At 47.5% G+C, this 113945-nt stretch carries 119 protein-coding genes, 2 pseudogenes, 1 riboswitch and 1 other annotated feature (2 of these 123 running past the window's edge); of the genes and pseudogenes, 72 read left to right on the top strand and 49 right to left on the bottom strand.

Annotated elements, in window-relative coordinates:
* Positions 1 to 447: the 5' end (the start) of an AI-2E family transporter gene (locus J7E21_RS05470; protein ID WP_215105456.1), read on the bottom strand. It extends 636 nt beyond the left edge of the window; only the first 447 of its 1083 coding nucleotides appear in the window; the start codon lies at positions 445 to 447; its stop codon lies off the left edge, out of view.
* Positions 448 to 1025: 578 nt separating this feature from the next.
* On the opposite strand from J7E21_RS05470, the gene J7E21_RS05465 reads away from it, so the two are divergent.
* The 22 genes from J7E21_RS05465 (at position 1026) to J7E21_RS16180 (ending at position 22817) form a co-directional block, all read left to right on the top strand.
* The gene (locus tag J7E21_RS05465) at positions 1026 to 2765 is read left to right on the top strand and encodes a SulP family inorganic anion transporter (RefSeq protein WP_215105455.1); all 1740 of its coding nucleotides are present in this window, start codon (positions 1026 to 1028) and stop codon (positions 2763 to 2765) included.
* A 50-nt stretch (positions 2766 to 2815) separates the two neighbouring features.
* Positions 2816 to 3178 (top strand): ArsR/SmtB family transcription factor, encoded by a 363-nt coding sequence (locus J7E21_RS05460; RefSeq protein WP_215106139.1) that lies wholly within the window; start codon positions 2816 to 2818, stop codon positions 3176 to 3178.
* 433 nt (positions 3179 to 3611) lie between these two features.
* A complete protein-coding gene (locus tag J7E21_RS05455; protein ID WP_215105453.1) occupies positions 3612 to 4124 on the top strand; it encodes a hypothetical protein in 513 nt (170 codons plus the stop codon).
* Positions 4125 to 4531: 407 nt separating this feature from the next.
* Positions 4532 to 5560 (top strand): ABC transporter substrate-binding protein, encoded by a 1029-nt coding sequence (locus J7E21_RS05450; protein WP_215105451.1) that lies wholly within the window; start codon positions 4532 to 4534, stop codon positions 5558 to 5560.
* Between the two features lie 36 nt (positions 5561 to 5596).
* Positions 5597 to 7339 (top strand): ABC transporter permease, encoded by a 1743-nt coding sequence (locus tag J7E21_RS05445; protein ID WP_215105449.1) that lies wholly within the window; start codon positions 5597 to 5599, stop codon positions 7337 to 7339.
* Positions 7336 to 8397 carry an ABC transporter ATP-binding protein gene (locus tag J7E21_RS05440; protein ID WP_215105447.1) on the top strand — a complete coding sequence of 354 codons (1062 nt, stop codon included), beginning with the start codon at positions 7336 to 7338 and terminating at the stop codon, positions 8395 to 8397. The genes J7E21_RS05445 and J7E21_RS05440 overlap by 4 nt, the downstream gene beginning before the upstream one ends.
* A gap of 57 nt (positions 8398 to 8454) precedes the next feature.
* Complete coding sequence (locus tag J7E21_RS05435) at positions 8455 to 9144, top strand: GntR family transcriptional regulator (RefSeq protein ID WP_251047791.1); 690 nt, start codon at positions 8455 to 8457, stop codon at positions 9142 to 9144.
* Positions 9145 to 9290: 146 nt separating this feature from the next.
* Positions 9291 to 9713 (top strand): phosphonate C-P lyase system protein PhnG, encoded by a 423-nt coding sequence (gene phnG, locus J7E21_RS05430; protein WP_215105444.1) that lies wholly within the window; start codon positions 9291 to 9293, stop codon positions 9711 to 9713.
* Between the two features lie 32 nt (positions 9714 to 9745).
* Complete coding sequence (gene phnH, locus J7E21_RS05425; RefSeq protein WP_215105443.1) at positions 9746 to 10339, top strand: phosphonate C-P lyase system protein PhnH; 594 nt, start codon at positions 9746 to 9748, stop codon at positions 10337 to 10339.
* Positions 10340 to 11455, top strand: a complete 1116-nt coding sequence (locus tag J7E21_RS05420) for a carbon-phosphorus lyase complex subunit PhnI (protein ID WP_215105442.1) — start codon at positions 10340 to 10342, stop codon at positions 11453 to 11455.
* Positions 11445 to 12311, top strand: coding sequence for an alpha-D-ribose 1-methylphosphonate 5-phosphate C-P-lyase PhnJ (locus J7E21_RS05415; protein WP_215105441.1), 867 nt, complete (start codon positions 11445 to 11447; stop codon positions 12309 to 12311). The genes J7E21_RS05420 and J7E21_RS05415 overlap by 11 nt, the downstream gene beginning before the upstream one ends.
* Positions 12304 to 13143 carry an ATP-binding cassette domain-containing protein gene (locus J7E21_RS05410; RefSeq protein ID WP_215105440.1) on the top strand — a complete coding sequence of 280 codons (840 nt, stop codon included), beginning with the start codon at positions 12304 to 12306 and terminating at the stop codon, positions 13141 to 13143. Before J7E21_RS05415 ends, J7E21_RS05410 begins: the two co-directional genes overlap by 8 nt.
* Positions 13144 to 13156: 13 nt before the next feature.
* The gene (gene phnM, locus J7E21_RS05405; RefSeq protein ID WP_215105439.1) at positions 13157 to 14338 is read left to right on the top strand and encodes a phosphonate metabolism protein PhnM; all 1182 of its coding nucleotides are present in this window, start codon (positions 13157 to 13159) and stop codon (positions 14336 to 14338) included.
* Positions 14339 to 14362: 24 nt separating this feature from the next.
* Positions 14363 to 15073, top strand: coding sequence for a phosphonate C-P lyase system protein PhnL (phnL, locus tag J7E21_RS05400; protein WP_215105437.1), 711 nt, complete (start codon positions 14363 to 14365; stop codon positions 15071 to 15073).
* Positions 15063 to 15878, top strand: a complete 816-nt coding sequence (locus tag J7E21_RS05395) for a PHP domain-containing protein (RefSeq protein ID WP_215105435.1) — start codon at positions 15063 to 15065, stop codon at positions 15876 to 15878. Before phnL ends, J7E21_RS05395 begins: the two co-directional genes overlap by 11 nt.
* Before the next feature lie 230 nt (positions 15879 to 16108).
* Entirely contained in the window at positions 16109 to 17068 is a 960-nt protein-coding gene (locus J7E21_RS05390) for a phosphate/phosphite/phosphonate ABC transporter substrate-binding protein (protein ID WP_215105433.1), read from the top strand.
* A 66-nt stretch (positions 17069 to 17134) separates the two neighbouring features.
* Positions 17135 to 17908, top strand: a complete 774-nt coding sequence (gene phnC / locus J7E21_RS05385; protein ID WP_215105432.1) for a phosphonate ABC transporter ATP-binding protein — start codon at positions 17135 to 17137, stop codon at positions 17906 to 17908.
* Positions 17908 to 18768 (top strand): phosphonate ABC transporter, permease protein PhnE, encoded by an 861-nt coding sequence (gene phnE / locus J7E21_RS05380; protein WP_215105431.1) that lies wholly within the window; start codon positions 17908 to 17910, stop codon positions 18766 to 18768. The genes phnC and phnE (J7E21_RS05380) overlap by 1 nt, the downstream gene beginning before the upstream one ends.
* The gene (phnE, locus tag J7E21_RS05375) at positions 18765 to 19550 is read left to right on the top strand and encodes a phosphonate ABC transporter, permease protein PhnE (protein ID WP_215105430.1); all 786 of its coding nucleotides are present in this window, start codon (positions 18765 to 18767) and stop codon (positions 19548 to 19550) included. The genes phnE (J7E21_RS05380) and phnE (J7E21_RS05375) overlap by 4 nt, the downstream gene beginning before the upstream one ends.
* An 18-nt stretch (positions 19551 to 19568) precedes the next feature.
* Complete coding sequence (locus J7E21_RS05370) at positions 19569 to 20360, top strand: HAD family hydrolase (RefSeq protein WP_215105429.1); 792 nt, start codon at positions 19569 to 19571, stop codon at positions 20358 to 20360.
* Entirely contained in the window at positions 20357 to 21565 is a 1209-nt protein-coding gene (locus J7E21_RS05365; RefSeq protein WP_215105428.1) for an MFS transporter, read from the top strand. The genes J7E21_RS05370 and J7E21_RS05365 overlap by 4 nt, the downstream gene beginning before the upstream one ends.
* Before the next feature lie 763 nt (positions 21566 to 22328).
* On the top strand, positions 22329 to 22817 hold the full coding sequence (locus tag J7E21_RS16180) for an EAL domain-containing protein (protein ID WP_353047731.1): 489 nt from the start codon (positions 22329 to 22331) through the stop codon (positions 22815 to 22817).
* A gap of 440 nt (positions 22818 to 23257) precedes the next feature.
* Here J7E21_RS16180 and J7E21_RS05355 read toward each other — a convergent pair whose 3' ends face one another.
* Entirely contained in the window at positions 23258 to 23746 is a 489-nt protein-coding gene (locus tag J7E21_RS05355) for a DUF948 domain-containing protein (RefSeq protein ID WP_215105427.1), read from the bottom strand.
* A 265-nt stretch (positions 23747 to 24011) separates the two neighbouring features.
* Between J7E21_RS05355 and J7E21_RS05350 the strand changes: the two genes are divergently transcribed.
* The 3 genes and pseudogenes from J7E21_RS05350 (at position 24012) to J7E21_RS16175 (ending at position 24819) form a co-directional block, all read left to right on the top strand.
* Entirely contained in the window at positions 24012 to 24296 is a 285-nt protein-coding gene (locus J7E21_RS05350; RefSeq protein ID WP_215105426.1) for an ABC transporter permease subunit, read from the top strand.
* Positions 24297 to 24317: 21 nt separating this feature from the next.
* Positions 24318 to 24458, top strand: a pseudogene (locus J7E21_RS16525) (ATP-binding cassette domain-containing protein); the annotation flags it as partial.
* Positions 24459 to 24543: 85 nt separating this feature from the next.
* The gene (locus J7E21_RS16175) at positions 24544 to 24819 is read left to right on the top strand and encodes an ATP-binding cassette domain-containing protein (RefSeq protein ID WP_285228726.1); all 276 of its coding nucleotides are present in this window, start codon (positions 24544 to 24546) and stop codon (positions 24817 to 24819) included.
* A 1208-nt stretch (positions 24820 to 26027) separates the two neighbouring features.
* Here J7E21_RS16175 and namA read toward each other — a convergent pair.
* Together namA and proC are read right to left on the bottom strand one after the other, a co-directional pair.
* On the bottom strand, positions 26028 to 27044 hold the full coding sequence (gene namA / locus J7E21_RS05340) for an NADPH dehydrogenase NamA (protein WP_215105425.1): 1017 nt from the start codon (positions 27042 to 27044) through the stop codon (positions 26028 to 26030).
* Positions 27045 to 27105: 61 nt separating this feature from the next.
* Entirely contained in the window at positions 27106 to 27909 is an 804-nt protein-coding gene (gene proC / locus J7E21_RS05335) for a pyrroline-5-carboxylate reductase (RefSeq protein WP_215105423.1), read from the bottom strand.
* 49 nt (positions 27910 to 27958) lie between these two features.
* Positions 27959 to 28161: a binding site (T-box leader), on the bottom strand.
* A gap of 118 nt (positions 28162 to 28279) precedes the next feature.
* On the opposite strand from proC, the gene J7E21_RS05330 reads away from it, so the two are divergent.
* The 7 genes from J7E21_RS05330 to J7E21_RS05300 all read left to right on the top strand — a co-directional run bounded on the left by J7E21_RS05330 (position 28280) and on the right by J7E21_RS05300 (position 34484).
* Positions 28280 to 29230 carry an MBL fold metallo-hydrolase gene (locus tag J7E21_RS05330; protein ID WP_215105421.1) on the top strand — a complete coding sequence of 317 codons (951 nt, stop codon included), beginning with the start codon at positions 28280 to 28282 and terminating at the stop codon, positions 29228 to 29230.
* An 87-nt stretch (positions 29231 to 29317) separates the two neighbouring features.
* Complete coding sequence (locus tag J7E21_RS05325) at positions 29318 to 29887, top strand: YobA family protein (RefSeq protein ID WP_215105419.1); 570 nt, start codon at positions 29318 to 29320, stop codon at positions 29885 to 29887.
* A gap of 235 nt (positions 29888 to 30122) precedes the next feature.
* Complete coding sequence (locus J7E21_RS05320; protein WP_215105416.1) at positions 30123 to 31355, top strand: argininosuccinate synthase; 1233 nt, start codon at positions 30123 to 30125, stop codon at positions 31353 to 31355.
* The gene (argH, locus tag J7E21_RS05315; RefSeq protein ID WP_215105415.1) at positions 31352 to 32725 is read left to right on the top strand and encodes an argininosuccinate lyase; all 1374 of its coding nucleotides are present in this window, start codon (positions 31352 to 31354) and stop codon (positions 32723 to 32725) included. The genes J7E21_RS05320 and argH overlap by 4 nt, the downstream gene beginning before the upstream one ends.
* A gap of 210 nt (positions 32726 to 32935) precedes the next feature.
* On the top strand, positions 32936 to 33646 hold the full coding sequence (locus tag J7E21_RS05310; RefSeq protein WP_215105413.1) for a cytochrome c biogenesis CcdA family protein: 711 nt from the start codon (positions 32936 to 32938) through the stop codon (positions 33644 to 33646).
* Positions 33647 to 33661: 15 nt separating this feature from the next.
* Positions 33662 to 33985 (top strand): thioredoxin family protein, encoded by a 324-nt coding sequence (locus J7E21_RS05305; RefSeq protein ID WP_215105411.1) that lies wholly within the window; start codon positions 33662 to 33664, stop codon positions 33983 to 33985.
* Positions 33978 to 34484 (top strand): CcdC family protein, encoded by a 507-nt coding sequence (locus tag J7E21_RS05300; protein WP_215105409.1) that lies wholly within the window; start codon positions 33978 to 33980, stop codon positions 34482 to 34484. Before J7E21_RS05305 ends, J7E21_RS05300 begins: the two co-directional genes overlap by 8 nt.
* Positions 34485 to 34628: 144 nt before the next feature.
* On the opposite strand, the gene J7E21_RS05295 is transcribed toward J7E21_RS05300, so the two are convergent.
* A complete protein-coding gene (locus J7E21_RS05295) occupies positions 34629 to 35063 on the bottom strand; it encodes a DUF2621 family protein (RefSeq protein ID WP_215105407.1) in 435 nt (144 codons plus the stop codon).
* Positions 35064 to 35181: 118 nt separating this feature from the next.
* On the opposite strand from J7E21_RS05295, the gene J7E21_RS05290 reads away from it, so the two are divergent.
* The 4 genes from J7E21_RS05290 to J7E21_RS05275 all read left to right on the top strand — a co-directional run bounded on the left by J7E21_RS05290 (position 35182) and on the right by J7E21_RS05275 (position 36473).
* Positions 35182 to 35400: a DUF1659 domain-containing protein gene (locus tag J7E21_RS05290; RefSeq protein WP_215105406.1), complete on the top strand. Its 219-nt coding sequence runs from the start codon at positions 35182 to 35184 to the stop codon at positions 35398 to 35400.
* Positions 35401 to 35415: 15 nt separating this feature from the next.
* Positions 35416 to 35631: a DUF2922 domain-containing protein gene (locus tag J7E21_RS05285; RefSeq protein ID WP_215105405.1), complete on the top strand. Its 216-nt coding sequence runs from the start codon at positions 35416 to 35418 to the stop codon at positions 35629 to 35631.
* A 59-nt stretch (positions 35632 to 35690) separates the two neighbouring features.
* A complete protein-coding gene (locus tag J7E21_RS05280) occupies positions 35691 to 35819 on the top strand; it encodes a YvrJ family protein (protein ID WP_215105402.1) in 129 nt (42 codons plus the stop codon).
* A 96-nt stretch (positions 35820 to 35915) separates the two neighbouring features.
* Entirely contained in the window at positions 35916 to 36473 is a 558-nt protein-coding gene (locus tag J7E21_RS05275) for an SCO family protein (protein ID WP_215105400.1), read from the top strand.
* A gap of 45 nt (positions 36474 to 36518) precedes the next feature.
* Here J7E21_RS05275 and mscL read toward each other — a convergent pair whose 3' ends face one another.
* The gene (gene mscL, locus J7E21_RS05270; RefSeq protein ID WP_215105399.1) at positions 36519 to 36908 is read right to left on the bottom strand and encodes a large conductance mechanosensitive channel protein MscL; all 390 of its coding nucleotides are present in this window, start codon (positions 36906 to 36908) and stop codon (positions 36519 to 36521) included.
* Between the two features lie 150 nt (positions 36909 to 37058).
* Here mscL and J7E21_RS05265 point away from each other — a divergent pair, with 150 nt between their 5' ends.
* Complete coding sequence (locus tag J7E21_RS05265) at positions 37059 to 37706, top strand: lytic transglycosylase domain-containing protein (protein ID WP_215105397.1); 648 nt, start codon at positions 37059 to 37061, stop codon at positions 37704 to 37706.
* Between the two features lie 45 nt (positions 37707 to 37751).
* On the opposite strand, the gene J7E21_RS05260 is transcribed toward J7E21_RS05265, so the two are convergent.
* The 3 genes from J7E21_RS05260 to J7E21_RS05250 form a co-directional block, all read right to left on the bottom strand.
* Positions 37752 to 38015, bottom strand: coding sequence for a GlsB/YeaQ/YmgE family stress response membrane protein (locus J7E21_RS05260; protein ID WP_215105395.1), 264 nt, complete (start codon positions 38013 to 38015; stop codon positions 37752 to 37754).
* Between the two features lie 96 nt (positions 38016 to 38111).
* Positions 38112 to 38654, bottom strand: a complete 543-nt coding sequence (locus J7E21_RS05255; RefSeq protein WP_215105393.1) for a cysteine hydrolase family protein — start codon at positions 38652 to 38654, stop codon at positions 38112 to 38114.
* 362 nt (positions 38655 to 39016) lie between these two features.
* Positions 39017 to 39877, bottom strand: a complete 861-nt coding sequence (locus tag J7E21_RS05250) for a tyrosine-type recombinase/integrase (protein WP_215105391.1) — start codon at positions 39875 to 39877, stop codon at positions 39017 to 39019.
* Positions 39878 to 40144: 267 nt separating this feature from the next.
* On the opposite strand from J7E21_RS05250, the gene J7E21_RS05245 reads away from it, so the two are divergent.
* From J7E21_RS05245 to J7E21_RS05230, 4 genes are all read left to right on the top strand, one after another.
* Positions 40145 to 40648: a DinB family protein gene (locus J7E21_RS05245; RefSeq protein ID WP_215105389.1), complete on the top strand. Its 504-nt coding sequence runs from the start codon at positions 40145 to 40147 to the stop codon at positions 40646 to 40648.
* A gap of 130 nt (positions 40649 to 40778) precedes the next feature.
* Positions 40779 to 43493 (top strand): aconitate hydratase AcnA, encoded by a 2715-nt coding sequence (acnA, locus tag J7E21_RS05240; protein WP_215105387.1) that lies wholly within the window; start codon positions 40779 to 40781, stop codon positions 43491 to 43493.
* A 115-nt stretch (positions 43494 to 43608) separates the two neighbouring features.
* A complete protein-coding gene (locus J7E21_RS05235) occupies positions 43609 to 44061 on the top strand; it encodes an acyl-CoA thioesterase (RefSeq protein WP_215105385.1) in 453 nt (150 codons plus the stop codon).
* Entirely contained in the window at positions 44036 to 44347 is a 312-nt protein-coding gene (locus J7E21_RS05230; RefSeq protein WP_215105383.1) for a hypothetical protein, read from the top strand. Before J7E21_RS05235 ends, J7E21_RS05230 begins: the two co-directional genes overlap by 26 nt.
* A gap of 34 nt (positions 44348 to 44381) precedes the next feature.
* Here the strand turns inward: J7E21_RS05230 and J7E21_RS05225 are convergent, their stop codons facing one another.
* Positions 44382 to 44678: a HesB/YadR/YfhF family protein gene (locus J7E21_RS05225; RefSeq protein WP_215105382.1), complete on the bottom strand. Its 297-nt coding sequence runs from the start codon at positions 44676 to 44678 to the stop codon at positions 44382 to 44384.
* A gap of 21 nt (positions 44679 to 44699) precedes the next feature.
* Entirely contained in the window at positions 44700 to 45290 is a 591-nt protein-coding gene (gene plsY, locus J7E21_RS05220) for a glycerol-3-phosphate 1-O-acyltransferase PlsY (protein ID WP_215105381.1), read from the bottom strand.
* 101 nt (positions 45291 to 45391) lie between these two features.
* Here plsY and J7E21_RS05215 point away from each other — a divergent pair, with 101 nt between their 5' ends.
* From J7E21_RS05215 to J7E21_RS05195, 5 genes are all read left to right on the top strand, one after another.
* Complete coding sequence (locus tag J7E21_RS05215; protein WP_251047790.1) at positions 45392 to 45832, top strand: CoA-binding protein; 441 nt, start codon at positions 45392 to 45394, stop codon at positions 45830 to 45832.
* Between the two features lie 117 nt (positions 45833 to 45949).
* Positions 45950 to 47920: a DNA topoisomerase IV subunit B gene (gene parE / locus J7E21_RS05210; protein ID WP_215105380.1), complete on the top strand. Its 1971-nt coding sequence runs from the start codon at positions 45950 to 45952 to the stop codon at positions 47918 to 47920.
* On the top strand, positions 47917 to 50343 hold the full coding sequence (parC, locus tag J7E21_RS05205; RefSeq protein WP_215105379.1) for a DNA topoisomerase IV subunit A: 2427 nt from the start codon (positions 47917 to 47919) through the stop codon (positions 50341 to 50343). The genes parE and parC overlap by 4 nt, the downstream gene beginning before the upstream one ends.
* Before the next feature lie 374 nt (positions 50344 to 50717).
* Positions 50718 to 51278 (top strand): GNAT family N-acetyltransferase, encoded by a 561-nt coding sequence (locus J7E21_RS05200; RefSeq protein ID WP_215105378.1) that lies wholly within the window; start codon positions 50718 to 50720, stop codon positions 51276 to 51278.
* A 211-nt stretch (positions 51279 to 51489) separates the two neighbouring features.
* Positions 51490 to 53085, top strand: coding sequence for a long-chain-fatty-acid--CoA ligase (locus J7E21_RS05195; RefSeq protein WP_215105377.1), 1596 nt, complete (start codon positions 51490 to 51492; stop codon positions 53083 to 53085).
* A gap of 48 nt (positions 53086 to 53133) precedes the next feature.
* Here the strand turns inward: J7E21_RS05195 and J7E21_RS05190 are convergent, their stop codons facing one another.
* From J7E21_RS05190 to J7E21_RS05180, 3 genes and pseudogenes are all read right to left on the bottom strand, one after another.
* A complete protein-coding gene (locus J7E21_RS05190) occupies positions 53134 to 53694 on the bottom strand; it encodes a TVP38/TMEM64 family protein (protein ID WP_251047789.1) in 561 nt (186 codons plus the stop codon).
* A 37-nt stretch (positions 53695 to 53731) separates the two neighbouring features.
* Entirely contained in the window at positions 53732 to 54526 is a 795-nt protein-coding gene (locus tag J7E21_RS05185; RefSeq protein WP_215105375.1) for an AraC family transcriptional regulator, read from the bottom strand.
* 284 nt (positions 54527 to 54810) lie between these two features.
* A pseudogene (locus J7E21_RS05180) lies at positions 54811 to 55152 on the bottom strand (YeeE/YedE thiosulfate transporter family protein); the annotation flags it as partial.
* A gap of 126 nt (positions 55153 to 55278) precedes the next feature.
* Between J7E21_RS05180 and J7E21_RS05175 the strand changes: the two are divergent.
* Both J7E21_RS05175 and J7E21_RS05170 read left to right on the top strand, forming a co-directional pair.
* A complete protein-coding gene (locus J7E21_RS05175) occupies positions 55279 to 55524 on the top strand; it encodes a VOC family protein (protein ID WP_353047728.1) in 246 nt (81 codons plus the stop codon).
* A 190-nt stretch (positions 55525 to 55714) separates the two neighbouring features.
* Complete coding sequence (locus J7E21_RS05170; protein ID WP_215105373.1) at positions 55715 to 56605, top strand: DMT family transporter; 891 nt, start codon at positions 55715 to 55717, stop codon at positions 56603 to 56605.
* A 684-nt stretch (positions 56606 to 57289) separates the two neighbouring features.
* On the opposite strand, the gene J7E21_RS05165 is transcribed toward J7E21_RS05170, so the two are convergent.
* Together J7E21_RS05165 and J7E21_RS05160 are read right to left on the bottom strand one after the other, a co-directional pair.
* Positions 57290 to 59293, bottom strand: coding sequence for an ABC1 kinase family protein (locus J7E21_RS05165; RefSeq protein ID WP_215106131.1), 2004 nt, complete (start codon positions 59291 to 59293; stop codon positions 57290 to 57292).
* 233 nt (positions 59294 to 59526) lie between these two features.
* Complete coding sequence (locus tag J7E21_RS05160) at positions 59527 to 59988, bottom strand: SRPBCC family protein (protein ID WP_215105371.1); 462 nt, start codon at positions 59986 to 59988, stop codon at positions 59527 to 59529.
* A gap of 111 nt (positions 59989 to 60099) precedes the next feature.
* On the opposite strand from J7E21_RS05160, the gene J7E21_RS05155 reads away from it, so the two are divergent.
* Positions 60100 to 60315 (top strand): hypothetical protein, encoded by a 216-nt coding sequence (locus J7E21_RS05155; RefSeq protein ID WP_215105369.1) that lies wholly within the window; start codon positions 60100 to 60102, stop codon positions 60313 to 60315.
* Positions 60316 to 60525: 210 nt separating this feature from the next.
* Here J7E21_RS05155 and J7E21_RS05150 read toward each other — a convergent pair whose 3' ends face one another.
* Both J7E21_RS05150 and J7E21_RS05145 read right to left on the bottom strand, forming a co-directional pair.
* The gene (locus tag J7E21_RS05150) at positions 60526 to 61125 is read right to left on the bottom strand and encodes a histidine phosphatase family protein (protein ID WP_215105367.1); all 600 of its coding nucleotides are present in this window, start codon (positions 61123 to 61125) and stop codon (positions 60526 to 60528) included.
* Positions 61126 to 61194: 69 nt separating this feature from the next.
* A complete protein-coding gene (locus tag J7E21_RS05145; protein WP_215105365.1) occupies positions 61195 to 61398 on the bottom strand; it encodes a hypothetical protein in 204 nt (67 codons plus the stop codon).
* A gap of 422 nt (positions 61399 to 61820) precedes the next feature.
* On the opposite strand from J7E21_RS05145, the gene J7E21_RS05140 reads away from it, so the two are divergent.
* The gene (locus J7E21_RS05140; RefSeq protein ID WP_215105363.1) at positions 61821 to 63053 is read left to right on the top strand and encodes an IS110 family RNA-guided transposase; all 1233 of its coding nucleotides are present in this window, start codon (positions 61821 to 61823) and stop codon (positions 63051 to 63053) included.
* A 158-nt stretch (positions 63054 to 63211) separates the two neighbouring features.
* Here the strand turns inward: J7E21_RS05140 and J7E21_RS05135 are convergent, their stop codons facing one another.
* From J7E21_RS05135 to J7E21_RS05120, 4 genes are all read right to left on the bottom strand, one after another.
* On the bottom strand, positions 63212 to 63586 hold the full coding sequence (locus tag J7E21_RS05135; RefSeq protein ID WP_215105361.1) for a nuclear transport factor 2 family protein: 375 nt from the start codon (positions 63584 to 63586) through the stop codon (positions 63212 to 63214).
* Positions 63587 to 63865: 279 nt separating this feature from the next.
* Entirely contained in the window at positions 63866 to 65797 is a 1932-nt protein-coding gene (locus tag J7E21_RS05130; protein ID WP_215105360.1) for a PTS fructose transporter subunit IIABC, read from the bottom strand.
* A complete protein-coding gene (pfkB, locus tag J7E21_RS05125; protein WP_215105359.1) occupies positions 65794 to 66726 on the bottom strand; it encodes a 1-phosphofructokinase in 933 nt (310 codons plus the stop codon). Before pfkB ends, J7E21_RS05130 begins: the two co-directional genes overlap by 4 nt.
* The gene (locus tag J7E21_RS05120) at positions 66723 to 67475 is read right to left on the bottom strand and encodes a DeoR/GlpR family DNA-binding transcription regulator (RefSeq protein WP_215105358.1); all 753 of its coding nucleotides are present in this window, start codon (positions 67473 to 67475) and stop codon (positions 66723 to 66725) included. Before J7E21_RS05120 ends, pfkB begins: the two co-directional genes overlap by 4 nt.
* A gap of 145 nt (positions 67476 to 67620) precedes the next feature.
* On the opposite strand from J7E21_RS05120, the gene J7E21_RS05115 reads away from it, so the two are divergent.
* Together J7E21_RS05115 and ptsP are read left to right on the top strand one after the other, a co-directional pair.
* Positions 67621 to 67890 (top strand): phosphocarrier protein HPr, encoded by a 270-nt coding sequence (locus J7E21_RS05115; protein WP_215105357.1) that lies wholly within the window; start codon positions 67621 to 67623, stop codon positions 67888 to 67890.
* Positions 67887 to 69599: a phosphoenolpyruvate--protein phosphotransferase gene (ptsP, locus tag J7E21_RS05110; RefSeq protein WP_215105356.1), complete on the top strand. Its 1713-nt coding sequence runs from the start codon at positions 67887 to 67889 to the stop codon at positions 69597 to 69599. The genes J7E21_RS05115 and ptsP overlap by 4 nt, the downstream gene beginning before the upstream one ends.
* A gap of 56 nt (positions 69600 to 69655) precedes the next feature.
* Here ptsP and J7E21_RS05105 read toward each other — a convergent pair whose 3' ends face one another.
* From J7E21_RS05105 to J7E21_RS05095, 3 genes are all read right to left on the bottom strand, one after another.
* Positions 69656 to 70378, bottom strand: coding sequence for a 3-ketoacyl-ACP reductase (locus J7E21_RS05105; protein ID WP_215105354.1), 723 nt, complete (start codon positions 70376 to 70378; stop codon positions 69656 to 69658).
* Positions 70379 to 70468: 90 nt separating this feature from the next.
* Positions 70469 to 71425: an MBL fold metallo-hydrolase gene (locus J7E21_RS05100; protein ID WP_215105352.1), complete on the bottom strand. Its 957-nt coding sequence runs from the start codon at positions 71423 to 71425 to the stop codon at positions 70469 to 70471.
* Positions 71426 to 71536: 111 nt separating this feature from the next.
* On the bottom strand, positions 71537 to 72676 hold the full coding sequence (locus J7E21_RS05095; RefSeq protein WP_251047855.1) for a M14 family zinc carboxypeptidase: 1140 nt from the start codon (positions 72674 to 72676) through the stop codon (positions 71537 to 71539).
* Between the two features lie 379 nt (positions 72677 to 73055).
* On the opposite strand from J7E21_RS05095, the gene J7E21_RS05090 reads away from it, so the two are divergent.
* Positions 73056 to 73907, top strand: a complete 852-nt coding sequence (locus J7E21_RS05090; RefSeq protein WP_215105350.1) for an NAD(P)H-hydrate dehydratase — start codon at positions 73056 to 73058, stop codon at positions 73905 to 73907.
* A gap of 119 nt (positions 73908 to 74026) precedes the next feature.
* Complete coding sequence (locus J7E21_RS05085; protein WP_251047788.1) at positions 74027 to 75013, top strand: c-type cytochrome; 987 nt, start codon at positions 74027 to 74029, stop codon at positions 75011 to 75013.
* Between the two features lie 40 nt (positions 75014 to 75053).
* On the opposite strand, the gene J7E21_RS05080 is transcribed toward J7E21_RS05085, so the two are convergent.
* The gene (locus J7E21_RS05080; RefSeq protein WP_215105348.1) at positions 75054 to 75659 is read right to left on the bottom strand and encodes a class I SAM-dependent methyltransferase; all 606 of its coding nucleotides are present in this window, start codon (positions 75657 to 75659) and stop codon (positions 75054 to 75056) included.
* 160 nt (positions 75660 to 75819) lie between these two features.
* Between J7E21_RS05080 and J7E21_RS05075 the strand changes: the two genes are divergently transcribed.
* From J7E21_RS05075 to J7E21_RS05065, 3 genes are all read left to right on the top strand, one after another.
* Complete coding sequence (locus J7E21_RS05075) at positions 75820 to 76440, top strand: hypothetical protein (protein WP_215105346.1); 621 nt, start codon at positions 75820 to 75822, stop codon at positions 76438 to 76440.
* Positions 76437 to 76997 carry a peroxiredoxin family protein gene (locus tag J7E21_RS05070; protein ID WP_215105344.1) on the top strand — a complete coding sequence of 187 codons (561 nt, stop codon included), beginning with the start codon at positions 76437 to 76439 and terminating at the stop codon, positions 76995 to 76997. The genes J7E21_RS05075 and J7E21_RS05070 overlap by 4 nt, the downstream gene beginning before the upstream one ends.
* Before the next feature lie 89 nt (positions 76998 to 77086).
* A complete protein-coding gene (locus J7E21_RS05065) occupies positions 77087 to 77506 on the top strand; it encodes a DUF2892 domain-containing protein (RefSeq protein WP_215105342.1) in 420 nt (139 codons plus the stop codon).
* Between the two features lie 42 nt (positions 77507 to 77548).
* On the opposite strand, the gene J7E21_RS05060 is transcribed toward J7E21_RS05065, so the two are convergent.
* Both J7E21_RS05060 and J7E21_RS05055 read right to left on the bottom strand, forming a co-directional pair.
* Positions 77549 to 78640 carry an acyltransferase family protein gene (locus J7E21_RS05060; protein WP_215105340.1) on the bottom strand — a complete coding sequence of 364 codons (1092 nt, stop codon included), beginning with the start codon at positions 78638 to 78640 and terminating at the stop codon, positions 77549 to 77551.
* Between the two features lie 213 nt (positions 78641 to 78853).
* Complete coding sequence (locus J7E21_RS05055) at positions 78854 to 79540, bottom strand: SGNH/GDSL hydrolase family protein (RefSeq protein ID WP_215105338.1); 687 nt, start codon at positions 79538 to 79540, stop codon at positions 78854 to 78856.
* A 133-nt stretch (positions 79541 to 79673) separates the two neighbouring features.
* Here J7E21_RS05055 and J7E21_RS05050 point away from each other — a divergent pair, with 133 nt between their 5' ends.
* Entirely contained in the window at positions 79674 to 80681 is a 1008-nt protein-coding gene (locus J7E21_RS05050; protein WP_215105337.1) for an ion channel, read from the top strand.
* 180 nt (positions 80682 to 80861) lie between these two features.
* Entirely contained in the window at positions 80862 to 81596 is a 735-nt protein-coding gene (locus tag J7E21_RS05045) for a YqcI/YcgG family protein (protein ID WP_215105335.1), read from the top strand.
* A 44-nt stretch (positions 81597 to 81640) separates the two neighbouring features.
* Here the strand turns inward: J7E21_RS05045 and J7E21_RS05040 are convergent, their stop codons facing one another.
* Positions 81641 to 82648 carry a LacI family DNA-binding transcriptional regulator gene (locus J7E21_RS05040; RefSeq protein ID WP_215105333.1) on the bottom strand — a complete coding sequence of 336 codons (1008 nt, stop codon included), beginning with the start codon at positions 82646 to 82648 and terminating at the stop codon, positions 81641 to 81643.
* Positions 82649 to 82777: 129 nt separating this feature from the next.
* On the opposite strand from J7E21_RS05040, the gene J7E21_RS05035 reads away from it, so the two are divergent.
* Complete coding sequence (locus J7E21_RS05035; RefSeq protein WP_353047727.1) at positions 82778 to 83152, top strand: PH domain-containing protein; 375 nt, start codon at positions 82778 to 82780, stop codon at positions 83150 to 83152.
* 49 nt (positions 83153 to 83201) lie between these two features.
* On the opposite strand, the gene J7E21_RS05030 is transcribed toward J7E21_RS05035, so the two are convergent.
* From J7E21_RS05030 to J7E21_RS05015, 4 genes are all read right to left on the bottom strand, one after another.
* On the bottom strand, positions 83202 to 84092 hold the full coding sequence (locus J7E21_RS05030; protein WP_215105331.1) for an HNH endonuclease: 891 nt from the start codon (positions 84090 to 84092) through the stop codon (positions 83202 to 83204).
* A 129-nt stretch (positions 84093 to 84221) separates the two neighbouring features.
* Complete coding sequence (locus J7E21_RS05025; protein ID WP_215105329.1) at positions 84222 to 85004, bottom strand: cytochrome c oxidase assembly protein; 783 nt, start codon at positions 85002 to 85004, stop codon at positions 84222 to 84224.
* Positions 85005 to 85008: 4 nt separating this feature from the next.
* The gene (locus J7E21_RS05020; protein WP_215105327.1) at positions 85009 to 85491 is read right to left on the bottom strand and encodes a DUF2243 domain-containing protein; all 483 of its coding nucleotides are present in this window, start codon (positions 85489 to 85491) and stop codon (positions 85009 to 85011) included.
* 97 nt (positions 85492 to 85588) lie between these two features.
* Positions 85589 to 86017 carry an Hsp20/alpha crystallin family protein gene (locus J7E21_RS05015; protein ID WP_215105325.1) on the bottom strand — a complete coding sequence of 143 codons (429 nt, stop codon included), beginning with the start codon at positions 86015 to 86017 and terminating at the stop codon, positions 85589 to 85591.
* A gap of 591 nt (positions 86018 to 86608) precedes the next feature.
* Between J7E21_RS05015 and J7E21_RS05010 the strand changes: the two genes are divergently transcribed.
* Positions 86609 to 86824 (top strand): hypothetical protein, encoded by a 216-nt coding sequence (locus tag J7E21_RS05010; RefSeq protein ID WP_215106183.1) that lies wholly within the window; start codon positions 86609 to 86611, stop codon positions 86822 to 86824.
* 119 nt (positions 86825 to 86943) lie between these two features.
* Here the strand turns inward: J7E21_RS05010 and J7E21_RS05005 are convergent, their stop codons facing one another.
* From J7E21_RS05005 to J7E21_RS04975, 7 genes are all read right to left on the bottom strand, one after another.
* Positions 86944 to 87105 (bottom strand): hypothetical protein, encoded by a 162-nt coding sequence (locus J7E21_RS05005; RefSeq protein ID WP_215105324.1) that lies wholly within the window; start codon positions 87103 to 87105, stop codon positions 86944 to 86946.
* A gap of 298 nt (positions 87106 to 87403) precedes the next feature.
* The gene (locus tag J7E21_RS05000) at positions 87404 to 88918 is read right to left on the bottom strand and encodes an AbgT family transporter (protein ID WP_215105323.1); all 1515 of its coding nucleotides are present in this window, start codon (positions 88916 to 88918) and stop codon (positions 87404 to 87406) included.
* A 13-nt stretch (positions 88919 to 88931) separates the two neighbouring features.
* Positions 88932 to 90254, bottom strand: a complete 1323-nt coding sequence (locus tag J7E21_RS04995) for a helix-turn-helix domain-containing protein (RefSeq protein ID WP_215105322.1) — start codon at positions 90252 to 90254, stop codon at positions 88932 to 88934.
* Entirely contained in the window at positions 90238 to 91488 is a 1251-nt protein-coding gene (locus J7E21_RS04990; protein ID WP_215105321.1) for a M20 family metallo-hydrolase, read from the bottom strand. Before J7E21_RS04990 ends, J7E21_RS04995 begins: the two co-directional genes overlap by 17 nt.
* The gene (locus tag J7E21_RS04985) at positions 91469 to 92797 is read right to left on the bottom strand and encodes an amidohydrolase (protein WP_215105320.1); all 1329 of its coding nucleotides are present in this window, start codon (positions 92795 to 92797) and stop codon (positions 91469 to 91471) included. Before J7E21_RS04985 ends, J7E21_RS04990 begins: the two co-directional genes overlap by 20 nt.
* An 11-nt stretch (positions 92798 to 92808) precedes the next feature.
* Complete coding sequence (locus tag J7E21_RS04980) at positions 92809 to 93984, bottom strand: M20 metallopeptidase family protein (protein WP_215105319.1); 1176 nt, start codon at positions 93982 to 93984, stop codon at positions 92809 to 92811.
* Between the two features lie 202 nt (positions 93985 to 94186).
* Positions 94187 to 94978 carry a hypothetical protein gene (locus J7E21_RS04975; RefSeq protein ID WP_215105317.1) on the bottom strand — a complete coding sequence of 264 codons (792 nt, stop codon included), beginning with the start codon at positions 94976 to 94978 and terminating at the stop codon, positions 94187 to 94189.
* A 477-nt stretch (positions 94979 to 95455) separates the two neighbouring features.
* On the opposite strand from J7E21_RS04975, the gene citZ reads away from it, so the two are divergent.
* Together citZ and J7E21_RS04965 are read left to right on the top strand one after the other, a co-directional pair.
* Positions 95456 to 96574 carry a citrate synthase gene (gene citZ, locus J7E21_RS04970; RefSeq protein WP_215105315.1) on the top strand — a complete coding sequence of 373 codons (1119 nt, stop codon included), beginning with the start codon at positions 95456 to 95458 and terminating at the stop codon, positions 96572 to 96574.
* A 162-nt stretch (positions 96575 to 96736) separates the two neighbouring features.
* A complete protein-coding gene (locus J7E21_RS04965) occupies positions 96737 to 98197 on the top strand; it encodes a protein adenylyltransferase SelO (protein WP_215105313.1) in 1461 nt (486 codons plus the stop codon).
* A 124-nt stretch (positions 98198 to 98321) separates the two neighbouring features.
* Here the strand turns inward: J7E21_RS04965 and J7E21_RS04960 are convergent, their stop codons facing one another.
* Positions 98322 to 98522: a hypothetical protein gene (locus tag J7E21_RS04960; RefSeq protein WP_215105311.1), complete on the bottom strand. Its 201-nt coding sequence runs from the start codon at positions 98520 to 98522 to the stop codon at positions 98322 to 98324.
* A gap of 176 nt (positions 98523 to 98698) precedes the next feature.
* A riboswitch (TPP riboswitch) is annotated at positions 98699 to 98804 on the top strand.
* Between the two features lie 85 nt (positions 98805 to 98889).
* Between J7E21_RS04960 and J7E21_RS04955 the strand changes: the two genes are divergently transcribed.
* From J7E21_RS04955 to J7E21_RS04940, 4 genes are read left to right on the top strand one after another with little or no spacing between them, the layout of a single operon-like run.
* The gene (locus J7E21_RS04955) at positions 98890 to 99489 is read left to right on the top strand and encodes a YkoF family thiamine/hydroxymethylpyrimidine-binding protein (protein ID WP_215105310.1); all 600 of its coding nucleotides are present in this window, start codon (positions 98890 to 98892) and stop codon (positions 99487 to 99489) included.
* Entirely contained in the window at positions 99482 to 100063 is a 582-nt protein-coding gene (locus J7E21_RS04950) for an ECF transporter S component (RefSeq protein WP_215105308.1), read from the top strand. Before J7E21_RS04955 ends, J7E21_RS04950 begins: the two co-directional genes overlap by 8 nt.
* The gene (locus tag J7E21_RS04945; protein ID WP_251047787.1) at positions 100029 to 101486 is read left to right on the top strand and encodes an ABC transporter ATP-binding protein; all 1458 of its coding nucleotides are present in this window, start codon (positions 100029 to 100031) and stop codon (positions 101484 to 101486) included. The genes J7E21_RS04950 and J7E21_RS04945 overlap by 35 nt, the downstream gene beginning before the upstream one ends.
* Entirely contained in the window at positions 101467 to 102222 is a 756-nt protein-coding gene (locus J7E21_RS04940) for an energy-coupling factor transporter transmembrane component T family protein (RefSeq protein WP_215105306.1), read from the top strand. The genes J7E21_RS04945 and J7E21_RS04940 overlap by 20 nt, the downstream gene beginning before the upstream one ends.
* A gap of 91 nt (positions 102223 to 102313) precedes the next feature.
* On the opposite strand, the gene J7E21_RS04935 is transcribed toward J7E21_RS04940, so the two are convergent.
* From J7E21_RS04935 to J7E21_RS04925, 3 genes are all read right to left on the bottom strand, one after another.
* Positions 102314 to 102736, bottom strand: a complete 423-nt coding sequence (locus J7E21_RS04935; RefSeq protein ID WP_215105304.1) for a sporulation protein — start codon at positions 102734 to 102736, stop codon at positions 102314 to 102316.
* Between the two features lie 67 nt (positions 102737 to 102803).
* The gene (locus J7E21_RS04930; protein WP_215105302.1) at positions 102804 to 103994 is read right to left on the bottom strand and encodes an AI-2E family transporter; all 1191 of its coding nucleotides are present in this window, start codon (positions 103992 to 103994) and stop codon (positions 102804 to 102806) included.
* A gap of 63 nt (positions 103995 to 104057) precedes the next feature.
* Positions 104058 to 105002, bottom strand: a complete 945-nt coding sequence (locus J7E21_RS04925; RefSeq protein WP_215105300.1) for an LCP family protein — start codon at positions 105000 to 105002, stop codon at positions 104058 to 104060.
* Positions 105003 to 105243: 241 nt separating this feature from the next.
* Here J7E21_RS04925 and msrA point away from each other — a divergent pair, with 241 nt between their 5' ends.
* The gene (msrA, locus tag J7E21_RS04920; RefSeq protein ID WP_215105299.1) at positions 105244 to 105774 is read left to right on the top strand and encodes a peptide-methionine (S)-S-oxide reductase MsrA; all 531 of its coding nucleotides are present in this window, start codon (positions 105244 to 105246) and stop codon (positions 105772 to 105774) included.
* Positions 105775 to 106178: 404 nt separating this feature from the next.
* Here msrA and J7E21_RS04915 read toward each other — a convergent pair whose 3' ends face one another.
* A complete protein-coding gene (locus tag J7E21_RS04915) occupies positions 106179 to 107351 on the bottom strand; it encodes an MFS transporter (RefSeq protein WP_215105297.1) in 1173 nt (390 codons plus the stop codon).
* An 86-nt stretch (positions 107352 to 107437) separates the two neighbouring features.
* Between J7E21_RS04915 and J7E21_RS04910 the strand changes: the two genes are divergently transcribed.
* Both J7E21_RS04910 and J7E21_RS04905 read left to right on the top strand, forming a co-directional pair.
* Positions 107438 to 107671, top strand: coding sequence for a hypothetical protein (locus J7E21_RS04910; RefSeq protein WP_215105295.1), 234 nt, complete (start codon positions 107438 to 107440; stop codon positions 107669 to 107671).
* A gap of 112 nt (positions 107672 to 107783) precedes the next feature.
* Complete coding sequence (locus J7E21_RS04905; RefSeq protein ID WP_215105293.1) at positions 107784 to 109391, top strand: ABC-F family ATP-binding cassette domain-containing protein; 1608 nt, start codon at positions 107784 to 107786, stop codon at positions 109389 to 109391.
* A 69-nt stretch (positions 109392 to 109460) separates the two neighbouring features.
* Here J7E21_RS04905 and J7E21_RS04900 read toward each other — a convergent pair whose 3' ends face one another.
* From J7E21_RS04900 to J7E21_RS04890, 3 genes are all read right to left on the bottom strand, one after another.
* Positions 109461 to 109937, bottom strand: a complete 477-nt coding sequence (locus J7E21_RS04900; RefSeq protein WP_215105292.1) for a YkvA family protein — start codon at positions 109935 to 109937, stop codon at positions 109461 to 109463.
* A gap of 24 nt (positions 109938 to 109961) precedes the next feature.
* Positions 109962 to 110168 carry a cold-shock protein gene (locus J7E21_RS04895; protein WP_215105291.1) on the bottom strand — a complete coding sequence of 69 codons (207 nt, stop codon included), beginning with the start codon at positions 110166 to 110168 and terminating at the stop codon, positions 109962 to 109964.
* 141 nt (positions 110169 to 110309) lie between these two features.
* Complete coding sequence (locus J7E21_RS04890; RefSeq protein WP_215105290.1) at positions 110310 to 110510, bottom strand: cold-shock protein; 201 nt, start codon at positions 110508 to 110510, stop codon at positions 110310 to 110312.
* A gap of 419 nt (positions 110511 to 110929) precedes the next feature.
* On the opposite strand from J7E21_RS04890, the gene J7E21_RS04885 reads away from it, so the two are divergent.
* A complete protein-coding gene (locus J7E21_RS04885; RefSeq protein ID WP_215105289.1) occupies positions 110930 to 111634 on the top strand; it encodes a 5-bromo-4-chloroindolyl phosphate hydrolysis family protein in 705 nt (234 codons plus the stop codon).
* Positions 111609 to 112778 carry a toxic anion resistance protein gene (locus tag J7E21_RS04880; RefSeq protein ID WP_215105287.1) on the top strand — a complete coding sequence of 390 codons (1170 nt, stop codon included), beginning with the start codon at positions 111609 to 111611 and terminating at the stop codon, positions 112776 to 112778. The genes J7E21_RS04885 and J7E21_RS04880 overlap by 26 nt, the downstream gene beginning before the upstream one ends.
* Before the next feature lie 64 nt (positions 112779 to 112842).
* Here J7E21_RS04880 and J7E21_RS04875 read toward each other — a convergent pair whose 3' ends face one another.
* Positions 112843 to 113945, bottom strand: partial view of a vWA domain-containing protein gene (locus tag J7E21_RS04875; RefSeq protein ID WP_215105285.1) — the 3' portion only. The gene runs 754 nt beyond the window's last position; 1103 of the gene's 1857 nt are visible here — the last part of the coding sequence; its start codon lies beyond the right edge, outside the window — the gene reads right to left on this strand; the stop codon is at positions 112843 to 112845.

The following is a 113945-nucleotide window of genomic DNA, read 5'->3' as shown; positions in this document are numbered from 1 at the left end:
AGAAGTAGCGAAAAAATCATCCATCAATGTGGATGGCTGAAGCGCAGGCATGACGTCCTGTTCTTCGATGTATTGCCACCAGTCACTTTCCAGCGCCATATCGATCCAGTTCTGCACCCGTTCGGCAATGGCCGGGAAATTATTGATAAGGGCCATTATCTGGTTCGCCAATAACGGCCCGAGCCAGCTGCCAAGGAGGAAGATGACGATGGTGAAAATCATGAAAATCGAAAGAATGGCCGTTACGCGACCCGTCCGTTTTTCAAGTAACCGGACGAGTGGCCGGAATATGTAATAGAGGATACCACCAACGATGATCGTCGGTGCGATGGTTGAGAAGATGACGCGAAAAGGATAAAGAAGAAACGGCATGCGAGCCGCCAGATAGATAATGATAAGTATGAGAACAACGCTGTAAAGAAATAGAAACCATCTTGTTTTCGGCATGTGCTGTCCCCCTAGCTTCCGGCTGCTTTTTTTTTGCAGAAACAGCACTTTGTTCCCTTATTACCTATAAGGCATGTCGTTAAACAATTATAGGGATCCGTAGATGTTGTTGCTTTGTAAAAAAGATAAAAACAACCCGAATAGAAATTATGAAAACATGTTCGCTTGTTGAATTAAAAGTTCTTAACAAGCACAATGATAATTTATCAAACAAGTATACGGTAATCTGACACCCCACTTTTATGGAATACAAACCAAATATACTCGTGATTAACCAGCAACTGGGTTTCTTTCTTTTTTTTTGAAGTGAAAACTGGGATATTTCGAGAATTATTGAGTTTTATCTTAATAGTTACATAGAAGGCGTCAGCATCGCTTACTTGAATGACGAAAACTATTATTACTGTGTCTGGAAAAGGTGAGTTTCTGTTGTTTGACGATTTCTAAGCAGGATCTTTCAATTTCAAGTCCCTCTGCACTCTATTCTCTTTGACAACTTAAATATAATCAGGTATATTTGGTTTGTGGTATATTCAAATAATCAAATATTAAAATATATAAGAGAAGAAGGTAGTATTATGCGACAGAAATTCTTTTTGTCCGGTAATTTCAAAGGGTATAACTTGGCGGCTTTTCAAAAAGATTTATTGGCAGGAGTTGTAGTTGGAGTAATAGCCATTCCACTTGGGATGGCTTTTGCGATCGCTTCCGGAGTCAAACCGGAGTATGGGATTTATACCACAATCATCGCCGGGGTTATCATTTCCCTATTTGGCGGGTCTAAATTTCAAATCGGGGGGCCAACTGGTGCCTTCATCCCGATATTATTTGGGATTGTCATGGTCTATGGGTATGAAAATTTATTGATTGCCGGTTTTTTAGCAGGTATCTTTCTCTTATTAATGGGATTTTTCAAGTTGGGAACCCTTATCAAATTCATTCCGAGGTCGGTTACGATTGGCTTCACCTCTGGGATAGCCATCATCATTTTTGTTGGCCAAATCGCTAATTTCTTAGGGTTGGCGGGCGTGGAAAAGAAAGAATCCTTCTTCGAAAACATAATTGAAATCGCCCGTAACATAGATACGATTAATATTTATAGTGTGATAACTGCAGGGATTTGTTTAGTGACGGTGCTGTTAACACCTAAATTGTTCCCTAAAATTCCAGGTCCATTAATCGGGCTCGTTCTCTCGACAGTGATCGCAGCAATTTTCTTTGCAGAGCATGTACCGACCATCGGAAGTACATTTGGCGCCATCCCTAATACTTTGCCGCAATTCGGAATTCCGAATATAACACTTGATAACGTGATACAAATGATCAGGCCGGCACTGGTCATTGCGATACTGGGCGGCATCGAATCCTTATTGTCTGCAGTAGTAGCAGACGGGATGACGAATACGAAACACAATTCCAATAAAGAGCTGATGGGTCAAGGGTTAGCGAATATGATTACCCCTCTTTTTGGTGGGATACCAGCAACAGGCGCGATTGCCAGAACAGCCACTAATATAAAAAATGGAGCCGTCTCTCCATTATCAGGAGTTATCCACAGCTTGGTTGTGTTGCTGATTCTTCTGTTATTTGCTCCTTATGCTTCTAGTATTCCTTTGGCCAGCATGGCCCCGATTTTGATGGTGGTGGCTTGGAATATGAGTGAAAGACATGTGTTTATGTATGTGCTGAAAACAAGAACAGGAGATTCACTTGTTCTGATCGTCACCTTTTTGTTAACGATTTTTGTCGATTTAACTGCAGCAGTTGAGTTTGGGCTTATTCTGGCGATTATTTTGTTTACTAAGCGTATGAGCGAGAATTTGGTGACTGCCAAAGCATTACCTAATTTAGAAAGTAAAAATAAAAAAGTAGAGACAGGCGTGGTAAACGAAGGTCATGATTGCCCGCAGATTGCCATTTTCAACGTTGAAGGCCCCTTGTTTTTTGGTGCAGCCATGACGTTTGAACACACCATTATGAGCGCAATCAATTACAAACCAAAAGTGTTGCTCTTGCGGATGGGGAAGGTCCCTTTTATTGATATCACCGGGGAAGCCAGTTTAGCAAGCATCGTTCGAGACTTTAATAAGCATGGAGTTGTTTTGCTATCCGGTTTGTCCGATCAAACGAAAGTGATGTTACAAAAAACCGGACTGTATGAGACCATTGGCCAGGAAAACATTTTTGAACACACGGGCGAAGCCATCAATTATGCGTTAGAACATTTGGACAGAAATAAATGTTTAGGCTGTAAACACTTCGCTTTCAAGGAATGCACAAAGCTGTCTCAATCGACAACGATAGATCCGAAAGAGTAAAAGCACTTTCAACGAAGTAAATTTTTAAGAGGAAAGGAAATAAATTTATGTTGAATATGGATATGCAGCAATTCAAAGCGGATTTTTTTAAAGCCTTGGCGCATCCCTTGAGAATTAAAATACTTGAAATTTTAGCTGAAGGAGAAAAAAGCGTAAATGAAATCCAAAACATCCTTGGGAGCGAAGGTTCAGCGGTTTCCCAGCAGCTGATGATATTAAGAAATAAAAATATTGTTTCGGGCACCAAAGAAGGAAACCGTGTCATTTATTCGTTAAGAGACCCGATGATCATCGAATTGCTCCAAGTTGCTCGGCAAATTTTTAATAATCATCTTGTTAGCACCATTTCGATGTTTGATAAGTTACAGGAAAAAGAAGAAATAGAAGATAAAAAAAGAAATGTTGAAGAGTAAAGATGGCTATTATTATTTACTAACTTAATTGATCCATCTAGCAGTAAGGCTTTGATAAGTATGGGAAACAAGAGAGGGAGTTTGGACTTTCGGCCATCACGATAGGATTTATTATGTGCTTAATGATGGTCGTCGGTTTTTTTGTATATTACCTAGTAGGCATTTGAACATCTAATGAAATTTCATTGCATGATTAATGCCTTTCGTCACTTTCCTCAGTTGTCATTTCCCAAAATGAATTTGTCCCGCTGATTACGCATCCTTTAGTCTGTTTGATCATATGGTGAGTAAGTCATCCTATATATCTGAGTTGAATATATTTATAGTCTGAATTTTCAGTGTATAATTCAATTTAAGATGCTATAATGAAGTTGTATCTATTGAATTATAATTTCGCTCAGCTAATTAGACTAAAAGAGATGGAGGGATTCCAATGAATGGGAAAAAAATCAGTGTGATTATTTTTGCATTTGTGTTAGTCCTTGTATTGGGTGCCTGTAATCAAACAGGTGAAGAAACTGAAGGCACTGAAGAAACTGAAGAAACCGAAGAAAGTTCTCAAGTTACGTATGAGAGTCACGTAGAAGGGATTATAGAACAAAGTTGCATTAGTTGTCATGGGGGCGATTCACCTTCTTTAATGGAGTTTAAAGAAGACCCAGACACTTATATTGCCCAGTCACAGGGGCCAAGACTTGATAACTACGAAGATTTGGTCGTCTTAGTCAATGGCGATGATGCGGGTGCATTAATGCGTAGACTCGATGACGGTTCAAATACAGAGGACGGAGAACCGGGCAATATGTATGTCAACCTAGGCAGTACGGAAGAAGAAAGACAAGAAGAACTTGCCATCATTAAAGAATGGGTCGGGAGTTGGAGTTTAAAACGCTCTGATGAACTGACGGAAGAAGAACGAGCAGAAATCACTGCAGTTCGAGAGTAGTTCCATTTCAAGCTTTATCCTCCAATTTCACTGCATTTCAGGGAGCTTTTTTAGCTCCCTTTTTTACGTTCTTAATTAATGAATAATTGAAAACTCTAAGGCTATTATCAATGCTAACACTACCAAGAAGGGACCAATTATTATGATTGGTCTTTTTAAATACCTGTCTTTCTTTATTGGCCATAAATATAAGAACAGTCCAGGCAATTTATGGTGGTTAAGGAGGGCAACAAGCAGCAGAAAATTAACCGAGGCAAATATGAAGTTCCGATTAAAGTACATTTTCAAACCGAAATAATATTTCTTAATACCAGCTTAACGTTGGCTTCATAAAAGAGCTCTATGCTTATTGGGAGTCTTACATATACATACAAAAAGGCCGATTTAAAATTTGAGGGGGAAATGATATGAAAAAAACATTTTGGAGTTCGGCGTCATTGTGTCTGGCAGTGTTTTTAGCAGGTTGCGGCAGTGAAGAAAGTGGAACGGAAATGGAATCTGAAGAAGCCGGAGCCGGTGTTTCCGGTGCTTTGGATTTCTATACGTCCCAGCCGGATGCGGATGCACAAGCTTTAGTGGATGCCTTTAAAGAACAGAACCCGGAAATCGATATCAGCATTTTCCGCTCTGGCACTGAAGAAGTCGTATCGAAAATCCAGGCGGAAAACCAGGGAGGCAATATCCAGGCGGATGTTCTGCTGGTTGCCGATTCAGTGACCTTTGAGAATTTCAAGGCGGAAGGGTTGCTGTTAGCCTATGAATCACCTGAAGCAGAATCGATTGATGAAGCATTCGTCGATCCAGACGGCACTTATTCAGGCACCAAAATCATGGCGACCGGCCTGGTCGTCAATACCAATGAAGTGACAGAGCTTCCAACGAGCTGGAACGCCTTAACTGATGAAGCGACGAGCGGTCAGGCCGTCATGCCGAGTCCGCTTTATTCCGGTGCAGCCGCCTATAACCTCGGTGTGATAACTCGCCAGGAAGGCATGGGCTGGGAGTTTTACGAAGCGTTACGCGCCAATGACATCACCATCACCCAAGGCAACGGGGCTGTGTTGGAAAGCGTCGCGACCGGTGACAAAAATTACGGTATGATCGTCGATTTTCTAGTGGCGCGTGCGAAAAGTGAAGGGTCTCCGGTTGAATTAGTTTATCCGGAAGAAGGCGTTCCGGTCATCACTGAGCCAGTTGGTATCATGGCGAATACGGAAAACGAAGAAGCATCTAAGGCATTTGTTGATTTCATCTTGTCAGAAGAAGGCCAGCAATTGGCTTCTGAGCAGGGCTATACACCGATTAGGGAGGGGCTAGAAGCACCTGAGGGCTTGAAGACATTGGATGAAATGACCATTATGGATGCACAAGCGGTTGAGTTATTGGAAACGCGTGAAGAAGACAAAGCTGAATTCGGCCAGATTTTCGGCCAGTAATCAGTAGCTTGAATTTCGATGTGAGGAGTTACGGATATGACAGTAAAACAGCCAATGGTTGAAGAGAGAAAGAAGAGGGATTCCTCTTTTTCTCTCTTTTTTCAAAATAAGAATCTGTATAAAGTGATTGGCCTGTTAGCCGTTTTTGCGTTTTTCCTGCTGCCGGTGCTGCGGCTCGTCTGGCTGAGTTTTGTTGATGACGGCTCCCTGACGCTGCAGTATTACACGGAAGTGCTGAGGGAACCTGCGACTTGGAAGACGGTGCAGAACACTTTGATAATCGTAGCGGGTTCGACGATCTTGGCATTGGTGCTGGGGGTTCTGTTTTCCTGGATTGTAGCTTATGTCCAGCTGAGCGGAAAACGGACCATGCAGCTCTTTATCTTCCTGCCATTCATCATTCCTTCCTATATTACGACATTGGCCTGGACGCAATTTTTCAGCGCATCTGGTCCGGTGACAGCGGTGCTGTCCTTTCTGCCGGGAAGTCTAGAAGCGCCGAACCTATACAGCATTGGCGGAATCATCCTGCTGCTCGGGATTTCGCATTATCCGCTGGTGTATTTGTTTACGGTTAACGTTTTCCGGAAAATTCCTCGTGAACTGGAAGAGGCCGCTGCGACAAGCGGGCTGTCTAAAAAGCGGGCGTTCCGGAAAGTGGTGCTGCCATTGGCGCTGCCCGGTATTGCCAGCGGTGGGCTGATCGCGTTTCTGTCAAATCTGGATAATTTCGGGATTCCGGCATTTCTCGGGACTCCAGCCAATATAAGGGTTTTGAGCACCTATATTTACGAGCAGGTAGTCGGATTCGGTCCTTCTGCGTTTTCTCGGGCAGCCGTGCTGTCGGTCATTCTCGGGATCATTGCATTACTGGGGACAGTACTGCAATGGTTCCTGCTGCGCCGCAGCCGCGTCAATGAAACGAATAGAAGCGATTCGACGCCGCGCATCTATTTATCTGCCGGCAAACAAAAGCTGTTGGAGGCGTCACTGTGGATTTTCCTATTGGTAACGAGCTTGATGCCGCTGATCACAATGGGCGCTTTGTCGCTCATCTCAGCTTATGGGGTTCCCTTCAATCTGGAGAATCTGTCTCTGCGGAATTACGAATACGTCTTTTTGACGGATTCCAAGCCCATTTCGGCTTTAACGAACAGCCTGCAGCTGGCCTTTTTCACCATGCTAGTCTGTCTGGTGCTCGGGACGGCGATGGCGTATTTGCGCTTTAAGTATCCGGACTGGAGTACGAAAGCCGCAGAGCTGTTCATGACCATTCCGTTTGCGCTTCCGGGTACGGTATTTGCGTTGTGCATGATCTTCATGTGGCTGGAGCCGGTTCCGGGATGGAATCCGGGCATTTACGGCACAGTGTGGATATTATTCATTGCGTATGCCACTCGTTTCTTGGTGCTGCAGGTCAGAGGGAGCTATACGGCATTTCTGCAAATCGACCCATCGATGGAAGAAGCAGCGCGGACTTCTGGCGCTGCCGGCTGGGTCAAATGGCGACGGATTTTACTGCCGCTGCTGTTTCCGGGCATTCTCAGCGGTGCGCTGCTGGTGTTCTTGATGGCACTCACTGAATTGACGGTTTCTAGCCTATTGTGGTCTTCCGGTTCTGAGACGATCGGCGTCGTCATTTTCGGTTACGAACAGGCAGGCTATTCCACTTACTCTACCGCATTTTCAACGGTGCTCGTGCTGGGCATCCTGCTCAGCGGTGGACTATTTATGTTGCTTGGCAAGCTTTGGGACAGAAAGGTGCTGAAAAACAAATGATCAAAGTGAACAATCTATCGAAAAAATACGGTTCGTTTACCGCGCTGCACTCAATCAATCTGGAAATCGGCAACGGGGAATTTATTGCCGTGCTGGGTCCTTCCGGATGCGGCAAAACGACCTTGCTGAAGCTGCTGGCAGGCTTTATGGGACCGACGGAAGGAACCATCGCTATGGACGGCACAGTTCTGGCATCGACCAAGCGCGTCCTGCCGCCTGAAAAGCGCAACATTGGCATGGTGTTTCAGTCGTTTGCCCTATGGCCGCACATGACTGTTGGAGAACACGTCAAATTTCCGTTGAGCTACCATCCTAATAAAATCAAAGAAGGCAAGAGAGAGCTGCAGAATCGAATCGATGATGTGCTGAAGCTTGTCGGATTGAATGCCTTGGCTGAACGCTATCCGTCAGAACTGTCGGGCGGCCAGAAGCAACGTGTTGCGCTGGCCAGGGCCATCGCGCCATTGCCGAATCTGCTGTTGATGGACGAGCCGCTTAGTGCGTTGGATGTCGAACTGCGGATGGAGATGCGCAAGGAGATTCAAAAGCTGCACCGGGAAACCAAAGCTTCCATCGTTTTTGTCACGCATGATCAGGGCGAAGCGTTAGCCATCGCTGATAAGATTGTCGTCATGAACCAGGGGCGCATTGAACAGATAGCGCCGCCGGAAATTCTATATACACGCCCGGAAACGGAATTTGTGGCGACCTTTGTCGGCAAATGCAATCTGGTGCAAGGACAATGGCAGAATGGCCGATTTGTTCCGGCCATCGATCCGAAGAATGTCTGGCCGGATCTCGGTGTGGCGAACACCTTCAAGGAAAGCGGCATTTATCCGGTACGACCGGAGCAATTTCTGCTGATGCCGGCAGAAAGCGATGGCTTGCAGGGGATTGTGTCCTTTGTCCAATACCAGGGCCACGAAATCCACTATACGATCGAAGTCGGCGAAGAAACCTGGACCATCCATGAATCAGTATTTGCGTCGCGCTTCAATATAGGCGACTTTGTCAGCATTTCTTTGAAGGCTCCGACGATTCACTGGGAAGAAACTTAATTATTAATGTAAGTAAGAGGAGGAATTATTATCGCCGAAGACAAGGAAATCATAATATTGGACGAATTAATGCAGCAAATCACTTCAAAAAAGTTCAAATATGGCGAAAAACTTCCCTCCGAAAATGAGCTTGCCGATAAATTCGGGGTGCCTCGGATGACTGTCCGTAATGCTCTGTTAAAACTGGAAGAACGGGGCTATATCTATTCAAAGCAAGGCAAAGGCAGGTATTTAAAAGAAGAATCGATACAAATCCAGTTGCATCTGACAGCTAAAAAAAGTTTTACTGAAAAAATGGAGCTCGCAGGCTATAACTTGGAAACACAAAATATTAGCTGCGAAAAAATCAGTTATGATGAACAAATTTATAAGGCTTTGAATGTGAATGAAAATGAAGACGTTTTTAGAGTTTCGCGTCTCCGACTAATAAACGGAGAGCCCATTGCTATCCATAATTCATACGTCAGCCAAGTGATGTTTCCAGCTATTGAGGAAGAAGGCAGTCAAATCCGTTCGATGTTCGCCTATTATCGCAAGCTGGGATATACCGAATTTGCAAGTCGCCAGTCTCTTTTGAGCATTACTTTCCCAACTTTAAAAGAACAACAGCTCCTGTCCTGTAAAAGTCTAGTGCCGCTCATAATCGTAGAAAGTGATTGTGTCGATGCCAAGGAAGGGAAATTATTGGAACACACAAAAATCTTATACCGCAGCGATAAATTCAAATACGACGTCACAATGGATTAGGCCCTGCAGGCGACAGAGAAATTTCTGTCGCCTGTTTTTTTATTTCTTTAAGTTGCGAAGCTGATTTACATAAGCTTTACTAAAGCTTAAAACTCAGCAACTTGGCGACAAGTTACGATGAACTTGTATCGAAGGAGGCAGTGAATATGAAAAGACGCAAAAGAACTGAAATTATGATTCAAGGGAATGAATGTCTAGCCCGAGAATTAGCGGAATCGATTACTCAAAAATACGAATGCCTGGAAATTAGTGCTCCGCAGTATGGCATGACGATGATTAAAATGAGGGAATCTGCGAAAAACTCATTATTTTACCTAGGTGAAGTTCTCATCACCGAAACAAAAGTGGAAATTGAAGGCCGTATCGGGATCGGGATCGTCACGGGCATGAAAGAAGATCTTTCACGAAACCTTGCCATTGTCGATGCTGCTTATAAAGCACAGTTGCCTGAAACAGCTGCGTGGCAACAGCCGTTGTTGGACATGGAACAAGAGATTGCTCGGGCAAGAGTGCGTGAGCAGACACAACTGTTTGAAACAAAAGTAAGTTTTGAAACCATGAAAGTTTAGGCCAACCAAACTACTATTTCAGGAGAGATAAAATGGCGATTGATCAAATACATGATTTGCAGCAAGTCTACCGAAAAATCTTGCACAGCATGTCGCGACCGGGAACCCTCTCTAGTCTCGAGAAGGAGGCGAAAGAGCTAGACTATGAGCAACCTTGCAAAAAAGCAACGATGCTGTGTGCGATGACATTGTTGGATGCTGAAGTCACGTTTCATATTCTGGCGGAAAATGGACGGCTGATTGAGAGAATATCGGAATATACCTCAGCCAAATACGCACCCATTGAAGAGGCGGATTTTATCATCATTTTAGAAAGCGACAGCAAACAAGCAGTTTCTCAGGCGATGCAGCTATGCAAAATAGGCAATCTCATCGATCCCCAGCTTTCATCCACGTGGATTATTGAAAGCAATCGGCATACTGAAACAGGAAATTTGATGTTGTCGGGACCGGGAATCGAACATCATGCCCATCTCCAAACCGGGATGCCAGATGTCTTTTGGCAATCCCGCCGCAGCCGGATTAAAGAATATCCGATGGGTATAGACTTGATTTTTGTGGACGATAATCTAAATGTCGCTTGCATTCCCCGTACGACTTCAGTAACAGAGACGGAGGTGGAGTAAATGGGTTATGTACCTGTAAAAGGCGGCACCCGTGCAATTGAAGCATCTACTCAACGCCTGAAATACGAACGCTTGAAGGACGAAGAGATAGTGGAGATCAAAACCATTCTGTCTTCCATGCGCGGCATGATTGATCAAGTCATGTCAGAAGCGAGCCTGTATTCGCCCGAACTGGCTGCGCTCGCCATTAAACAGGCAACAGGCAGTATGGAGGAAGCTGTATTTTTGATGCGCGCGCACCGTTCGACTTTGCCGCGCCAATATTACAGCCAGACAGTCGAAGCAGAAACAATGTTTGTTGAAAGAAGAATTTCTGCGAGTTTCAAGGACATCCCAGGAGGACAGCTTCTCGGTGCAACATATGACTATACGCACCGATTGCTGGATTTTGATTTGCTGGAAGAACAGCCGAATTCTGTCCAAAGCTGGTTGGCCGAGTACAAAAAACAGTTTAAGAACGTTGAAACAGCTCAGGAACTGGTTTATTTCCCCAAAGTGGTCGACTATCTCCGTCAAGAAGGCTTGTTTGAAACACATGAAAAAAACAACGCCGTACCGAATGATGTCACCAAAAAGAGCTTGCAATTTCCATCCAGCCGCAGCGCCAGGCTGCAAATTTTGACTCGCGGTCAGACCGGCGCAGTCACATCACTCGGCTATGCTTCACTTCGTGGGTACGGCCAGGTTCATCCGACAGTCGGAGAAGTACGCGTCGGCAGGATTCCGATTTACTTGGAATATCCGAACGCAGTGGAACAGGACAGTGACGACGAATTTTATATCGGCGAAATCCGTGTCACGGAAGTGGAATCGTTTGTGCCGGTAAAAGTGAAAAATGACAACAATGAAGATGAATTGGATTTTGAGATTGGCTACGGTGCCTGTTACGGGCAAAACGAAACCAAGGCCATTGCAATGAGCATCCTGGATCAATGCCTGGAACATACCGATGTGGATTTTCCGACCCATGACGAAGAATTCGTCTTGCTTCATATCGATTCGGTAGAATCCACCGGGTTTATCTCCCACTTGAAAATGCCGCATTACGTAACGTTCCAATCCAAGCTGGACAGTATCCGGCAGGTGAAAAAAGGAGTGCAGCCGATTGAAAGCTAATACACATTTCGCCTTTTTTGATGAAGGCTCAAAAAAAGAAATCCGACGCGCCACACTGAAAGCCGTGGCAATACCCGGTTATCAAGTGCCATTCGCTTCAAGAGAAATGCCCATTGCCCGTGGATGGGGAACAGGTGGCCTTCAACTGACCTTATCGTTGATTGGGAAACAGGACGTGCTAAAAGTAATTGACCAAGGAGCAGATGAATCGGTCAATGCCGTCAGCATCAAAAAACTGGTACAGAAAACGACAGGAATCAAAGTAACTGAGCAGACAGAAAAAGCCGACTTGATCCAATCCCGCCACCGCATACCGGAAGTCCCGTTAACGAAAGACCAGATTCTGGTGCTCCAAGTTCCGATGCCGGAACCCCTTCGCGCAGTGGAAGCCAGAGAATATATGACAAAACGCATGCATTCGGAAGATGATTACAGCGGCGTGTGGCTAATGCTGTTCGAACAGATCATGAAGTATGGAAAAACCGCAACTGCGGCAGATCATCCCGTATACGTCAACGGGCGCTATGTAATGGCACCGAGCCCGATTCCGCGCTTTGACAATCCGAAAATGCATCAATCGGAAGCGCTGATTCTTCTTGGCGCTGGGCGAGAGAAAAAAATTTATGCCGTCCCTCCGCATACAGATGTTGCCTCGCTCGCTTTCGAAGATTATCCATTCCAAAAAGAATCTTTTGAAGGCATACACTGCCATCTTTGCGGAGCGGAAGGGGTGTTTATGGATGAACTGGTGGACCAGGAGACGGGCAAGACCACCCATCAATGCAATGATACCAGTTTCTGCATGGAGCAGCTGAACAAACAGCAAAAGGCGGAGGTGGCAAGCGTCTATGGATGAAACACCGATTTTACAAGTCCGAAATTTGCATAAACAATTCGGTCCAGGTTGTTCTCATTGCACTGATTTGGATGCGGATCATTTAGAAAAAAACTTCTGTACATCTTGCGGCACTGTATACGCAGTTCGGGATGTGTCACTTGATTTATATGCCGGTGAAATCCTCGGAGTTGTGGGAGAAAGCGGCAGCGGCAAGTCGACTTTGATGCAATGCCTTTATTTCGATACCGACGTAACGGCAGGAGCGGCAAGCATCAATGTGCCGCATCTTGCCGGTGAAAATGTCTTTGGCTTATCTTCCCAACAAAAGCGTGCCATTCGCAACCATGATTTCGGCATGGTGTACCAAAATCCGATTCATGGGCTGAAAATGGACTTTTCCTCTATTGGGAATATTGCTGAAAAATTGATCGCTGCCGGCAGCCGCCGTGTCGATGAAATGGAAGCAACAGGCAAGAGGCTATTGGAAAACGTCCAGATCCCCCTCCATCGCATGAAAGAAGAACCGCGCAATTTCTCTGGCGGCATGCAGCAGCGCGTGCAGATCGCAAAGGCTTTATCGAACAATCCCCCGATCCTATTTTTGGATGAAGTCACCACGGGACTCGATTTGTCGGTCCAGGCGAATGTTTTGGACCTGATTAAGAAAATCCAGCGCGACCTGGGAATCAGCATGGTGGTCGTATCGCATGATTTGGCAGTGATTCGTATGCTTGCGGATCGCACAGTTGTCATGCTGAATGGCGAAATCATCGAACAAGGGTTGACAGACCAAGTGTTGGAAGACCCTCAGCATCACTATACGCAGCAATTGGTCTATTCATTACTTTAGGAGGTTCGGTGCTTTGTATATTATCCATAATGGGAAAGTCATAACGGAAACTGCTATTTTAGAAGGCCACGCCGTCATTATTGAAGGTGAAACGATTCAACAAATCATTCTCGAACAGCAAGTCGTGAATTATCCCGATGCGCAATTGATTGATGCAAGCGGAGGTTTTATTTCTCCGGGTTTTATCGATATCCACTCAGACTATATTGAAACGATTGCATCTCCACGTCCGACTAGCATGATGGATTTTGACATCAGCCTGCGGGAAGCGGAAAAAATTCTGATCAGCCACGGCATCACGACAATGTTTCATTCCCTGTCGTTTTACAAGGAAGATGCATTTTCCCATAAACCGATGCGCAATCCGAATAATATTCAACGCATGGTGGACGCCATCGACGCAACACACAACCGTCTGCACCTGATCCGCCACCGCCTCCATGCACGGTTTGAAATCGACAATATCGGCGAAGTCGGCCAGCTCGTAAGAAATATCGAAGAAGGCAAAGTCCATTTGCTGTCATTCATGGACCATACACCGGGGCAAGGCCAATACCGCAATCTAGAAGTCTATCGCGAAACATTAAAAGGCTACCGTAATATTTCCGATGCAGATGTCAATGTCCTGATTGCGGAGCGCCAGAGTACGGAATTTCTGACAACTGAAAAAATCAAGGAAGTGGCAGACATCGCGTTGGCCAGAGGGATAGCCGTTGCGTCCCATGATGACGACGATTGCAAGAAACTGGATTTGGTAAAAAGCTTTGGCACCACAATCAGCGAATTTCCGATCACACTTGAAGTGGCGACGAAAGCGAAACAGTTGGGGCTATATACCATAGCTGGTGCGCCTAATGTCATGCTTGGCGGATCCCATTCTGGAAACTTGTCAGCTGCTGAAGCGATTGGACTTGGCTGTATGGACATTCTTTGTAGTGATTATTACCCGGCTGCTTTGCTCCATGCTATTTTTGATCTCCATGAGAAATATGGCAACGACTTGCATGCCATGTTCATGATGGTGACCTTGAATCCGGCAAAAGCGGTTCAGTTGGACCATGAATTGGGTTCCATCCGTGCTGGCAAAAAAGCGGACATTCTCGTAATTGAACGGATGGAAGATGGCTACCCCATGCTGACCGCTACTATGGTCAATGGGACTTTGATCACGACCACCAATTACCGTGTGAAATAATTCATTTCGAGAGGAGGAAACACCATGTCAATGTTGGAAGTAACAGGATTCGGCAAGAGCTTCACTATTCATCATTTGGATAAAACGATGCCCGCAATCAAAGACATCCACTTCTCATTGGAAGCTGGGGAATTTATCGGCATCGTTGGAAAAAGTGGCAGCGGAAAATCCACCATTTTGAAAAGTATTTATCGCACCTATTTACCGGATGCAGGCAAGATTCTTTATGATTCAGAAAAATATGGGTTGGTTGATCTTTCCCGAATAGCTGAGAGGCAGATGCTGTACTTGCGCAAATTCGAAATCGGTTATGTCTCACAATTTTTGAATGTGATGCCAAGGACGACATGCCGCCAACTGGTGACGAATACCTTGCTTGAGATGGGTGAAACTGAGGATATGGCACAGAGGGAAGCGGAAAAAGCATTGACTCATTTTGAACTGGAACCAAAATTATGGGATAGCTATCCAAAAACCTTTTCCGGCGGAGAAAAGCTGCGCTTGAATATCGCTATGGCCACGGTCAAGAAACCGCGCTTGCTGTTGCTCGATGAGCCCACGGCCAGCCTCGATCAGCATTCCAAAATCAAAGTGCGTGAAATCATTGAAAAGCTTAAGAGCAATGGCACTACGCTGGTGGGGATTTTTCACGACATTGAGTTCATGGAAGTGCTATGCGACAAGGTATACGATATGCATCCAAGACGAGAAGTAGGTATTGGCGTTGAAAGCTGATTTACATGTCCATAGCCATTATTCCGACGGATCTGATTCAGTCGAAGCGGTTTTGAGGCGGGCGAAAACAGCCGGTGTTGAAGCCATAAGTTTTGTGGATCACGACACTGTAGCAGGTTGGCTTGAAATAAAGGCCCTGTCCTCATCATATGGCATCAAAGCTGTGCCCGGAATCGAGATATCGGCTTATGATTTTAAACGACAGCGGAAAGTGCACGTTCTCGGCTATGAGTATCATCCAGCTGCTTTACATATTAAAGAGCATTGCGACAAGTTGCTCGAAAGGCGCCATCACCATTCCCTTTGGCAAATGGAGCAGATCAAAGCGGCAGGATACAACTTGGATATCGACGCAGTTATTGCATCGGCATTTCCGTCAAGAACTGTTTACAAACAACACATCATGAAAGAGTTGACGCAAGCAGACTATTCATCTCCGGAATATCAGCGGCTTTACAAAAGCTTGTTCAAAGGACTGGGCCCAGCCGCAGGTGATATTGACTATATCGATGTTTTTGAAGCAGTAAAAGCAATCAAGGCGGACAGAGGACTTGCGGTTGTGGCCCATCCCGGTCAGCTCGATTCTTTTGAATTGATTCCGGAGCTCGTGCGTGTGGGGCTTGATGGCATCGAACGAAACCACTTCGACCATTCAGCGGATGACCACCAGAAAGTGGAGATGCTTGCTGAGGCATTTGGCTTAGTGATGACCGGTGGCAGTGATAACCATGGAACATTCGGCGCAGCGGCCAAAATAGGCGACATTACCAGTCCAGTTGCCGTAAATACCTTTAAGGGTCTATAAAGTTTCTGTGAATTTCAATTTTTCCGGGTTTTTTTTTGAGTCTGTTCCAATATAACTGAAGAAGCAGCGGCGCGTGTTCATATCAGTTAATCCGGTTTAGTTGGTGAGAAATTTTAGATATTAAATAGATTTACAAACCTTAATGTGAGCTATACATAACATGAGTCTTAAATTTACATTTAGCAATTACAATGAACCTGTTAGAAAAATTATCTTAGGAGGCTTACTGAATGAAGCGATTTACTTGGTTCATGTTGCTCGGAATTCTAATGCTAGTGTTGGCAGCTTGTGGAGATGATGCGGGTGATACGGAAACAGAAAGTGAAGGTTCAGCATCAGCATCTGGAGATACAGGAAAAGAAAACTGGCCGGATAAATTTGTGTTTGGCGTCTTGCCGACAGAGGATCAAGAGCAGTTATCTGATCGATTTGAAGACATGGGTACATATTTGGAGAATGAACTTGGGATAGAAGTGGAAATTTTCGTAGGACAGGATTACACAGCGCTTGTCGAAGCGATGGCGAATGGCCATATCCACGGATCAGGATTTGGGCCTTTCGCTTATGTCCTAGCACATGAGCGTGCAGGTGCAGAAGCAATTGCAGTAGGCACAGAAGATGCCGATAATCTTGGGTATACTGCGCAGTTTATTGCACTGGAAGAATCAGGGATTGAAAACTTGGATGACGCTGAAGGAAAATCGATGGCGTATGCAGATCCTGCTTCCGCTTCTGGACACTTATTTCCAAAAGCAATGATCATTAACAAAAAAGGCTTGGATATGGATACAGTTGATGACTACTTTGGCGGAGTCACGTTTTCTGGCAGCCATGAAGCATCACTTTTATCGGTGTTGAATGGCGATGTCGATATTGCCGGAGTTTGCTCTACGTGTATCGCTAGATCGTTGGATGGGATTGACCATCCGAATGAAGAGCAATTGAAAGTGGTGACAGAGTCGGCGTTGATTCCAAACGGTCCTACAACGATTCAACGTGATTTGCCGCAGGATTTGAAAGATGCCTTCAAACAAGCCATCTTAACTATGAAAGATGATGAACTAGGAATGGCCTTTCTTGAGTCAAACAAATGGAGTGATGGATTTGTTGAAGTATCGGATGAGGATTATCAAGTTGTCCGGGATACAGCAGACGCATTGGGACTGAACCCTGAAGACCTACTAAACTAGCTTTCAAATTGTAAAGGTGTCTCGGATTTTCGGGACACCTTTACTATTATAGAAGGAGTGAAAAAAGTGGCTGAAAAAGTTCTCGAAATAAAAAACCTGACGAAAAAGTTTCCAGACGGGACAGTGGCGCTAAATGATATCTCGGTGTCTTTTGAAAAAGGAGACCTGATCGCAGTGATTGGACCAAGTGGAGCAGGAAAAAGCACTTTTTTGCGGTCTATTAATCGACTGCAGGAACCAACGTTTGGTGAGATTTTGATTGAAGGGAAAGATATTTTAAAAACGAAAGGATCCTCCTTGCGAAAGCTTAGAAGAAAAGTGGGAATGGTATTCCAGGGATACAACCTGATTAAACGTTCGTCGGTGCTGCAAAACGTTCTGCACGGTAGGTTAGGCTATTCTTCTTCTATCAAAGGGAGCCTGGGTATGTTTTCGCAGCAGGAAAGAAAGCGTGCTTTAGAGGTGCTGATTCGAATGGGGCTTGAAGAACAGACGCTTAAGCGTGCCGATGAATGCTCCGGCGGCCAGCAACAGCGGGTAGGGATTGCCAGGGCGATGATGCAAGATCCGGTGATTCTGCTTGCTGATGAACCGATTGCCAGTTTAGACCCTGCTTCATCAGCGCGTGTCATGAATTACATTAAAATAATGAGCCAGGAACAAGGGATAACCGCTATTGTAAACTTGCATCAAGTAGACTATGCAAAATCATTTGCCACTAGAATCATAGGGATCCGTGCAGGTGAAATTATGTATGATGGTCCGCCACATCTGCTGTCAGAACATATCATTAAGGATTTATACCAAGACCAGTACGCCGAAGAAGCGAGGGCGCAATAATGGTAGTGAAAACAGGGCAAACAGATGCTATCAGAAGCAACCGGGAAAAAACGCTTGGCAAGGTGGACCAATTGTTGGAAAGACATTCCAATCGCAGTAAACGGATGAACCGGGAACGTGGCTTAGTGGGCGTGATTGTGCTCGCTCTTGTGGTGTGGTCATGGGTGATGACTGAGTTCAAACTTTCTTTTTTGTGGAGTGGGTTGGGCAATATCGCGAACTTTTTTGTCAACGACTTGCTGCCTCCTGACTTTTCGGTGCTCCCAAGGTATTTGCAGCCGGTGATCGATACATTGGTTATGAGTTATTTAGGGATGGTAATGGCGGTCATTCTATCTCTTGTTGCAGGTGTTCTCGCAGCTTCAAATACATCGCCACATAAATTCGTTGCCTTCATTTTCCGAAGTATTGTATCTTTTTTGCGCGCGATTCCGGCTCTTGTATGGGGATTGGTGTTAGTTTCAGCGTTTGGATTGGGATCACTCGCGGGAACGATTGCCATTGGTATCTCCGGCGTAGGGATTTTAGGGAAAGCCTTTGCCGATATTATTGAAGAGATTGATGAAGGGCAAGTAGAAGGCGTGAAAGCAACTGGAGCCAGTTGGCTTCAAGTGCTTGGTCGAGCGGTTTGGCCTCAATTCATGGCGGGGTTTGTCGCCTGGTCCCTTTATAAAATGGATTTGAATATTCGGGAAGCTGCAGTATTGGGCCTTATTGGGGCCGGCGGTATCGGGGTTGCTCTGAACTCGAGTATTAAATTGTTTCAATACCAGGAAGCGGCAACCGGCATTTTAATTATTTTTGCCATGATTATTGCCGTAGAGTATATTACATCACGCGTTAGGAAGAGTATACTATGAAAAAAAACATAAAAGTCTGGCTTGTAGCCGGAGTTGCGTTTCTTCTATTTATCCTCAGCCTGGCGCAGCTCGGGTTATCTCGGGAACGTTTATCCGCGGCTTATGACAGAGGAATGGTGATTGTAGACAGCATGATTCCGCCCAGTGTCTCCAACCCTTCAAATGTCGCTACGGCTGCACTCGAATCGCTGCATGTGGCAGTACTCGGTACATTATTCGGTGTTGTGTTTTCTCTCATCCTGGCGGTATTTGCTGCACGCAATTTAACACCCCATTTTACGGTTAGTGTAGCGGTAAAATCATTTGCTGCTTTTGTTCGCGCGGTTCCTGCGTTGATTTGGGCGATTTTGTTTATTATTGCTGTCGGATTAGGTCCTACTCCGGGAATTTTGGCTTTGGCCGTGAACTCAATCGGCATGCTTGTCAAAGTCTATGCAGAAGCGATTGAAGAAATTGATATCGGCATTGTAGAAGCCATGAAATCAACAGGCGCTTCGCCCATGCAGCTAGTTTTCCAGGGAGTCCTTCCAACGATGATGAGCGCCCTGGTATCATGGTCGATTTTCCGTTTTGATATTAATATTCGCTATGCAGCCATACTCGGCATCGTTGGAGCTGGCGGCATCGGCTGGGAACTGGTCAGAGCGTCGCGAATGGCGGCCTATAGCGAAGTGATGGGCATTACGCTGGTGATATTCTTTATGATTTTAGTAGTGGAAAATGTGACGCGATTGCTTAAAAAGCGGCTGGATCTCGCATCCATGGAAACCGTCCGCTCTTAAGATTAGGAGGAGTTTGATTTGAGTTCTTGGTTGGCATGTATTGATTTAGATGGAACAATGCTTACATCGTCAGAAAAGGTAACCTCGTATACAAGGGAGGTTATTCAGGATTTTCGAGCTGAAGGAAATAAAGTAGCCATCGTGACAGGAAGACACCCCTTATCAACGTTCCCCATCATAAAAATGTCAGGAAAGATGGATGGAATTGCATGTTTTAATGGATCATGGGTGCAAGGTTTAGGGGGTGGACAGATTCATGCAGTTTTTTTTGAACAAGAAGATCATGAATCCATTTCTCGTGAGTTAACAGAGTTAAACGTTCCGGTCATTTGGTCGACGGACAATGCCTTTTATGTGACAAATGCGCCAGTTCGTTTTCCTTTAGAGCAGGGCTTAGTTCCAGTGATTGATGGTAATCTTCCAGTAGGTGAAAAGGTATGGAAGATTACACTGCGAATAGAGTCAGAGAAGCAAAGAGGAGAAATTCGAGAGTGGTGCATGCGTCAACAAGCGATAGAATGGATTGAATCCAGTCCTTCAACTATGGATCTTCATCCATTAAACCAATCAAAAGGGCTGGCACTTCAAAAACTTGCGGATTCATATAATATTCCTCTTTCCAAAACCATTGCAATTGGGAATTGGGATAATGATTTGTCCATGATTGAGAAAGCACAAATCGGCGTAGCGATGACAAACAGTTCCAAGAGCTTATTTTCAGTAGCAAACGAAATTGCCGGTCATCATGATGATCACGGAGTTGCAAAATGGTTATTTTCGCATTCCCAGTCTCTGGTTAAGAAAGTATGAAGAAAAAAGACAAAAGTTCTTTACTCACTTTTTCTGCGGCTACTGCTATTTGTCTAATGGGAGATAGCTTTTTATACATTGCCTTACCTCTTTATTATAAAGAGGTAGGGCTTTCGGCATTATGGCAAGTCGGACTGTTACTGGCATTGAACAGGCTCATTCGCATTCCTTTAAATCCTTATATATCCAAACTGTATCACCGGCTTCCGGTAAAAACAGGTATGCTTGTAGCCATCGGATTGGCAGCGCTCGTGACTTTAGGCTATAGCTTTGCCGGGACGTTCCTCGTCTGGTGTCTCCTGCGGATGATCTGGGGCGTTTCCTGGTCGTTTTTGCGGATCGGCGGGTTGCTCGCGCTTGTGGATCTCAGTGAATTCAGTAATCACGGACAGTGGGTGGGTCTATATAATGGAATTGTTCGGCTTGGAAGCTTTTTTGGCATGGCGGGTGGAGGCGTTCTTGTATGGCTCATCGGTTTTCACTTAACTTCGCTGATTTTTGGCGGTGTGATGGTGCTGGCATTTTTTGTGATGATTTTCACCAAGGTATCGGCTCGGACACAAGAAGCAGGCGTCAAACCGATCTTGATGTCGCCAACAAAGCTACAAGGCGATCTCGGGTTTTATGTGATTGCCGGATTTACGATTGCATTGCTTTCTCAAGGGATTTTTACGGCTTCTTTCAGCTATCTTATGGCCTATCATTATGGTGGGGAATTAATGCTGTTTGATACACTCGTTGAAATTGCGGCAATCGCTGGAACGATACAGGCGATAAGGTGGCTATGGGAGCCGTTTGTCGCCGTAGCGGCAGGAAGGTCGATGGACCGCTCGGCAGGCTCTGCTCCAAGCATTCTACCCACCGTTTTTGTTACTGCACTTACGGGGGTGATGTTACTGGTTTCTGCACCAATTATCATCTGGGTGCTGTGTGCATTAGTTTATATGCTTGGGTTTTCCTGGTTAACTACAATTATGGACGTCCGGGCTGCCAGTGTGAAAAAATCAGTAGCGCATTCGTTTATCGGAGTCTACACAATGTGGAGCGATGTTGGCGCAGCTATCGGCCCAATCATTGTCTTTCTGGCTTTTTCAATCGATGGCGGGATATATGGAATCTTTATTCTTAAAGCGCTTATTCTTCTCTGGCTTGGTTTTAAATGGCATTCACATGAGAAGAGGGACAGGGCACTTATAGCCTCTTGATGTAACGGCAACATTCTAATTCAGTCGTAAAGATTTGTTATTAATCAATTAAAGATAAGGGAACTAAAAACACTTAGTGTTGAATAACAGGTTTTGATTATCTGGAAGCGACACAGTGGTGTTTTTTTCACTGAATTTCCAGGTAAGATAAAGAATATAGAGAGTCTCGTCCACATCTGAACATTTCAATATTAATATACTTGAAAAATAGTTTTTTCATGAGAAAGATAAATCGACCTCTCGAAAATAAACTTCGAGAGGTCGAAAAAAAATATATATACAAGGAGTCTAATCAAACATTGTAAAAGTAAAAAGTATTAACTTTTACAAAATTTTAACATACCCTAAACAATATTAAATTTTACTAACAACATACTAGAGACTTTGATCTTATCACAAAGGAGAAGGATTCATATCAGTTTCAGCAGCGCAATCAAATTCTGCATTACATAAACGAAAATCAAAAAACACTCTATGAGGCCAGCCGGAAGGACAAGGAAGTAAAAAAGCTTATGTTTCGCGAGGATTTCAATACTGCTTTTCAACCGATTCTGTCTTTGACAGATGGTGAGACCATTGGATTCGAAGTGCTCAACAGACCGAAAAGCAGCGATTACTTTCCAACAACAGAAGACTTTTATTCATATATAGGCAAAAGCAATAATGTTTTTCAAATTGAAGGATTTTTGAGGAATCTATCGCTGAGGAAATGTGCAGAACAGGTAAAAAGAGCAGAAGGCCATAAAGATGGATTGATTTTTTTTTGAATATACAGCCCCAAGTATTGACTGATTCTGCATATCGAAGTGGAACGACTTTGGATTTATTAAAAAAATATGGTCTTTCACCAGATCAGGTTGTATTGGAACTGACAGAAAAAGAGGCAGTCAGCGATTATCAAAGTTTTGAAAGAGCCATTGATAATTACCGGAAATATGGATTTCGCATTGCGATAGATGATGCAGGAACAGGATACAATAGCCTTAAAAACATCATTTCCCTGAAACCGGAATTCATCAAACTCGATAAATTTCTCATAAGGGATATTTATAAACAACCTGCCCAGCAGCAATTGGTCGAACTGCTCCTGGAATTTCCCGCACAATCCAATACCTTTATGATTGCAGAAGGGATTGAAAACGTTGAGGAATTACAGTTTTTAAAGAAAATTGGAGTTCACTTTGGGCAGGGATACGCGCTTGGGCATCCGAAGCCTGTGCTGAAAAGAGGTATGATAGAAGCTGAGGAATAAGCAGGGCAGAAGTTTCTATTCCTATTAACAATTCACATGACGTTTCGACAAACTAATTGTTCAAGGAGAGTTATAGGCTATAACTTATACAGTTGAGATTGAGCAAAGTGTAGTGTGTAAATCTTATAAGATTACACGCACTAAAGTGGGCTACTTGTTCGAAGGAACTCAGGGTTTAAAAGGACATGTAGTTGTCGAGAATGAACATTCAGTCGGTTTGAACACTCGCAGTATTTTTTTCAAGAATGTGTACACGCTATAACTACATTCCTATTTTAAAAGGCTTATGTAATTACAAATTAATATTTTTCCCTTGAATGTTCCACATCTGTCATTGAAGTCAGAAAAAGGCAATGGGCCGACTCCATTAGGAATTTTATGACGATGTCATCATATTGAAGACATAAAAAAGGCAGCTTATTGGCTGCCTTTTAACTTACTTAGTATTTGTTGCTCTCGTGATTAGTCATTGCTGCAGGTTCCGGATTATAGTGGCTGTTGCCTTGTTCTGGAGCTTTCTTTTTCTCTACGTAGCTGAGAAGTCCGATAGCGGTGTTGCTCCACTGATTCACTTGTGCGGCATTGGCAGGATCATGTTCGACTTTGGACGAGATACCGGAAGTGATGTTGCGGACGACAGCATTCATGTCGAGCACAGAGTTTTTCGTTCCTTTTGCTGCATCGACCACGTAGTTGATTTTCTCTGTTTTCTGCTGGATGTCTTCCTTCAATTCACTGGTCGTGTGCTGAAGGTGAGTCGTCTCAAGCATCAGCTTGTCCATGCGGCCTTTCAGGTTGTCCGCAGAGCCTTTCATTTTTTTCATCGGTTCCTTCATCCCTGAGATGAGCATGAAAACCCCTATTCCTGCGACGATGAACCCTAAAACGATGATTCCAAGTGCTATGTACAGCCAAATGATTGGATCCATTTTGTTTCCTCCTCCGTATAGATGTATTTGGATATGCTATACCCGATAATTGCCGCAAGTTAACATAACAGTGGTCATAAGGCGTGAAATTCAATCCTAAATATAGTGAAAAACAGAAAGCCAGTATTCCTACTGAGCTCAAAATCCGCGGGAATACTGGCTTTTTGGTGGGGGAAATAGCTCGCACAACTGTTATTCGTACAGGCCTTTATAGCGCTTCATGAATTTGCGGTCGATGCTGTGTTTCATGTCCACGGGTTGCTTCTTGCTTTTCTATCATGTCTTGCTGCCGCATTTATTGCCAGAAATCGCAGCGGGTGCGCGGTTTAAGTATCCTGATTTCCATGAGCTAGACTTGATCACGTTCATCATCGGTTCAGGGCAAGTCGTGACGTTGCCGATATTACTGTTCCCATTCATCAGTGGTGGAGACCCAGCGGTTGCTTCAGCTTATTTATTACTTTATGCAGGGATCGCCATACTGGCATTGCTCGGGATGGACGTAGTACTCCAAAATAATCAGGTACCGGCTAAAGGAGTGGGCACGTGAGCGATTTGCGCATCATTCAACTTGAAAAAATACGGGCAAACACAGCAAAATGGCAATATTGGCTTTTCATTGCAGCCGGTCGAATTGACCATCCGAGAAGGCGAGTTTTTCTCGTTGCTCGGCCCGCCCGGCTGTGGCAAGACGACGCTTTTGGAATTAGTGGCAGGACTAGTTGACGCCGCTAACGGTGAAGTATGGGTGGGGGACACTTATCTAACCGACATGCCGCCAGAAGCGAGACGGGTTGATGGTGTTCCAGCAATCCTTGCTGTTTTCCTATATGACCGAAGAGGACAATGCGGCATTCGGCTTGAAAATCGGCGAAAAAGAGCGCCTCATAAAAGTGAGGGGAATGCTTGGACACGTCGGACTTAATGGGTTCGGCAACCGCTTTTCGAATGAACTGAGTGGCGGCCAGCAGCAGCGGGTTGCGCTAGCGAGAGCACTCGTTTCGAATCCACGTGCGCTATTGGTGGATGGACCATTCAGTGCACTGGACCCGAGCCTACGGGAAGAAAGGTGAGCTGCTGCAAACCGCTTCTGCCAAGAAATTATACGAACGGCCAAATAGTGCTAAAGTCGCCGCGTTTTTAGGGGATAAAAAATATTATTCAAGACAAGCTTACAGATGACGGATTTTCTGTGAATGGTTTGAATATTCAGCTGCCAACTGACGAGGGCGCTAGAGCAGTTCTTAAAGCGGAAATTTGCTGCCGGCAGGATTTAAACAGCTCTGCGGCGTGGTCCAGAAAGTAAGATTCAGCCACGAATTTTATACCGTCAAAGTGCAGGCCGGCGCCCATCAGTTCGAAGTGTCTTTATCCAGCCAGCGAGCTGATGGCATAATATCAGGTGAGGAAATCGAATTGATGCTTAGATTGAAGAGCTCGCTTTTTATATGTTTTTACTATTATATGCTTTGAATTAGAAAAACCGAGAACCAACGAATGACTATTTAAATAACTAAGCTTTTTATTCAATTAAAAAATCAGGGTTAGGGATGGGTTAGTGGAATATTTATTCAACGATGAATTATAAGTGGTTTTTATTCATTTATTGGAATGGGGTGATAACAACTTATCAATCGGGTTAGTGGAATTTCGGTGTTTATGGGTTTGGCATTGCTGATTCTTGCAGTCGGATTTGTATTGGTTGAAGTGTGAGAATCATAGGTTGGTTAAGTTAATGGCTTCTCACATCAAAAATGAAAAATAAATGCACACGTGTTTTGCTGAAATAGAGACCTCAATATAAAAAGCCAGTTGGAAAATCGGATAGATATAGTAACATCGGTAAATAGTACAAAAACGAGTTCGGCTCAATTGTTGCGGAACCGGTTCGCATATTTGGTTTAATTTTACTGTTAATTTTTACAGTAAATAATAGAACACACGTTCTCTTTGTGTTAAAATAGAAGTACAGCTGCATGAGGGCGGTTTGGCCATTCCCTAAGGAAAGGGGGTGGTAGCATGACCATGGCAGAAGCATTTTCGCTGGTGTTAACGAGTGTTGGGTTGACGATTAGCGCATTAACGCTGGTCATTTACTTGATTGTGGTCATTTCCAAAAAAAAATAACCGTCCCATTGGCGTGGGCTGACGGTTATTTCAAAAACCTATAGTGTCCAGCCGACCGCCCTCAGAAGGCGGCATGCAGCTGGCCGGATGCACACAGCATCCGGTTTTTTTCGTTACTTTTAGTATACTAAATTACAGCTATTTTGCAACTGTCTCATATCCAACCCCGCTCATAAGGCACTGGAGCTTCGATATCGGCTCCGAGCTCACGAGCGGCAGTGTACGCCCAATAAGGGTTTCGCAGCAACTCGCGTGCGAGGAAGATGAAATCCGCACGGCCGTTCTGCAGAATCTCTTCAGCGTGGAGCGGTTCGGTGATCAAGCCGACAGCACCGGTCGCGATCGGGGTTTCTTTTTTGATGATTTCGGCAAATGGAACCTGATAGCCAGGGAAGACCGGAATCGGTGCCGGAACGACAGCACCGGAGCTGACATCGATCAAATCGACATTTTGCGCTTTCATCCATTTGGTCATTTCGAGATATTGTTCAGGGGTCATGCCGCCATCTGCATAATCGTTCGCGGAAATCCGCACGAACAGGGGACCGCTCCATACGGCGTTCACTTCGTCCAAGACACGGCGAAGTATGCGGTAGCGGTTTTCACTGCTGCCGCCATATTCATCAGTGCGTTGATTAGTGAGCGGCGACAGGAATTGATTGATCAAATAGCCGTGGGCTGCGTGGATTTCGATGACGTCAAAGCCCGCCTGTTTCGAACGGACCGCGCCTTCGCGGAATGCCTGAACGGTGTCATCGATTTCAACATGTGTCATGGGCGTTGGTGTTTTGTATTTATCATTGAAGGCGATCGCGCTCGGAGCTTGTATGTCTCCATCAACGGTCGCTTTTCTGCCGGCATGTGCAAGCTGGATGCCGGTTTTTGCACCGTTCGCTTTCATTAAGCGGACGATTTCCGCTTGCCCTTCGATATGGGCGTCGTCCCAAATGCCGAGGTCGCGAGAAGAAATGCGCCCAACCGGCTGGACAGCAGTTGCTTCGGTGATGATCAGGCCAACACCGCCGACTGCACGGGTCGGGTAATGGATGCGGTGCCAGTCAGTGACATGGCCGTCTTCTTTATCGCTTTGGTACATGCACATCGGCGCCATGACGATGCGGTTTTTGAATGTCACATCTTTGATTTGGAACTCTTCGAATAACTTTGCCAAGTGGAATTCCTCCTTCTATAGTTATACAAGATCTATACAAGGAATTAGTATACCGGAAAACTTATTTGAATTCTTTGCCAAGCTCTCGGGAGCGGTTCGCGGCAGACGATACGCAGTCACCCACGATGCGCTTGAAATCATTATCATAAAGTGCCTGAAGTCCGGCTGCAGTCGTGCCGTTCGGGCTTGTGACGCGTTCGCGCAGCACGGAGAAATCTTCCTGCTGAAGCATTTCAGCCGCACCGTCGAAGGTTTGGCGCACAAGTTTTTTCGCATCCGCGGAAGACAAGCCGTTATCGATTCCTGCTTGGACCATCGATTCTGCGAAATAATACAGATACGCCGGGCCGCTTCCGGCAATGCCTGTCACCGCATGCAATTGGTCTTCTTCGACGACTGTGACGCCACCGATTGAAGACAATAGTTTCCGCAGCAGGTGCTGCTGTTCTTTCGTGACAAATTTGCTCCATGCGACTCCTGTCGCGGATTTGCCGATTTGGGCGGATGTATTTGGCATTGCACGGGCGACCGCGAAATCGCCGACATGTTTTTGGATCGTATCGATCGAAACGCCTGCTGCTACTGAGACGATGACGGTATCATCCGTCAGGTTTTCCCGGATGCCTTTTAATGCAACTTCGACATCTTTTGGCTTCATTGCAAGCAAAATGAAATCGGCATCCTTCAACTCGTTTTTGTCGTCGCAGACAATATTGACGCCGTATTCATCGTGCAAAAATTCCAAGCGGTCCTGGTCCGACCGATTCATTACGGAGATTTCCTCTGGTTTCATAATTCGCTTATTGATCCAGCCGTGGATCATGGATTCGGCCATCGATCCGGCTCCTACACATACAATTTTCATACATTCCACTTCCCTTTCTCAAAATAAAAAGCGCAATCATCCCTGTTACTCCAAGGACGAAAACGCTTGTTTCCGCGGTACCACCTAAGTTTGCACAATTGCACAACTCGATGTCCTTATCGCGGACAGACGACCGTGTTTGCACGGCAGCTCAGAAGTAGGTTCAGGAAGGGAGCGGGGGTGCGCGTTTCAGCGTTGGCGCACTCTCTTGTACCCATCACCTTCCGTACTATTCTTCATCTACGCTTACATATGTTATTAAATTATAGATAAAGAATTTTTATTTGTCAAATTAGCTGGCCGGCGTGACGCCGCCTAATATTCAAGGTATGATAAGTGAATAGACGTTCATTTTAGGAGAGTGGAAATTATGGAACCGATCAAAATCATCATCCCGACGCCATTTGCCGTGGGAGACGTCAATTCCTATCTATTAAAAGGAGATGCGCTGACCTTAATCGACGCCGGACCGAAAACGCCCGAAGCGTGGTACGCGCTGAAAGCAGGATTAAAGGCGGCTAATGTTGCACCTGCTGATATTGAACAAGTGATCTTGACTCATCACCACCCGGATCATGCCGGCTGGGTCGATGGGTTTGAGTCGGCGAAACTTTACGGCCATCCGTATAGCGACCTATGGCTGCGCCGCGATAAAGCCTTTTTCGATTACCACGACGCCTTTTACCAGGAGCGCTTAAAAGAAGAAGGCGTGCCGGGCGATTTGATGTTTTGGATGAAGAAAATGAAGCGTCCGCTCAATCTGATGGGCGACCGCCCGCTGGATATGGCGATAAACGAAGGCGATACTTTGCCAGGGCACCCGGATTGGCACGTGCAAGAGTCGCTCGGCCATGCACAGAGCCATTTGTCGTTTTGGAATCCGGAACAGCGGATGATGATCGGCGGTGACAATGTCATCGCCAAAGTTTCGTCGAACCCGTTGATCGAACCGCCGTTTAATCCGGAAGAAGGACGACCGAAGTCCTTGCTTCAATACAATGCATCACTCAGCCGCCTATTGAAAATGCCGATCGATGTCATCTACAGTGGTCATGGTGAAGAAGTGCGCAATGTTCATGAACTGGTGTCGACGCGTCTTGAAAAGCAGCATCAGCGCGCCATGAAAGTGCTGGCGATGTTGGATCGCTCACAGGAGCAGTCGGTTTATGAATTGACCAAAAAACTATTTCCACATGCTTATGAAAAAGAGCTGGGCTTGACGCTGTCAGAGACGATCGGCCAAATCGATTACTTGCTTGAAGAAGGCTTGATTGAAGAGCAGATGGACGACCGGGGCATTTTCCTTTACCGCCAGGCTTAACGCACAAAGTTGCACGCACTAGCGGCAACAGGTAAACTGAAATCAACTAATGGCAACAAGAATCTATGCGCAAAGGATTGGGATAAAGTGAAAAAAGCAAGTTTGTTTCTCGCAGGGATTCTGCTTCTGGCGGGTTGTTCTGATGAAGCGGCGCCGACCGAACCAGCAGGTGAAGAAGAGCCGGAAATCGCAGTTGATCAAGAAGATATGACAGAGGAAGGCTTTATTACTCAAGTCGGCAATGGCAGTATCCTCATCAATAACATTTACTTTGCCGTCACGGATGATGTGGAAGTGCAGTTTGCAGAAGGCGGCGAAACGACCGAAGCCGCCATCAGCGACATCCGCACCGGCATGAAAGTTTCGGCGGATTACTCAGAGCCGCTTGCAGAATCTTTTCCGATGCAAGGGGAAGCGGAAAAGATCACGATCTTAATGGATGAAGAATCCAAGCGCCAGTCAGAAGCGCTGCAAGCATTCATCAACGGCGAACAACTGTCCACACTTATTTTGATGGGACAGCCGATCGTCCGCGGCGATGAAATCGGCTTTTTGTTCACCGATATGGAGTCGGGCGAATTAACCGAAGTGCGCATCGACATGAATACACTGGAATATACAATGGGCAATACAGAAAGTGAAGGCACCGAAGAGTAAACAATAGTCGTCTTTACTGTCAGGACAACCAAGACCGAGCGGCAATATGCTGTTCGGTCTTTTATTTTCAGCTTCATATCTTGCTTCATTCTTATAGAAGAAACAGAGATGATATGCATATTTGTGAAAAAAGATGAAAATTTATGCGCGCTTCTCTTGCGTTCTGAAAAATGCCATGTTAAGATGTGTATATTCATTGCATATAACGCATAAAAATACAGGAGGTCATTCATTTATGAACAAAAAAATTGTACTCGCATACTCAGGTGGACTTGATACATCGGTAGCCATTCCGTGGCTTAAAGGGGAAGGCTACGACGTCGTCGCAGTATGCCTCGACATTGGAGAAGGAAAAGACTTGGAATTCATCAAGAAAAAAGCGCTGCAAGTCGGAGCGGTCGAAAGCTATATGATTGATGCCAGAGACGAATTTGCCGAAGACTATGCACTTATTTCGCTTCAAGCCCATACCTTATATGAAGGCAAATATCCGCTCGTGTCTGCATTGTCTCGCCCATTGATCTCCAAGAAACTCGTGGAAATCGCAGTGGAAAGCGGCGCTACGGCAGTTGCACACGGTTGTACAGGTAAAGGCAACGACCAAGTGCGTTTTGAAGTGTCTATCAAATCCTTGAACCCGGATCTTGAAGTGGTGGCGCCGGTTCGTCAGTGGGGCTGGTCACGTGATGAAGAAATCGCGTATGCCAAGCAGCATGATGTGCCGATCCCGGTCAATCTTGATTCACCGTTCTCGATTGATATGAACTTATGGGGCCGTGCCAACGAATGCGGCATTTTGGAAGATCCATGGGCGACACCTCCAGCAGATGCATACGACATCACTAATGCACTCGAAGATACGCCGGATACGCCGGACATCGTTGAAATCGAATTTGTTAAAGGCGTGCCGACAAAATTGAACGGCATCGATTATAAATTGACGGAACTGATTTTTGAATTGAACCATTTGGCAGGAAAACACGGCGTCGGCAGAATCGACCACGTCGAAAACAGACTGGTCGGCATCAAATCCCGTGAAATCTACGAAGCGCCTGCAGCAATGACATTGATTGCAGCACACAAAGAACTTGAAGACATCACTTTGGTGAAAGAAATGGCGCATTTTAAACCGGTTATCGAAAAGAAAATGACGGAATTGATCTATGAAGGACTGTGGTTCTCACCGCTCCGCGTAGCACTTGAAGCGTTCCTGAAAGAAACACAGGAATTCGTCAACGGCACGGTACGTGTGAAATTGTTCAAAGGCCATGCCATCACGGAAGGGCGTAAATCGCCGAATTCCCTATATAGCGAAGAGCTTGCGACATATTCTACAGACGATACATTCAACCATGCATCAGCAGTCGGCTTTATCGAACTATGGGGCTTACCGACAGTCGTCAACTCGAAAATTAATAAGAAAGAAGTCGCGGTCACGACACAAGTTAAAGAGAAGGTGCAATCATGACCAAACTGTGGGGCGGTCGTTTTCAAAAGACCGCCGAACAGTGGGTCGACGAGTTTGGGGCATCCATTGCGTTTGACCAGAAACTGGTGCTCGAAGATTTACAAGGCAGCATGGCACATGTGAAAATGCTCGGTGCATGCAAAGTCTTGCCACAAGAAGATGCGGACCTCATTTTATCGGGGCTCGAGACTTTGCAGAATAAAGCGCAAAACGGCGAACTCGCCTACAGCGTTTCGAATGAAGACATCCACTTGAACTTGGAAAAATTCCTGATCGATGAAATCGGCCCAGTTGGCGGCAAGCTGCACACAGGTAGAAGCCGCAACGACCAAGTAGCGACCGATATGCATCTGTATTTGAAAAACCGTGTAACGGAAATCATTGAATTGATCGAAGCTTTCCAGTCGGCAATCGTCGAACAGGCAGAAACGCATGTCGAAACGGTCGTGCCTGGCTATACGCATCTGCAGCGGGCGCAGCCGATTTCATTCGGCCACCATTTGATGACGTATTTCTGGATGCTGCAGCGAGACAAAGAACGCATTCAGGAATCCTTGAAGCGCATCGATATGTCGCCGCTCGGAGCGGGGGCGATGTCCGGGACGAGCTTCCCGATCGACCGGGAAATGTCCGCGGAACTGCTCGGCTTCTCCGGCGTTTACCAAAACAGCCTGGATGCCGTCAGCGACCGGGACTTTATCCTCGAGTTCCTCAGCAACGCCTCGATGCTCATGATGCATTTGTCCAGGTTCGCTGAAGAGATCATCCTATGGTCGAGCGAAGAGTTCCGCTTTATCGAACTCGATGACACCTTCTCAACCGGCTCGAGCATCATGCCGCAAAAGAAAAACCCGGATATGGCAGAACTTATCCGTGGCAAGACCGGACGTGTCTACGGCAATCTGTTCGGCTTGCTGACGACTTTGAAAGGCTTGCCTCTTGCATACAATAAAGATATGCAAGAAGACAAAGAAGGCATGTTCGACACCGTCCACACGTTAATGGGCTCGCTGCCGATCTTCGAAGGGATGGTCCGGACGATGACCGTCAATACGGCATCCATGGAAAAAGCCGTCAACTCCGACTTTTCGAATGCGACAGAGCTTGCGGATTATTTGGCAGCAAAAGGCATGCCATTCCGTGAAGCGCACGATGTCACCGGAAAACTGGTCTTCACATGCATTCAGCGTGGCTATTATCTGAAGGATTTGCCGCTTGAAGACTTACAAGCAGCAAGCCAGCTTTTTGAACAAGACATCTATGAGACTTTGCTGCCGAAAACGGCCGTCAAACGCCGCACCTCGCTTGGAGGCACCGGGTTTGACCAAGTACATTATCAATTGGGACTAGCCAAGAAACTCATCGGGTGATCAGTAGTCCAATTATAAACGCGCTTGTCTTGTACGGTACAACAGGCGAGCAATTGCGTCCGGTTCTCTCCCCCTAAAGAGAATCGGTTTTTTCATGGGCTTTTTCGGTCAACTACACGAAATGTCCATAAAGGTTTCACAGGCAATTTGGCGGTTTTTGCGCACCATCTCTGATAAGATAGAGGTCGTGAGAGAGAGGAGCGTGTTTGAATGGCCACCGATTTTAATTTGCTGCTGGCTTTTGGTGCCGGATTCTTAAGTTTCATTTCGCCATGTACTTTGCCTTTATATCCTGCCTTTTTATCTTATATTACGGGCATGACCATGGATGAGATCAAAAATGATCGAAAAGTGATGCAACGCCGGGGAATGTTCCATACTTTGTTCTTCCTATTGGGCTTTTCCACGATTTTTATCGCGTTAGGATTCAGTACATCATTCTTTTATGAATGGTTTGTCCGCTATGACGAATTGATTCGCCAAGTCGGCGCATTGTTCATCGTCATTTTCGGACTGATGATCGTTGGGGTCTTTACACCGAAGTTTTTGATGCAAGACCGCAAGTTTTCGTTCAAGAACCGGCCCGCCGGATTCTTGGGTACGTTCGTCATCGGCCTGGCCTTTGCGGCAGGCTGGACGCCTTGTACGGGGCCAATCACAGCGGCGATATATGCGCTGGCTGCGACCAATCCAGGCTCAGGAGTCTGGTATATGCTTGCGTATGTGCTCGGCTTTTCGATTCCATTTTTCGTGTTGTCGTTTTTTGTTACCCGCCTCGGCTGGCTGCGAAAGCATCACAGCATCATCATGAAAGTGGGCGGCTTTATTATGATTGCAGTAGGGATTTTGCTGTTCTTTGACGGCATGACGTATATCATCCGCATCTTGAGCCCGATTTTCGGGGACTTCCAAGGATTCTAAAAAGAAGGTGTCAATATGGAAACCATTGCATCAATGGAGCAATTTCAACAGAAAGTTCAAGCTGAGGAATCATTTTTGCTGTTCGTCAAAACTGACAATTGTTCGGTATGCGTTGGGCTGAAGCCGCAAGTGGAAGCATTGGAGCCGGATTCGTCGATTCCTTTTTACTTGGTGAACGCGGCGCGCGTCCCAGAAATCGCTGGCCAATTGATGCTGTTCACGGCACCTGTTGTGATCCTGTTCAAAAACGGCAGCGAACAGCTGCGATTCGCCCGCTTTGTGCGGATGGACGAATTAGCGATGCGATTGGAAGAACTGGAGGCGGAACTGGATGGATGAACTCTTCAACAGTATTCCGCCGGCCGTCTTTCTTGCAGTAACGACGATCGGTGCACTCGTCATGGGTACGCTCGCCATCATCGTCCGGTCGAAATCGGCAAAAAAGCCCGCTTCGGCCAAAAAAATCATTTTGCCCCCGCTTTTTATGTCGACGGGTGCATTGATGTTCATTTTTCCGTTTTTTCGATTGGCGCCGCTGCAGATTGCAGAAGCGCTGGTGGTCGGCATGCTGTTTTCGATCATCTTGATCCGCACATCGAAATTCGAAGTGCGGGATGGGGAGATTTACCTGAAGCGATCCAAAGCGTTTGTCTTCATTTTGCTCGGCCTATTGATTGTGCGCCTATTGGCGAAAGTCATACTCAGCGCATCGATCGATATCGGTGAGCTCGGGGGCATGTTCTGGCTGCTGGCATTTGGCATGATCGTGCCGTGGCGCTTAGCCATGCTAAGGAAATACCAATTGATTGCAGGACAAAAAAACGCTGTTCCCGAGTAAGGGGAACAGCGTTTTTTTAGTGTTCTTTAACGGTCTGTAAGACTACCGCTTCTATAGTGGGAGTCTTACAGGCCGGTTAAGTCCGATTGGAACAACTGACAATCAGTAGGGACGAGGAAAACCCCACCTGATTGAAGTTTCTCTTTATTGTTCGAAATACTGTTCATACGGCGCGACGTCGATTTCAAGCTCGTCCAGTTTTTTGCGCAGAAATTTGTGGTCGCGCTTTGGCGTCGCTTGAATATAGCCACGGATGATATGTTCCATTTCCATTTTCTTCACTTTTTCTTGCAGCAGGATCTGTCCGATGCGCCCAGCGATTTTCTGCTTGGCTACGGGCCGGAACAAGTCCGGCACCGGCTGCACGAGTTCATTCAATAATTCTTTTTCTTCGGTTCCCCATAAATGGATCGTTTTGTCTACGTAGTATTCTTCCCAGTTCAAATCCGACAAGCCATCTTCTTTTGGCATCGATTTCAGGAATTTCCGGAACATAAAGAATCCGCCGATTGCAAACAGCCCAACTAGCACGACGCCCCAAAACAATATGAACCATAAAAACCAGCCTTGTAATTCCACCTTGATTCACCTCAATCATTCTCTATTCCATTATAGAAGCCCAGCAAAGAAAATTCACCTGAAATGTATCCTTTTTTTGTGTTTGTGTCTATATAGCGAATGAAGGGAGGTGAGCAACATGGCATACAGCGATTTTAAAAACGCAAGCATGCGGTTGACGTTCGACAACGGACTCGACGAACAGGGGCGCTTGAAGCGCAAAGTGAAGGCCTACCAGAACGTCACAGAAAACGCATCACCAGCAGGGATGTTCACAGTGGCACAAGTGCTGGAAGCATTCGGCACGAAGCCGCTCATGGAACTGGAGAAGATTTCCGGTTCAAGCATCTACCAATAATAAGGAGGAGTACACATGGCGAAAACATTGGAATTGATTTTTGAAACAGCCGGGGGCAAAGCGGTCACCTTGACGGTCGATGAGCCGCGCAGCGATTTGACGGCTCAGGAACTTTTTTCCGGCATGCAGGCGATCATAGACCAGAGCGTCTTTGAAATCAGCGCTTCACCGCTTGCTTCCGTTAAGTCAGCCAGAATCGTCGAACGCAATGTCGTCGAATACGAAGCATAAGCAATCAGGCCTCCCCGCAAAAGCGGGGAGGTTTTTTTAAAAGGAAAGGAGGCGCTTCGATGCAGGAATGGATGCAATGGACACAGGAACTCGGATTTCCGATATTCGTATCGTTTTATTTGATGCACCGCGTGGAAGGCAAACTCGTCGCCATCCATGATGCGCTCATCACCTTGAAAATGCCGTGATTTCACAAAGTTGTGATTTCTAAGCGCTAAAGATGGATTGTTTTCAGGCGTTTGTTCGGCTATGATATATGCAGTTATGAGAGTGGGGGCATTAGTATGAAATGGAAATGGATGGCGCTTGTGTCCGCGCTTGTGTTGTTTCTAGGAGCATGCGGCACGGATGCGGTCGAAGATTTTACTTATACCGATCACCGCGGCGATGAAATAAGCAAAGAGGATTTGGATGGGACGCCGTGGATTGCGACGTTCGTCTTCACCAATTGCGAAACGGTGTGCCCGCCGATGACGTTCAATCTGGCAGATCTGCAGGGGGAAATCGAAGCAGCTGGCCTGACAGATTATAAAATCGTTGCATTCAGTGTCGATCCGAAAGCCGATACACCGGAGAAAATACAGGAATACTTGTCGTACTACCCGATTCCCGACGAGAGCAAATGGCATGTGCTAACCGGTTATTCGCAGGATGAAATTGCGGAATTTGCAACTGATAATTTCAAAACTTTGGTCAAAAACGACCCGAACAGCAATCAAGTGATCCACGGTACTTCGTTTTACCTGGTCGACCAGGAAGGCGCAGTCGTCGGCAATTACGACGGGTACGAAAATGTGCCGACTGGAGAAATCATTGAAGCGATAAAGGAATTAGAAGAATAGAAAAGCTGCCGAGAAATACGGCAGCTTTTTTTGAGGGAAAACCGGTCATAGGCCGGTTTTTTCTTTTGACAACAAATCGCGGATTTCGACCAGCAACTGTTCTTTTTTGTCGAGCACTTCTGGTTCTTCTTCTGCAGGCACATCATTTTTGCGTTTCATTCGCGTAAACAGCCGGATTACTAAGAAAATGGAAAAGGCGATAATGAAAAAATCAATGACCGACTGGGTGAATACGCCGTACCGCAGTTCTGCACCGTTGAATGTATAGGCCCAATCCTCAACGCTAAAGCCGCCTAGCATAATGCCGACTGCTGGCATTATGATGTCCTCGACAAGTGATGTGATGATTTTTCCGAACGCTGTCCCGATGATGACCGCCACCGCCAAGTCGAGCACGTTGCCTTTTAATGCGAACTTCTTAAAGTCTTCCCACATGAATTTCCCTCCCTTCATTCCTCTAGTACATAGATTCCGCTGAAAAAGCTATTCTTCTGTCCTTTCCACTGTAAAGGTGGGCTGCAGCACTTCGGACAAAGAGGAAGGGCTATGGTAAACTGGAGCAAATAGATTTTTAGGTGTGAAACAATGAAACAGAAAAAACAAAAGACCAGCGCACTTGCTTTGAAGTTCGGCTGTTTGTTGGCACTGTTCCCAGCAGCCATCGTAGCCTTTACACTCGTGGCGATTTTTGCGTTTTCGCAATACGGCGATAGCGTTAAAGATACGGTCCAAAAAAGCCAGGACCGTGTATTTGAAGTTCCGTTCCCAGAAGAAAACATTGCGCTGTACCGCGAAGCAGCAGAAGTTTACGGAATACCGTGGACGCTTCTGGCAGCCCATCACCGCATCGAAACGAAATTCTCGACGATGGACCCTTTGCTGTCACCGGTCGGGGCCGAAGGGCATATGCAGTTTATGCCTTGCACATTTGTCGGTTGGAGCCATCCGACTTGTTCCGGTCTCGGGGAAGGGGACATTCCGGAAACAGAAAAGACCGACCCTGAAGTCATCGCACAACACGGGGGATACGGTGTGGATGCAAATGGCGACGGCATAGCAGATCCGTACAACTTAGAAGACGCCCTACACAGTGCAGCCAATTATTTGGCGCAAAATGGAGCAGCCGAAGGGGATTTGAAGCGTGCCATTTTACGCTATAACCATAGCGACCAATACGTCGAAGACATCCTTCACTATTACGAACGCTATGAAGAAGAATACAATAATTCATAATAAAAAACGAACGGACCAGGGTCCGTTCGTTTTTTATTATGTTGATTATGCGCGTTTGCGGCCTTTGTTCATTGATCCAAGGATCAAGCTTAGAACGAAGACGAAAACCAAAGCACCGATTAATGCTGGGATGATAGCGATGTCCCAAACAACTGGTCCCATGTCTCCTAAGAGCATGCCGCCGAGCCATGCACCGACGATACCTGCGATAATGTTACCGATTACTCCGCCCGGAATATCTTTCCCGAGGATTAGGCCAGCGACCCAGCCGATAATACCACCCATGATTAGATATAAAATGAATCCCATAATTTTTCCAGCTCCTTTTGAATGTTTTGTTATGGATAAGTGCTACACTCTAGGTATAACCACATTCAGGACTTTTAAAACATAGAACAGGAAAATTTATTGTACATCCGCACCTAGAACGGTCTCGAAATGGCGCAGTGCATAGCGGTGGCCCGCGTCATCAAAGCTGGCAACAGCTTTTTCACGGACCACGATATGGAATCCTTTATTATATGCATCCACAGCTGTATGAAGCACACAGATGTCTGTGCAGACACCGATAATGTGGACTTCTTCTATATTCCGTTCACGCAGCAAGAGTTCCAGGCGTGTCCCGGCAAATGCGCTATAGCGTGTTTTGTCCATCCAGACAATCCGGTCGTCGTGGCGCTCGTATACTTCCTGGAGCCGGCCGTATAATTTCCGCCCGGCCGTTCCGCGGATGTTGTGAGGGGGGAAGAGCTTGGTCTCGGGATGGTACGGGTCGTGTTCCTCGTGAAGATCGACCGGCATGACGACAAAATCACCGTTCCCGACAAATTGTTCGGTCAGTGAACAAATCGCTTGTTCAATAGCCTGGCCCGGTTCGCCGCAAGTGAGTGCGCCGTCTGGGGCTACAAAGTCCACTGTATAATCGACTACAAGCAATGCTTTTTTCATTTGATTCGCCTCCTGTTTTTTTCTATTTTAATTGATTGTTTCTTCCATGTTAACAGGTAAGGTGCTTTTTGGAGAGTGCGGGAAATGAGGAAGAGAAATAACTCTTGTAAATAGTCTGAACATTCAGTATAATATAAATAAAGAAAAGGGGTGTGCTCCATGGAATATGAAAATTATGAAAAGCTTAACAAACAAGGTGTTTGGTTTACAGTCATCCATACACTCATCATTTTCAGTTTCGCCTTCGATTTCGGTTTTCTTGCCTAATCGAGAAGGGGAGCGACACAACACAAACCCATTAATAATAATGAACGCACGAAAAGGATCCTAGCCATTGGCTAGGATCCTTTTCGTGCGTTCGGCTATTCTGCTTTTCGTTTCAGGCGCACGAGTGAATCTTTCAGGATGCGGGACGCGGAGTCGAGGGAGACTCCTAAGATTTCCTGGATTTCTTCCAAGTTTTTATGCTCGACCGCATACAGATAATGAACGTACGCAAAACGGATATCGCCGGAGCGCATGGGCATGCCGACGAATTCCGCAAGAGCTTCGGTATAATCGGACAACGACCCCATTTGAAAATTGGTGTATTGGTCTTTCACTTTTGAAGACAGCAAAAACGAGGTGCCGCGCATTTTGGCGCGTTCAATGCCTTGTTCCATGACGGCAATTTCTTGTTCATCAAAATGAAGTGTGCAGTGATAGCCATCTTTCTTTTCGACATCCAATTGCAGTCCGTTTTCGCCATCGACAAAATTATCGATATCGATCGCCACTATATCGCGAAGGCGCAGCCCACACAAATAGAAGACATATAATAGTTTGGCGTTGAGCGGCAGCTTGTCAGATTGCAGGACTTGTTGTTTTTTCTCGAGCAAGGACTCGTAATCGACGTCGATGTCATGCGGCTTCAAGTCCAGCTTGCGGCTGAATTTGAACTTCGGCATAAAGTCATTCGGGATCTTGCCGATTTGCCACATGTAATCGAACCAGCGCCGGATGTATATCAATTTGCGGTTCAAGGTGCTGTCTTTAATGCCGGCTTCTTTTTGTTCAAGAAGAAATTGTTGAATGTCGGAAGGGCGGATTTCATGCGGCTCCACCGATTTTTTATACGTTTTGCGCAAAAAGGCAAAAAGCGCACGGATCAGCTGCACTTCATGGACGACCGTGTTGGGGCTAATGCCATTATCCAATCTGTATTTTTCATAACCATATGGCATGGACATTCACCTCTCTAACTAGGTTTTAGTTAGTATACCATTTCCTAGGTACAAGGGAACGTACTTTCCCTTGTTGGCGTGTGCGACTGAATGGAAGTGAACCGGTTATTCATTCATAAGTACTAAACTACTTAAGGATATGTTTGAAAAAAAACCGCCTACAACAAGTCCGTGAAAACGCCAGAGAAAGAATGATTATCGACAAAGCGGGTATAAAGAAAGATAATGGGACAAGAAAGATAATGGGACAAGAAAGAGGTGCAGCAATTGCAAAATGAAGAAAACGCGAAAATAAGGCACGCCATCTTGAAAAAAGCCGAGGGGTTCGACGACGATGCGCTGAACGAAAAGCCTTCACAAGAAGAATGGTCTGCGATACAGATCCTTGATCACCTTCAAAAAATCGAAACGACGATTGCCGAAGGCGTCGCTCGAGCCATTGAAAAGAATCAGCAGAAAAAAGCGGTCAAAAAGCCTATCCAATTGTCCGTCAGCCGCAAAGTGAAAGTCGATGCCCCGAAGCACACAGTACCGGAAGACAGCTACTTCACTTTAGAGGAAATGAAGGAGAGATTGAACGCATCGAGAAATCGCTTGTATGAAGTTTTCACCGCGGCAGACGACGAAACGCTGCGGAACAATTCCATGCCGCATCCTGTATTCGGCGATGTGCCGCTCGTGCAATGGTTCCCGTTTATCGGCTATCACGAAAAACGCCATCTGTCTCAATTAGAAGAGACCTTAAGAAAAGTCAATGAGAAAAAGGAATAGTCATTCGGAAAACTTATCGCAATGCATAATTTTAATGTAATTTACTTATGCACTATGTTTCGGTATGATGGAAGAGGAGAAAAGACGCGGTAAAACGCCTTTTCAGTAGATTTAAAGGAGGAACACGATTATGGCAAAGAGCAGTTTGCACAACAGCCGCACATCCTTCGAGCTAAACGGCAAGACGTATAATTATTATCGTCTCGCTGCACTCGAAGAAGCGGGGATCGCGAAAGTATCTCGCCTTCCGTATTCTGTAAAAGTACTTTTGGAATCCGTATTGCGTCAGCACGACGGATATGTCATCAAAGACGAGCACGTAGAAGAATTAGCAAAATGGGGCAAAGATGCCAACAAAGAAGCAGAAGTTCCATTCAAGCCTTCACGCGTAATCCTTCAAGACTTCACCGGTGTACCGGTTGTTGTTGACTTGGCTTCACTCCGTTCAGCTATGGCTGAAATGGGCGGCGACCCGGACAAAATCAACCCGGAAATTCCAGTTGATTTGGTCATTGACCACTCGGTACAAGTTGACCGTTACGGCAACGAAGATGCGCTGCGCGCGAACATGGAGCTCGAGTTCGAACGCAACGCTGAACGTTACCAGTTCCTAAGCTGGGCTCAAAAAGCCTACGATAACTACCGTGCAGTCCCACCAGCTACAGGGATCGTTCACCAAGTTAACCTTGAGTATTTGGCGAATGTCGTTCACGCTGTACCAAACGAAGACGGCACATTCGAAGCATTCCCGGATACGCTTGTCGGAACTGACTCCCACACGACGATGATCAACGGAATCGGCGTTCTTGGATGGGGCGTTGGCGGCATTGAAGCAGAAGCTGGTATGCTTGGCCAACCTTCATACTTCCCAATTCCGGAAGTTATTGGCGTTAAAATGACCGGTGAACTGCCAAACGGCGCGACTGCGACGGATTTGGCGCTTAAAGTTACCGAAACATTGCGCAAAAAAGGTGTTGTCGGCAAATTCGTCGAGTTCTTCGGGCCTGGCGTTACGACATTGCCGCTTGCTGACCGTGCGACAATCGCCAACATGGCACCTGAATACGGCGCAACTTGCGGATTCTTCCCGGTAGATGAGGAAGCACTCAACTACATGCGTTTGACAGCACGCTCAGAAGAGCAAATCGCTGTAACGAAAGAATACTTGAAAGCGAACGATATGTTCTTCACAGTCGAAAACGAAGAGCCGATCTACACAGACCTCGTCGAAATCGACTTGACGGACATCGAACCAAACTTGGCCGGACCAAAACGTCCACAAGATTTGATCCCACTTTCTCAAATGAAGAAAGAATTCAACACAGCGGTCACAGCTGCAGAAGGCCCGCATGGTTTCGCGTTGGATGAGAAGGAAATCAACAAAACTGCGACCGTCAAATTCAACGACGGCAAAACAGCGGAAATGAAAACAGGCGCTTTGGCGATTGCTGCGATCACTTCTTGCACAAACACGTCGAACCCGTACGTTATGCTCGGCGCTGGACTGGTAGCGAAAAAAGCTGTTGAATTAGGCTTGACGCCGCCGCCATACGTGAAAACGTCATTGGCACCAGGTTCAAAAGTCGTTACCGGCTATTTGAGCGATTCCGGTCTTCTTGAGTACATGAACCAAATCGGCTTTAACTTGGTCGGCTACGGCTGTACGACATGTATCGGTAACTCCGGCCCGCTTCTTCCTGAAATCGAAGAAGCAATCGTTGAAAACGATCTGCTCGTTTCTTCTGTACTGTCCGGCAACCGGAACTTTGAAGGGCGCATCCACCCGCTTGTGAAAGCAAACTACTTGGCATCTCCAATGCTCGTTGTCGCTTATGCACTTGCTGGTACTGTGGACATCGACTTTGAAATAGATCCAATCGGGCAAGACAAAGAAGGCAACGATGTATTCTTCAAAGATATCTGGCCTTCTACTGAAGAAGTGAAAGCTGTTGTTGCTAGCACGGTTACACCTGAATTGTTCCGCAAAGAATATGAGCATGTCTTCACTGAAAACGATGCTTGGAATGCGATCGAGACAAATGACGATGCGTTGTACGCGTTTGATGAGTCTTCTACGTATATCCAAAACCCACCGTTCTTCACAGGACTGTCGAAAGAACCGGCACCGATCCAGCCGCTTTCTGGCCTTCGTGTCATGGCGAAATTCGCTGATTCGATCACGACTGACCACATTTCACCGGCAGGCGCAATCGGTAAAGATACACCAGCTGGCTTGTACTTGCGCGAAAACGGCGTTGAGCCACGCAACTTCAACTCTTACGGTTCACGTCGTGGTAACCACGAAGTGATGATGCGCGGTACGTTTGCGAACATCCGCATCCGTAACCAAGTCGCACCAGGCACAACTGGTGGATTCACGACATTCTGGCCGACTGGCGAAATCATGCCGATCTATGATGCATGCATGAAGTATCAAGAGCAAGGCACTGGCCTCGTTGTTCTGGCTGGTAAAGATTACGGCATGGGCTCTTCCCGTGACTGGGCTGCCAAAGGAACATTCCTTCTCGGCGTCAAAACAGTCATCGCGGAAAGCTATGAGCGTATTCACCGCTCGAACCTTGTGATGATGGGCGTCTTGCCGCTTCAATTCGTCAACGGCGAAAGCGCTGAATCTCTTGGTCTTACAGGCCATGAAACCATCAGCGTCAACTTGACTGACGATGTGAAACCGCGCGACGTACTGACTGTCACAGCAACTGCTGAAGACGGCAAAGTAACGGAATTCAAAGTCCTTGCCCGCTTCGATTCTGAAGTGGAAGTCGACTATTTCCGTCACGGCGGCATCCTGCAAATGGTGCTCCGTAACAAATTGCTAGAAGTATAAAGAGAAAGGCTGCCTCCGGGCGGCCTTTTTTTATGCCAAAAAAAGCACAAGCTCCAGGAGCCTGTGCTTTTTGATTGAAAGAAATGTCCTGTATACTAGAGGAGAGGTGAGGAACATGTACATAAGTGAAAAAGAAATTGAAATCCGCTATGCGGAAACCGACCAGATGGGCGTCGTCTATCACGCCAATTATCTCATCTGGCTCGAGATCGGCCGTACGCAATTGATTGAGGATCTCGGATTTACTTACGCCGGGATGGAATCGCAAGGGTTTTTATCGCCAGTAACCGATATCTCCATACAATACAAAGCTGCACTCCGCTACGGGACAAAAGCAATCGTCAAGACCTGGGTGGAGTCGCACGGCCGCCTGCGGACGACTTATGGCTACGAGGTGCTTCACGAAGACGGAACGCTCGCCGCCAAAGCGACTTCCGAGCACGTTGTCGTGAAAAAAGAAACGTTCCGTCCGGTGCCGCTCGCCAAAGTCGATCCGGCATGGGACGCAAAATACAAAGAAGTGGTGAGGGGGGCGGGCAAGAATGGCGTTCGGAATCCAACGACCTGAGCTGGAACGCTGGAAGCACGATGTGACAAATGGCCAAATTTCGTTTTTGACGCATTACTGGGTCGACCATCGCTTTCCGGGCTGCACGACGGTGACCAAAGTCGGCTGTTGCGACATCGACAAATTGGTCGACTGGGGCAGCCGCTATGGCCTGCAGCGCGAATGGCTTGATCTGCGGAATGACTACCCGCATTTTGACTTATTCGGCACAAGACAAGCCGAAATCCTAAAAGCAGAAGGGCGGCTCGATCAACTGAATAAGCTGGTTAATACCATAGGTGATTAGGATGAATAAAAAAGAAGCGTGACGCAATTTAGCGTCATGCTTCTTTTTGTCCGTATGAATAACTCAATTCATCCAGTGTGTCATCCACTGTGACGTGGAGATCATGTTCATCGAAATACCAGTGATCCGCTTCTTCTATAAAATAGAGCACATCGTCCTGTTCGTGGCGGACAGTCGCTTCATACGGTCTGTCTTTCGTGACGCCGAGCGAAAAGCCGGGCTGCAATCCGGAACCCCCGTAGCGGACAAAAAACCGCACCGCTTCTCCTGGTTCAACTTCCATTTCTTCGCGGAACCAATCCATTGCATCCTTGCTTAAATGGATCTTCATACAAACACGTCCTTTCGGTGTCTACCACTTGATCTTCGGTTCGGTGCCCGCGCGAATTCTCGCGATATTCGCACGGTGACGGTAAATGATGAACGTAGCGAGCGTAAGTATCACGGCCAAGAACAGGTAATCTTCGGTATAGAAGGTATAGATGATCGTATAAATGACCGACACTACCGCTAGAATGATCGACGACAATGACACCATTTTGGTGATTTTCAAGGCGATCAACAAGACGGCAACGGCGAGTAAAAACAGCGGCCATTGGTACCCCAACAGAATGCCGCCGGACGTGGCGACCGCTTTGCCCCCTTTAAAGCGGGCGAATACTGGAAACATATGGCCGATAACGGCGACAACCCCTAAAATGAGCGGGTGGACGTCCGTTGTGATGATCAGCGGCAGCAGTGTAGCAGCGGTGCCTTTTAAAATATCCAGCACGGTGACGATCAAGCCGGCTTTCGGCCCGAGTACGCGAAACGTATTGGTAGCCCCGAGGTTGCCGCTTCCTTTGGTCCGGACATCGGTGTTGTAAAACAGTTTTCCGATCCATAACGCAGAAGGGATGGATCCGAGTAGATAAGCGATAATGAGTGGAAGAAAAATATCCATGGCTGACTCCTTTGTGGGTGCAGGTTTCTTTTCTACAGTTTACCATGAGCCTTGAGACAGAAACAATAGATGGCGGATTATTCAACAAACGTGCGCGTTTCATGTATGATAGACTAAAAGGACAGGTGATTTTGTTGAAAAACCCAGACCGCACAGAAATCAAAGAAGTGCTAGACAATGCCAAAACCATTGCTGTGGTCGGACTGAGCCCGAATCCGATGCGCACGTCCTATATGGTATCAAAAGCGATGCAAGATGCAGGCTACCGCATTATCCCGGTCAATCCGCAGACGGATAGAGTGCTTGGCGAGAAAAGCTATGCCACGCTTCAGGACATCCCGGAACCGGTCGACATCGTCAATGTGTTTCGCCGCAGCGAATTTTTGCCCGGTCTTGCAGAAAATTTTCTCAAGGTCGATGCTCCGGTATTTTGGACGCAGCTCAATGTGGTGGATGAAGCAGTGTTCAACCGCCTTACAGAAGCAGGCTATACGGTAATCATGGACCGTTGCATCAAAGTCGAACATGCCATCTTGAAATAGCAGGTTTCACGAAGGGCGCCTAGCGCTCTTTTTCTATGAACATTGACAGGAACGGCACAAATGGCATACGATTAAAAGAAGAGAGTATACGAACAAATGTTTGCTGGAGGGAAATAGATGGCTAAAACGAACAGCACGGCATACAACGAAGAGGCAATCCAAGTTCTAGAAGGGCTGGATGCTGTACGAAAACGTCCGGGGATGTATATCGGTTCGACCGATACCCGAGGGCTTCATCATTTGGTCTACGAAATCGTCGACAACTCGGTCGATGAAGCACTAGCCGGATTTGGTGACCGCATTACGGTGATCATCCACAAAGACAATAGCATCAGCGTCCGCGACTTCGGCCGCGGCATGCCGACGGGAATGCACAGAAGTGGCAAACCGACTCCGGAAGTTATTTTGACGGTGCTCCATGCTGGCGGTAAATTCGGCCAAGGCGGCTATAAGACAAGCGGCGGGCTTCACGGCGTCGGCGCATCTGTCGTCAATGCCTTATCGAGCTTTTTGGAAGTGACGATCCACCGCGATGGCCGCAAATACCGCCAGCGTTTTGAAAACGGTGGTAAACCTGCCACCACGTTAGAAGAAATCGGCAAAACGAAGGAAACTGGCACGTTGATCCATTTCCTGCCCGATGAAACGATTTTTTCCATTTCGAAATACAATTACGATACGCTAAGCGAGCGCTTGCGCGAATCGGCGTTTCTCATGAAAGGCACGACAATCGAATTGCTCGACGAGCGCACCGACACGAGCGAAAGCTTTTACTACGAAACGGGCATTGAAGCGTTCGTCGAATACTTGAACGAAGAAAAAGACGTGCTGCATAAGGTCGCCTATATGGAAGGGCAAAGCGACAGCTTGGAAGTGGAATTCGCGTTCCAGTTCAATGACGGCTATTCCGAAACCATCCTGTCGTTCGTCAACAATGTCCGAACGCGCGACGGCGGTACGCATGAAACCGGCGCCAAAGCCGCGATGACCCGTGTGTTCAACGATTACGCACGAAAAATCAATCTCTTAAAAGACAAAGATAAAAACCTTGAAGGCTCCGACATACGGGAAGGTTTAGCTGCGATCGTTTCCGTGCGCATTCCGGAAGCTTTGCTGCAGTTTGAAGGGCAGACGAAAAGCAAGCTCGGCACAAGCATAGCCCGCAGTGCCGTCGATGCGGTCATCTCCCAGCAGTTGATGTATTTCCTCGAGGAAAACGCAGAACATAGCGCATCCCTCGTCCGAAAAGCAATCCGTGCGTCACAGGCGCGCCTCGCCGCACGAAAAGCGCGGGAAGATGCGCGCAACGGCAAAAAACGCAAAAAATCCGATTCACTGCTGTCCGGAAAACTGACGCCGGCACAGTCGCGCAACGCCAAAAAGAACGAATTGTATTTGGTCGAGGGCGACTCAGCGGGCGGTTCGGCGAAACAAGGCCGCGACCGGACGTTCCAGGCGATTTTGCCGCTGCGCGGGAAAGTCGTCAACACCGAAAAAGCGAAACTCGAAGATATAATGAAAAATGAAGAAATCGCAACGATCATCCATGCCATCGGCGGCGGGGTGTCATCGGATTTCTCTGTGGCCGATATCGCCTACAACAAAGTCATCATCATGACCGATGCCGATACCGACGGCGCACACATCCAAGTGCTGCTGCTGACGTTTTTCTACCGCTACATGAAACCACTCATCGAAGCGGGCAAAGTGTTCATTGCACTTCCGCCGCTCTACAAAGTATCCAAGGGCGTAGGCAAAAAAGAAGTTGTCGATTATGCGTGGACTGAAGCGGACCTGGATGCATCGATCAAAAAAGTCGGCAAAGGATATATGCTCCAGCGCTACAAAGGTCTCGGGGAAATGAACGCCGACCAATTATGGGAGACGACCATGAACCCGGAATCGCGCACCTTGATCCGCGTCATGATCGAAGACGGGGCGCGCGCCGAACGCCGCATCACGACATTGATGGGCGATAAAGTCGAACCGCGCCGCAGATGGATCGAAAACAACGTCGACTTCGGATTAGAGGACGACAGCAACATCTTAGAAAATGATTTGATTCACGCTGAGGAGGAACTCGTATGACACAAACCGAACGTTTCCAGGATCTGCCCTTAGAAGAAGTCATCGGCGATCGGTTTGGCCGCTACAGCAAATACATCATCCAAGACCGTGCCTTGCCGGATGCCCGCGACGGATTGAAACCTGTCCAGCGCCGGATTTTGTATGCAATGTACCACGAAGGCAACACCAACGATAAAGCGTTCCGCAAATCCGCCAAAACGGTCGGGAACGTCATCGGCAACTATCACCCGCACGGCGATAGCTCCGTTTACGAAGCAATGGTACGGCTCAGCCAAGACTGGAAAGTCCGCCACATGCTCGTGGAAATGCACGGTAATAACGGTTCGATGGACGGGGATTCTCCAGCTGCGATGCGTTATACGGAAGCGCGGCTGTCCGCAATTTCCGGTGAACTGCTGCGCGATATCGAGAAACGCACCGTCGAATTCATTCCGAATTTCGACGACGCGGATGTTGAGCCGACGGTCCTGCCGGCGCGTTTCCCGAATTTGCTCGTCAACGGTTCAACTGGAATTTCAGCGGGTTACGCGACCGATATTCCGCCGCATGCTTTGCACGAAGCACTCGATGCGGTACTCATGCGCATCGATAAGCCGGATGCGTCGATTGATGAACTGATGACCGTTTTAAAAGGGCCGGATTTTCCGACCGGCGGCATCATCCAAGGCGTCGATGGCATACGAAAAGCATACGAAACCGGACGTGGCAAAATCGCCGTCCGTTCAAAAGCAGCAGTAGAGCCGTTAAAAGGCGGCAAGGAACAAATCGTCGTTACGGAAATTCCGTTCGAAGTGAACAAAGCGAGCCTCATCAAGAAAATTGACGATCACCGCTTTGACCGCAAACTTGAGGGCATTTCCGAAGTACGCGATGAATCTGACCGAACCGGCCTGCGCATCGTCATCGAGCTGAAAAAAGAAGTACAGGCAGCCGGCATCCTGAATTATTTGTATAAAAACACCGATCTCCAAATCAGCTACAACTTCAATATGGTGGCGATTTACCGCCGCCGTCCGACGATGATGACCTTGCCGACGATGCTCGATGCTTATATCGAACACCAGAAGGAAGTCGTGACGAAACGCTCGGAGTTTGACCTGCAAAAAGCGAGCGACCGGATGCACATTGTCGAAGGCTTGATCAAAGCCTTATCGATTCTCGATAAAGTGATCAAAACGATCCGCGCGTCGAAAGACAAGCGGGATGCCAAAAACAATTTGATCGAGAAATTCGGGTTTTCCGAGCCGCAAGCAGAAGCAATCGTCTCCTTGCAGCTCTACCGCCTTACGAATACCGACATTTCCGAACTGCAAAAAGAAGAAGAAGAACTGCGGAAACGCATCGCAGAACTGACGGGCATTTTGACGAGTGCCACGAAACTGAAAAACATCATCAAAAAAGAGTTACAGGACATACGCAAGCAATTTGCGGAACCGCGCCGCTCTGAAATTGAAGAAAAGATCGAGGAATTGACTATCACGCGCGAAATCATGATTCCAAGCGAAGAAGTAATTGTCACCGTAACGAAAGAGGGCTACGTAAAGCGGACCAGCACCCGCTCCCATGCCGCATCGAATGGCAAAGATTTCGCCATGAAAAACAGCGATCATCTGTTGTTTGAAGGCACTCTCAATACGCAGCATACCGTGTTGATCTTCACTTCCGGCGGCAATTTCGTGTTCCAACCGGTCAATGAATTGCCGGACATCAAGTGGAAAGACCTCGGCCAGCATTTATCGAGCGTCGTCACCTTGGATTCGAAGGAATCGGTCATCGCAGTGTTTCCATTTGAAGACTTCGACCAGGAGGCAACCATTCTAACGGTGTCGAAATTCGGCCAAGTCAAGCGTTCGGCGCTCAAAGACTACCACGTGCAGCGTTACTCACGGGCGATTAAGACGATGAACTTGAAAAAAGACGACGAAATGATCTTTGTAGGGCTTGCAACAACCGAAACCGAGCTGTTTTTGGCTACTCAAATGGCATATGGCGTCCGTTTTCCACTCGATGAAGTACCAATCACCGGACTTCGCACCGCCGGCGTCAAAGGGCTCAACTTAAAAGACGGGGATGAAACAGTCTCTGCCGTCATGCTCGACCCGAACATTTCGCAAGACCTCGTCTTAACCACACAACGCGGGGCTGCAAAGAAAATGAAACTCACTGAATTCGAAAGCGGCAGCCGGGCCAAACGCGGCGTCATCATGCTGCGTGAATTGAAATCCAATCCCCACCGCGTCGTCGCCGTACTCGGCACGACCGGCAAGGATGAAATTATGCTCGAAACGGCAAAAGGCTTGCGCATTTCGATTGCGCCGGGCCGCCTGAAAGCTGTCGATCGCTACTCCAATGGTTCGTTTATTGCCGACGAGTCATCGGACGGTGAAGTGATCGCAGCTCACCGCATTCCAAAAAAACAGTAATTCTAAAAGACGCTGAATGAGTAATTCATTCAGCGTCTTTTTTTTTGGAATCACCGTTATTGACTAGCGAATCCTTGTCACTTTTAGATAAATAAACAAATGAATAAATATTGGAGAATTTCAAAACCCTAGTTATTTATGAATAATAAGATTGAATAGAGAATTAAACACAGCTCCTGTTTTTGCAATTGCTATTCAAATGTCAAAAAGAAGAAAAACAAAAACAATTGAACACAATATTCCGAGAATCCTTCAATAGAAGAACAAAATCCACTGAATGGGCAGGAACAGGCTGCATATATGTCAAAGAGGAACAGAGAGGTGCTGCAAGCTGGTATTTAAGGATGATCCTCTATAGGACAGGAGGCACGTTTATGACCACCATACTCGAAACGGAGCGGCTGTTGTTAAAGCCGTATAAAGACCATATGGCGGAAGCCGTCTATGAAGTCGTCCGCCAAAAAGAAATCGCGGATATGATGCTGATGATTCCACATCCGTATCCACGCAAACAAGTTGACGGCTGGCTTGCCTATTTGCAGAAAAGCTTTGAACTCGGGAGTGCTTATGAATACGCCGTTTTTACGAAAGAGGAACCGTCGCGCTATATCGGCAATTGCGGCTTGGTGAACATTTCCCAAACCCATCAGTCGGGGGAAATCGGCTATTTTATCGATTCTGCGGAATGGGGAAAAGGCTATGCGACCGAAGCTTGCCGGAAACTAGTGGAAATCGCCTTTACGCAACATGGGCTGAACCGCCTATTCGGCCGCTGCCTGGTACGGAACCCGGCGTCTCGAAACGTCCTGCAGAAGGCCGGCATGGCTTTTGAAGGGCGGTTCAAGCAGGAGTTCCGGATGAACGGCGTCTATGAAGACACCGATTATTTGGCGATTCTGGCAATCGACTACGAGCACACGGCGTCCGTGGAATAATCTGTGCCGCTTTTTGCCCGGTATGACAGCCGCTCAAGCGTAAATGAAGACACACGAGAGGAAAGAGTGGCAAAAAACTTGTCCTATAACACAAAGTTTGCATTGTTTCATTTTTTCGCCAATTCGGAAACTTCCGTTGACAGCCTGTCCCAGCCTTTCTATACTTGATATATAACAGCTGAAAACAAGAGACACGAGAGGGGTTTTCAAAATGATCGTACCATTGACACCACTAGACTGGAAACGGCGCGCAACAAAGTATTACCCGGAAAAAGTAGCCGTCATTGACGGGGACAAGCGATTTACGTACAAGGAATTTTCACGGCGTGCCGACCAACTCGGGATCGCCCTACATAACGCAGGCATCAAAGAAAAAGAGCACGTCGCGGTCATGCTGCCGAATACACATTACATGCTGGAGGCGTTTTACGGCATCACGCCGCTTGGGGCGGTCATCGTGCCGCTCAATTACCGCCTGTCCGGCAAAGACCTGGCGTATATCATCAAGCACAGCGACGCGAAGGTGCTCATCGTCGATGCGGAATACGCGAAGATCATCGAAAGCATTAAAGATGAACTACCGATTGAGAAATACATCATCACGCCGGCTGAAGGGCACGAGACGGACCTCACCGGTGTCGATTACGAAGAGTTCATCGGGACGGTAGGAGACGAAGACCGCCTTCCTGAAGTGGAACTTGATGAGAACCAGATGCTGTCGCTCAATTACACAAGTGGCACAACGTCGAATCCAAAAGGGGTCATGCAGACGCACCGGACGAATTATTTGAACGGCGCGAATTTCCTGCATCATTTGGAGATCAAATACGATGACGTCTATTTGCATACTTTGCCGATGTTCCATACGAACGGCTGGGGCGGCGTGTGGGCGATCACCGCGGCCGGTGCGACACATGTCTGCCTGCGGAAAGTCGATCCGCCACTTATCCTCGATCTGTTTGAAAGCCACGGCATCACTTCGCTGTGCGGCGCACCGACGGTCGTCAACATGCTCGTCAACGAACCGAAAGCGGGTGACATCGAGCTGAAGACGAAGATCCGCATGGGGACAGCCGGCGCACCGCCTGCTGCGGCATTGATCGCCAAAGCCCAGAAGACGCTCGGCCTCAACATGATGCACGTCTACGGGTTGACGGAGACGTCTCCGTTCATTCTGTATTGCGAATGGAAAAATGAATTCGACGCACTCGATGCGGACGCACAAGCGAGCATTAAAGCGCGCCAAGGCATTGAGCTGGCGTTCAATGGCGAAACGAAAGTCGTCAACCAGGAAGACGGGCGTGAAGTCGCGTGTAACGGCAAAGAACTCGGGGAAATCATCACCCGCGGCAATGTCGTCATGGCGGGCTATTACAAAGACCCGGAAAAAACTGCGGAAGCGATTCGCGACGGCTGGTTCTATACAGGCGATTTGGCTGTGACGCATCCGGACGGCTTTATCGAAATCCAGGACCGCATCAAAGACATGATCATTTCCGGAGGGGAAAACATCTCCTCGACCGAAATCGAAGGGGTTCTTTATAAACACCCGGCGATTGCGGAAGTGGCGGTCATTGCGGTACCGGATGAAAAATGGGGCGAAGTGCCAAAGGCGATCATCGTCCTGCATAAAGGCGCGGATGTGACGGAAAAAGAAATCCTCGACTATACGCGCGAGAACATGTCGCGCTTTAAAGTGCCGAAATCTGTCGACTTTGTGGAATCCTTGCCGAAAACGGCAACAGGGAAGCTCCAGAAGTTCCAGCTGCGCGAAATGTACTGGGGCGGCGGCAAGAAAGTCAATTAACCAACTTAACCAACGAAAAAGCGAGTGCCCTCATCGGCACTCGCTTTTTTATATGGACTCCTGATTCGATGGTGGCGTGCTGCGCCTGCGATAAAGCACAGTAACTGCGGTAACGAGTAAGCCCAGACCCAATACGCTGTACAAAACACTGCGCGGCAACAGCATCGTCAATCCGAACGCGACCGCGATTTCCAGCGCGACCGCCGGAAGTTTGCCGATCGAACTTGCGACAAAAAACGCCGGAGCAGAAATACGGGTAACGGCGGCTCCTGCTGTCACGACACCGGACGGTACAAACGGCACCAGGCGCAGCACCAGCACCGACCAAAAAACGGTCTTCACCTGTTGGTGCTGGAAATACTGAAACCACCGGTGCTGCTGCCAAGCGGGCGGGATGCGCTTTGCCCCGTAGCGGTATAGCCAAAATCCGCAGAGTGCTCCGAGGATCTCCCCGCTTAGCGACAAGGCGCTGCCGCCGATGAGGCCGAAGCGGTCAAGGTTGACAGGGGTGATGAGCAGGCTCGGGATGAAGCCGAGTGCGCCGAGTGCGATATTAGCGATCAGCAGCAAACAAAACTCCAAAGAGCGGTAAAACAATTCTATCGACATGAGTTCTCTCCTTTACGTGGCAGCACACGATGGCGCATCATGAGTCCGCCACTTGTTCACGCTGGAAATTCCGGTAGTGCTTCGGGGTTATTCCGCTATGGCGGGTGAACGCGGCGTGAAACTGTGTGGCGCTCTTATAGCCGCAATGAGCGGCGATGGACGCAACCGCTAGCTCTGTCGCAAGCAGTAGCTGCTGTGCGCGGTCCATGCGGCAGCTGATGACGAACTGGAGCGGCGTCTCTCCGCACAATTCCTTGAACTGCCGGCTAAAGTGGAATTTGCTGATGCCTGCCCGTTCGGCCGTTTCCGTCAGTGAAAACGGCAAGTGGCACGTTTCTTCCAGTTCGTAAACAATTCGTGCCAAACCATAAGCATTAGATGCACCAGGACCAGGACCCGCCAAAGGAATGTGGTCCAGCTCCATCAGCAGGAGTTCAAGCAACAGCCGCTGTTTCTGTTCGGCACCAGATGCAGTACCGTGGAGTTCCCGCTCGATTTCGGCAAACAGCGAACCGACAAAGTCCGGACGGTTCACTGTAGCCCGCTGAAACTGCGTCTCTCCTTCGTTAGTGGGTTGCGTGAAGACCAGCTTGTGGATGCGCTGTTCGTTGCCCATCGGAAACTCCAGATGATGCCACAAGCCGGAAGGGAGCAACAGTAGTTCACCAGCAGATAAGGTCAGTTGTGCATGGGGCATCATCACTTCCACTGCACCGCGCTCCATCCAAATGAGTTCTGCTGAGCTTTGGTGGCGGTGGAGCGGGATGGATAGCGTGCGCCCGGGCGGAATGGCGCTGGAATCAATTAACTGGATGAGGCGATTTTGTTTCATATAAACCCACACTTTTCACTTGCTAGAATACATTCATTATAGCAAGAATGAAGAAAAAGATTGGAAAAATATCGGGAAAAGTTCCGTGAAATTTTTAAAAAACAGCAACAATTGATAATTTCACCATCACTAGATGCAACTTACCATATAGTACGAAGCTGATGGACGGCATTCGCATATTGACTGACTTTACGCGTCGATAAAAGAACCATTGGATGACAGACGAACAAAAGGAGATTTCCGCGTATACGGAAACCTCCTTTTAAATTTCAGTAAAAAAACCGCTAACAGATCGAGTCGTTGGATTTTGGGACGGACAAGCCGAATAGCGGCCGCAGATACAAGGCGAAAAACGTATCGGCTAGTGTCAGTATGCCCCAAATATAGCCGTGCAAGCTGAATGAAGCGATGCCGCCGAAATAAGCGCGATGTTGCAGCCGAACGCCATACGCGCACTACAGCCCATCAGCAAGCCCCTGACGACGGATGCCCAGTGTGATTTTCGTAAACTTGAACAAGCCGCCAGCAGCGGCGAGGAATGCGCCGAGAATGACGCCGAAGTTCAAGATCGTCGTGGAATCGGCGAAGATGGACGATTCGAGCATTGCAGCATTCGCCCCTTGCCAGTCGCAACTGCCAGCATCAGCATATGGACAACAGATTGTGGATCAATTTGCCGGTGAAGAATTTAGCGGCTGCGAAGGCATTTTATGAGCAAGCTGGGTTTTTGACGCTCCAAGCAGATGCTAGTGATGTTGCTTCCAGAAGAGACCTTTAAAGCATTTACGCAACAGGGAGAGGCAGATACGTCAACGGCTTCAGAAGTGTTGTTTTCTTTATCGGCGAAGCCGAAAGAAGAAGTCGAGAATTTCGTTTTCCGAATCGAACAAGCCGGTGGCACCGTGTATGCACAACCGGGCGAAAAAAATGGCTTGTATGGAGCGGGTTTTTCTGATGTTGACGGACATCGGTGGAATTTCCTTATGATGAACGAATAGGGCAAAAACAGTCGAGCATAACTGAAACGGTGTGATTTCCATGCCGTTTCGGTTTTTATATGGGAGAAAACAAAATAAAAACGACGGAAATAGGGGAATGTAAGCTGGTTTTCCTATACGATGGAACAATATACTTTATGAGTGGTACCGCGAAAAGCAATTTTCAATAGGGGTAAGGAGAAGATGTCTCGTGAACAATAAATTTCTATTCGCTTTGTTGGTGGTTGTCACGACCAGTTTGATGGGTTCTTCGTTTGCAGTCGCAAAAATCGGGCTCCAACACGTGTCGCCGTTGCTGTTGGTCGGAATTCGCTTCACGATCGCTGGGATTTTGATGGCCTTGTTGGTCCGCCTGTTCCGGCGGCAGCATCCGCGCGAGCTTTCGGATTGGCTGCATATTTTCATCATCGGCTTGTTCCAGACCGCTGGCGTCATGGGCTGCATTTTTCTCAGCTTGCGGACAATAACTGCCGGAGAGTCGGCCATTTTAACGTTCACTAATCCGCTATTGGTCGTGTTATTCGGTACGCTCGCACTCGGCATCCGCTACCGCCTCGTCCAGTGGTCCGGCGTGTTGCTTGGGTTTTTCGGGGTATTCATCACGATGGGCAGCCAGGTAAACCTGGAAATCGGGACGTTGTTTGGGTTCGCCAGCGCCATTTCCTGGGCAATCGGTACGCTTTTGATCAAACACTGGGGGATTCGCTTGGATACGTGGGTATTGACGGCTTATCAGATGCTGTTCGGGGGCGTGGTGTTGCTGATGGCTAGTAGTCTCCTGGAGAACCCAACATTTTCCATCAATGCGCAATCCATATTCATTTTATTCTGGCTGGCAATCCCAGCATCGATCGTCCAGTTTGCAATTTGGTTTTTCCTGCTGCAAAATGGCAATCCCGGAAAAGTCAGTGCGTTTTTGTTCCTGGCACCATTTTTCGGCGTCATTTCCGGTTGGCTGATTCTCGGTGAACGTGTCGGGCTTTCACTGATCATGGGGGGAGCCTTGATTTTCTTGGGGATTTTCCTCGTGAACTGGCCGGAAAAGCCGGACAAAGCACTTGTTTCAGGAAAAGTGGTGTAGTGTGTACGGGAAGCGGACTATAAAAAGCCGGCAGGGAGCGGAGAGCTTTCGAAAATACATAAAACCTTATGTTGAAGTCAAAATGAATCAAATCAAGTGAATTTTAGCAGTACAAGTCATAATGGGATCCTAGGATTAATTAGAAGGATCAAAAATCAAGAAATTCGTGATTTAAAACATTAAGATGAATGGTACGCGAATTTTCGAAGTTGAAGCAATCCACAGAATAATCCGCAGTTTAAATAAACCGGACACTATGGAACTAAATTTTTATGCAGATGGTACACGATGTGAAAAATTGCTGAACGAATATGCGGCGAACGAAATTATAAAAACCTAAACAGCAAATGCTTAATTGCTGTTTAGGTTTTTATAATGAAAACTAAATCACCGAACGGATCGGCTGTAAATTCATCTAAACAATGTGCGGGAACAAAATCCGTGAAAATCAGCCGGTTTCAGTGAAAATTTCCGTTTCGTCTCACTGTAATGAGCATACTTAACAAACGAGACGCAACTTCCTATAATTTATATTATGTAAACTAAAAATGATTTTTGCCCCACCACAATCTTCGCTGCACTCCCCGTCCTCTTGATGCTCCATAGAACGCTTTCTTATCAAGCTTCACACCACCAGAAAAAAACCGCACAACTCTGCACGGGATTTTTTCGCTTCTAGTTAAACTAGTTATTTCGTTTCATGTCGCGTATCGCCTGTATAGACAATCGCACGAGCAATATGACGCACAGGAACAATCCACCGTATGCAGCGGTGTTCAAATAGATTGCATACATCGTATCGATGAACTGTGCGATTGCCAGCAGCGCTGCTGATATGATGCCGAACGTAATCCCTGACATCAGCAGCACGAACCTTGAGAATAATTGCATGACAAAGGCTGAATTGTGCTTGTCGGAAAATACATCATGATGCAGAATCACTTTGCCGCCTTCTACACGACGGATCAATTGATCGACGCGTTTCGGTAATTTGGCGATTTCCGGCAACATGAATACCAATTCTTCTTCAATACGCTCTTTTGTGGCGCGCGGCTCTTTGAACGGTTTTTTCAATACCGAGGTCTTGTATTCTTTCGCGAATGTTTTCGCTTCCGTAAACATATCGAATTTCGGGTCAATCGTATGCAATGTGCTGTCCAAGCTGATCATCGAACGTAGCGCAATGCCGACGGATGGGTAAAATGCCAACCCGAACTCACGGATCATATCAAACAATGAATGAATCAATTCAGCGGTCGGAATCCGGTCGACATACGCGATCTTCAAAAGAATCTCCCCAACAGCATGTTCAAGGCGATGGCCTTCAATTTTATCGCTGTTTTCCACTAGGTCCACAACAGCTTCATGAACGATTCCTGCATCGTTTTGCTGAATGCCGATAATAAAATGGTTAAGTGCTTCCTGCTGAGATTGGGTTAACCGGCCGACTGAGCCGAAATCAAGTAAAATCGGTTTGCCGTCGGTTTCATCGATGAAAATATTCCCAGGATGTGGATCTGCATGGAAAATTCCAGAAAACAGCATTTGTTCAAGAAATGAAAACAGCACCGTCCGCCCGAATTGTTTCGGCTCCACTTCGAAATGGCGAAACACCGCATCACCTTTTGATATGCTTTTCCCTTGGAAATACTGCATGACGATAATGGTCGAGTTGCTGTATTCCCGATACACTTTTGGTATTTTTATGAGGTTTTTACTTTTTTCCAATGAATTGCTTACTTGAATCATATTGCGCATTTCGATTTCAAAATCGATTTCTTCGCGTAACCCATTGGCAAATCCGACAGCGAGTTCACGGAAACCGATGTTTTGCGCCCAAGTCGATTTGCTCGATACCCATTCGGCAAATTCCACCAAAATGTCCAAATCATCGCGCATGATGGCACTCACTTCCGGGCGCTGCATTTTAACGACGACTTCTTCGTTTGTTTTTCGCAGCACGCCGCGGTGGATCTGTCCGATGGATGCGGCCGCGAGCGGTTCTTTTTCGAGTTTTGAAAACACTTCCTCGACCGGCTGCGCCATTGATTTTCTAAGAATTTCCGTTACCTTCTCTTTTGGCAAAGGTTTGACGTTTTGCTGCAGCTGGCTGAGTTCTTCGATGAACACTGGCGCAAATAAATCGGTTCTTGTCGACAGTACTTGGCCGAATTTGATGAACACTCCGCCGCTTTCTTCGAGCGTCCGGCGGAAAGCAACCGCCAGTTCACGGTTGTTTTCGCGGTGCCGGGCGTATTTCAGCGTGCTCGAAATCCCGTTTTTCACAGCGATTTCAAGCACTTTGCTTAATCGTTTTTGCCGTCTCCAACGGCTGCGTAGCCGTTTCCAGATGAATTTGCGGTTTGTGACGCGTTCTCCGCGGTCGCCAAGTTCGATCGGGTCGAATAATTCCAAAATCAAATAAAAAAGCATAGAAATCATCAACATGCTACCGATCCATATGACCGTACTCGTATCTGTCAGCATTGTCGCAAATGCATCATCCATAAATTCGGTGTAGCGTAAATATGAATACCAGTAAACGAATGTCGTCAAAACGACTCCTAGCACGACAGATAGCAAGCGTTTGAGGAAATTCACCTTTGAACCCATCAGACGGCCGCTGACAAAATAAATGAATAACGCAATGATTAGCATTTCTGCAATCATCCGTATATAAATGACCATAGCCATTCTCCTTCCCCCGACTTTGATCTGTACTTCAGTACAAAGTCTTTACCTTTTCGAATTTATTTGTGGATGGCATAAATGATGAAAGCTTTGATAAGATATAGTTTCGAGATGCTTACATGCCCTTCCTGCTTTTTCTTATTTGTTCGATAATTTTGCTTGAGGGCATTCTTTTCTTTTTCCATAAAACCTTATGTAGTTTACTACATGTATTTTTAATAAAACCATCTCTAGTGTGATGGCTGCTGCTCTGCTTGTTTTTTCACCCGGTTCATAAAGTCCAGCACCGTCTGGCGCGCTGCTTTTTTGCTGCCTGCCAACAGCATTGTCTTTCCGGTCAAGTTCATTCCTTTGTTTTCGCCTTCGTATGTAAAACGCGTCGACTGATTGTCTACTTTCTCAAGGAGGAAATGATAGCGAACACGAAACATCTGCCCCATCGCAAATGCTGTTTCGCGGTATTTGCGGTCCGGCTCATCAACGTACGATACAGTTTCAACAATATAGCGTTGTTGTTGTTTGCCTTCCGTGTAAACTTGTGCGTGCTTCGCGCCTGCCTTATTGGCTGTGCCTTCCACTAATTCATGTGTTTCGACTTTCGGCATGATGTGCTGGATCGATTCATCCTGGAAAAGGGCCCATACCCGTTCAATCGATGCATCAATAGTCAACTGCTCTTTCCATTTCACCATCTCGGTCATTCCTTCCTGTTCTGCGTATTTTCCGGATTGCCATATTTCACTGCCGCAAGCATTGCTGTTCGGTTACAATAGAATGGAACCCACTAAATTTGGAGTGATGTTATGAGAACCTCAACGATTTTATTAATTTTATTATTGGTCATGCATATTTTGACCGTTATCAACACTTTGGTCTTCAGCGGCAATTTGAACGACCTGGTCTTTTGGTTTAATTCTGCCTTGTTTATGGCGGCACTCGTTGTTTTTGTTTACCGCCGCGGCATATTTGATGGGCCAAAAGAGACTGCCCCACCTAATGTGGCCAAAAAAAAGCGCTGATTACTATGGACAACACCGTCGCAACCCACGACGGTTCTTTTTTTTTTGCCATTTTTCACTAGTTCAACAGTTTTCTTTCTACTAGTCAGGTCGTATTTCATATAACTTGAGTATTTCTCGCCCTTTTTCCACAAGCATTTCTGATGTGGTAAATGCCTTTATCAAGTGGATTAGTGTTCCCTTGTTCAGGTTTTTATTGTGAGCGCATAACTATGGATTTGTCTTTGTTTCGACTTCCAAAGCCACTAAATGCCCTACGAAATTGCACGCTTGAATTCTCCAGCGCTGCTCAGTATACTTGATCCGGTTCATGCCACCGTTTTGCAGACGAACGGTGGCTGCGTCAAACTCCCCGAATGCCAATTGCTCCAGGATCGTATGAATGACGCCGCCGTGCGCGACGACCAGTATACGTTTATCTCCAAATTGCTCGTTCAGCTGTGTCAGTCCGCTGACAAGCCGCCTGCGGAACATATCCACCTGTTCCTGGTCCGGGTAATTTTTGTCCGGATACAGCCCGTAGCGCTCCTGCGCCGTCAAGCCTTCCGCTTTGCCGAAATGCTTTTCTTGAAATTCCGCCATTTCCACTAGCGGCAGCCCTAAGTTTTCGTTGATGATGGCCGCGGTTTGCCTTGCGCGCTCTAGCGGGCTGGTGACGATGACATCCCACTCTTCCGCAAGCAAATGGACACCGCACGCTTGTGCTTGGCTGATTCCTCTTTCATTGAGCGGCACATCAGTTGTTCCTTGTATGCGCCCGAGTTTATTCCATTCCGTTTCTCCGTGACGGATCAAGCAAATAGTGGTCATGCTATTCTACTTCCCTTCTTTTGCAGATTAATAATCCATATAGTTTAACTCGCTCTACTTTGCCGGTTTTCAGCTTTCAGGATTGTTTGACTTTTTTTGTCGGTGCCAGCGCCAAAACATAATGGCTTCCCCGATTACGACGCCGATCGCTCCGGCCGCAATCAAAGTTGAGGTGTCCGGGTCGTCATTGATCAGGAATGCGATGACGACGCCTAGTATTAGTCCGCTTAGAAGCGCGGCATACGAATTTTCCCTTGACTTTAGATAGTTCACTTTGAACATCCTTTCCAATTGCTATGTCCTGTGCTTTCAATATTGACGAAAAGGATGCAAGAATGCAAGAGTTGTTAAATCCTTTTCCGGTTGCCTAATTGTTTGGTGGCTTGTATTATAATTTTAATAAACCTTATGTAGTTTACTACATTATAAAATTTTAAAGCTAACCACAAATAAAAAACATACTAAGATTAGTAGGACGGACCAAGGCATTGGTTTGTCCTACTATTTTTTTTATAGTAGAGGTGAAGCGGAGGTCGAGGGGCTCTTGGGATCTTGAATCCGTACAAAAAACGGACCTCCTTCACCCACCTTATCTGAATCAGGTTTGAGTATGTGGGATCCGTTGAGATCGTGTAGAAGAAATGGGAATCGGTAAGGATTGGTGAAGCTTCCAATGAAAACGAGGAGTGTGGGAGATGAAACATGTCATCGCTTTTGATGTCAGTATGGGGAAAAGTTATATTGTGGTCTATAACGCGCTGAAAACCTGTATCACTGAAAAAGAAATCCAGCACACGCGCGAAGATTTTGCTGCGTTGAAGCTGCTGATTGACGACCTAACCGCAGGTTATGATGAGGTGCCACACCTGGTATTCGAATCCACCGGCGTCTATTCACGCCAACTCGAACGCTTCATGCAGGAAAACAGTTATCCTTATTATCTGATGAATCCCCTGGAAGCCAAACTGCAGAGCGACCGGTTGCGGAACCATAAAACAGACCGCGTAGACGCCCATCAGCTCGCAAGCAGCCACTTCCAAAATGAACGTCGCCTGGAGACACCGTCATCAGATGTCTACCGGCAACTCAAGAAAATGTCTCGGCATTACATCGACTTGGACGATGAATTAACAGTCATTCGAGGACGCCTGCACGCGGAAATGCAGCTCACTTTCCCGGAACTCACGGGCTTGTTCACGACAAAATCAGACCTCTTTCTGCGGTTGGTGCAGTTGTTTCCGCATCCGGAACTCGTGTTAGGACATTCCAAAACGGTGATTAAAAACCAGATTCTGGCCAACACTGAAAAGCGGATGTCTGCGAAAAAAGCAGAAGAAAAAGCCATCCAACTACTGGATGCCGCAAGCAATTCCTATCCGGCAGTAAAGGTCGATGACCTGGCTTGTGAGCTGGTTCGACTGTATGCGAAACGGTTCCAGGAGCTTGTCTTGCTAAAAGAAGCGTGTATTGAAAAAATGACGGCGCTGGCTACTTCGTTGGACGAGTATGCCGTTCTGTTAAGCATTCCGGGCATCGGGGAGAATACCGCCGTTCGTTTGCTAGCCGAGATCGGTGATATCCAGCGTTTTGAAAATCACAAACAAATGAACGCCTTTGCCGGCATCGACATCCGCAGGTACCAATCCGGTAAGTTTCTGGCGAAGGATCGCATCAATAAGCGGGGAAACAAACACCTCCGCAAACTGCTTTATATCATCATCATGAACATGATTAAACAACAGCGCTTTTCGCAGAACCACCTGGTCGATTATTACCAGAAATTAAAGAAACAACCTTATAACAAATGTCATAAGGTTGCCGTGGTGGCGTGCATGAACAAGCTGCTCAAAACGATCCACCACTTGGTTACACACCAACTACGCTACGATTACAGGCTGAGCCCCTGCACCGTGGCACCTAAAGTTTAACACATCCTGCCCCAGCTAAAAAAATAAAAAAGCCGGAGGGTTTTTTGGTATGCCCATTTTTAGTTATGAGTAATTTCCGTCTCTTAAAAGATGAGGAATCTCGGAAGAACCTCTTTAAAACGAATTAAAAACTATTGACTAATCGTAAGAAAGAGCCCCTAGGACTCTTTTTTTATTTCGACGACAAATGAAGTCATCTTTTGGATTCGCGGTTCCGCGTCTCCGGTCATTTCGTAGAAGTCGGAATAGCAATATTTGCGCTCACGACCAGTGCCACCGGTTGCAGTCATGACACCTTTGACCGCTCCTTCCCGACCTTCGGCAATGATCATGTCGATATCAAAGTCCAACTGAGTATAATCTTGCATCCCGAAAGCCGCATCCACTAAAGCTTGTTTGCCTTTTAAAGGCGTCGCTCCGACCATGATCCACTCCACATCATCCGTTACATGCTGTTCGATAAATTGCTGGTTGCCGCTGAAAAAAGCAGCGTTGAAATCGCGCAGAAAGTCGGCCGTGCTGCTCGTCTTCATGTCTTCTCCTCCTTAGGCAGCTTGTTGCCTTTGCATGTTTATTTGCAGCGCTATGCAACCCAATAAAAACACGTGCATTATAGACGGAATATTCAGCTTATTTTTCCATTTTACCTTAACTTCGCTTTCCTGACTAGTGCCATCTCTACTACTAAAGGAAATAATTTCAAGTCTGCTGCGTGACGCAAGCGATTTTTTTCAATGAGCACAATTCTCCAAAAACTGCCAAACACAAAATAAAACCGCCATCTGAATGAATTTCAGATGGCGGTTTTATGATTAAGCTGCTACTGCTACGTTCTTCTTCAGCAACCCGACTAGGATCGCTGTTACAAATGATCCGATTAAAATCGCGATCACGTACAACAGGATGTTTGCTGCCCCGCCATCCACCAGTCCGATGACGAATACTCCGCCATGCGGTGCGCGCAGACCGATATCGAATAGCATGACGAGTGCTCCAGTCGTCGCCGCTCCAACGATAGCTGATGGAATGACACGTGCCGGGTCAGCTGCTGCAAATGGAATGACGCCTTCTGTGATGAAACTTGCACCAAGAACATACGCGGTTTTTCCGGCTTCGCGTTCCGGTTTCGTGAATTTTTTCTTGAACATCGTGGTTGCAATGGCCAGGCCAAGCGGCGGAACCATACCCGCCGCCATGACCGTGGCCATGAAGTTGAAGTTCTGGGCATCCAGCATGGCGATGCCGAATGTGTAAGCCGCCTTGTTGACAGGGCCTCCCATATCGACTGCCATCATACCGCCGAGCAGCAACCCGACAAGCACCAGATTCGTTCCGCCAAGGCCTTCAAGGAATGCTGAAATTTCGCTGTAAACCTGCGTCAAAGGTGGGTTGATCAGCATCATGATGATTCCTGTAATAGCGATGCTGAACACCGGATAAAACAGCACCGGCTTTAACCCTTCGAGGCTTTGAGGAAGTGGTGCGAATACTTTTTTCACAAGTACTGTCACATAGCCGGCAAGGAAACCGGCGATCAAACCGCCAAGGAATCCAGAACCGCCGCTTGCTTCTTCAACACCCGTAACGGTGATGGCGAGCAAGCCCCCGATCATACCTGGAGCAAAACCGGGTCTGTCCGCAATGCTCATCGCGATGAATCCGGCAAGGACCGGTACCATCAGGAAGAACGCGTTGCCGCCGCCGATGGTCATAAGCATAGCCGCAAATTCATTGTACTCAGGGCTGTCAGGGTCCGTCGCGTTAATGCCCCAGAAGAAGGACAATGCAATCAGAATACCGCCACCGACCACAAATGGCAGCATGTTTGATACACCATTCATCAAATGCTTGTAGAAGCCTGATTTCGTTTCTGTGCCAGTATCCGAATCTTTCGTGCGGTCATGCTTATAAATCGGAGCGTCTTTTGCGATGGCGCGATCCAGTAATTTATCAGTTTCATAGATCGCTTTGCCGACCTGCGTTTGAATGACCGGTTTTCCATCGAATCTGGCCATATCCACTTTTGTATCGGCCGCTACGATAATCGCATCCGCTTCCGCGATATCTGCATCCGTCAACCGGTTTTTGACTCCGCTTGACCCGTTCGTTTCAACTTTCAAATTGATGTTTCGTTCTTTTGCACGCCCGCTCAGCTTCTCAGCAGCCATATACGTATGGGCAATTCCTGTCGGGCAAGCCGTGACGGCAAGTATTTTCCCGCCTGCAACTGCCTGTGGTTCTTCTGGGTTTGAAGCTACAGTCTCTGCGTCATCTAAAGGACCGTCCACTTCCGTTTCTTTGTCGGATACCACTTGCAACACTTGTTGTTTCGACTTCGCCTCGAGAATATTGACCCGGAATTTCTCATCCATCAGGAATGTCGCGAGACGCGAAAGAGCTTCTAAGTGGTCATCGTTCGCTCCTTCTGTGGCTGCAATCATGAAGAACAAATGCGCAGGCTGGCCATCGAGCGACTCGAAGTCAATGCCATCGAAAGACCGGCCGAATGCGATGGCCGGAGCTTTGACTGCTGCAGATTTTGCGTGTGGAATGGCGATGGTCTCTCCGATTCCGGTTGTGCTTTGTGCTTCGCGGGCCAGAATATCTTTTGTAAAGCCGTTTTTGTCGTTCAGCTTCCCTGCTTTGTCCAATTGGTCGATCAGTTCATTTAATACTTGTTGTTTGGATCCCGATTGAAGATCCAGGATAATGGTGTTTTCCGTCAATAATTGAGTGATTCTCATTTTGTCACATCCTTTTTGTCGAATGGCAGTACCTTCACTTCAGCCAGTAATTGTTCCACATCTTGTTTTTCGCACAGGTCCGTCCGGAAAGCAGTGGCGCTTCCGCTTGCGACGCCGTATTGAAATGCCCGTACAGGATCCTGTTCATCTATATAGGAAGCGATGAATCCCGAAACCAATGAATCGCCGGATCCAACGGTGTTGACGACATTTCCTTTTGGCGCCTGCGCTGTATACCATTGATCTCGGTTTGCGTAGATGGCCCCGGCGGCGCCCATCGACACGACAACGTGCTCGATCCCTTGATCGACCAGCTTGCTAGCGTAATGAAATGCTTCAGACTGGGTATGGATCGCTACACCGAAAATCTCGCCCAGTTCGTGTTCGTTAGGCTTAATTAGGAATGGCTTTGTATCAATCAATTCTTTTAACGCGGACCCCGAAGTATCCAGAACGAAATGGATGCCCCGCTCATTGCAGGTATTTGCGAGATCTTTGAAGAATTGCATAGGGATAGACTTCGACAGGCTACCCGCAAGAACAAACCAGTCATCCTGTTTCATCGTGGAGATTTTGTTGTTCAGCTCCTGCAATTGGGTTTCATTGATCTCGGGGCCTGGCCCGTTCAATTCGGTTTCTTTGTCCGTCTTGATTTTGACATTGATTCGGGTGATTTCACCGGTGTCGATAAAGTCCGTTTCGATGCCTTCTTCAGCCAAAAACTGCTCGATATAGTGGCCGGTGAATCCGCCGGCATATCCGAGTGCCCGGCTCCCCAGCCCAAGACGGCTGAGTACGCGTGAGACGTTGATGCCCTTGCCGCCGGGATAATAATAGACCTCTTCCGATCGATTCAATTTCCCGCTTTCAAAATGGGATAGATAGGCGGTGTAGTCGATGGAAGGAGTGATAGTGCATGTGTATATCATTGTGCCACCACCTTAATCGTTGTTTTTAGCTCTATGTCGTCTACAGCATCCTTCGGCAATTCGTCAATGATCAGTGCAGATCGACTCAAGTCCATAATGTGTGCAAAACTGACTTTTCCGTATTTCGACTGATCCGCTAACACAAAGCAGCTTCTCGATAGTTCGCAAGCCATTCTTTTGACTGCCGCTTCTTCAGGGTCCGGTGTAGTAAAGCCGTTTATCAGATGAATCCCATTCACTCCGAGAAAACTTTTATCAAACCGGTAGTTTTCCAGCGACTGGATGGTTTGCGGTCCGACGAGCGCACCAGTCCGGGACTTGATGAAACCGCCGGTCAAATAGGAGGTAATCCCCTGCTCCAGCAAGGCTTCCAAATGGCTCAAGCCGTTGGTGACAACGGTTACATTTTTCCCTTTCAAAAAAGGAATCATCTGTGAAGTGGTGGTCCCTGCGTCGAGGAAAATGGCATCTCCGGTTTTGACCAGTGACGACGCATAGCGCGCAATTATCTGTTTTTCCTTCAAGTTCTTCGCTGCTTTATCTATAATGCTTGGTTCTGGCAGATTGGGATCGATCACCCTGGCCCCGCCAAAAACACGTTCCAGCTTTTGGAGCTCTTCTAGTTCCGTCAAATCCCGCCGTATGGTGGATTCCGAAGCTGCTGTCAGTTCGACCAGGTCCTGTATTTTAATACTCTGCTTTTCTTTCAAAAGCGTTAAGATCAGTTTATGCCGCTCTGTGGTCAACATTCAGTCACCCTCTTTTCTTTCTGATAAAATAGATAATACTTGAAATCGTTTACAAAATCAATCATAATCATTCATAAGCAGTCAAATTCATTCATTTCAGAATGGAATCCGCTCACCCACGTTCATATAATAGGAGGAATTTCACATGGTGGAAAAACAATATATAATTACAGACGAAGCGGGAGTCCATGCACGCCCAGCTTCTGCACTTGTCGGGTCGGTTTCAAAATTCCAGTCGGACATCACACTTGAATACAAAGGGAAAACAGTGAATTTAAAATCCATTCTCGGCGTTATGTCACTCGGCGTGACTTCTGGTTCAACCGTTACCATTGCTGCGGACGGAGCGGACGAAGAAGAAGCGATGACGAAAATTGACGAAGTGTTGAAAGCGGAAGGAATTTCAAACGAATGAAACAGTCCATCTCCGGAATCGCAGCTTCTAATGGAATCGCCATAGCCAAAGCTTTCCGTCTGGAAAATCCGGAATTAATGGTCGAACAGAAGAAAGTCGACAATACCACGAGTGAAATCGAACGCTTTCAAGCGGCTGTCACGAAAGCCGCCGCTGAGCTTGAAATCATCAAAGAAAAGACCGCCCAGCAAATTAGCGACAAAGAAGCCGCTATTTTCGGTGCCCATTTGTTGGTCCTCAGTGACCCTGAACTGGTTGGCCCGATCAAAGAGCGAATCAACAATGACCATATCAATGCGGAATTTGCGCTGCAGGAAACGACTGATATGTTCATCGGCATGTTCGAGGCGATGGACAATGAGTATATGAAAGAACGTGCAGCGGACATTCGCGATGTCCGCAAGCGCGTCTTGTCTCACCTGCTCGGTGTAACCATTCAAAACCCGAGCATGATTTCCGAGGAAGTCATCGTCATTGCGGAAGATTTGACGCCTTCTGATACGGTTCAACTGAATGCCGAATTCGTCAAAGGCTTTATCACCGATATCGGCGGGCGCACCTCACATTCGGCGATACTCGCGCGCACACTGGAAATTCCTGCAGTGGTCGGCGCACAAACCGTCATGTCCTCAATCGACAATGGTGTGGTGGTCATCGTCGATGGACTCGAAGGCTTGATCATCGTCGATCCGGACGAAGTAACCATTCAGGCGTTCCAACAGAAAAAAAGAGCTTATGATGTCCAGAAAGCCGAATGGGCCAAACTGAAAGATGAACCGACTGTTTCATCTGACGGGCAGCATGTGGAATTGGCCGCAAATATCGGCACACCAAAGGATTTAACGGGCGTGCTCGAACACGGCAGCGAAGGCATCGGCCTTTACCGCACCGAATTTTTGTACATGGGCCGGGAAACCTTCCCAACGGAGGATGAACAATTCGACGCCTACACGAAAGTGTTGAAAGGGATGAACGGCAAGCCTACAGTTGTGCGGACGCTCGATATCGGAGGCGACAAGGAATTGACTTACCTCGACCTGCCGAAAGAAATGAATCCATTTCTTGGACTGCGTGCCATCCGCCTATGCCTGGAGATGCCGGAATTGTTCAGAACCCAGCTGCGTGCCTTGTTGCGCGCCAGCGTCCATGGCAATTTGAAGATTATGTTTCCGATGATCGCGACAATTGAAGAATTCCGTCAGGCTAAGGGTCTGTTGGAAGAAGAAAAAACGAAGCTGCTAAATGAAGGCGTTGAACTTAGTGATTCGATCGAAGTCGGCATCATGGTTGAAATACCTTCCACAGCTATACTGGCGGATGTTTTTGCCAAAGAAGTGGATTTCTTCTCCATCGGCACCAATGACCTGATTCAATACACCATGGCAGCTGACCGGATGAATGAACGGGTGTCTTATCTCTATCAGCCATTTAACCCAGCAATTTTGCGCTTAGTGAAAATGGTCATCGATGCTTCTCACCGTGAGGGCAAATGGACCGGCATGTGCGGAGAAATGGCTGGTGATGAAATCGCCATTCCGATTTTACTCGGCCTCGGATTGGATGAATTCTCAATGAGTGCCTCTTCCCTGTTGAAGGCTCGCTCGCAGATCAGCAAATTATCGAAAGCCGAAATGGCTTCCCATACCGAACACATACTGGCGCTTGCAACATCAGATGAAGTCGAAGCTTACGTGAAAGAAATCAGCTGAACTAAAAAAAAAGCCCTGAATGTCCATAAGACATTCAGGGCTTTTCATTATTTTCCTTAAAACGGGTTGGTCGCCCATTGTTTCGACAGCGGAATAAAGATCCGCGGATTCAGCTTTAACTGTGAAACGATGTATTCCGCGATGTCTTCCGGCTGCATGAACTTGCCTTTTTCCTGTTCGGTTTCAAAGCCTGAAGCTGTCATATCCGTGACGACGCGGCTCGGTGCCAAGGCGAACACACGGATATTGTCTGGGCGTACTTCCTGCATCAATGCTTCACTCATTCCGAGCACCGCGAACTTCGAAGCGCTATAGGCACTCGAGCCGCTCGTACCCTTGAGGCCTGACGACGAGGAAATGTTGACGATGTCGCCTCCCTGTTTTTCGATCATCTGCGGCAGCACCGCTTTCGTCATATGGACCATGCCCATCAAGTTGATGCTCAGCATCGACTGCCAGTCTTCCGTTTCGAGTTCCATAAATTTGCCGTATTTTCCGATGCCGGCATTATTGACCAAAATATCGATTGCGCCGAGTTCTTCGGTCAATTTTCGGACCGCCGATTCGACTTGTTTTGGGTCCGAGACGTCTGCGACTGCGTAAGCCGCACGTCCGCGCAAGGAACGGATTTTCTGAGCGACTTTTTCGAGCTCTTCTTCGGTCCGTGCGATCAAGCCAACCGCCACCCCTTCATTTGCGAGCGCCAATGCAGTCGCCCGGCCGATGCCGCGCCCGGCCCCTGTAATGATCGCTGTTTTTTCAGTTAACACTTGTGCCACAATAGATTCCGCCCTTCTAAAACGTATACGATTTTCTTTGCATGCAGTGTATTCCCCCAAAAAAACCAAGCCTAAACCGGCTGATCTACATCATTTTTGAATTTCTTGGCGTGCGGCTTGCTTTTGGAAATAATCGAGCAAGCCTTGAGCGCTCACCTGGAGATCCATCTCGATGTACGGCATCACTTTATGCGTCTCTGCGACACCTTTTTCTTTCAACTGCGCTTTCACTAACTCGAGAAGACGCCCAGCCAATTGTTGCTGGGATTCATTTTCCTTGAAAGCAGCCGCTCCTTGTTCGACAAATACACTGAGCCAAGCGAGCACTTGACCAAGTGCCGCATCCGGGAGCTCCGCCGCACCGAAATGCCCAAAGTACACAACATCGAACTGCTGCTTTCTCATGCGTTCGATGGCGTCTTCCATCGCTTGCGGGTCAAATTGGTTTGGAGATGTCGACGGCAAATAAAATTCAATGCCATCTTCGATCAGCTGCACATAGCGGATGCCTGCCGTGTCACCGGCAAAAAAGCCGTTCGAGACAGGGTCATAAATGCCGAAATGATGCTTGGCATGCCCTGGCGTATCCCAAAACTTGAGTGTGCATTCCGGGCCGATCTGCAAACTATCGCCTTCGGTTTTGATTTCCATGCGGCTTTTTGCAACCGCTTCGATCGGGTTGAACAATCGGTCGAATTGCTCGCCGTAGACAGCTCTAGCCCCGGCAATCAATCGGCTCGGGTCGGCTAAGTGCCGCGCGCCTTTCGGATGGACGATAAGCGTGGCATTCGGACAGTCCTGAAGAAGCAATCCCGCTCCGCCGGCATGATCCAAATGGATATGTGTGACGATGATATAGCGCACAGATTCAAGTGCAATGCCAAGTTCTTTCAGCCCTTCCTTGACATGCTGAACGGACGGGCTTGGACCCGTCTCGATAATCGTGATGTCTTTTTCTTGAATGACGTAGCTGCCGGTGCGCTCTTTTAATCCGAGATCAAAACCGTCAATCAGCTGAATGCGCTCGCTTAATTTTGTAATAGCCATGCTTGCACCCCTTTCTATTTGTTATCCAGTCTACCTTAACTTAAGGAAACGGCACAATCTCATTTTCCCTGAAGAAAAAAACAACGCCAGTCAGACGGCGGTGCCCATTGTTCAATTTGTGCTCGGACGATAGGAAGTGAGTGGAATGTCTTTATACGCTTCCGGGTCGATATTGTAGGCGCTGCCATCGGCAACTCCTTCCAAGATTGCCGTCAACCCGCGTTCAACAGATTTGACCAACTGGCCTTTTTCCTTGTGGCCCATCATCTGCGTCTGCCCGCGCACTTCAAACAACACCGTTCCACTGCCGTTCAAGGCGTAGCTGCCAAGAGCCGTACCCGGCAGATCGAGGCCTTGGGAGTAGAGGGAAACATTGGTGAATTCGGAGTTGCCGTAAGACTGTAGTTCGTCGTACACGGCGACGTTCAATTGGCGGGAGAAATCATAATTGTAGCCATCCGCGTATTCACTGTATTTCGCTCCTTCAGCAGACGCCGGATCCGGTACAAATTGTGCGGACAAGGACAGGGTTACAGGATCCGCAGTCCCGTCTATATAATACATGCCTTGGTGATGAAGATCGACAAAGACGTCTACTGTGCCGAATTCGGCTTGCAACGATTTATAGACATCGCGCGATATTTGAGCTTCTTTTGTGATGAACCAGCCGGGCTCATCCGATGCTCCCGGGAAGTCAGCGGCATCCGGCACATAATTAAGGTCCGGGTTAAAGTCGCGGTTGACGTCAAAGCCAGGATTCGCTGCATAATCATAACTTTGGCTGACGCCGCGGTCAAAATAATTCCACGACGGACTAGCGGATGACAGTTCCGGGTAATCCGCCAATACATCGTCCCAAGTCATGCTATTGCGCCGCTTGTCCGCTTCTGACGCGTCCGGGTTCATCATCGGCATAAAGACGATCGTCACTTCGTCGCGTATCGCTTTGGCGGCTTTGGAATTATTCGATAAGCTCTTCAGCATATTCAAGATCGCCACAGTCCCGGTTTTTTCATTGCCATGGATCTCACTTTGGATAAGCAGCACTCTGTCGCCCGTCCCGACTGTTGCGGTATAGATGTCCCGCCCTTCAAAAGATTGCCCGGCCACGTCGATAGAAACCGCACCTTTACTCGTTGCTTCGATGCGCTCGAGCTCCCGCTGCAGTTCCACATAATCGATAAAGCCGGAGATTGCATTGTCGTGGTGGTGCTCAGTTGTCTGTGCCGGTTCCGCCGCCTGCACCGGCATGGCGAGCATCGCGCACAGTCCGGCTACGGTCATCGTCTGGAATAATTGTTTTCTCAAATAGTCCCACTCCCTTTTTTTGAATACGCTGAGTATAGCAGAGCGATTGAGAACTGCCTATAGTTGTCAGAAATCTCAGTTCTTTGGATATATAATACAGCCTGTTCCGCTCTTGCCAGCCGGTACTATTGCTGTAGGCAAAAATTTCCTGTTTCGAAATTCTATTGTTTCGCGGTACGAAATACCTGATGTCCATCGGTTTGCACAAGCCGATTTTTCAAGGTGTTTCTGTGTATGCTGCAACCGCTCAATACGCTGAGCTTTCCTTTTCATAATCATCGGCTACAATGTAATAAATACCTTTATTTGGAGGGGATGCGTGATGAATCAGCAACATCAGCCAGCTGTAATTGTCTGGTCACAAGAGATGGTGCGCAGTACACTGCCCAAGCGCAAACAGGACAGCCATAAAGGCAGCTTCGGGACTGCACTGCTTCTAGCCGGCGGCCCGGATATGCCGGGCGCTGCCTTGCTTGCCGGACTCGGTGCTTTGCGGAGCGGCGTCGGCAAGCTCGAAATCGGCACCTACCGCGAAACAATCCGCAGCATTGCCCACCAAACGGCAGAAGCGACCTATATTCCGGATGCGTTGCAGAACATAGCGAACGGTTCGCTTCCATTCAGCCATTACCGCGCCATCGCGTGCGGCCCCGGCACGCTGCCGGATGCCGTGACAGAAGCGGCGGTCGAAACTTTACTCACCGGGGCAATGCCACTTTTGCTCGATGCCGGCGCCTTGAGCAAAAGAAGCTATACAGAACGCAGTGCACCACTCATCTTAACGCCTCATGCCGGAGAGTTCGCACGGATCTCCAGATTTACACCTGAAGAGATCCTTCAAACACCTGCTTCCTGCGCCCATGCGTTTGCGCTTGAGCAGAATGCGGCGGTCGTCTTAAAAGGCCCTGCAACTACCATCGCCTTTCCGGACGGCACCGTCTATCAGAATTCGACAGGCAATTCCGCACTCGCCAAAGGAGGCACCGGCGACACTTTGACCGGAATGATCCTCGGCATGCTGATGTGTCATGATTGCTATGAGCACGCCATACTCAATGCGGTCTTTTTGCACGGTGCTTGCGCGGATGAATTCATCAAGACCCGCTCTGCCCATACGATGCTCGCACATGATATTGCAGAGTTGCTTCCGTTCGTATGGAAATATTATGAATAAAACGTTATAAGTAAGATTTCCAAACAATCGATATGCTCTTTTACTTAGCTGTGAACTAGTTCACAGCTAAGTTTTTTTTCCTTTGTTAAGCTGGAAGAGATATGGAAGGAGTTTTCGATATGATGAAGAATATCGGTTACGCAAGCGTGTTCTTATTGTTTCTCGCTGTTGTGGCCATAAGTGTTTTAAATATCGAGTTGTCTGCTGAAAAAACCAAAACAGCGGAAGCTCAACCACAAAACACCGAAACAGAACAAATGGAGGAAGCGACAGCGGGGGTCATCACCCATAACCCGCCGTCCATGGACGAAGTACCGGACGGACCGGAGGGCGAAGCGGTGAAGCGCGGCTATGACCTCGTCAATAACACATCCGAAGTATTGCGAACAGATGCCGCAAGCGTTGAAGACGGTCAAGAACGCATTAATGAGTTGTCTTGTACGAGCTGCCACGCCGGAGCCGGACTCGAAGAGGATTCCTCTTCACTTGTCGGCATGACGGCTGCTTACCCGATGTACATAGGCCGCTCAGGGGAAATCGTCACATTGGAAGAACGCATCAATGGATGTATGGTCCGCAGCATGAACGGTGAGAAATTCGCTGAAGACGATGAGGACATGGATGCCATGATTGCTTATTTCAAGTATATTTCGGAAGGCATTCCGCAAGGATCTGACATGCCTTGGCGCCATAATAATACAATGGAAGATGTGCCTGTGCCGGATGTCGACCATGGAGAAAAGCTCTATCAGGCGAGCTGTGTTGCCTGCCACGCTTCAGACGGCGCAGGAATAGGTTCAAATAACGGCCCCGCCGTTTGGGGAGATGGCTCTTTCAATGACGGTGCCGGACTGGCGCGCATGTCAAAGATGGCGGGTTATTTGCAAAACAATATGCCTAAAGGCGCCGGCGGCAGTTTATCCGACCAGGAAGCGAGTGATTTGGCTGCATTCATCCTGTCACAAGACCGGCCGGAATGGGGAAATCATGACCAGGACTGGCCAAACAGCAACAGGCCGACCGATAGCATGACGAAAGAACGCCGTGATCAAGTAAAAGACGGCACAATCGATTGGAATCAAGTACTTGGAAAAAATGCAGAGTAAACAGCAAAACACCCAGCGCGGCTAAGGCGCTGGGTGTTTTTTATTGTTGATGCGGCTTTTGGACTGCGGCTTGGATGACATGCGATAATCCGTTATGGAGTGACCCTTCCTTGCGTACCACTTCCCCGGCGAAAAAATGGATGAGCTTGAAACCTTGGAACGCTTCCAGAATTTCCTCCGGCCGGTACAGCATTTCTTCTGTTTTCGGTCCCCCCGTGCCATAGGATAGCTGATCGGTGGAATACACTTCCATCAGAAAATAGCCTCCCGGTTTTAATGCACGGCGTATGCCTTCGAATGTTTTCTGCTGGACGTGCTTCGGAAAATGGCCGAACACACAAATAATTTCGTCCCATTTGCCTTCCGCCCATTCGGCTTGCGCCAAATCCACTTCCGAGACCGCAACCTCCACGTTCCGGCTGTTCGCCAGCCGCTGTGTTTTTTCCAGGCCGCTCCGCGCAAAATCCCAGGCGGTCACTTGCATTCCTTGTTCAGCGAGAAAAACCGCATTGCGCCCTTCACCTTCCGCGATGGCAAGTGCATCGCCTGAGGCTGCAAGCTTTGGATGCATCGATTTGATGAACTCGTTCGGCTCTATCCCGTAAACATACTCTTCAGTTTGATAGCGTTCATGCCATGAAGCCATTGTGCTGTCCCCCTAAAATCGAATTACCTTTAGCATACCCTTTAAGCAGTAAAGATGAAAAGCTTGTGATTTCCGTTATAATGAAAGACGTCGACTGTAACAATCCAAATACGGATGGAGGTATCTTTATGATGACTGAAAACCGGGTGGAGAAGCGGCTGTGAGTTACGTTCCTATAATGCATCTGACCGTACCGGCGATCTGGGTTTCCGTGATTTTAGCGGCCATCGCCGCAAGCTTGCTACAGCGCTTCGTCAGCGGGGACAAAACCGGGGATTGGTATTGGAATGCTGTCGCATTGTATATCCTCACATGGAAACTCAGCTATATCCTGTTCAATTTCGAGCACTTTATCAATATGCCCTTATCCCTTCTTTATTTCAACGGCGGCTTGCCCGGGCATCTGCTCGCTGTATTGCTCGTCATGGCCTATTTATTTGTTGCACGTAAAAAGCACAAGGAGCTCGCTGAACAGGCGGTATTTTCAGTTTTGCTGTTTTTCCTCGCTTATCAAGCCATCCTGACAAGCTTTGAGAACAATCTATTAGAAGCTGCACTGCACATATTGCTGCTGATCATCAGCATCGTTTCCATCCGGCTTATAAAAAGGCGGGAAGATGTGCCGGTTGGGTTGATGCTCGCGCTATTGTTTATGTTGGAGTTATTGATTCTAAGTGCATTCGGCCCACTTTTTACATGGCAAAATGCGACAGTCATTGCACTTGCCGCCCTCACCATCAGCATTTACATACGCCATGAACAGAAAGGACAAACTTTATGATCAAAAAAGCACTTCTCGCATTATTGCTCATTGCAGCGCTTGCAATCATCGCCATCAATTTCTTCAACAACAGGGAATCGGCCGACGAAATGACCGAAACAGCTCCACAAGATCAAGCAGCGGCGCCCGGTTTAGCCCAAGGAGAGGAAGCACCGGACTTCAGCCTTACCGACCAGAACGGGGAAGCCGTCCAATTATCCGATTACCGCGGCAAGAAAGTCATCCTTAATTTCTGGGCGACATGGTGCCCGCCTTGCCGTGCAGAAATGCCGCACATGCAGCAATTCCACGAAAACAATGAAGGCGGCGACGTCGAAATTCTGGCCGTTAATCTAACCGCCCAAGACAATGGCGATGAAGCAATCAACTCATTCATCGACGAATTCGGCTTGACGTTCTCCATGCCGATGGACAAAACCGGCAGCACTGCGCAAGCCTATCAAATCCGCACGGTTCCGACAACGTACATCTTGAACACACGAGGCGAAATTGAACAAAAGATCGTCGGCCCGATGGATGAACAAATCATGAAAGACCAGACGGACAATATCGACTAAGCTCTTCAGTAAAATTGAAATTCCGGTTTACAAAACGCCTATTTGCGGAATACTACTATTAGTACGTGCTATGAAATGGAGGATTTCTAATGGAACTTGATTTAGCGAAAGAACAATTGCCATCTACACAAACGACAGTGAACGACAATACCCCCGACTACATCAACCAGCAGATTGAACGGGAAACGGAAGCATCCGTTAATTATTACAAGCGCCAGGACGAAAGCGAAATTCGCGGACGCATCGAAGAGCTTGACCATGAATGGGATACACAGCGCGTGTTGGAAGTGAATATGGCGTCGATCGCCCTCACCTCTTCACTGTTGGCACTCGGCGTCAACAAGAAATGGGCGTTTCTGTCCGGCGCGGCAAGCATCTTTTTAATTCAGCACTCCTTGCAAGGCTGGTCCGCACCGCTGACGATCATCCGCAGACTGGGCATTCGCACAGCAGATGAAATCAACCGTGAAAAGAAAGCCTTGAAAAACCTGCTGAAGAAACCGGCGTAACCACAAATCCCCCCAGCTAAACAGCCGGGGGGATTTTTTTAGTTAACGGCGCTTATTTGCTGTTTCTATGTCGTTGAGCGGCATAGGTTTTGGTTTCTTTAGCAGCCATTCTTTAAAATGCTGTTGAAGCGGCAGTTCCACTTTGAAATGGGCAGCCACGCCAAAGAAAATCATCAACCCGATCAACAAGGCGCTCATCCCGACACCTCCCAGCACATCGTATGCGCCGATGCGGTCCATCCACTCCGAAAACAAGTCAAGCACGATATTATGGACAAGGTAAATCGAAAACGCCGCATTGCCAAGTTGATGGAGCGCTTGCGGGATGTGGATGTCCTTCTGCAAGTCAATCGAACCGAGCCCAACTAATAAAAACGCAATGGCGACGCCAGCACTCGCTTCAAAACTGACGTCCATGAACCTCTGCACCGAATTCACCCATGTAATGGGAAAGCCCGCCAGCCCGACTGCCGTAAGTAGATACCCGAGGCGCAGCGGAATCTGCACATGCAAAATGAGCCATGAACACAATACGCCAGCTAAAAACATTAAGTTGAACGGGGCAAATAGAAAATCAAACAGGAAATGGTCGATGTAGAACCATCCATATACAGCAAAAATCGAGAAGATCCCCCAGCCGACGAAGAGGCTGCGCCCAAGAAATCGAGGAGCCAAAAAAAGAACGGAAAAGACGAGATAAAAATAAATGGTATGTTCCAAAGACCACGCGACGATCACAAAGGGGTCTTGCCACTCGGGGTTTGGAATAAGAAAAATCGATGTCAAAATTACGCCCAAATCCCGCTCAGCACCTGTTCCGAACCAAGGAAACAAAAAAGCCAACAATAAAAAGGCGATGGTCACTACCCAGTAAAGCGGATAAATACGGATAAAACGGTTGGATAGAAAGTCTGCAAGTTGCCCTTTCTTGCCAAATTTACGCCGGTATATATAGTACGCCATAAAACCAGACAAGGAAAAGAAATAATAGACGCCGCCGGATAGCGGCACATAAGACAGGCCCCAAATATTGAATCCGTAATAGTCCATCATGGTCGTCGATAAATGATGAAGCATGACCAATAACGGCACAAGCGCGCGCGACAATTGAATAAGTATAAGCTTTCTTCTCAAAATGCCTCACTCCCTCAAGGTAACAACCAAAGACCTATACTAAACCACGAGAACTATAGATATTGATTTTTATTAGATAAAATATACCATGTTTTTTAAAAATAACAAGCAATTTGTCGCGTATGACGAGTATCTCCTTCGTATTGGCGTACATGTGACCGGTTACACATAGACGAAAAAACCAAGCCTTTCTCAGGCTTGGTTTTTTTGCGCTCAGCGCCGCTCAGTAATGGAAACGCCGGTGGTGTGCAAAGTTTCCAGTAACAATTCATGCATGAGGGCATAACCTGCTTCGTTCGGATGAATGGAGTCCAGCCATATCGACGGCTGTTTGCCCATTTTCCTTGTGTTTGTCACAACAACCCCTTTAGCACCGATCGCCGAATTCCACAAGCGGAACAAAAGATTAGTGAAGCCAAAATACTGCGCTTCCTTTTTCATGGAGTTGTATAAGCTGTTTTGGATGATGAGAACATGAACGTTTTCGTGTTTGACTTGTTTATAGATTTCCAGCAAATTTTGGCGATAGCGCTTTTTCAATGCCGAAAACTGTCGAATCAAATTCTTGGCCCCACCGTTTTGGTATTGTTTAAGCAAATCATTGCCGCCAATATTCAACAGAACGAGATCTGCTTTTTTCAATTCCTGCTGCCAATAGTTTGAACGCAAACGCTCCACCAAACCATCACTGGTCAGGCCATTGATGCCGAAATTCAGCACTTCACTCGCTGGAAAACTTTCCTGTAAATGTTTTGCAATGCCGCCTTTAGTGCCATAGCCGTAAGCAACTGAATCACCGAGTATGATGATTCGATGTATGTGTTGCGGCTGTAGTGCGCTGCGTTTTTTTCGTTGGAGCGCCTTTCGAAAAAGGGCACTCGACCGGAATTTTTGCCCCAATCTACTGCACGCCCTCTCCTTTTACTATGACTATATTTTATCATATCCGTCCGTTCCTTTGCTCTTTTCGTGATTCATGCATAGCCTCACCTCATTAGTGGTATAGAAGGTTAGAGAGTAGAAGGAGGTAATTATGGAATTATTTTATTTGATTTTCGGCATATTCCTCGTCGCCCTAGCGATCATTGATTTTGTCTGGACGACGCTGTGGGTGGACGGCGGAGCTGGCCCTTTGACCAACCGCTTGACGTCTGCTTATTGGACTTTGCATAAAGCAATCAGCAACAGGCAGCCTAAACTGTTGAGTCTCGCAGGTCCATTCGTGCTGATCCTTACATTAAGCATGTGGATTTTTCTTTTATGGATTGGTTGGACACTTATTTTTGCGAGTACGAGCTTCATTGTCGATACGAAAGACGGCGGTCCGATGTCTTGGTTCGAAAATGCGTATTATGCAGGCTATTTAATCTTTACACTCGGCAATGGCGAGTTTGCTCCGGATGACGGGATATGGCAGATCATCGCCATTTTAGCGACCGGCTCCGGCATGCTATTCATCACATTCGGCGTCACTTATTTGCTTCAAGTTTTGAGCGCCGTAACGGACAAGCGCTCACTCGCCTCGAGCATTTCCGGAATCGCTCTAGACCCGGCTGCATTCGTCAACTGCGCATGGAACGGAAAGGATTTCGACAACGTCAATTTACTGCTCGATACATTTGCAAACGACTTGAGCGGCATCGTCTCGAAATACAATGCGTACCCCGTCCTCCATTACTACCGAAGCGCAACCCATGACCGCTCCCTGCCGGTGAATATCGTCGTGCTGGATGAGGCGTTGACATTTCTGTCTTACGGCATTCCACAACAACACCAGCCGAACCGCTTACTCATCCAAGAACTGAGAAGCAGCATCACAAGCTATTTGGATACTTTGCATGCATCCTCGATCGATTCATCTCCCGTCGTCCCGCCCCATCAAGTACTGGCGAACTTAAACGATACGATTCCATTAGTCGATCCAAGCGACTATGAAAAGGCGATGGAATCTTTAGAAACACGCAGACGGAAATTACTCGGATTGCTTGAAATGACGGGGGAAGAGTGGCCCGGCACTTCATATGCTAACAGCAGCAACTAACTCCATCCAAATGCGGCGTTTAAATGAATAAAACTGAATAGAACCATTTAAAAACGCCCGGCACCGGGCGTTTTTTACGTTAATCTTCACTTAAAAATTGGGCGAATTGTCTGTGGTGTTTCATTCTAATGGTTTAAGGGAACATTACTAAGATGAGATTTTCGTATTGGAGGACTATGCATGCAAAAGAACAACTCTGCGTTATTGACGAAAGACGATTTTACGAACCGGACCGACCTGCCTGAATGGCTGATCCGGGAATACGAAACATTCCATGACACCGTGACAGAAAAAACTTTCCCCTGCTATTTCGGCCGGAGCGGAGAGTTAAAAGGCGAACTGCGCTATGCTTATATAAGCCAAGACGACTGGTCGGATCTGCCGCAAGCTGTTGCCGCGTTTCTCACCTTGTTTGAAGACCCGAAGCATAAACGGCACGGGCTTTTTGTTTTTGTCGAGCCATTCGAAACGGAAGAGTCCCTTGAACAATACCGCAAGCAATTTTGGGACATTCTACAATACTTGCACGACTCGGATGACTCGCAATGGCCCGAACAAGCGCCGCGCGACCCCGACCATTATTTATGGGATTTCAACTTTAAAGGCGAACCGATCTTCATCTTCGGCAATGCCCCCGCCTACAAGCAGCGCCTGACACGCCATCTCGGGAATGCGATGGTGCTGGGCTTCCAGCCGAGACGGATTTTTGAAGGATTGACTGGAACTGAAAAAGGCGGCATCATGTCCCGCGAAAAAGTGCGCGAGCGCGTGGAAGTGTGGGATCAGTTGCCGACACATCCGGACATCAGCCATTTCGGTGATCCTACACACAATGAATGGAAACAATTTTTCATCGGAGATGACGCAGAACCGCTTCAAGGCAAATGCCCGTTTTCACATAAAGAAACCAAATAAGAAAAGCCGTCTGTAAACATGTACGGACGGCTTTTCTTATTTGGTTATGACTTACTTTTGGACGTGGTTTTAACTTGTTGTTTCGTTTTAAAAGCTTTCACTGTTTTTTGGTTATCGATCTGCAGTTCTTGTGCGGAAGCATCTGTTTCCACCGCTTTACCGTCAAGTTGCTGCGTCAATTGCTGCATGACCTGCTGAGCAATCGATTGCTCAGCATGAACCGGTTTGACTGTGGTAACTTTGACTGTTGGTGCGCTTTCTTTCGGTGCGCCAATCGCAATCACGCTAACCTCTTTCGGCACTTTATGCCCTGCACTTTCCAATGCATCGACCAACTGCACCGCGTCTTCGTAGCTCGCTGCGACAAATGCACTGGTCGGCTTTTGAAAAGTTCGCAAACCAGCTGCCAAAGCATCAAAATCCCCCGGGTTGTGGGGCGTGTGGATGCGCTTTTTCCGCAGCTTCAGCTGGTGATGGGCCAGCGCTTCGTAATACCCTTGCAGCCGTTCACCACTGTCTTCACGGTCTGCTCCAACCCAGCCGATTTGCTCATGGTTTTCACTCGCCAGATGGCTCGTCGCTAAATAGGCCGCCTGGTGCCCATCGAATGACTCAGTTGCAGGCACCGCTTCAACTTGCCGGAATGCTTGTCCGGTTCCCCTTAATTGTTCGCTGATGCCAGCCGGAAGTTCGCCGATGCTGACGGTGCCTGCAACTTGATTTGCGAACCCTTGAATGTCTTTTGCCGTTTCAGCGCCTGTAAGGAAACGCCCAACCGCATGATAACCGAAAGCTTGAGCTTGTTCAGCCAATTCCCGGAAAGTGTCAAATGATTCAGCCGGGCTATCTTTCGCAAGAAGCACCAAAACATCCCGCGATGATACCACTTCCTCTTTAGCCGGCTGGGCGCTATTGCCGTAGTCCAGCTCAGCTAAGGCTTGCATTACTTTGTCATATGTTTCTTTTCTGACTTGCTCCGGGCGATTCAACACTCTCGATACTGTCGTTTGGGAAACGCCTGCATGTTTTGCAACTTCTGTTGTGGACACCATTTTCCCCACCCTCTCTATTCATTCATTGAATATACTATACCATAACCAATGAGAGTATTCAGAATAAAATTGGAGGGATTTACATATTCGCGCATACCCTTTATGATGGACGGGAAAGGAAGTGGTCCTATGACTGAATTGACTTGGCTGAAATCATGGTCTTTCTATCAAGAAGTCGATGTGCCTGAGCATCTGCAAGAACTGTTGATTGATGGCGAAAAAGCCGCAGCGGCGTATAAAACCGTGCGGGACGTAGCTGTCATCACGAATAAACGGATATTGCTCGCGGACCGCCAAGGAATGACCGGTAAAAAAATTGAAGTTTACACCATTCCGTTTGCTTCAATCAATATGTACTCCACAGAAAATGCCGGAACTTTTGATGCAAATGCCGAAATTGAACTATGGACCAAGTCCGGCCGCTTCCAAGTTGAATCTCCACAAAAAAGTCGATATCCGAAAACTCGACCGGTTGATTGCCGAAGCGACCTTGTAATTCTTTGAATAATATGAATAAAAGGAGTGCGGCGGGGCTGCGCTCCTTTTATTCATATTATTCACCTTTAAATTGAGTGCGGCGATGCCAACGGAAGTATTCAATATTCTCTTCCTCTGCAGCAATTCGCATATTTTTTTTCAGTTCATAATTTACAGCTTGCTCGTTTAATGTAGGCGAGATGCGCAGCGTCCCTGCTCCTGTAAAAGCGATTTGCCCGCTTTCGTATAAAGCGGCATGGTTGGCACATAACAGCACACCGTTTGCCCCATCGATCCGTTCTGTATCCACGCTGTCTTTCCACGGCTTGCTGTAGACAGCTTTGAGCAGCGCTTTATTGTTCTTGCCGCAAATGGCACAGCTGCCATTCCAGCGCTGTGTCTGCCGCTCCGTGAATAGCTGTTCGAAGTTGGAGAGTTTTCGGCGCGCCAAAAATTCGGTGTCCATCATCCATGCCGTCCACGAATTATATTTTTCCGTTCGGACTGCGTCGTAGGAAAATTCCAGCTGTTCGATCTGCTGCCATTTGGATGCAGCCAGCAACGCCAAAAACTTCAGTGCGAGCTCTTCGTTGCATGGATACAAATAGCCGGAATTGCCATTCCCGTCCGGCTGGAAAGCAGCATATTTAATCGGCAAGTGTTCGGCCAGCTCTTTGATATGATAGGCGATTTCCAGCGGTTCATCCAGCTCCAGATATTCGCACGGCGCGACCCACTCGGCTTTTGCTGTGTTCACAGCTGCCTCTCTTGCGTCTTCTTGGATTGTTCCGACCGCAACAAGATCCCCTTTAACGTAGTGAAAGGTCCTGTCTCCTTTTTGCAGCAACTTCATACGTTCCCAAGAATGCGGCGTCGCCCCCGATTTATCCTTCATGGGCGCCCGAAGAATCCCTATGAGCTTTTCTTCTTTATATGTTTCCCCCTGCATAACGATATAGCTATTCATTTCGTGCCTCCTGACAATTGCTTTCTTCTATTCTATCATCATTTCCCATATTTCGTCCGGGCTTTTGCGGATTAGGATAAAGCTTTTATAGTGAACAAAAAAATCCATCCCTTATGTAAGGAATGGAAGTTATATAGCCCGGACCACTCGGCCAGGCGCTGTTGCTTTATACCAACTGTAACAAAAGAGGAGGATGATCGCGAGATCGATAAGATTTCCTCCATAATACATGATCATCGCCCCCATTTCGCCGTCGGTTGTGGTGATTCCGGCTGGGGGCATCGCGTAAAGCGATTTGGCCAAAATCTTATGCCCTGCCAGCGCCAGAATCAGCACAATTGCCCTGAAGCGGAAAGAATACCGGTGCGGTGTAAGGTCGGCATAAAGAATCGACATCATGAACAAGTACCCTGCAACTAAAAAATGAATATGAACAATGGCGTATACGATTGTCGATTGATGCATCCAGATGAAGATATCGGTCCGGTATAGAATATAAAGTCCGCCGATACTCAGCAGAGAGGCAACGACGGGATGGCTTATAAAATGTATATAACGGCTGTTCAGAATCCGGCTGAGTAAGCGTGCCAGATCCCTCGGCAGGCTTCTCAGCAATAAGGTCATCGGTTTTCCGTATAGCAACAGAAGCGGTGCCAGCATACCAAGCAAAAGATGGCCGATCATATGAGCCGAAAAACTAGTGTGGGCCTGTTCCGAAAGCGGCCCGACAAGTGCCGCTCCTGCAGCAGTAACGCCTGCAAACCAGAACAAGTAGCGGCGGACCGGCCATTTTTTAAAGCGTTCATTCGTCCAAATCGCGAGCATCGGATAAAAAATCAATGCCCAAGCGAGCGCTAAAGCCGCCGTGACCGAAAACCATAGCTCGATTGACCCTAAATAATGATGTGACATAGCATCATGCTGACCGCCTTTCTTTTCGGGCTTTTACAAGCAGCGCGATTCCAGCGAAGAGCAATATTGCTCCAAATATGTTCCATGCCAAGTCATATGGTAATAACTCGACATTATAACGGATCTGATGGGTCCGCAGCACTTTGTGGTCGATGATGCCGTCAAACAGCTGGAACGTCCCCGCTCCGATTAGGATCGATGCTACCCAGCGGCGCATCCAGACCGCATTTCGCCGCCTCAAGTCCGCGAACATGAACAGCCCGCCGATTGCTGCAAACCAGGCAAATGAATTAAGGAGGCCATCCGCAAAAATACCGATTTGCGGTGTCGACAAATCGTAAAAATGATGCCATTGAAGCAATTGGTGGAAAATAACTTCGTCGACAAATGCCATCAGGCCGATTCCGAAAAATAATCCGGACCAGAAATTGCGCTTTTCATACTTTTCGATATCATCTTTCGCTGTCGAGCGATCCACGCTGACCATTTTCAACACCTCTTTCCAGTTTTTTCATCTTCAGTCTTCTTATATGTACCCAAATGAAATTTCACTAAAACGAAAAAAGAGCCTCTGACCAGGCTCTTTACTCGATTTTGATCTGTTTGCTGTTCTCGGATTCTTTTTCTTCCGGTTTTGGCACATTCACCTTCAAGACACCGTCCTTGAAATTCCCTTTGATTGCTTGGTCGTCGACATCCCCGACATAAAAGCTGCGTTTGAACGATCCAAATGAACGCTCTTTGCGGATGTAATGCCCTTCGTCTTCCGTCGTTTCTGAACTCTCTTCTTTTTTACCGCTGATTGACAGATAACCGTCTTTATAGTCAACGCTTATATCTTCTTTGGAAAAGCCAGGAACGTCTGCGACCACTTCGTATTGGCCATCAACTTCTTTGACGTCCACTTGCGGATAATTGCTTTCCTTGAAGAAGCGGTCAAAGAAATCGGAATCTAAATCACTTTGGAAAAGTTTCGGGAAGAAATCTTCCCGTTTTTTAGGCATGAATTTCATCATTATTCCTCCTATAATTATCAGAATATTCAATATAGTCAGAGACCCATATCAGAATTATAGAACACTCCCCAAAGAAGTCAACCTGTTTTTATCCAGTTTATCCCGATTTAGCAGGAAGTCAAGCTCCCACTGGCCGTAAAAGTTCGATTGGATCTGGCTGATAACTCAATTGTCCGGCCAGCCAACTGCTTCATTTCTTCCTGTTTCGTGACATCGGTTACTATGTATTCTGCCACTCCGACCCCTTGCTTGATTTCCTCCTGCAATCTGATATAAGCTGTTCCGGTATCGATGCGAGCATGAGCTAATAGGCCTGCTGAGCCAATTGTTTGGCGGTCGCTCGTCCGATTCCTGAGCTCGCGCCTGTAACGATAGTTGTTTTATTCATCGTTCATCTCTCTTTCTCAAAAAAATTCTCGGCCATTTTACCCTAGAGTATCGAACTGGCGCTGTAAATCACGTCGGAATCCGACCGTTGATTTTCTCCCCAACAACTCGGCAGGTTTGAAATAGAGGAATTACAGGAATACTATAGAAAGCATATGTGTACTACTAAAAACAATCCCCCTGTTATAATGGGAGATATCAATGAAGGAGATGATAGCGATGGAAATGGGTACTATTAGAGGTTCGAGCATGATGGTGAAAGTGGTGCGTGCCCTTATGGAAGAAGGCTGGTCTTTTACACCGAACGAATTGGACATCATCGTCCTCGCCGAGCATCCGGAAACTGGCGAATCCATCTCCTTCCCTTCATTCGGGAGCCTGAAAATGTGGCTTTACGAAAAAGGGCTTAGCTATTAATTGAAAAAGCTGTCTCCTCCGCCTAATCGGGCGGAAGGGACAGCTTTTTTTCGTTGTTCTTTTCAAGTATGCTCCGCTGCGGGCGGCAGCTTAAAAACTTTGCTCTTGCGCTGCATGAATCAAACGGATGGCTCAAGAATTGATGGTTTCTTGCACAGCGAAGCATTGACGCCTTGTTTGCGCAGTTCTGAAACGATGGCGCCATTAGTTTTTTTGCATACTTCATACGACTCATCAAACATTCTTTTTAAGTGCTTCAATTGATTGGATTGACGGTTCATTTCGACACACCCTCCATCGGATGACTTCATAGACCAGTATACAGAGCAACTGTGAACAAACTATTAACAAATGAAAAAAACTTTCGAAAAGATTCGCTTTTTAGTCTCTTACAGGCGCAGCATGCGAGAAGCTCTAGGCAATCAAAGCGCAAATGCCGGCAGCCTTCATCGCTTTCCTTAGCGCATGTTGGAGAGTATGTAATTTCGGCTGTCCCTTGAATTATTGCCTGTCACCTTTTACGTTTGAACCAACTGATCGTTACAGAAAAAATCCGCCTGCGAGAGGCGGACTTTCCATTTACATGCGCAAGCTGATACCAGGCCCGATCGGAATTCCAGTCAATGCAAAGATGATCAACATAACGACCCAAACACCGAAGAAGATGAGGCTGTACGGCAACATCAACGATATCAATGTGCCGAGTCCAGCCTTTTTATCGTATTCTCGCATAAAGGCAAGTACGATCAAAATGTACGGGTTGAGCGGCGTAATGATGTTCGTCGATGAATCCGCGATGCGGAATGCCAGCTGAACAAAAGCAGGGTGATAATCGAGCAGCATGAACATCGGAATAAAAATCGGTGCCATCAATGCCCATTGTGCCGAGCCACTGAAAATCAACAAATTCAGCACTGCGGCCAGGACACTAAACCCTACCATAACCGGCAACCCGGTCATATTGATGCTCGTCAGAAACTCTGCACTATTGACAGCGACCCAAATACCAAGATTGCTCCAGTTGAAGTAACTGATGAACTGGGCAGCAGCAAAAATCAAGACGATATAGCCGGACATATCTTTAATGGCATCGCCCATGAATCCCGGAATATCTTTTGATTCTTTGATTTTGCCTACGGTTTTGCCATACGCGATAGCAACCGTAATAAAGAAGAACAGGATGATCGGCACGATTCCTGACAGGAACGGCGAAGGAATGATGCCGCCTTCTTCGTTACGCACAGGCGACTCCGGCCAGAACACTAGCAATGCGATCAAGCCGATATACACGGCCCCTGCAATAAGGGCATTCAGCAAGCCTTTGTTTTCTTGTTTCGAAACCGGCTCAAAGGTTTTATCCGTCCGGCCCGTATACTTGCCGAGGCGCGGTTCCACCAATTTTTCAGTGATGAGTGCACCGACGATTGCCATCACAATGACGGATACACTCATGAAATACCAGTTGTCGACCGGTGTCACAACAAACGCCTCATCGATCGTTCTGGCGGCTTCGGTAGAGATCCCGGATAATAGTGCATCCGTCCCTGTGATGAGAATATTGGCGGTAAAGCCAGCGCCTGTTCCCGCAAAGCCGGCAGCAAGACCCGCGAGCGGATGCCTGCCGACCGATACGAAAACCATGGCGGCAAGCGGCGGAACTAAAATGAATGCTGCATCAGAAGCCAAGTTGCCCATGATTCCAGTGAAGATGACTGCATACGTAATGAGTGCTTTCGGTGCGTTCAAAATGGATTTCTTAATGGCCGTTTCCATCAAACCGACGCGTTCCGCCAGCCCGATTCCGAGCATCATGACCAACACTAGCCCGAGCGGAGCAAAGCCTGTAAAGTTATTGATCGTTTCTGCGAGAATATACCGGATCCCTTCACCGGAAACAATACTTAGGATTGCTAATTCTTCACCCGTACCTGGATGGACGACGGTGGTGCCAAGACTACTGACCAACCATGACAGCAATACAACAAAAATCGCTAAATATACAAAAATAAAGAATGGATCGGGCAAGCGATTGCCCCATTTTTCAATAAAATTCAAAAACCCTTTTTTGTCTTGTTGCTCTACTGGTGATGCCATGTCCATTCCTCCCTTATTGTTTGCGGGTTCCAAAAAGCAAGCGGTAAATTTTCCGTGGACGTCCGCGCCTGCCTGCTTCCTCTCCTGCCACTTCCGCCACGCCGACACTTTCCAGCTCTGTTAAAATTCTGCGGGCATTGCGTTCTGTGCTATTCATCCATTGCGACAGTTCCAAAGCCGTCACTTCTTCTTTTGCATAATGGCGGGACAGTGATTCGATCCGCGCGATCACCGTCTGGCTGATGGCGGCACCTTTCAGCGCTTCTTGCCATTTGGCTTCGCTGCTGCGCCGACTGTAGCGGATCCGGCCGACCGATGAATTGATTTCCGTCACCCTGCCGTCTTCGTCTATATTGATGACCACGCCATTCTCTTTTTCTCTGGCGTAGTCGAGTGCCAACCTGACGTTTTGTTCGGATTCCGTGACGGTTCTGCCGTATCCGATGCCGATGCGGACATGCATATTGCTGTTGGCGAATATTTCCTCCCTCAATTCTTCGGGACTATGGGATTTTGCATAAAGCTCCAATTCGCCCCGTGTCGTGTAAATGAAGTAGACGCCATTCCCCATACCGACTTTCGACCCTTTGATTTCTTCAGCAAAGTCAATCAGCACACGATTCATCGCGAGTTCCTGGCGTTCGATCTTAAACGGCGTTTTACGCTGCTGGGCTTGGCTCGGGTAAAGGATTTCAATGCCGATCATGGCCAGCTGCTTCATGCGGTAGAGATCAGATAAACTTCTTTCTTTGATGACCGAAATGGCACGGTGCGCCGCAAGTTCCGAAACGCTGATGCGGTAGACTGGCACGCCTTTTGCTTTCAAGCCATTATAAACGGCGTGTACACAAGTGAGCGCTGCCTGGATGGCGCCTGTCCGGTAAAGCGTTTCGTGATAGTCGATCAATTCCTCTGCTGGGATATAGCCCAGTTCCGGTGCGGTATGGATTTCCATTTTTTGCAAATCGAAATCTTTCAGCATCTTCAATACTTCACTGCGTGGAACGGAATCAACACTGATGCTCGACAACACTTTTCCTTCTTGCATAAACGCATCGAGCATCGTGCCGAGCAAACTCGAACCATGCAGCAAAATATAGTCCGCATGATTGGCATCGATCAATTTTTCTTTTAACGCAAAATGGTACGGCGCGGGTCCAGAAAAAAGCCAATGGTTGATGCGTGAGGAATGTTCTTTGATGATGCTTTTGGTTTCTTCGGTATGTTGGTAAATGAATGGAATCAGTTCGACCCCCTCAAGCCCGCTCGCGGCTTTCATGGTTTCGTTGACTGAATCGTTCGGTCCGATAAGCCCGACCCTAACCCTCTCTGCCATCTTGAGTTGCCTCCACCAAAAATCTCGCCAAAAGCTCCACGCCCATCTTCAAATCATCCGGCGTCGCATATTCATCCGGATGGTGGCTCAGCCCGTCTTTGCACGGAATGAATATCAAGCCGCTCGGCCAAGCCTGTGCCATGTTCATGACGTCATGGCCGGCGCCGCTATCCATACGGTGAGGCAAGTACGCTTCATGATTCCCAGCATCAGCCAATGATTGCGCCATTTCTTCATCGAGTGCGATCGACGGATTATTGACCAGTACATCGATGGCAATCGCCACTCCGAATATTTCTTCGATCCGTTTGCATTCGTTGCGGATGGCATCGGCCATTTTTTTCTTCAAGTCATCATCCACGCTGCGGATATCGATGCCTGCCGTCACGGACTGCGGGATGACGTTCATCGAATTCGGTGCGGCCGTAAGTGTGCTTACCGTTGCAACCAGTGCTGTGTCATACGCAGCGTTCAGTTGAAGAGCCGTTTCCCGGACAAATGAAATCAACGGAGCGGCCGCCACCAGCGCATCTTGCCTCCGGTCCATGGGCGTCGTGCCGGTATGGCCTGCTTTACCGGTGATCGTCACCGCCAGGCGAATCGGGCAAGCCACGGCTTTGACGACACCATAATTTTTGTGGTGCTGAACAATGTGCAGCCCTTGCTCGATATGCAGCTCCACAAAGCATTTCAGCTCTTCTTTTCGGCGCTTTGATGCAACCATGTCTTGCCAGCTATAGCCTTGGCGCTTGACCGCTTCTTCGATGGTGATGCCGTTTTGGTCTTCGAGCGATCCGATTGCAGGATCCAATAACCCGCTCATCGCTTTGCTGCCGAGCGTCGAAACGCCAAAACGCGACGATTCTTCGGAACGGAAACAAATCACTTCAATCGGACGTTGAGGACTATAATCCGCTTCCTTCAAAAGCTTGACTGCCCCGAGGCTGCAGATCACTCCTGCAGCGCCGTCAAAGGCGCCGCCATTCGGTACGGTATCCAAATGGGAACCGGTCGCAACAGCAGCAGTCAAGCCGCCGTCCACTTCCCAGCGCGCCAGGACATTTCCCGCGGCATCTTCAGAAACTGCCAAGCCCAATTCTTCAGCAATCGCTTTAAAGGCGGCAATCGCTGCCGTTTCTTCATCCGTATAGCCTTCCCGTGTGAATCCTTCCGGTTTGACTAATGCTTCGCTCATATTCAAACGCAGTAATTGCTCAATCAGCCAGTTGTTCACGGACTTCCCCCCCTTTCAACAAGTATTCAGTAGTGCGGATCAATGTTTCCAATCCAGCTAGCAGCGCTTTTTCTTCATAGTCGAAGCTTGGGTGATGATGCCCTGCCGGCAAAGGGCTGGCAAAAATCATAAATGTCGCTTTTCCGCCCTGATTGCGTACCCGATCCATCATATACGTCACGTCTTCCGATGCTCCAATCGGCAGTTCCGGGACGATTTTCAGCGTCTCAGACTGTGCACATGCCCGTTCAACAACCCCGGCGAAGTCCAGGTCCGCTTCAGCTGTAATCGCCTTGCCCATATGAATCAAGTCAAGCTCGACATCATGCAACACCGCGCTGGCGCGGAGAATGCGCAAGGCATGTTCTTCCATATAAGCATTCAATTCATCCGTCTCACCGCGCGTTTCGATTTCCATTCGCGCTTCTCCAGCGATGATATTGCGCCCGGTTCCAGCGTGCAAAGTGCCGACATTGACGCGCGTGGCTCCGTCTTTATGGCGCGATATGCTGTGCAGGTGCAGCGTGGCGGATGCAGCAGCGAGTAGCGCATTACGCCCTTCATTCGGCTCTAGTCCGGAATGTGCCGCTTTGCCGATGAACTTCGCATTGATTTTGGAACTGGCCAAAAACCGTGAAGTGGTCGCCGCGACGGTCCCGGATTCTTTCGGATGGAGGCCGACATGGCCGCTCAGGAAATAATCCGCATCGTCCAGCCATCCTTTTTCGACCATCGCTTTGGCACCGCGCCCGCCTTCTTCCGCCGGTTGGAATAACAAAGTGTATTTGCCGATTAAACGGTCTTGGCGGTCCGCCAAATATTCGGCAAACCCAAGGCCGATAGCGGCGTGGCCGTCGTGGCCGCAGGCGTGCATCACCCCGTCAGCTTCGGAACGGAAACCTTCTGCTGCCGGCACGTGCTGCGGATTTTGTGATTCTTCAATCGGCAAGCCGTCGATATCAAAACGGTATGCAAAATGCGGCCCGGGCCGTCCGGTATCAAGCACCGCAACGAGCCCGGTATGCCCGCCTTTCATCTTTTCAAGAAACGCCTCAGGGACTCCAGCGTCGAGCGCTCGCCGTTCATTCGCCACAAGCACACGGTCATCCGGTACGCCCATCCGCTTGTCGCTCACCAACACATCATCGCCCAAATAAAGCTCAAATCCTTTTCCGTTCAATGTTTCATGCAGTTCGTAAGTTGTCACGTATTCGGTAAAGCCGACTTCCGGGTATTTATGGCGCTTACGCCTTTGGTTGACGATAAAAGGCTCGATTTCTTCCATAAAGCGTTCAATAGAGTCTCCCACAATGTCCACTCCTATCCGTTTAATTCCGAAAGCACATCCAGTGCCGCCTGCGCCATCACTTCCGTTCCGATGGCTAGCGCGTCTTCATCGATCATGAAGCCCGGGTCATGGAGCGGTTTTTGGTTTTCGCCTACCGATGTGCCGAGCCAATAATAAACCCCTTCGTATTTCTTCAAGAAGCGTCCAAAATCTTCCCCTGCCATGCTGCCAATCACTTCCGGAACGCCTTCATCCCCTAATGTAGACTTCGCAGACTCACGAATTACCTCGGCCCAGCGTTTTGTATTGACCGTTGCCGGATAACCGTCTGAATAATCGATTTCACATGTCCCGCCCATCATCTCAACAGCGCCTTTAACAACTTCACGGAAGCGTTTTTTTAGCAGTTTTTTCGTATCGTCCGACAGCGAGCGGATCGTGCCTTCAAGTACGACAGTATCCGCTACGACATTATAGCGGTAGCCTCCAGATATTTTTCCGATCGTGATGACACCGGAGTCCATCGGATTGGCATTGCGGCTGATGATCGTCTGAATCGCTGAAATCACTTGGTTGGCGATGATGATCGCATCGACTGTTTGATGCGGCATCGATGCATGTCCCCCTGATCCGTGGATCGTCACTTCGAAGCGGTCTGAATTGCCCATGATGGCCCCGTCGATGATACCGACTTGCCCCGCTGGAAGCCCCGGCCAGACATGTTGCGCCAATAAAACATCGGGTTTGTATTTGTCGAAAACGCCGTCTTCCATCATCTGTTCAGATCCACCCGTCGGCGCGTTTTCCTCTGCTGGCTGGAATATGAGCAAAACTGTTCCTGCAATCTCACTTTTTTGGTCCTGCAACAACTTTCCAACCCCCAGCAGCATCGCGGTATGTGCATCATGTCCGCAAGCATGCATCTTGCCGTCCACTTTCGACTTGAATGGTACGTCCGCCTTTTCCAAAATCGGCAATGCGTCAATATCTGCACGCAGTCCCACCGTTTTTCCTGGTTTGCCGCCTTCAATCACAGCAAGTATGCCAGTTTTGGCATACCCGGTGAAATACGTAATGCCATACTCGTCCAGCTTTGCTTGGATCTTTTTGGACGTCTCCACTTCTTCTCCGCTTAATTCAGGATTCTCGTGAAGCTCTCTGCGGAATGCGCGGATATCTTCAAAAAGCGCCTGTACTTGTCCTTTCATTTATGCTCACCTGCTTTCAAATATATAAGGAAATAAACCTTAATCCTTCCGTTAATAAAAAGTGTACCGCAACTCGTAGTCGGATTGCTACCCTCATTTTGATTTTTCTGAACTTTGTTGCACAAAAGAAAGCCCGGAAGGTTCTCCGGGCTTTCTAGCTTTATAAATCTAAATGAATGCCAGAAAATTTTTCCTCAGTCCGTTAACTGAACATGGCATTCAATTGTTTTTTGTGTGTTTCCAAATTCTTGAACAGCGTCAGTTCATGGACTTCATTGTATTTCGTGCCGACTGTAGTTAAATAAGCAACCAGTTCTTCAAATAATTTTTGGTAGAGTTCGATAAACGATTCATCCGTCAATTCGCGGAACGTCTGTAGATGGTCTTCGGCCTTTTCCAGTTCGCCCGCCTGTTTCAATACATGCAATTCACTCAATGCATTGATCAAATGGCGGAAAGTGCCGTCAATATAAGAGGCGGAAAAGCTTTGTTCTTTTTTCGTCAACAGGAATGGCAAGCTCCGTAAAAACAAGTCGGCCGCCCCATCGTTTTCATAGCGGATGGTTGCACTATGGACTTGGCAGAAAAATATTTCCCAGCAAAGGTACGCTTCACTTTTTTCCAGTTCGCGCCATTTAGCATGTCGCTGAATATCCAAGTTCTGTTTAAAATGTTCAATCCCCTGCCCAAGGGCAAATGCTATCAACGGAACCGGATCATCCCCAGACAATTCAATACCGATAATGCTTTTGACACCGAATGGATGATGAATCGCTTTTTTTCCGTCAAACTCATCATCTATGATGCCGTATTCAGTAAAAATGGTGTGGCTGAAATCTTTGCGCTCGCTATAAAAAACCAGCAGTTCAATTTTATCTTTGAAATTAAACGGTTTATAAGCCGTTTTCGCTTTTTTAACCATGGCCTGAATATTGAATTCCGAATCCTCTTCGATCAAGCTGATGTAGCGGATGCCGCGTTCCGTAGTTTTCAATTGTTTAGCTCCTTTTGTATATGACCATCTTTTTACATTTTTCTATTGATTAACAATTACTGTCCAATTACAGACCATTATAGAAAACTTTCTTTGAAAAGCACAAGGAAGAGCATATTTCCGCCTTTTGAACAAACAAAACACTTTCAACTTAACGCATCTGCTTGCGCCTATACTGAAAATATCGCCGAACATCATTTATTTACTATACCATTAGAATAATTACAAGTGAAACAATACCCTCTTTCATCCATCTTTTTTTCTGCTTCACCCTTATTTATCGTGTTTCACGTGTTTAGCGCCTATAATTCTGATTGTTCCTGTAAAATTACGTAATAATCAGTCAAATCGAATTTGGCGATGCCTAACGGTTTCTTTTTTTCCATACTAATGAAAGCGCTTTAAAGGAACGGCGGCACAAGTTCGGATGGCTGGATTGCAGTTAATTAAATGGTAATTAAAAAAGGAGATGCTCACATGACTGAAACAACAAAAGGTTTAGAAGGTGTAGTAGCAACACAATCGGCAATCAGCTCGATTATTGACGACACACTTACATACGTCGGTTACGATATCGATGACTTGGCTGACAATGCCAGTTTCGAAGAAGTGATTTATCTTCTGTGGCACCAACGTTTGCCAAAAGCAGACGAACTGGCTGAACTGAAACAGCAGCTCGCCGACAACATGGCGGTGCCGCAAGCGGTGCTCGACCACTTCAAGACATACGACATCAAACACGTCCACCCGATGGCGGCACTGCGCACAGCGGTGTCCATGCTCGGCCTCTTCGATGAAGAAGCGGAAGTGATGGAAGAAGCGGCGAACTACCGCAAAGCGATCAAGATCCAAGCGAAGATCTCGACGCTCGTGACGGCATTCGGACGCATCCGTGCAGGTAAAGAGCCGGTTCAACCGAAAAAGGACTTGAGCTTCGCGGCGAACTTCCTGTACATGCTATCCGGTGACCTGCCGGAAGACATCGAAGTTGAAGCGTTCAACAAAGCGCTCGTCTTGCACGCCGACCACGAACTGAACGCCTCGACGTTCACTGCGCGTGTAGCGGTTGCGACTTTGTCTGACGTCTACTCCGGCGTGACGGCAGCGATCGGCGCCTTGAAAGGCCCGCTCCACGGCGGCGCCAATGAGCAAGTGATGAAGATGCTGACAGAGATCGGATCGGTCGAAAACGTCGAGCCGTTCATCAAAGAAAAGCTTGCCAACAAAGAAAAGATCATGGGCTTCGGCCACCGCGTCTACCGCAAAGGGGACCCGCGTGCGAAGCATTTGCGCGAGATGTCGAAAAGATTGACGGAGCTTCGCGGCGAACCGAAATGGTACGACATGTCCGTGAAGATCGACGAATTGATCACGAACGCAAAACCGCTTCCGCCGAACGTCGATTTCTACTCGGCATCGGTGTACCATTCCTTGAACATCGAGCATGATTTGTTCACGCCGATCTTCGCGGTATCCCGTGCATCGGGCTGGCTGGCGCACATCTTGGAGCAATATTCCGACAACCGCCTGATCCGCCCGCGCGCGGAATACATCGGACCGGGAATGCAAACTTATGTACCGGTTGAACAGCGCTAATTTGATAACCAACTGCTTGAGCCGAACCTTGTGATGGGTGTTCGGCTCAAGTTTTTTATTTCCCGTAGTGGCCAGCCCCCTTTTCTTGTTTCCCGGTTTTTTAACAGGCTATAATGGCACAAAGGCACACAATCTAATCAGCTTACGACAGGAGGCACTCTCATGCAGACGCAGGGCTCGAATATTGGATGGAATCTGCACAATACGTATGCACAACTTCCGAAAACTTTATACGCCCCGATGCAAGCCAATATAGTCGCTTCACCTCAACTGCTTCTATTGAATGAGGAACTTGCTGCATCACTCGGGCTCGACCCGGCTAAACTCCAGACACCGGAAGCCGTTCAGATCTTTGCCGGCAACCACTTTCCTGCTGGAAGCTTTCCGCTCGCACAAGCATACGCTGGGCATCAGTTCGGCCATTTCACCATGCTTGGCGACGGCCGCGCAATTCTAATCGGCGAACAGCAAACACCAACTGGTGAATCTTTTGATATCCAATTGAAAGGCGCCGGTCTCACCCCGTTTTCACGCGGCGGCGACGGCCGGGCAGCGATCGGCCCGATGCTCCGGGAATACATCATCAGCGAAAGCATGCACGCACTCGGAATTCCATCGAGCCGGAGCCTGGCCGTCGTCTTGACCGGCGAGAAGATCCAGCGGCATTCTGCAGAACCCGGCGCCATTTTAACACGTGTCGCCTCGAGCCATATACGCGTCGGCACCTTTCAATACGCGGCGAAATACCGCTCGGTAGACGATTTGCGCGCACTTGCGGATTATACGATTAAACGGCATTTCCCGGATATACAAGGCAGCCGTTATATCGAATTATTCCGCCGCACCGCCAAAAAACAAGCTCTCCTTATCGCCAAATGGCAGCTTGCCGGCTTTGTCCACGGCGTCATGAACACCGACAATATGGCCATCAGCGGTGAAACGATTGATTACGGCCCGTGCGCATTTTTAGATCATTACGATGCACAGGCGGTTTTCAGCTCGATTGATGCCGGCGGGCGCTATGCCTACCGCAACCAGCCATTGATCGGCGGATGGAATTTGGCGCGCTTTGCGGAATCTCTATTCCCTTTGCTCGATGATATGCCGGAACAACAGGCACTATCTTCTATGCAACAGGCATTGGAGGAATACGTCAGTCTCCAAAAAGACTATTTCGGAAAAGGCATGCGGGAAAAGCTCGGTTTATTCACGGAACAACCAGAAGATGCCCAGTTGATCGATGAATTGCTCCAATTGATGCAAGACCAACATGCAGACTATACCAATACATTCCGTGCACTTACTTTCAAAGATGTAACAGAACCGAATTTAACCGGCGCAGCATTCGACAGCTGGCACCAAAAATGGACTGCTCGCCAAAAACAGGAAGACTGTTCCGCAGAGCAAATCCAGGACTTGATGAAGAGCCGGAATCCAGCGGTCATTCCAAGGAACCACCTCGTCGAAACCGCTCTTTCTGCAGCTAGACAAGGCGATTACAGCGTCACCGAAAAGTTATTGGCTATACTGCGGGACCCTTATGCCCATTCAGCTGAACAACAAGCTTTTGCGGCACCCCCGCCCCCTTCAACGCCACCTTACCGAACGTTTTGCGGCACATAAAAAGCTCTGCAGAAAAATTCCGCAGAGCTTTTGAATAGAATTTATTCATCCCTATTAACAGCGTGAATAAAATTTATTCAATTCAACCATTATTCGCCAGTTATTCATACGAATAACTACCCAATTAAACTTCCGTAGTGCTGACCATTTTCACTTCATTCATTCTGAATTGGAAAAATGTATTGTTTTCTCCAGTGAATTCCAACAGGCTGTCTGAATCCAGTCCACTTGCTGCTTCTTTCGGGCTTCCGGCTTCAACAACGATTGCCGCTTCTGCTCCGCCCCCTAGATGATAGACGACGCGGTACTTTTTAACTTGTGCCATGATGAATTCCTCCTAAAAATAAGTGACTCTTCTTCATTACCCGTTTCAGCAGCGTATATACTTCATTCAAGAGAAGTTCACTAGATCGTCAAAAAATCTAAAAATACTTTACTTCACGAAGTCCTTGCTCTAGACTAAAGCCATCGGGTCAACCCGACACTAAAAAAGCATAGCGTTTTCTGCACTAGGGGTGCATATTTTTGCTGAGATGAGAGCTTTTGCTCCGATCCCTTATGACTCGAACAGGTTAGGACCTGCGTGAGGAAGTGCGGTGACTTTCCAAAACGAAACTTTGAATTGATTTGGGACAGTGGCTGCATCTTCACGGATGCGGCTTTTTTTGTGCACATTTTTAGGAGGAATTTAAGTGGAACCTATTTTTTGCGGCACGAGCCCGATCGTCGGCTTTCGTTTTTCGATGCATCCGATGAGCGGTAACTTCATCCAAATCATTAAAGGAGCGTTAAAAGAAACCAACACATCGAATATCTGGATGCAGACAGATGATGTGTCTACGGTGATCCGCGGTAAACAACACCATGTCTTCAACGTCGCCAAAGCACTGGCGCTGCATGCGGCGAAGACAAAAGAGCATATTGCGCTGTCCGGTACGTTTTCGATCGGCTGTCCGGGAGATACGGAAGGCGACAATAATTTGGAAGTCGGAGACGAATTGGCCAATACGGATGCGGCAGCTCAATATGTGTCGTCTCAGTTCGCCCTCTATCCGATGAACAACCCGGATTATATGCCGCTCATTTACCGTGAAGTGGAAAGAGCGAAAAAACACGGCGTCTGGAACGATTCGATGCATTACGCAAGCGGCATCCACGGCGATATCCACGATGTCTTCGCATTTTATGAAGAAAGCTTCGCAAATGCCCGCACGGACGAACACCCGCATCTCGTGATGACGGTTTCGATGAGCATCAACAGCCCGTCGCACACGGGTGAGAATCATGCTTAAATCGTGGAAATTAAAAGAAATCGTCCTAATGTCCTTATTCGGCGTCGTTTTTGGCATTGTTTATTTGGTTTTTCTCCATATCGGCAATTTTTGGGCAGGAATCATCGGGCCGCTCGCCTATGAGTGGATGTTCGGCATTTGGTTTATCGTCTCAATCATCTGCATGTATATCATCCGCAAACCGGGCGCCGCACTTCTGCCGGAAACTTTGGCTGCGACCATTGAAGTGATGCTCGGCAACGCGGTCGGCCCTCGCCTCATTTTGTCCGGCATCATCCAAGGGCTTGGTGCTGAAGCAGCGTTCGCCATGACCCGCTACCGGCATTTCCATGTGGGGGTATTGATGCTTGCCGGCGCTTTGGCCGGTGTATTCAGTTTTGTGTACGGCTATTTTCTATCCGGTTATGCGGCACTCGATCCATCGTTTGTCGCATTGATGTTCACTTTGCGCGTGCTGAGCGGCGCCATCATTGCCGGTATCGGCGGTAAATATATCGCTGACGGCTTGCTTGCGACTGGTTCGCTGAGGGGCTATGCGATTGCCCGTACCGAAAAGAACGATGCCGGTGTGTAATCAGGTTTTTGTTTTAGAAGATTTCAGCTTCTGCTATCCGGACACAGCGGATGCGACATTGAATCACCTCGATGTAGCCATCGAGGAAGGACAGCGTGTCGTCATCACCGGGCCGAGCGGCTGCGGGAAATCTTCCCTGCTCTATTTGTTGAACCGGTTGTATCCCGCAAATTGCGACGGCACAGTATCCGGCACACTCGACATTTACGGCAAGCGATCCGGTTATTACGCACCGGGGGAAATCAACCAGACAGTCGCCACTGTCTTTCAGGATCCAGACGCCCAATTTTGCATGCCTACAGTAGAAGAAGAGTTGGCTTTCACATTAGAGAACCTCCACACTCCGCATGAAGACATGCAAGCGCGCATCGACGATATCCTATTGATGACGGGATTGGAGGCACACCGCCATCGCGTCATCCAAACTTTATCAGGTGGCTGGAAGCAGCGTGTCGCGACTGCATGCGCATTGATCATGGAGCCGAAATGCCTGCTGCTGGACGAACCGCTCACCCACTTGGATCCACTGACCGCAATGGAATTCGTCTCGTGGCTCGACGCCTTGCAGTCTCAGCGTAAGCTGACCATCATCGCCGTAGAACATAAGCTGGAGCTATGGGGTTCGTTTTTTGACCGCGAAATCGCATTGAATGCGGATGGTTGCATCGATAAGGACAGAGCATTTGCGGCGACATTACCTATTCCCTTTAAGAAACGACAACATACAAAGCGACATGACACCCTGTTGACCGCTGAACAATTGATGATCGAAAAAAGCGGCAAACAATTGATTTCCGCAGTGTCGCTTTCGCTTGCAGCCGGGCAAGTAGCGGTTGTCGCAGGACCGAACGGCTGCGGGAAATCCACCTTGCTAAAAGCATTATGCGGCATTTACAGGCCACCCAACGGAACCGTTCGAGGCGACCCAGCAGGATACGTGCCGCAATCTCCTGAGCAATTGTTTTTAACGAAAAACGTAACGGACGAACTTGCCTTTTCCGGTAAATCCTCTCCAGCGGAAATGGACCGTTTGATGAACGGCCTTTTCCTGCAACCGATTGCTCATGCCCACCCTTTCTCCATCAGCCACGGCCAGAAGCGCCGCGTCGCAATCGGCGCAATGCTTGCCGATAAACGCAAGGTCCTGCTGCTCGATGAACCGACGGCTGGGCAAGACGAACAGGCGTTGAAAGAACTTTACGAGCTGATCGATGCGCGCGCAAAAGATGGCTGCACTGCTGTGATCGTCACACACGATATGAATTTTGCCGCCAGCATTGCCGATTCCATTTTGCTCATGAAAGACGGTACGCTGACAGGGGTTTTCGACCCGGATGCGCTGTGGGGAAATGATGAATTATTGCATGAACACCGCTTGCTCGCACCGAAAGGAAGGAATGCTTATGCGACAGATTTTGCATAATATGAACCCATCCATGAAATTCCTTGCGGTAACGGTGTCCATGCTGGTTCTGGCGTTTTTCTTCAACCCTTGGACGCCACTGTTGTTTTTCCTTAGCGTGATTGCCTTGCAGTTATTGTTCAGCCGCATCAATTGGAAGCTTTGGCTATTGTTCATGCTGCCGTTTTTCTTCGGTGCTTTCGGCTATTTATGGACCACGTTGGTGTTTGGGGCCGATACAGGAGGACCGATCCTATGGAGTTATGGCCCGATTGAAATAACGGAACAAAACTGGGCACATGCCTGGTCGCTGTCGCTCCGTGTGCTGGCGTTTTCCAGCCTGTCCTTACTGTTTGCTTTGACGACAGACCCGGTGCGCTTTATCCAAAGTTTGATGCAGCAATGGAAGCTGTCGCCGAAACTGGCCTATAGCTTGATGGTCAGTTATCAATTCCTGCCGGTTTTGAAAGCCGAACTGGAACAAATTCAACAAGCTCATCGCCTGCGGGGTGCGGAAATCGACAAGCATTGGTGGAACCGGCTATTGGCCATGCGCCGACTGTTCATCCCCCTACTTGCCGGTGCTGTACGCAAAGCGGAGCGCGCGGCGTTTGCGATGGAAGCACGGGGATTTACCGGAGAACCCCGAACGGCCTTTTATGAGCAGCTGACCATCACCCGCATGGATTATGTGCTGACCGCTTTGTTCGGTATTGTGTTGGCGCTGTGCTGCAGCATTGAATTTTTGGATTTCTAACAGAAAAACCTGTTCAGCGAATGGAAAGTACATTCGCTGAACAGGTTTTTGTTTACATAATATTATTATGATGAATAAAAAATCAGAAACTTTAAGAATTCCCGATTTTTCCGTACGTAATTTCGTCTTCATCTTGTACGTTGACCCCATTTTTCACATGGACAACTGTCCGCAAGATCAATTTAGCGTTCGGATTTTCCAGCTCCCAACGTTCGTCCGGCACGATTTCAAATTGCTGCATCACCGTATTCTTCGATTTGACGGAACCGGCAAATTCGAGGCTTTGCTTCGCCACCGGCGTTTCGTAGAAATCGAAATCGCTGTCTTCGCGGTAATCCTCGACTAAACGGACCACTAGCAACTCGATATAATCGATTTCCTGGTCCCCACTGCCTCCGTCTAAATAGACGGTGCCGTTCAATGTTTCTCCCTCCTCTAGGTTCGGCCTCTCCACTACTGTATCCACTTTTATCGAACCGATGCCGATAGAAGATAAAAAATCTTTGAATTTCATATAACTAGATACCCCCAACATATGATAATCTTCCATACCACTTACAGCCAGCCGTTAAACTGGAATTTTATCGCTCTGTGTAATCGTATTGCTTATCCAAATCCGTTTCATAGCGATTATAGCGCCGTTTGAATAGTTTATACATATGACTGATAATAACGCGCAGCAATGCATACATCGGGATACCTAGAATGACCCCGACGACGCCGAATAAGGAACCGGCGGTCAAAAGCACAAAAATAATCGTTACGGGATGGATGTACATCGTTTTCCCCATCACTTGAGGAGAAATCAAATTGCCTTCTACAACCTGCACAACAGTCCAGACGATCGCCAGTTTCACAAGCATGAACGGTGATGTGACAAGCGCGATGATGGCAGCCGGCGTGATTGCGATGGCCGGGCCGATATACGGAACGATGCTCGTCATCATCGCCAGCGCACCCAACAGCAGTGCATAATCCATGCCGATGATCAAAAATCCGACATAGACCATGACCCCAATGCAAAAGGCGACGATCAACTGGCCCTGAATATAAGCACCCAATTGCTGATCAGCTTCTTTCAATACCTCTTTCGTATCTTCACGAAATCTCGGTGGCAATAGTTTCAGGAAATAGTCCGGCAACTTGTCGCCGTCTTTCAATAAATAAAAGAGAATGAACGGGACGATGACGATGGACAGAATGACCCCGGTAATGGTGGAAATCCAGCCGGTGACTCGTGTGATGATGCCTGTTACGGTTTCTTGCAGCGTCTCTGCAATATTCGTCGGCAAGGTGGCGATCAGCGCTTCGATATTGAAACTGGATTCCGTATAGTAATCGCCGATAAAGGAAGTCCGGAGAAATTGGTCTATATTATTTAATAGGCGCATAAAATAGTCCGGGAATTCCTCGATCATGTTCTGGAACTGATCTCTCAAAAATGGGAATACCAATACGCTCAGCAAGGTCAACAACCCGATGCCACCGAAAAAGATGATGAGTATTCCCCAGATTCTCGGTACTTTAAAGCGCTCAAGCAAGCGCAAGACCGGCCGCAACAAATAATAAAAAATCAGCGCGAGGATAACCGGCAAGACGACCGTTTTCATAAAGACGCTGAGCGGGTTGAAGATAAAAGACACTTCGCGGAATATAAACACCACGAAGCCAAGCATCAACAACACGATTAAGGTATAAAGTGTATTCCGTCCGCCGAGAAAGCGGATGTAATTCGTAGCGAAAAACGGCGGTCTATTGTCTTCTGGCGGCATGGCAATCCCCTTCTTTTATCAGGTGTAAGCTTCTATCCATATTTTATCATATTTTCTGATAAATTAGTCGAGCGGCTGAGACAAAAATTCTGCCAGCGCCTGGCGATTACGCTCCAAATCAAGTTCCAGTACAGCTCCTGCCTGAGGGTAAGTGGCGTCTGTGTAGCCGCCTTCGATCGGAATCGTCATCCGTTCGATTTCATTGCTGCCTCCTGTTGCAAGTTGCGTCGCCAATTTGATTTGGTCGACTAATGCCATATCCGTTTGCACATAGCCTTGTGCCGCTCCGGCAAGCTTCGGCAGTTTCGGTATGGAAGAAACACTGATCAGTTCGTCTTTTAATGCAGCAAGCACTTGCTGCTGGCGGCGGACCCGCCCGAAGTCGCCTTCGCTATCTGCTCGGAACCGGGCATAGCCAAGCAGTTCCTGACCATTCAAATTTTGCACGCCCGGCAATAAACTGACGCCTATTTTCTCGGACATTTCTTTTTCAACGTCGATTTCCACACCATCCGGCGCAGCGATGTCCACTAGTGTCTCGAAGCTGGTGAAATCAACAAGTGCATAGTTATGGATTTCGACCCCGAACATCTCACGGATCGTTTCACCGAGCAATTCCACCCCGCCCAGATAATAAGCTGTGTTCAATTTATAAGATTGATAGCCGGGGATGTCCGCATAAATATCGCGCATCAGCGAAGTAATCTTCACTTCATTGTTTTCGCGGTCATGTGTCACCAGCATCATCGTATCCGTTCGTGATTGCGCTTCACCGCGCGAATCAACGCCAAGCACCAAAATGTTTTGATAGCCGCTGTTATTGTCATCGCCGGTGAATTCTTCCGGCTCGATTTCAGTTTCCCCTGCAATATTTTGTCCTTGCTGATATTGGATTAAAAAATAAATTCCCGCTCCGAGCAGCAAAACAATGAATAATAATAGAAGTTTGCCTCTTGGACGGAACCGTTTGCGTTTTCGGGCCTGTCTCGTTTCGTATTGTTCTTCCATGATGGTTACATTCCTTTCTGAGCTGTTCACCTTGATTAGACGCATAGACACGCCAATAGGTTTCCGCCCGGCTAGTGCGTTTCTATTGTCTAGCCGGTGGTGAAATGGTAAAATTTTTCTTATTCCCAGGATATACGCCAAGATTTATTTGCACGCTTGCCCCCGAACAAAAAGCGGACGGTGATTGCAAGCGGCAAGTAAAATAGACGCAACCCTGATGTGATAAAGAGGAGGTATTAGAATGACTGAAAAAGCGACATTTGCGGGTGGTTGTTTTTGGTGCATGGTCAAGCCATTCGACCAGTTTGACGGCATCGAACAAGTCATTTCCGGCTATACCGGCGGCCATTTGGCAACCCCCGCCTATGAACAAGTGAAAAACGGCCATTCCGGCCATTTGGAAGCTGTCGAAATCACCTTTGATCCAGCGGTCTTCTCTTATGAGCATCTGCTCGAGATCTTCTGGCAACAGATCGATCCGACAGATAACGATGGCCAATTCCAGGATCGGGGCCCCTCTTATCAACCGGCGATTTTTGTCCATAATGCCCAGCAGCGAAAACTCGCCGAAGCTTCCAAACGCAAGCTCGCGGACAGTAATCGGTTCGATAAACCGATCGTGACAAAAATCCTGGATGCCGAAACCTTCTACCCCGCAGAAGACTATCATCAGGACTTTTACAAGAAACACCCTACACATTATTTACGGGACCGCAAAGCTTCTGGGCGTGATGTTTTTTTGGATGCCGCGTGGAACAAAGCCGACGCTTGATGCGCCGGCTTTTTTATTTGCCGAGTTTCCTGCACATTACCATTGACAGATTATTCTGTTAGTTTAAAATCAGGATACGCGGGTTTTTTCCGTTAAACTGTGCGACCTAGGAGGCATTCCGACGCAATGGCTCAACACATTTGATGTAATGATCGTACAATTGATCCTCATTCCAGCCGTCATTATCGCTTTTTCGGTGTTTTTCGCAAAAATAACAGGCCGGGTTTTCATCGGACCGCTGCTGACGCTTATATTTTCTCTCGAAATTAATTATTGGTATTTTTCCATTGTTTTTCCCGGCGCCAATGTTCCGGCTATGCTTGTCGCCACATGGGCCATCCTGCTCCCTTTGCTGTCGCCTTATTTTTCCTAGTTAGCGGTAGCGCAGCCTTCAAAGCAAGATATCAAGAGTTTTTATTAAGCAGATGCGCGAACACAATCATCAAAGCGATAAATATCAAAAACATGAGCAGGCTAATGTCGTGATTCCCTGTCTGATCATAGATCAAACCGATGACAAAAGGCATAAATGCAGAAATCAGATAGCCGCCCGATTGGGTCATGGCAGCCCAGCTGTTCGCTTCATCTGAGGAATCGGTCGCATCCAGCGGCATAAGCAATGCTATCGGGAACAAACCACCCAGCGCTACCCCAATCAATGCAGCTGCTACCCAAATTGCCGTGGTTCCGGCAACCATCAATAGTAGAACCCCAGCCACGCCAAATCCCAAGACGAACAGCACCCAGGAAAAACGGTTCGGGTAGCGTTCGAACAAGAGCGGGATGGTGATATTGCAGACAATCTGCACAGCGGTCATCAAAGTGACCACTCCGCCTGCTGCGAGAACGCTCATGCCTTTGTCGATTGCAATCGGAGCGAGCCAAGTTAGCATAGAGAAAAACAACGCGGATTGAAATCCGAAAAACAATAGCATATACCACGCCTTACGGTTTTTCCAGGGGCTGCCGCTAATCGTTAAAACCGCTGCCGCTTCTTGTGGTGTTGCGGGACTGCTTGCTGGCATCCGGATCCAAACGATGATCGCAATCAGCGCAAGCACAGACCACACTGCAAGCCCTATCGGCCAGCCGGAGCTGGCATAGACGACACTCGTCAAGCCAGCGGCCAGCGTGGCACCGAGTCCCATACCGAACGAATAAACGCCGATCAACGATGCTGTTCGAAAAGGAAAGTCACGCTTGATCATGGCGGATAACATCGGGCCGATGATTGCGATGGCGATGCCGATAAAAAACGAACTGATTAAAAGGTTGGTGTAAGTCGGCCAGAATCCGCGCGCCAAGGTGAAAACCCCGATAACCGCGAGCAAACATCCGATCGATGGCTTTAAACCGAAGCGGCGGTTGAAAACAATGGCAGCGGGCGCGAAAAGCCCCATGCACAGAACTGGCACCGCTGTCAGCAAACTCACTTGACCGTGTGACAGCGCCAGGTCTGTACGGATTGGTTCAAGCATCGGGCCGATCGATGAGATGGCCGGACGCAGATTCAGTGCCACTAATAATATAGCGAATATGGTCCATGTGACTGGCCGCTTTTCCACAATGTTTTTCATGACTTCTCCCCTTCTGCCCTCGACACCAAACTTGTGTTCCTCTAGCCGTTCCCATTAAAATTAAGACAGGAAAGGCGGGTTGCAAGATGAAGCTCATAAATTGGAGCTACGCAAAACGATATAATATAAAAGCGACATTCGATGAGTTCCCACACGTCGTTGTGCTGTTCCGCCAAATCGGCGGCTATTACTTTATTTATTCAATGAAAGGCCTTACACCCGAGCATGTTCCGGGCAGACGCGAATATGTCCAAATGGAGTATCTCCTCAATAAAGAACTGGGCCAATTAGAAGCTTATATAAAAAGGAAAAGCCGATAACGACCTCTTTTATCAGTTTAGCCGACAAGACCTTAGAACGCTACCGGTTTTGGGTCTATCCATGTTATATGTTATACTATTCATATTGTGAATTTTAGGAGGACGAATATTAATGATAGCAGTAAATGATGTAAGCTTGCGTTTTGGCGACCGCAAATTGTTTGAAGATGTTAACATCCAATTCAACCCGGGCAATTGCTACGGATTGATTGGTGCCAATGGTGCCGGAAAATCGACGTTCATCAAAATTCTTTCTGGTGAACTTGAAGCACAATCCGGAAATGTCTATATGGGATCAGGCGAACGCCTTGCTGTATTAAAGCAAAACCATTTTGAATACGAAGAGCACGCTGTTCTTGAGACCGTTATTATGGGCCATAAGAAGTTATATGAAGTCATGTCCGAGAAAAACGCCATCTACATGAAAGAGGACTTCTCTGATGAAGACGGCATGCGCGCTGCTGAACTTGAAGGCGAATTCGCCGAACTGAACGGTTGGGAAGCTGAATCCGAAGCCGCAATCCTGTTGCAGGGCCTTGGCATTTCTGAACAACTTCATGACAAGAAAATGTCTGAACTATCCGGTTCTGATAAAGTGAAAGTGCTTTTGGCACAGGCTTTATTCGGTAAACCTGATGTTCTCTTGCTCGATGAGCCGACCAACCATCTGGACTTGAAAGCCATCCAGTGGCTGGAAGAATTCCTCATCAACTTTGCCAACACCGTCATCGTCGTATCGCATGACCGCCACTTCCTGAATAAAGTATGTACGCATATCGCTGACCTTGACTTCGGTAAAATTCAGCTTTATGTCGGGAACTACGACTTCTGGTACGAATCAAGCCAATTGGCAACCCGTTTGGCATCTGATCAGAACTCGAAGAAAGAAGAAAAGATCAAAGAGCTTCAAGCCTTTATCGCCCGTTTCTCCGCCAATGCTTCGAAATCAAAGCAGGCGACATCACGGAAGAAAATGCTTGATAAAATCGAGCTTGACGACATACGACCTTCTTCCCGTAAATATCCATTCGTCAACTTCACCGTCGGCCGTGAAATCGGCAATGATGTGTTGACGGTAAAAGATGTCAGCCAAACAGTGGATGGCACGCAGTTATTGAACAATATCAGCTTTAACTTGAATAAAGACGATAAAATCGTCCTCGTCGGCGAACCGCTTGCAAAATCGGCTCTTCTCCGCATTCTGGCTGAAGAAGACCAACCAGCTGCCGGTTCAGCTCGCTGGGGCGTCACCACATCACGCGCTTACTTGCCGATCGACAACACCAAATACTTCGAAGGCACTGAAACATCATTGGTGGATTGGCTGCGCCAATACTCACCAGAAGATGAAAGTGAAACTTTCCTGCGCGGCTTCCTCGGCAGAATGCTATTCTCCGGCGAAGAAGTGAAAAAGAAGCCTTCTGTTTTATCAGGCGGCGAAAAAGTGCGTTGCATGCTTTCGAAAATGATGCTGGCACACGCCAACGTCCTGTTATTGGATGAACCGACCAACCACTTGGACCTTGAATCGATCCAAGCTTTGAACAACGGCATGATCGCCTTTAAAGGCGCCATGGTCTTCACTTCCCATGACCATCAGTTTATCCAGACGGTTGCAAACCGCGTGATTGAAATCCGTGAAGACGGTTCGATCCTCGACAAGCAGCTGACTTATGATGAGTATCTAGAATGGAAAGAAACACAAGGCATCGCCAAATAACTCGCATTGAGTAAAAAACCCCCCGCAGAAAATGAATTTCTGCGGGGGGTTTATATTTCTTGCGTCAATTTATTTCAAAAAACGTTTGATGACTCGGCCTGCTGGCAGTTTGGAAGTCAGCTTATTGCCGGAGCCGGCTAATTTTCCGAGTACCTTCAATAAATCTTCATCGCCTGCCCAGTGTTCGGTAACGACTTCGCGCGGGAATTTATTTAAGATCGTGTTGATCACATAGACCGCGACGATGACATCGTCCATATAACCGGCTGGACCGATCAAGATTTCCGGAATCAAATCGATCGGCGCCATAAAGTACAAAACGCCGGCACCGACATATGCTCTGCTTTTTTTATCGATTCGGCTGTCGAGCAGCAAGCGTGTCAATAAGTGAAAAAGATCCGGCGCAAAAAATACAAATTGGCCCGCAGAATCCAATTTCAGCGATTTCGATTCCATCCAATTGTGTACTCTTACTCGCAATTTCTGATAGAAATCCTGCTGCTGCTTTTCACTTGGCAGTGGCTTGCTTAAATATTCGTTCACCATGCTGTTTTCCCCCTCATGTCCCAGTTAAAAAACTAAGGTGACGTTTGTCGCGACCCGCTCTTTGTCGGGTGCCCCGTCATAAACCGTGAATTCTACGTGCTGATTTGGTACGAAGCGGCGAAAACCGGCTTCATTGATGTTAATTGTTTCGAAATAGAACAATTCCCCTGTATCGCCTTCAATATAGCCGAAGCCTTTATCATCATTGAATTCTTTCACTTTTCCTTGCATGAATATATCCCCCTTTTATCAGTCAGTAGCAACCTAATTAAGATATACCCAAATAACAAGTAATAGTAAACAATAGAAGCAAGCACAAAGTTAAATGCTATAGAAAAAAAGAGCTGCCGAGGTCGGCAGCTCTTTGGAGAATTAAAGTTTAGTTACGTTAGTAGCTTGAGGTCCGCGGTTGCCTTCCTCTACTTCAAATTCTACGCGTTGTCCTTCGTCAAGCGTTTTAAAGCCATCGCCTTGGATCGCTGAGAAGTGAACGAACACGTCGTCTCCACCTTCAACTTCGATGAAGCCAAAACCTTTTTCTGAGTTAAACCATTTCACTGTACCTTCTTGCATTTTAAATTACCTCCTGTGGTAAAAAATTTTTTCAATATGCGAATTTCCCGTTAAAAAAATTCACATATTACCAAAAGTACCATCACTTGCTGATCACTTTTGGGAATATGTGAATAGCTGTTGTGGGTGTTCGTATGTTGAATTACCTTTATTATATCAAATTGACTATAAAAGTCAAACAAATCTAAAAACTTTCTGATTTTATTTCAAATTGTGTTTTCTTTGCCTTCTGCAAGTTTCCTTATAAGCATTGTGTCAAATTTTCGGGAATTTGTAAAGTGGTTATGCAGGTTGCTTGAAAGGTTCGCAAGTTTGTATTGGCTAGTGTCTTCACGTAAAATAGAGGCTAGAGATGCGCGTCATGAAACTTTTTGCCGTGCAGTACGTATAGTTTAGTAGCCGTTAAGGAGGTTTACAGCATGAAGCCCATTAAGCCGATCGAAAACTTTATCAAAAGACAATCGGTCAGCCTCCCTCTTATGTCCGTTATGTTTCCGATTTTGTATTTAGGTGCAGAAATCGGATTACTCGCTTCAGGAGCAGTTGCTGCAGGCACTTACTTTGCCAGCAATACATCGATAAAACAATATCAGTTATCGAGCGATTCCAAACAGCTCGGCATGACACGCAGTGAATACCGAAGCATTCGTGTGCAAATTAAGGAAGGCAAAGAAAAAATAAAAACATTGCAAAGCCAATACTATAAAGTACGTTCCATTTCCTCATTCAAGCAATTGATGGATATGGTCAAAGTCGCTAACAAAATACTGCTCATCGTGCAGCAGAATCCGCGGAAATTCTATTTGGCGGAACCATTCTTCTACTCACATCTCGATTCGGCGATTGAACTGACCGAGAAATACAGCTTACTGGTCGGGCAACCGATAAAAGACATGGAAATGCGCATAGCACTTCAAGAAACACGCGACATGCTGCGCTCTTTGCAGCACGTCATGGAAGCAGATTTGAAACGGGTGTTATCGACCGATGTCGAGCAATTGCGGATGGAGCTCGACTATGCGCGGCTTTCGGTCGATCAACATCATGTGCGGACACTTAATCAACAAAAGCAAATCGAATTCAAAGGAGACCTGGACAATGACCAACAATCAGACGAGAAATGAGCTGGATGAACTTCTTGGCACGCCGTTTGGAATGGAGGAAACTTCCAAAGAAACGCAGTTGACGCAACAAGATGGGCGACCGGTAGCATTATTGGATCGCCTGAGCACAGAAGAGCAGAAAAAAGCGCATGAACTGGCAAAGCAGATCCCAACCGGCAACCGTGAAGCAATCCTCACATACGGCGCGAATGCCCAAAATCAATTAAGCCAGTTTTCCCATAAAATGCTCGATCACGTCCAGCAAAAAGATATCGGCCCTGTCGGTGATGTGCTGCATGACCTTATGAAAAAACTGCAGCAATTAAATCCGGAAGAATTGACGCAGAAAAAACAGAACGGACTCCGCAAGATTTTCAGCCGTGCGAAATTCTCGGTGCAGGAAATGATGAGCAAATACCAAAAATTAAGCACACAAGTCGACCGCATCAGCATCCAGCTGGACCATTCAAAACGCGGCTTGCTCGAAGATGTGCAGATGCTTGAACAATTGTATGATCAAAACAAAACCTATTTTCAAGCGTTGAACGTCTATATCGCTGCCGCCGAAATCAAGCGCGACGAAATCATGAACGAAACCATTCCTGCTTTGCGCAAAAAAGCGGAAGCATCCAATGATCAAATGGCCTATCAGGAAGTCAGCGATATGGTCCAGTATGTGGATCGCCTGGAAAAACGGCTTTACGATTTGCAGTTGTCGCGCCAAATCACCATCCAAAGCGCACCGCAAATCCGCATGATCCAACAAACGAATCAAACTTTGGCGGAAAAGATCCAATCTTCCATCATGACGTCCATCCCATTATGGAAAAACCAGATTGCGATCGCCCTAACTTTGAACAAGCAAATGAAAGCCGTAGAAGCACAAAAACAAGTGACGTCTACGACGAACGAGCTGCTTTTGAAGAACTCCGAAATGCTAAAAATGAATTCGATCGAAACCGCACGCGAAAACGAGCGCGGCATCGTCGAGATCGAAACTTTGAAGCAAACGCAGGAAAACCTGCTGGAGACGATCGAAGAAACCTTAAAAATCCAAGCAGAAGGCCGCCGCAGCCGCAAAGCGGCAGAGCTCGAAATCGGCCGTATGGAAGAAGACTTGAAACAGCGATTGCTTGCCATCCATGATGGCCATGAAAATAACTAACGAAAAAAGCCTCCGCATACAGTGCGGAGGCTTTTTTCTGTTGTCGTAAGTTTCCGTGTTTACATTACAGAGCCTGTATGACCAAGTGCAAAGTCCGCTTTAATAAGCGCAATGTCTGGTCGACGAACTGCTCCAACGAATCGGCGCTGACCGACTTGTTGCCGTACAGCATCCGATAAAACGCAGCCTGCTCCTCGCTCGTCGGTTCGCGGCTGAGAAACAGGTGCATCACTTCAATGCCCAACTTCTCGGTTTCCGCAACAGCTTGTGCGGTATCGACCACTCCATTGTCCGCGTAGTTATAAGCGGACGGCTCACCGTCGGAGAACACCAACATAAAGCGGTGCTTCTCTGGACGCAGCTTTACGCGGTCCGCCATCCAGCGAATGGCGAACCCGTCCCGGTTGTCTTCATGAGCATCGAGCGATAAAATCTGCTCTGCATGATCTATTGTCCCGTCGGCGAACTTATGAATCCATTCGAAGTAATTAGGCTGCATAGTGTCTCCAGCCTCGTAGGCATCTTCATAAAACAAGGCAATTTCATGCGGAATGCGCAACGCTCGCAACACATCGTGGAACAACAGAACAGCTTGTTTCGTCTCGTCCAGTTTATCGACCATCGAAGCCGAACCATCGATCAACAAGGTGAATACTGCGTCGAGCTGTTTTGAAGGGGCGGTTTTGCGGTAAAAAGGTTTTGGGCGCTCGTCCGTGACGAGCGGCAATAATTTTTTCGACAAACGGCCAGCATGCAAATTCGTCCGTACGCTTTCTTCCCGCTGCTGCATGCGCTTTTGCATTTCTTTCAACAATGCCCGGACATACGGCGCTTGTTCGCTGCGCCACTTGAGCAATTGCTGGCGATCTTGCGTCACTGGATCGATGCGTGATTCGTAATAAACCACCCCGTCGTTTGCAGAACCGAAACGGCCATAAGCTTTTTTCGGGCGCCGCTCATCCTTACGGCGCTCTTCTGCATCGTTGTCTTCCCGGTGCTCACCCTTCGAGTCGCCGGTACCGGTCTGTTCGACTTCCCCCGAACCTTCCTCTTCACGTCCACCTTCCGCAAGTTTTGAATCTCCTCGCTCGAGTTCATATTCAAGCGCAGCGGCATCATCCAATTGTGTCTCGCGGTGCCATGACTGGAACCACTCTTCGATAGTCT

Origin of the sequence: Planococcus sp. ISL-109, from assembly GCF_018613655.1 — a bacterium.
Classification (GTDB): Bacteria; Bacillota; Bacilli; order Bacillales_A; family Planococcaceae; genus Planococcus.
This window is presented reverse-complemented; position numbering and strand designations above follow the sequence as displayed.

Bases quoted from the DNA above. Each gene is read 5' to 3' on its own strand.
- J7E21_RS05465 (WP_215105455.1), top strand. From the start codon at position 1,026: ATGCGACAGAAATTCTTTTTGTCCGGTAATTTCAAAGGGTATAACTTG.
- J7E21_RS05455 (WP_215105453.1), top strand. From the start codon at position 3,612: ATGAATGGGAAAAAAATCAGTGTGATTATTTTTGCATTTGTGTTAGTC.
- J7E21_RS05450 (WP_215105451.1), top strand. From the start codon at position 4,532: ATGAAAAAAACATTTTGGAGTTCGGCGTCATTGTGTCTGGCAGTGTTT.
- J7E21_RS05445 (WP_215105449.1), top strand. From the start codon at position 5,597: ATGACAGTAAAACAGCCAATGGTTGAAGAGAGAAAGAAGAGGGATTCC.
- J7E21_RS05440 (WP_215105447.1), top strand. From the start codon at position 7,336: ATGATCAAAGTGAACAATCTATCGAAAAAATACGGTTCGTTTACCGCG.
- phnG (WP_215105444.1), top strand. From the start codon at position 9,291: ATGAAAAGACGCAAAAGAACTGAAATTATGATTCAAGGGAATGAATGT.
- phnH (WP_215105443.1), top strand. From the start codon at position 9,746: ATGGCGATTGATCAAATACATGATTTGCAGCAAGTCTACCGAAAAATC.
- J7E21_RS05420 (WP_215105442.1), top strand. From the start codon at position 10,340: ATGGGTTATGTACCTGTAAAAGGCGGCACCCGTGCAATTGAAGCATCT.
- J7E21_RS05410 (WP_215105440.1), top strand. From the start codon at position 12,304: ATGGATGAAACACCGATTTTACAAGTCCGAAATTTGCATAAACAATTC.
- phnL (WP_215105437.1), top strand. From the start codon at position 14,363: ATGTCAATGTTGGAAGTAACAGGATTCGGCAAGAGCTTCACTATTCAT.
- J7E21_RS05390 (WP_215105433.1), top strand. From the start codon at position 16,109: ATGAAGCGATTTACTTGGTTCATGTTGCTCGGAATTCTAATGCTAGTG.
- phnE (WP_215105431.1), top strand. From the start codon at position 17,908: ATGGTAGTGAAAACAGGGCAAACAGATGCTATCAGAAGCAACCGGGAA.
- phnE (WP_215105430.1), top strand. From the start codon at position 18,765: ATGAAAAAAAACATAAAAGTCTGGCTTGTAGCCGGAGTTGCGTTTCTT.
- J7E21_RS05365 (WP_215105428.1), top strand. From the start codon at position 20,357: ATGAAGAAAAAAGACAAAAGTTCTTTACTCACTTTTTCTGCGGCTACT.
- J7E21_RS05355 (WP_215105427.1), bottom strand. From the start codon at position 23,746: ATGGATCCAATCATTTGGCTGTACATAGCACTTGGAATCATCGTTTTA.
- J7E21_RS16175 (WP_285228726.1), top strand. From the start codon at position 24,544: ATGGTGTTCCAGCAATCCTTGCTGTTTTCCTATATGACCGAAGAGGAC.
- proC (WP_215105423.1), bottom strand. From the start codon at position 27,909: ATGAAAATTGTATGTGTAGGAGCCGGATCGATGGCCGAATCCATGATC.
- J7E21_RS05330 (WP_215105421.1), top strand. From the start codon at position 28,280: ATGGAACCGATCAAAATCATCATCCCGACGCCATTTGCCGTGGGAGAC.
- J7E21_RS05320 (WP_215105416.1), top strand. From the start codon at position 30,123: ATGAACAAAAAAATTGTACTCGCATACTCAGGTGGACTTGATACATCG.
- argH (WP_215105415.1), top strand. From the start codon at position 31,352: ATGACCAAACTGTGGGGCGGTCGTTTTCAAAAGACCGCCGAACAGTGG.
- J7E21_RS05310 (WP_215105413.1), top strand. From the start codon at position 32,936: ATGGCCACCGATTTTAATTTGCTGCTGGCTTTTGGTGCCGGATTCTTA.
- J7E21_RS05305 (WP_215105411.1), top strand. From the start codon at position 33,662: ATGGAAACCATTGCATCAATGGAGCAATTTCAACAGAAAGTTCAAGCT.
- J7E21_RS05300 (WP_215105409.1), top strand. From the start codon at position 33,978: ATGGATGAACTCTTCAACAGTATTCCGCCGGCCGTCTTTCTTGCAGTA.
- J7E21_RS05290 (WP_215105406.1), top strand. From the start codon at position 35,182: ATGGCATACAGCGATTTTAAAAACGCAAGCATGCGGTTGACGTTCGAC.
- J7E21_RS05285 (WP_215105405.1), top strand. From the start codon at position 35,416: ATGGCGAAAACATTGGAATTGATTTTTGAAACAGCCGGGGGCAAAGCG.
- J7E21_RS05280 (WP_215105402.1), top strand. From the start codon at position 35,691: ATGCAGGAATGGATGCAATGGACACAGGAACTCGGATTTCCGATATTC.
- J7E21_RS05275 (WP_215105400.1), top strand. From the start codon at position 35,916: ATGAAATGGAAATGGATGGCGCTTGTGTCCGCGCTTGTGTTGTTTCTA.
- mscL (WP_215105399.1), bottom strand. From the start codon at position 36,908: ATGTGGGAAGACTTTAAGAAGTTCGCATTAAAAGGCAACGTGCTCGAC.
- J7E21_RS05265 (WP_215105397.1), top strand. From the start codon at position 37,059: ATGAAACAGAAAAAACAAAAGACCAGCGCACTTGCTTTGAAGTTCGGC.
- J7E21_RS05260 (WP_215105395.1), bottom strand. From the start codon at position 38,015: ATGGGATTCATTTTATATCTAATCATGGGTGGTATTATCGGCTGGGTC.
- J7E21_RS05255 (WP_215105393.1), bottom strand. From the start codon at position 38,654: ATGAAAAAAGCATTGCTTGTAGTCGATTATACAGTGGACTTTGTAGCC.
- J7E21_RS05250 (WP_215105391.1), bottom strand. From the start codon at position 39,877: ATGCCATATGGTTATGAAAAATACAGATTGGATAATGGCATTAGCCCC.
- acnA (WP_215105387.1), top strand. From the start codon at position 40,779: ATGGCAAAGAGCAGTTTGCACAACAGCCGCACATCCTTCGAGCTAAAC.
- J7E21_RS05235 (WP_215105385.1), top strand. From the start codon at position 43,609: ATGTACATAAGTGAAAAAGAAATTGAAATCCGCTATGCGGAAACCGAC.
- J7E21_RS05230 (WP_215105383.1), top strand. From the start codon at position 44,036: ATGGCGTTCGGAATCCAACGACCTGAGCTGGAACGCTGGAAGCACGAT.
- J7E21_RS05225 (WP_215105382.1), bottom strand. From the start codon at position 44,678: ATGAAGATCCATTTAAGCAAGGATGCAATGGATTGGTTCCGCGAAGAA.
- plsY (WP_215105381.1), bottom strand. From the start codon at position 45,290: ATGGATATTTTTCTTCCACTCATTATCGCTTATCTACTCGGATCCATC.
- J7E21_RS05215 (WP_251047790.1), top strand. From the start codon at position 45,392: ATGTATGATAGACTAAAAGGACAGGTGATTTTGTTGAAAAACCCAGAC.
- parE (WP_215105380.1), top strand. From the start codon at position 45,950: ATGGCTAAAACGAACAGCACGGCATACAACGAAGAGGCAATCCAAGTT.
- parC (WP_215105379.1), top strand. From the start codon at position 47,917: ATGACACAAACCGAACGTTTCCAGGATCTGCCCTTAGAAGAAGTCATC.
- J7E21_RS05200 (WP_215105378.1), top strand. From the start codon at position 50,718: ATGACCACCATACTCGAAACGGAGCGGCTGTTGTTAAAGCCGTATAAA.
- J7E21_RS05195 (WP_215105377.1), top strand. From the start codon at position 51,490: ATGATCGTACCATTGACACCACTAGACTGGAAACGGCGCGCAACAAAG.
- J7E21_RS05190 (WP_251047789.1), bottom strand. From the start codon at position 53,694: ATGTCGATAGAATTGTTTTACCGCTCTTTGGAGTTTTGTTTGCTGCTG.
- J7E21_RS05185 (WP_215105375.1), bottom strand. From the start codon at position 54,526: ATGAAACAAAATCGCCTCATCCAGTTAATTGATTCCAGCGCCATTCCG.
- J7E21_RS05175 (WP_353047728.1), top strand. From the start codon at position 55,279: ATGTTGCTTCCAGAAGAGACCTTTAAAGCATTTACGCAACAGGGAGAG.
- J7E21_RS05165 (WP_215106131.1), bottom strand. From the start codon at position 59,293: ATGGTCATTTATATACGGATGATTGCAGAAATGCTAATCATTGCGTTA.
- J7E21_RS05160 (WP_215105371.1), bottom strand. From the start codon at position 59,988: ATGGTGAAATGGAAAGAGCAGTTGACTATTGATGCATCGATTGAACGG.
- J7E21_RS05155 (WP_215105369.1), top strand. From the start codon at position 60,100: ATGAGAACCTCAACGATTTTATTAATTTTATTATTGGTCATGCATATT.
- J7E21_RS05150 (WP_215105367.1), bottom strand. From the start codon at position 61,125: ATGACCACTATTTGCTTGATCCGTCACGGAGAAACGGAATGGAATAAA.
- J7E21_RS05140 (WP_215105363.1), top strand. From the start codon at position 61,821: ATGAAACATGTCATCGCTTTTGATGTCAGTATGGGGAAAAGTTATATT.
- J7E21_RS05135 (WP_215105361.1), bottom strand. From the start codon at position 63,586: ATGAAGACGAGCAGCACGGCCGACTTTCTGCGCGATTTCAACGCTGCT.
- J7E21_RS05130 (WP_215105360.1), bottom strand. From the start codon at position 65,797: ATGAGAATCACTCAATTATTGACGGAAAACACCATTATCCTGGATCTT.
- pfkB (WP_215105359.1), bottom strand. From the start codon at position 66,726: ATGATATACACATGCACTATCACTCCTTCCATCGACTACACCGCCTAT.
- J7E21_RS05120 (WP_215105358.1), bottom strand. From the start codon at position 67,475: ATGTTGACCACAGAGCGGCATAAACTGATCTTAACGCTTTTGAAAGAA.
- J7E21_RS05115 (WP_215105357.1), top strand. From the start codon at position 67,621: ATGGTGGAAAAACAATATATAATTACAGACGAAGCGGGAGTCCATGCA.
- ptsP (WP_215105356.1), top strand. From the start codon at position 67,887: ATGAAACAGTCCATCTCCGGAATCGCAGCTTCTAATGGAATCGCCATA.
- J7E21_RS05100 (WP_215105352.1), bottom strand. From the start codon at position 71,425: ATGGCTATTACAAAATTAAGCGAGCGCATTCAGCTGATTGACGGTTTT.
- J7E21_RS05095 (WP_251047855.1), bottom strand. From the start codon at position 72,676: ATGCCGGTGCAGGCGGCGGAACCGGCACAGACAACTGAGCACCACCAC.
- J7E21_RS05090 (WP_215105350.1), top strand. From the start codon at position 73,056: ATGAATCAGCAACATCAGCCAGCTGTAATTGTCTGGTCACAAGAGATG.
- J7E21_RS05085 (WP_251047788.1), top strand. From the start codon at position 74,027: ATGATGAAGAATATCGGTTACGCAAGCGTGTTCTTATTGTTTCTCGCT.
- J7E21_RS05080 (WP_215105348.1), bottom strand. From the start codon at position 75,659: ATGGCTTCATGGCATGAACGCTATCAAACTGAAGAGTATGTTTACGGG.
- J7E21_RS05070 (WP_215105344.1), top strand. From the start codon at position 76,437: ATGATCAAAAAAGCACTTCTCGCATTATTGCTCATTGCAGCGCTTGCA.
- J7E21_RS05065 (WP_215105342.1), top strand. From the start codon at position 77,087: ATGGAACTTGATTTAGCGAAAGAACAATTGCCATCTACACAAACGACA.
- J7E21_RS05050 (WP_215105337.1), top strand. From the start codon at position 79,674: ATGGAATTATTTTATTTGATTTTCGGCATATTCCTCGTCGCCCTAGCG.
- J7E21_RS05045 (WP_215105335.1), top strand. From the start codon at position 80,862: ATGCAAAAGAACAACTCTGCGTTATTGACGAAAGACGATTTTACGAAC.
- J7E21_RS05040 (WP_215105333.1), bottom strand. From the start codon at position 82,648: ATGGTGTCCACAACAGAAGTTGCAAAACATGCAGGCGTTTCCCAAACG.
- J7E21_RS05035 (WP_353047727.1), top strand. From the start codon at position 82,778: ATGACTGAATTGACTTGGCTGAAATCATGGTCTTTCTATCAAGAAGTC.
- J7E21_RS05030 (WP_215105331.1), bottom strand. From the start codon at position 84,092: ATGAATAGCTATATCGTTATGCAGGGGGAAACATATAAAGAAGAAAAG.
- J7E21_RS05025 (WP_215105329.1), bottom strand. From the start codon at position 85,004: ATGTCACATCATTATTTAGGGTCAATCGAGCTATGGTTTTCGGTCACG.
- J7E21_RS05020 (WP_215105327.1), bottom strand. From the start codon at position 85,491: ATGGTCAGCGTGGATCGCTCGACAGCGAAAGATGATATCGAAAAGTAT.
- J7E21_RS05015 (WP_215105325.1), bottom strand. From the start codon at position 86,017: ATGAAATTCATGCCTAAAAAACGGGAAGATTTCTTCCCGAAACTTTTC.
- J7E21_RS05010 (WP_215106183.1), top strand. From the start codon at position 86,609: ATGAAGGAGATGATAGCGATGGAAATGGGTACTATTAGAGGTTCGAGC.
- J7E21_RS05005 (WP_215105324.1), bottom strand. From the start codon at position 87,105: ATGAACCGTCAATCCAATCAATTGAAGCACTTAAAAAGAATGTTTGAT.
- J7E21_RS05000 (WP_215105323.1), bottom strand. From the start codon at position 88,918: ATGGCATCACCAGTAGAGCAACAAGACAAAAAAGGGTTTTTGAATTTT.
- J7E21_RS04995 (WP_215105322.1), bottom strand. From the start codon at position 90,254: ATGGCAGAGAGGGTTAGGGTCGGGCTTATCGGACCGAACGATTCAGTC.
- J7E21_RS04980 (WP_215105319.1), bottom strand. From the start codon at position 93,984: ATGAAAGGACAAGTACAGGCGCTTTTTGAAGATATCCGCGCATTCCGC.
- citZ (WP_215105315.1), top strand. From the start codon at position 95,456: ATGACTGAAACAACAAAAGGTTTAGAAGGTGTAGTAGCAACACAATCG.
- J7E21_RS04965 (WP_215105313.1), top strand. From the start codon at position 96,737: ATGCAGACGCAGGGCTCGAATATTGGATGGAATCTGCACAATACGTAT.
- J7E21_RS04960 (WP_215105311.1), bottom strand. From the start codon at position 98,522: ATGGCACAAGTTAAAAAGTACCGCGTCGTCTATCATCTAGGGGGCGGA.
- J7E21_RS04950 (WP_215105308.1), top strand. From the start codon at position 99,482: ATGCTTAAATCGTGGAAATTAAAAGAAATCGTCCTAATGTCCTTATTC.
- J7E21_RS04940 (WP_215105306.1), top strand. From the start codon at position 101,467: ATGCGACAGATTTTGCATAATATGAACCCATCCATGAAATTCCTTGCG.
- J7E21_RS04935 (WP_215105304.1), bottom strand. From the start codon at position 102,736: ATGAAATTCAAAGATTTTTTATCTTCTATCGGCATCGGTTCGATAAAA.
- J7E21_RS04930 (WP_215105302.1), bottom strand. From the start codon at position 103,994: ATGCCGCCAGAAGACAATAGACCGCCGTTTTTCGCTACGAATTACATC.
- J7E21_RS04925 (WP_215105300.1), bottom strand. From the start codon at position 105,002: ATGGAAGAACAATACGAAACGAGACAGGCCCGAAAACGCAAACGGTTC.
- msrA (WP_215105299.1), top strand. From the start codon at position 105,244: ATGACTGAAAAAGCGACATTTGCGGGTGGTTGTTTTTGGTGCATGGTC.
- J7E21_RS04915 (WP_215105297.1), bottom strand. From the start codon at position 107,351: ATGAAAAACATTGTGGAAAAGCGGCCAGTCACATGGACCATATTCGCT.
- J7E21_RS04910 (WP_215105295.1), top strand. From the start codon at position 107,438: ATGAAGCTCATAAATTGGAGCTACGCAAAACGATATAATATAAAAGCG.
- J7E21_RS04905 (WP_215105293.1), top strand. From the start codon at position 107,784: ATGATAGCAGTAAATGATGTAAGCTTGCGTTTTGGCGACCGCAAATTG.
- J7E21_RS04900 (WP_215105292.1), bottom strand. From the start codon at position 109,937: ATGGTGAACGAATATTTAAGCAAGCCACTGCCAAGTGAAAAGCAGCAG.
- J7E21_RS04895 (WP_215105291.1), bottom strand. From the start codon at position 110,168: ATGCAAGGAAAAGTGAAAGAATTCAATGATGATAAAGGCTTCGGCTAT.
- J7E21_RS04890 (WP_215105290.1), bottom strand. From the start codon at position 110,510: ATGCAAGAAGGTACAGTGAAATGGTTTAACTCAGAAAAAGGTTTTGGC.
- J7E21_RS04885 (WP_215105289.1), top strand. From the start codon at position 110,930: ATGAAGCCCATTAAGCCGATCGAAAACTTTATCAAAAGACAATCGGTC.
- J7E21_RS04880 (WP_215105287.1), top strand. From the start codon at position 111,609: ATGACCAACAATCAGACGAGAAATGAGCTGGATGAACTTCTTGGCACG.